The 115343-nt window shown below is 65.9% G+C and carries 111 protein-coding genes and 1 pseudogene (2 of these 112 only partly in view); 54 read left to right on the forward strand and 58 right to left on the reverse strand.

From position 1 onward, the window contains the following. From HCA61_RS15985 to HCA61_RS16005, 5 genes are all read right to left on the reverse strand, one after another. On the reverse strand, positions 1 to 321 hold the 5' portion of the coding sequence (locus HCA61_RS15985; protein WP_169689159.1) for an ATP-binding protein. 1611 nt of this gene lie to the left of the window's left edge; 321 of the gene's 1932 nt are visible here — the first part of the coding sequence; it begins with the start codon at positions 319 to 321; its stop codon lies beyond the left edge, outside the window. A gap of 211 nt (positions 322 to 532) precedes the next feature. Beyond that, positions 533 to 2461: an ATP-binding protein gene (locus HCA61_RS15990; protein ID WP_346777568.1), complete on the reverse strand. Its 1929-nt coding sequence runs from the start codon at positions 2459 to 2461 to the stop codon at positions 533 to 535. 182 nt (positions 2462 to 2643) lie between these two features. Continuing rightward, a complete protein-coding gene (lysX, locus tag HCA61_RS15995; protein ID WP_346777578.1) occupies positions 2644 to 5925 on the reverse strand; it encodes a bifunctional lysylphosphatidylglycerol synthetase/lysine--tRNA ligase LysX in 3282 nt (1093 codons plus the stop codon). Between the two features lie 87 nt (positions 5926 to 6012). Then, positions 6013 to 8109, reverse strand: a complete 2097-nt coding sequence (locus tag HCA61_RS16000; protein WP_169689161.1) for an efflux RND transporter permease subunit — start codon at positions 8107 to 8109, stop codon at positions 6013 to 6015. 141 nt (positions 8110 to 8250) lie between these two features. Then, positions 8251 to 11697, reverse strand: coding sequence for a DEAD/DEAH box helicase family protein (locus tag HCA61_RS16005; protein WP_169689162.1), 3447 nt, complete (start codon positions 11695 to 11697; stop codon positions 8251 to 8253). Between the two features lie 228 nt (positions 11698 to 11925). On the opposite strand from HCA61_RS16005, the gene HCA61_RS26010 reads away from it, so the two are divergent. Together HCA61_RS26010 and HCA61_RS26015 are read left to right on the forward strand one after the other, a co-directional pair. Further along, complete coding sequence (locus HCA61_RS26010; protein ID WP_206040161.1) at positions 11926 to 12201, forward strand: hypothetical protein; 276 nt, start codon at positions 11926 to 11928, stop codon at positions 12199 to 12201. Positions 12202 to 12217: 16 nt separating this feature from the next. Beyond that, complete coding sequence (locus tag HCA61_RS26015) at positions 12218 to 12778, forward strand: Fic family protein (protein WP_240959609.1); 561 nt, start codon at positions 12218 to 12220, stop codon at positions 12776 to 12778. Between the two features lie 44 nt (positions 12779 to 12822). On the opposite strand, the gene HCA61_RS16015 is transcribed toward HCA61_RS26015, so the two are convergent. The 3 genes from HCA61_RS16015 to HCA61_RS16025 all read right to left on the reverse strand — a co-directional run bounded on the left by HCA61_RS16015 (position 12823) and on the right by HCA61_RS16025 (position 15060). Then, positions 12823 to 14331, reverse strand: a complete 1509-nt coding sequence (locus HCA61_RS16015; RefSeq protein WP_169689163.1) for an HNH endonuclease signature motif containing protein — start codon at positions 14329 to 14331, stop codon at positions 12823 to 12825. A 112-nt stretch (positions 14332 to 14443) separates the two neighbouring features. After that, positions 14444 to 14782: a hypothetical protein gene (locus tag HCA61_RS16020; protein ID WP_169689164.1), complete on the reverse strand. Its 339-nt coding sequence runs from the start codon at positions 14780 to 14782 to the stop codon at positions 14444 to 14446. Between the two features lie 17 nt (positions 14783 to 14799). Next, the gene (locus tag HCA61_RS16025; protein ID WP_346777569.1) at positions 14800 to 15060 is read right to left on the reverse strand and encodes a transposase; all 261 of its coding nucleotides are present in this window, start codon (positions 15058 to 15060) and stop codon (positions 14800 to 14802) included. Positions 15061 to 16126: 1066 nt separating this feature from the next. Between HCA61_RS16025 and HCA61_RS16030 the strand changes: the two genes are divergently transcribed. Continuing rightward, positions 16127 to 16402, forward strand: a complete 276-nt coding sequence (locus HCA61_RS16030) for a type II toxin-antitoxin system Phd/YefM family antitoxin (protein WP_169689165.1) — start codon at positions 16127 to 16129, stop codon at positions 16400 to 16402. Between the two features lie 180 nt (positions 16403 to 16582). Here HCA61_RS16030 and HCA61_RS16035 read toward each other — a convergent pair whose 3' ends face one another. From HCA61_RS16035 to HCA61_RS16045, 3 genes are read right to left on the reverse strand one after another with little or no spacing between them, the layout of a single operon-like run. After that, the gene (locus tag HCA61_RS16035) at positions 16583 to 17488 is read right to left on the reverse strand and encodes a restriction endonuclease (protein ID WP_169689348.1); all 906 of its coding nucleotides are present in this window, start codon (positions 17486 to 17488) and stop codon (positions 16583 to 16585) included. Positions 17489 to 17505: 17 nt separating this feature from the next. Beyond that, positions 17506 to 18651, reverse strand: coding sequence for a restriction endonuclease subunit S (locus tag HCA61_RS16040; RefSeq protein ID WP_169689166.1), 1146 nt, complete (start codon positions 18649 to 18651; stop codon positions 17506 to 17508). Further along, positions 18648 to 20192, reverse strand: coding sequence for a class I SAM-dependent DNA methyltransferase (locus HCA61_RS16045; protein ID WP_169689349.1), 1545 nt, complete (start codon positions 20190 to 20192; stop codon positions 18648 to 18650). Before HCA61_RS16045 ends, HCA61_RS16040 begins: the two co-directional genes overlap by 4 nt. A 92-nt stretch (positions 20193 to 20284) precedes the next feature. On the opposite strand from HCA61_RS16045, the gene HCA61_RS16050 reads away from it, so the two are divergent. Both HCA61_RS16050 and HCA61_RS16055 read left to right on the forward strand, forming a co-directional pair. After that, positions 20285 to 21124, forward strand: a complete 840-nt coding sequence (locus tag HCA61_RS16050) for a putative protein N(5)-glutamine methyltransferase (protein WP_346777570.1) — start codon at positions 20285 to 20287, stop codon at positions 21122 to 21124. A 24-nt stretch (positions 21125 to 21148) separates the two neighbouring features. Further along, positions 21149 to 22558: pseudogene (locus HCA61_RS16055) on the forward strand (aldehyde dehydrogenase family protein); the annotation flags it as partial. A gap of 28 nt (positions 22559 to 22586) precedes the next feature. On the opposite strand, the gene HCA61_RS16060 reads toward HCA61_RS16055, so the two are convergent. From HCA61_RS16060 to HCA61_RS16090, 7 genes are all read right to left on the reverse strand, one after another. Continuing rightward, complete coding sequence (locus HCA61_RS16060; RefSeq protein ID WP_169689168.1) at positions 22587 to 23342, reverse strand: anti-sigma factor; 756 nt, start codon at positions 23340 to 23342, stop codon at positions 22587 to 22589. Then, complete coding sequence (locus tag HCA61_RS16065; RefSeq protein ID WP_169689169.1) at positions 23332 to 23907, reverse strand: sigma-70 family RNA polymerase sigma factor; 576 nt, start codon at positions 23905 to 23907, stop codon at positions 23332 to 23334. Before HCA61_RS16065 ends, HCA61_RS16060 begins: the two co-directional genes overlap by 11 nt. Positions 23908 to 24020: 113 nt before the next feature. Continuing rightward, a complete protein-coding gene (locus tag HCA61_RS16070) occupies positions 24021 to 24830 on the reverse strand; it encodes a DUF1295 domain-containing protein (RefSeq protein ID WP_169689170.1) in 810 nt (269 codons plus the stop codon). Beyond that, positions 24827 to 26143 carry a class I SAM-dependent methyltransferase gene (locus tag HCA61_RS16075; protein ID WP_169689171.1) on the reverse strand — a complete coding sequence of 439 codons (1317 nt, stop codon included), beginning with the start codon at positions 26141 to 26143 and terminating at the stop codon, positions 24827 to 24829. The genes HCA61_RS16070 and HCA61_RS16075 overlap by 4 nt, the downstream gene beginning before the upstream one ends. After that, a complete protein-coding gene (locus tag HCA61_RS16080; RefSeq protein ID WP_169689172.1) occupies positions 26140 to 26889 on the reverse strand; it encodes a DUF1365 family protein in 750 nt (249 codons plus the stop codon). Before HCA61_RS16080 ends, HCA61_RS16075 begins: the two co-directional genes overlap by 4 nt. After that, positions 26886 to 28199, reverse strand: a complete 1314-nt coding sequence (locus HCA61_RS16085; protein WP_169689173.1) for an FAD-dependent oxidoreductase — start codon at positions 28197 to 28199, stop codon at positions 26886 to 26888. Before HCA61_RS16085 ends, HCA61_RS16080 begins: the two co-directional genes overlap by 4 nt. Then, the gene (locus tag HCA61_RS16090) at positions 28189 to 28821 is read right to left on the reverse strand and encodes an alpha/beta fold hydrolase (RefSeq protein ID WP_169689174.1); all 633 of its coding nucleotides are present in this window, start codon (positions 28819 to 28821) and stop codon (positions 28189 to 28191) included. Before HCA61_RS16090 ends, HCA61_RS16085 begins: the two co-directional genes overlap by 11 nt. Positions 28822 to 28980: 159 nt before the next feature. Between HCA61_RS16090 and HCA61_RS16095 the strand changes: the two genes are divergently transcribed. Together HCA61_RS16095 and HCA61_RS16100 are read left to right on the forward strand one after the other, a co-directional pair. Beyond that, the gene (locus HCA61_RS16095) at positions 28981 to 29646 is read left to right on the forward strand and encodes a fasciclin domain-containing protein (protein WP_169689175.1); all 666 of its coding nucleotides are present in this window, start codon (positions 28981 to 28983) and stop codon (positions 29644 to 29646) included. A 30-nt stretch (positions 29647 to 29676) separates the two neighbouring features. Then, entirely contained in the window at positions 29677 to 30258 is a 582-nt protein-coding gene (locus tag HCA61_RS16100; protein ID WP_169689176.1) for a lipocalin family protein, read from the forward strand. Positions 30259 to 30305: 47 nt separating this feature from the next. Here the strand turns inward: HCA61_RS16100 and HCA61_RS16105 are convergent, their stop codons facing one another. The 3 genes from HCA61_RS16105 to HCA61_RS16115 are packed head-to-tail and all read right to left on the reverse strand — an operon-like array spanning position 30306 to position 34576. Next, the gene (locus HCA61_RS16105) at positions 30306 to 31805 is read right to left on the reverse strand and encodes an SDR family oxidoreductase (RefSeq protein ID WP_169689177.1); all 1500 of its coding nucleotides are present in this window, start codon (positions 31803 to 31805) and stop codon (positions 30306 to 30308) included. Beyond that, on the reverse strand, positions 31802 to 33166 hold the full coding sequence (locus HCA61_RS16110; RefSeq protein WP_169689178.1) for a TIGR01777 family oxidoreductase: 1365 nt from the start codon (positions 33164 to 33166) through the stop codon (positions 31802 to 31804). The genes HCA61_RS16105 and HCA61_RS16110 overlap by 4 nt, the downstream gene beginning before the upstream one ends. Positions 33167 to 33226: 60 nt before the next feature. Further along, the gene (locus tag HCA61_RS16115) at positions 33227 to 34576 is read right to left on the reverse strand and encodes a deoxyribodipyrimidine photo-lyase (protein ID WP_169689179.1); all 1350 of its coding nucleotides are present in this window, start codon (positions 34574 to 34576) and stop codon (positions 33227 to 33229) included. 33 nt (positions 34577 to 34609) lie between these two features. Here HCA61_RS16115 and HCA61_RS16120 point away from each other — a divergent pair, with 33 nt between their 5' ends. Continuing rightward, positions 34610 to 34843, forward strand: coding sequence for an RNA-binding S4 domain-containing protein (locus tag HCA61_RS16120; RefSeq protein WP_169689351.1), 234 nt, complete (start codon positions 34610 to 34612; stop codon positions 34841 to 34843). A gap of 4 nt (positions 34844 to 34847) precedes the next feature. Here the strand turns inward: HCA61_RS16120 and rraA are convergent, their stop codons facing one another. After that, the gene (rraA, locus tag HCA61_RS16125) at positions 34848 to 35336 is read right to left on the reverse strand and encodes a ribonuclease E activity regulator RraA (protein WP_169689180.1); all 489 of its coding nucleotides are present in this window, start codon (positions 35334 to 35336) and stop codon (positions 34848 to 34850) included. A gap of 133 nt (positions 35337 to 35469) precedes the next feature. Here rraA and HCA61_RS16130 point away from each other — a divergent pair, with 133 nt between their 5' ends. Beyond that, complete coding sequence (locus tag HCA61_RS16130; protein WP_169689181.1) at positions 35470 to 36219, forward strand: GntR family transcriptional regulator; 750 nt, start codon at positions 35470 to 35472, stop codon at positions 36217 to 36219. Here the strand turns inward: HCA61_RS16130 and HCA61_RS16135 are convergent, their stop codons facing one another. From HCA61_RS16135 to HCA61_RS16145, 3 genes are read right to left on the reverse strand one after another with little or no spacing between them, the layout of a single operon-like run. After that, the gene (locus tag HCA61_RS16135; protein ID WP_169689352.1) at positions 36220 to 37449 is read right to left on the reverse strand and encodes an Nramp family divalent metal transporter; all 1230 of its coding nucleotides are present in this window, start codon (positions 37447 to 37449) and stop codon (positions 36220 to 36222) included. Next, positions 37446 to 37820, reverse strand: a complete 375-nt coding sequence (locus tag HCA61_RS16140; protein ID WP_169689182.1) for a DUF5313 family protein — start codon at positions 37818 to 37820, stop codon at positions 37446 to 37448. The genes HCA61_RS16135 and HCA61_RS16140 overlap by 4 nt, the downstream gene beginning before the upstream one ends. 18 nt (positions 37821 to 37838) lie before the next feature. After that, positions 37839 to 39680 (reverse strand): long-chain fatty acid--CoA ligase, encoded by a 1842-nt coding sequence (locus HCA61_RS16145; protein WP_169689183.1) that lies wholly within the window; start codon positions 39678 to 39680, stop codon positions 37839 to 37841. Positions 39681 to 39769: 89 nt separating this feature from the next. Between HCA61_RS16145 and HCA61_RS16150 the strand changes: the two genes are divergently transcribed. From HCA61_RS16150 to HCA61_RS16160, 3 genes are all read left to right on the forward strand, one after another. Next, positions 39770 to 40138: a metalloregulator ArsR/SmtB family transcription factor gene (locus HCA61_RS16150; protein ID WP_169689184.1), complete on the forward strand. Its 369-nt coding sequence runs from the start codon at positions 39770 to 39772 to the stop codon at positions 40136 to 40138. Continuing rightward, the gene (locus HCA61_RS16155) at positions 40135 to 40764 is read left to right on the forward strand and encodes an SRPBCC family protein (protein WP_169689185.1); all 630 of its coding nucleotides are present in this window, start codon (positions 40135 to 40137) and stop codon (positions 40762 to 40764) included. Before HCA61_RS16150 ends, HCA61_RS16155 begins: the two co-directional genes overlap by 4 nt. Positions 40765 to 40840: 76 nt before the next feature. Then, positions 40841 to 42394, forward strand: a complete 1554-nt coding sequence (locus HCA61_RS16160) for a succinic semialdehyde dehydrogenase (protein WP_169689186.1) — start codon at positions 40841 to 40843, stop codon at positions 42392 to 42394. A 3-nt stretch (positions 42395 to 42397) separates the two neighbouring features. Here the strand turns inward: HCA61_RS16160 and HCA61_RS16165 are convergent, their stop codons facing one another. The 5 genes from HCA61_RS16165 to HCA61_RS16185 all read right to left on the reverse strand — a co-directional run bounded on the left by HCA61_RS16165 (position 42398) and on the right by HCA61_RS16185 (position 46615). Beyond that, positions 42398 to 43945, reverse strand: a complete 1548-nt coding sequence (locus HCA61_RS16165) for an MDR family MFS transporter (protein WP_346777571.1) — start codon at positions 43943 to 43945, stop codon at positions 42398 to 42400. Continuing rightward, positions 43942 to 44580: a TetR/AcrR family transcriptional regulator gene (locus tag HCA61_RS16170; RefSeq protein ID WP_169689188.1), complete on the reverse strand. Its 639-nt coding sequence runs from the start codon at positions 44578 to 44580 to the stop codon at positions 43942 to 43944. The genes HCA61_RS16165 and HCA61_RS16170 overlap by 4 nt, the downstream gene beginning before the upstream one ends. A gap of 177 nt (positions 44581 to 44757) precedes the next feature. Next, positions 44758 to 45279, reverse strand: a complete 522-nt coding sequence (locus HCA61_RS16175) for a MarR family transcriptional regulator (RefSeq protein ID WP_169689189.1) — start codon at positions 45277 to 45279, stop codon at positions 44758 to 44760. A 97-nt stretch (positions 45280 to 45376) separates the two neighbouring features. Beyond that, complete coding sequence (locus HCA61_RS16180) at positions 45377 to 45745, reverse strand: RidA family protein (RefSeq protein WP_169689190.1); 369 nt, start codon at positions 45743 to 45745, stop codon at positions 45377 to 45379. Between the two features lie 75 nt (positions 45746 to 45820). Continuing rightward, complete coding sequence (locus tag HCA61_RS16185) at positions 45821 to 46615, reverse strand: DUF427 domain-containing protein (RefSeq protein WP_169689191.1); 795 nt, start codon at positions 46613 to 46615, stop codon at positions 45821 to 45823. Positions 46616 to 46700: 85 nt separating this feature from the next. Between HCA61_RS16185 and HCA61_RS16190 the strand changes: the two genes are divergently transcribed. From HCA61_RS16190 to HCA61_RS16200, 3 genes are read left to right on the forward strand one after another with little or no spacing between them, the layout of a single operon-like run. Next, positions 46701 to 47453, forward strand: a complete 753-nt coding sequence (locus HCA61_RS16190; RefSeq protein WP_169689192.1) for an ABC transporter permease — start codon at positions 46701 to 46703, stop codon at positions 47451 to 47453. Between the two features lie 51 nt (positions 47454 to 47504). Further along, positions 47505 to 50687 carry a carboxyl transferase domain-containing protein gene (locus HCA61_RS16195; RefSeq protein ID WP_169689193.1) on the forward strand — a complete coding sequence of 1061 codons (3183 nt, stop codon included), beginning with the start codon at positions 47505 to 47507 and terminating at the stop codon, positions 50685 to 50687. Positions 50688 to 50702: 15 nt separating this feature from the next. Then, the gene (locus HCA61_RS16200) at positions 50703 to 51344 is read left to right on the forward strand and encodes a UdgX family uracil-DNA binding protein (RefSeq protein WP_169689194.1); all 642 of its coding nucleotides are present in this window, start codon (positions 50703 to 50705) and stop codon (positions 51342 to 51344) included. 7 nt (positions 51345 to 51351) lie between these two features. Here the strand turns inward: HCA61_RS16200 and HCA61_RS16205 are convergent, their stop codons facing one another. From HCA61_RS16205 to HCA61_RS16225, 5 genes are read right to left on the reverse strand one after another with little or no spacing between them, the layout of a single operon-like run. Beyond that, positions 51352 to 52281 carry a CopD family protein gene (locus tag HCA61_RS16205; RefSeq protein WP_169689195.1) on the reverse strand — a complete coding sequence of 310 codons (930 nt, stop codon included), beginning with the start codon at positions 52279 to 52281 and terminating at the stop codon, positions 51352 to 51354. A 5-nt stretch (positions 52282 to 52286) separates the two neighbouring features. Beyond that, on the reverse strand, positions 52287 to 52829 hold the full coding sequence (locus tag HCA61_RS16210) for a copper resistance CopC family protein (RefSeq protein ID WP_169689196.1): 543 nt from the start codon (positions 52827 to 52829) through the stop codon (positions 52287 to 52289). Further along, on the reverse strand, positions 52826 to 53491 hold the full coding sequence (locus HCA61_RS16215) for a YcnI family protein (protein ID WP_169689197.1): 666 nt from the start codon (positions 53489 to 53491) through the stop codon (positions 52826 to 52828). The genes HCA61_RS16210 and HCA61_RS16215 overlap by 4 nt, the downstream gene beginning before the upstream one ends. Before the next feature lie 29 nt (positions 53492 to 53520). Continuing rightward, entirely contained in the window at positions 53521 to 54015 is a 495-nt protein-coding gene (locus tag HCA61_RS16220) for a hypothetical protein (protein WP_169689198.1), read from the reverse strand. Positions 54016 to 54022: 7 nt separating this feature from the next. Beyond that, on the reverse strand, positions 54023 to 54709 hold the full coding sequence (locus tag HCA61_RS16225) for a DUF6474 family protein (protein ID WP_169689199.1): 687 nt from the start codon (positions 54707 to 54709) through the stop codon (positions 54023 to 54025). Positions 54710 to 54820: 111 nt separating this feature from the next. Here HCA61_RS16225 and HCA61_RS16230 point away from each other — a divergent pair, with 111 nt between their 5' ends. Then, a complete protein-coding gene (locus HCA61_RS16230; protein ID WP_169689200.1) occupies positions 54821 to 56416 on the forward strand; it encodes a TM0106 family RecB-like putative nuclease in 1596 nt (531 codons plus the stop codon). 66 nt (positions 56417 to 56482) lie between these two features. Here HCA61_RS16230 and HCA61_RS16235 read toward each other — a convergent pair whose 3' ends face one another. The 7 genes from HCA61_RS16235 to HCA61_RS16265 form a co-directional block, all read right to left on the reverse strand. Continuing rightward, complete coding sequence (locus HCA61_RS16235; protein WP_169689201.1) at positions 56483 to 57250, reverse strand: SDR family NAD(P)-dependent oxidoreductase; 768 nt, start codon at positions 57248 to 57250, stop codon at positions 56483 to 56485. 43 nt (positions 57251 to 57293) lie between these two features. Further along, positions 57294 to 58550 carry an MFS transporter gene (locus HCA61_RS16240; protein WP_206040214.1) on the reverse strand — a complete coding sequence of 419 codons (1257 nt, stop codon included), beginning with the start codon at positions 58548 to 58550 and terminating at the stop codon, positions 57294 to 57296. Then, on the reverse strand, positions 58547 to 58963 hold the full coding sequence (locus HCA61_RS16245) for a MarR family transcriptional regulator (protein ID WP_169689353.1): 417 nt from the start codon (positions 58961 to 58963) through the stop codon (positions 58547 to 58549). The genes HCA61_RS16240 and HCA61_RS16245 overlap by 4 nt, the downstream gene beginning before the upstream one ends. A gap of 126 nt (positions 58964 to 59089) precedes the next feature. Continuing rightward, a complete protein-coding gene (locus HCA61_RS16250; RefSeq protein WP_169689203.1) occupies positions 59090 to 59788 on the reverse strand; it encodes a TMEM165/GDT1 family protein in 699 nt (232 codons plus the stop codon). A gap of 253 nt (positions 59789 to 60041) precedes the next feature. Then, positions 60042 to 60563 (reverse strand): peptidase, encoded by a 522-nt coding sequence (locus HCA61_RS16255; RefSeq protein ID WP_169689204.1) that lies wholly within the window; start codon positions 60561 to 60563, stop codon positions 60042 to 60044. Between the two features lie 100 nt (positions 60564 to 60663). After that, positions 60664 to 61524, reverse strand: a complete 861-nt coding sequence (locus tag HCA61_RS16260; RefSeq protein WP_169689205.1) for an SMP-30/gluconolactonase/LRE family protein — start codon at positions 61522 to 61524, stop codon at positions 60664 to 60666. Positions 61525 to 61639: 115 nt separating this feature from the next. Beyond that, entirely contained in the window at positions 61640 to 62263 is a 624-nt protein-coding gene (locus HCA61_RS16265; protein ID WP_169689206.1) for a superoxide dismutase, read from the reverse strand. A 245-nt stretch (positions 62264 to 62508) separates the two neighbouring features. Between HCA61_RS16265 and HCA61_RS16270 the strand changes: the two genes are divergently transcribed. The 3 genes from HCA61_RS16270 (at position 62509) to HCA61_RS16280 (ending at position 65043) form a co-directional block, all read left to right on the forward strand. Further along, entirely contained in the window at positions 62509 to 63654 is a 1146-nt protein-coding gene (locus HCA61_RS16270; protein WP_169689207.1) for an acyltransferase, read from the forward strand. Positions 63655 to 63663: 9 nt separating this feature from the next. Continuing rightward, positions 63664 to 64332, forward strand: a complete 669-nt coding sequence (gene msrA / locus HCA61_RS16275; RefSeq protein ID WP_169689208.1) for a peptide-methionine (S)-S-oxide reductase MsrA — start codon at positions 63664 to 63666, stop codon at positions 64330 to 64332. 117 nt (positions 64333 to 64449) lie between these two features. Next, complete coding sequence (locus HCA61_RS16280) at positions 64450 to 65043, forward strand: hypothetical protein (protein WP_240959613.1); 594 nt, start codon at positions 64450 to 64452, stop codon at positions 65041 to 65043. A 1-nt stretch (position 65044) separates the two neighbouring features. Here the strand turns inward: HCA61_RS16280 and HCA61_RS16285 are convergent, their stop codons facing one another. Further along, positions 65045 to 65977, reverse strand: a complete 933-nt coding sequence (locus HCA61_RS16285; RefSeq protein WP_169689209.1) for an LLM class F420-dependent oxidoreductase — start codon at positions 65975 to 65977, stop codon at positions 65045 to 65047. Between the two features lie 190 nt (positions 65978 to 66167). Between HCA61_RS16285 and HCA61_RS16290 the strand changes: the two genes are divergently transcribed. From HCA61_RS16290 to HCA61_RS16305, 4 genes are read left to right on the forward strand one after another with little or no spacing between them, the layout of a single operon-like run. Next, on the forward strand, positions 66168 to 66509 hold the full coding sequence (locus tag HCA61_RS16290; RefSeq protein WP_247273681.1) for a rhodanese-like domain-containing protein: 342 nt from the start codon (positions 66168 to 66170) through the stop codon (positions 66507 to 66509). Then, positions 66509 to 67501, forward strand: coding sequence for a DUF4328 domain-containing protein (locus HCA61_RS16295; RefSeq protein WP_169689210.1), 993 nt, complete (start codon positions 66509 to 66511; stop codon positions 67499 to 67501). The genes HCA61_RS16290 and HCA61_RS16295 overlap by 1 nt, the downstream gene beginning before the upstream one ends. Beyond that, a complete protein-coding gene (locus HCA61_RS16300; RefSeq protein ID WP_169689211.1) occupies positions 67498 to 68271 on the forward strand; it encodes a glycerophosphodiester phosphodiesterase in 774 nt (257 codons plus the stop codon). Before HCA61_RS16295 ends, HCA61_RS16300 begins: the two co-directional genes overlap by 4 nt. Before the next feature lie 9 nt (positions 68272 to 68280). Beyond that, entirely contained in the window at positions 68281 to 69195 is a 915-nt protein-coding gene (locus tag HCA61_RS16305; RefSeq protein ID WP_169689212.1) for a DUF5926 family protein, read from the forward strand. Between the two features lie 77 nt (positions 69196 to 69272). On the opposite strand, the gene HCA61_RS16310 is transcribed toward HCA61_RS16305, so the two are convergent. From HCA61_RS16310 to HCA61_RS16325, 4 genes are all read right to left on the reverse strand, one after another. Beyond that, entirely contained in the window at positions 69273 to 69827 is a 555-nt protein-coding gene (locus HCA61_RS16310) for a ferritin (RefSeq protein WP_169689213.1), read from the reverse strand. Positions 69828 to 69956: 129 nt separating this feature from the next. Beyond that, positions 69957 to 71213 (reverse strand): LCP family protein, encoded by a 1257-nt coding sequence (locus HCA61_RS16315; RefSeq protein ID WP_247274099.1) that lies wholly within the window; start codon positions 71211 to 71213, stop codon positions 69957 to 69959. A 166-nt stretch (positions 71214 to 71379) separates the two neighbouring features. Further along, a complete protein-coding gene (locus HCA61_RS16320; protein WP_169689214.1) occupies positions 71380 to 72186 on the reverse strand; it encodes a CPBP family intramembrane glutamic endopeptidase in 807 nt (268 codons plus the stop codon). A gap of 43 nt (positions 72187 to 72229) precedes the next feature. Next, a complete protein-coding gene (locus tag HCA61_RS16325; protein ID WP_169689215.1) occupies positions 72230 to 72997 on the reverse strand; it encodes a DUF2470 domain-containing protein in 768 nt (255 codons plus the stop codon). An 84-nt stretch (positions 72998 to 73081) separates the two neighbouring features. Between HCA61_RS16325 and HCA61_RS16330 the strand changes: the two genes are divergently transcribed. From HCA61_RS16330 to HCA61_RS16340, 3 genes are read left to right on the forward strand one after another with little or no spacing between them, the layout of a single operon-like run. Then, complete coding sequence (locus HCA61_RS16330; protein ID WP_346777572.1) at positions 73082 to 73783, forward strand: hypothetical protein; 702 nt, start codon at positions 73082 to 73084, stop codon at positions 73781 to 73783. A gap of 55 nt (positions 73784 to 73838) precedes the next feature. Then, on the forward strand, positions 73839 to 74753 hold the full coding sequence (gene pheA / locus HCA61_RS16335) for a prephenate dehydratase (RefSeq protein ID WP_169689216.1): 915 nt from the start codon (positions 73839 to 73841) through the stop codon (positions 74751 to 74753). Next, positions 74750 to 75412 carry a histidine phosphatase family protein gene (locus HCA61_RS16340; RefSeq protein ID WP_169689217.1) on the forward strand — a complete coding sequence of 221 codons (663 nt, stop codon included), beginning with the start codon at positions 74750 to 74752 and terminating at the stop codon, positions 75410 to 75412. Before pheA ends, HCA61_RS16340 begins: the two co-directional genes overlap by 4 nt. Before the next feature lie 11 nt (positions 75413 to 75423). On the opposite strand, the gene HCA61_RS16345 is transcribed toward HCA61_RS16340, so the two are convergent. Further along, on the reverse strand, positions 75424 to 76017 hold the full coding sequence (locus HCA61_RS16345; RefSeq protein ID WP_169689218.1) for a TetR family transcriptional regulator: 594 nt from the start codon (positions 76015 to 76017) through the stop codon (positions 75424 to 75426). Positions 76018 to 76169: 152 nt separating this feature from the next. Between HCA61_RS16345 and HCA61_RS16350 the strand changes: the two genes are divergently transcribed. Continuing rightward, on the forward strand, positions 76170 to 77453 hold the full coding sequence (locus HCA61_RS16350; RefSeq protein ID WP_169689219.1) for a cytochrome P450: 1284 nt from the start codon (positions 76170 to 76172) through the stop codon (positions 77451 to 77453). Positions 77454 to 77526: 73 nt separating this feature from the next. Then, positions 77527 to 78366: a mycofactocin-coupled SDR family oxidoreductase gene (locus HCA61_RS16355; protein ID WP_169689220.1), complete on the forward strand. Its 840-nt coding sequence runs from the start codon at positions 77527 to 77529 to the stop codon at positions 78364 to 78366. A 100-nt stretch (positions 78367 to 78466) separates the two neighbouring features. Here HCA61_RS16355 and HCA61_RS16360 read toward each other — a convergent pair whose 3' ends face one another. After that, positions 78467 to 79132, reverse strand: coding sequence for an FCD domain-containing protein (locus tag HCA61_RS16360; RefSeq protein WP_169689221.1), 666 nt, complete (start codon positions 79130 to 79132; stop codon positions 78467 to 78469). 11 nt (positions 79133 to 79143) lie between these two features. Here HCA61_RS16360 and HCA61_RS16365 point away from each other — a divergent pair, with 11 nt between their 5' ends. Both HCA61_RS16365 and HCA61_RS16370 read left to right on the forward strand, forming a co-directional pair. After that, a complete protein-coding gene (locus HCA61_RS16365; RefSeq protein ID WP_169689222.1) occupies positions 79144 to 80361 on the forward strand; it encodes an MFS transporter in 1218 nt (405 codons plus the stop codon). Positions 80362 to 80468: 107 nt separating this feature from the next. Beyond that, the gene (locus tag HCA61_RS16370) at positions 80469 to 81110 is read left to right on the forward strand and encodes a TetR/AcrR family transcriptional regulator (protein WP_169689223.1); all 642 of its coding nucleotides are present in this window, start codon (positions 80469 to 80471) and stop codon (positions 81108 to 81110) included. Positions 81111 to 81137: 27 nt separating this feature from the next. Here HCA61_RS16370 and HCA61_RS16375 read toward each other — a convergent pair whose 3' ends face one another. Then, entirely contained in the window at positions 81138 to 81932 is a 795-nt protein-coding gene (locus HCA61_RS16375) for an enoyl-CoA hydratase (RefSeq protein WP_169689224.1), read from the reverse strand. A 24-nt stretch (positions 81933 to 81956) separates the two neighbouring features. After that, positions 81957 to 82928 carry an NADPH:quinone oxidoreductase family protein gene (locus HCA61_RS16380; RefSeq protein WP_169689225.1) on the reverse strand — a complete coding sequence of 324 codons (972 nt, stop codon included), beginning with the start codon at positions 82926 to 82928 and terminating at the stop codon, positions 81957 to 81959. A 167-nt stretch (positions 82929 to 83095) separates the two neighbouring features. Between HCA61_RS16380 and HCA61_RS16385 the strand changes: the two genes are divergently transcribed. From HCA61_RS16385 to HCA61_RS16425, 9 genes are all read left to right on the forward strand, one after another. After that, positions 83096 to 83896: a crotonase/enoyl-CoA hydratase family protein gene (locus HCA61_RS16385; RefSeq protein ID WP_169689226.1), complete on the forward strand. Its 801-nt coding sequence runs from the start codon at positions 83096 to 83098 to the stop codon at positions 83894 to 83896. Positions 83897 to 83978: 82 nt separating this feature from the next. Further along, positions 83979 to 85172 (forward strand): thiolase family protein, encoded by a 1194-nt coding sequence (locus HCA61_RS16390; protein ID WP_169689227.1) that lies wholly within the window; start codon positions 83979 to 83981, stop codon positions 85170 to 85172. A gap of 28 nt (positions 85173 to 85200) precedes the next feature. Beyond that, complete coding sequence (locus HCA61_RS16395) at positions 85201 to 85962, forward strand: 3-hydroxyacyl-CoA dehydrogenase (protein WP_169689228.1); 762 nt, start codon at positions 85201 to 85203, stop codon at positions 85960 to 85962. A gap of 33 nt (positions 85963 to 85995) precedes the next feature. After that, a complete protein-coding gene (locus tag HCA61_RS16400) occupies positions 85996 to 86619 on the forward strand; it encodes a TetR/AcrR family transcriptional regulator (protein ID WP_169689229.1) in 624 nt (207 codons plus the stop codon). A 25-nt stretch (positions 86620 to 86644) separates the two neighbouring features. After that, complete coding sequence (locus HCA61_RS16405; protein ID WP_169689230.1) at positions 86645 to 87628, forward strand: nitronate monooxygenase; 984 nt, start codon at positions 86645 to 86647, stop codon at positions 87626 to 87628. A gap of 25 nt (positions 87629 to 87653) precedes the next feature. Continuing rightward, positions 87654 to 88811 (forward strand): acyl-CoA dehydrogenase family protein, encoded by a 1158-nt coding sequence (locus HCA61_RS16410; protein ID WP_169689231.1) that lies wholly within the window; start codon positions 87654 to 87656, stop codon positions 88809 to 88811. A gap of 23 nt (positions 88812 to 88834) precedes the next feature. Beyond that, a complete protein-coding gene (locus HCA61_RS16415) occupies positions 88835 to 89593 on the forward strand; it encodes an SDR family oxidoreductase (protein ID WP_169689358.1) in 759 nt (252 codons plus the stop codon). A 91-nt stretch (positions 89594 to 89684) separates the two neighbouring features. After that, positions 89685 to 89972 (forward strand): antibiotic biosynthesis monooxygenase, encoded by a 288-nt coding sequence (locus tag HCA61_RS16420; RefSeq protein WP_169689232.1) that lies wholly within the window; start codon positions 89685 to 89687, stop codon positions 89970 to 89972. 229 nt (positions 89973 to 90201) lie between these two features. Continuing rightward, entirely contained in the window at positions 90202 to 90363 is a 162-nt protein-coding gene (locus HCA61_RS16425) for a hypothetical protein (protein ID WP_169689233.1), read from the forward strand. A gap of 46 nt (positions 90364 to 90409) precedes the next feature. Here the strand turns inward: HCA61_RS16425 and HCA61_RS16430 are convergent, their stop codons facing one another. Together HCA61_RS16430 and HCA61_RS16435 are read right to left on the reverse strand one after the other, a co-directional pair. Then, a complete protein-coding gene (locus tag HCA61_RS16430; protein ID WP_169689234.1) occupies positions 90410 to 90748 on the reverse strand; it encodes a metallopeptidase family protein in 339 nt (112 codons plus the stop codon). A 13-nt stretch (positions 90749 to 90761) separates the two neighbouring features. Beyond that, positions 90762 to 91811, reverse strand: coding sequence for a septum formation family protein (locus HCA61_RS16435; RefSeq protein ID WP_169689235.1), 1050 nt, complete (start codon positions 91809 to 91811; stop codon positions 90762 to 90764). A gap of 47 nt (positions 91812 to 91858) precedes the next feature. Between HCA61_RS16435 and HCA61_RS16440 the strand changes: the two genes are divergently transcribed. Further along, positions 91859 to 92251 (forward strand): ankyrin repeat domain-containing protein, encoded by a 393-nt coding sequence (locus HCA61_RS16440; RefSeq protein WP_169689236.1) that lies wholly within the window; start codon positions 91859 to 91861, stop codon positions 92249 to 92251. Positions 92252 to 92262: 11 nt separating this feature from the next. Further along, on the forward strand, positions 92263 to 93525 hold the full coding sequence (serS, locus tag HCA61_RS16445) for a serine--tRNA ligase (protein WP_169689237.1): 1263 nt from the start codon (positions 92263 to 92265) through the stop codon (positions 93523 to 93525). Between the two features lie 4 nt (positions 93526 to 93529). Here serS and HCA61_RS16450 read toward each other — a convergent pair whose 3' ends face one another. After that, complete coding sequence (locus HCA61_RS16450; RefSeq protein ID WP_169689238.1) at positions 93530 to 94027, reverse strand: PaaI family thioesterase; 498 nt, start codon at positions 94025 to 94027, stop codon at positions 93530 to 93532. 146 nt (positions 94028 to 94173) lie between these two features. Between HCA61_RS16450 and HCA61_RS16455 the strand changes: the two genes are divergently transcribed. Next, positions 94174 to 95310: an MFS transporter gene (locus HCA61_RS16455; protein ID WP_346777573.1), complete on the forward strand. Its 1137-nt coding sequence runs from the start codon at positions 94174 to 94176 to the stop codon at positions 95308 to 95310. Between the two features lie 24 nt (positions 95311 to 95334). After that, positions 95335 to 96297 (forward strand): hypothetical protein, encoded by a 963-nt coding sequence (locus HCA61_RS16460; protein ID WP_169689239.1) that lies wholly within the window; start codon positions 95335 to 95337, stop codon positions 96295 to 96297. Here the strand turns inward: HCA61_RS16460 and HCA61_RS16465 are convergent. The 3 genes from HCA61_RS16465 to HCA61_RS16475 form a co-directional block, all read right to left on the reverse strand. Then, positions 96266 to 97282 carry an alpha/beta hydrolase-fold protein gene (locus HCA61_RS16465; protein WP_169689240.1) on the reverse strand — a complete coding sequence of 339 codons (1017 nt, stop codon included), beginning with the start codon at positions 97280 to 97282 and terminating at the stop codon, positions 96266 to 96268. The two genes, HCA61_RS16460 and HCA61_RS16465, sit on opposite strands and share 32 nt — an antisense overlap. Before the next feature lie 101 nt (positions 97283 to 97383). Beyond that, a complete protein-coding gene (locus tag HCA61_RS16470; protein WP_169689241.1) occupies positions 97384 to 98979 on the reverse strand; it encodes a Rieske 2Fe-2S domain-containing protein in 1596 nt (531 codons plus the stop codon). Positions 98980 to 99034: 55 nt separating this feature from the next. Further along, positions 99035 to 99889, reverse strand: coding sequence for a hypothetical protein (locus HCA61_RS16475; RefSeq protein ID WP_240959633.1), 855 nt, complete (start codon positions 99887 to 99889; stop codon positions 99035 to 99037). Between the two features lie 64 nt (positions 99890 to 99953). Between HCA61_RS16475 and HCA61_RS16480 the strand changes: the two genes are divergently transcribed. Then, positions 99954 to 100769 carry a lysophospholipid acyltransferase family protein gene (locus HCA61_RS16480; RefSeq protein ID WP_169689242.1) on the forward strand — a complete coding sequence of 272 codons (816 nt, stop codon included), beginning with the start codon at positions 99954 to 99956 and terminating at the stop codon, positions 100767 to 100769. A gap of 4 nt (positions 100770 to 100773) precedes the next feature. Continuing rightward, the gene (locus tag HCA61_RS16485) at positions 100774 to 101595 is read left to right on the forward strand and encodes an HAD family hydrolase (RefSeq protein ID WP_169689243.1); all 822 of its coding nucleotides are present in this window, start codon (positions 100774 to 100776) and stop codon (positions 101593 to 101595) included. Positions 101596 to 101619: 24 nt separating this feature from the next. On the opposite strand, the gene HCA61_RS16490 is transcribed toward HCA61_RS16485, so the two are convergent. Further along, positions 101620 to 103668 carry an N-acetylmuramoyl-L-alanine amidase gene (locus tag HCA61_RS16490; protein ID WP_169689244.1) on the reverse strand — a complete coding sequence of 683 codons (2049 nt, stop codon included), beginning with the start codon at positions 103666 to 103668 and terminating at the stop codon, positions 101620 to 101622. Between the two features lie 304 nt (positions 103669 to 103972). Between HCA61_RS16490 and HCA61_RS16495 the strand changes: the two genes are divergently transcribed. The 9 genes from HCA61_RS16495 to HCA61_RS16535 all read left to right on the forward strand — a co-directional run. Next, positions 103973 to 105529 carry a SpoIID/LytB domain-containing protein gene (locus HCA61_RS16495; protein WP_169689245.1) on the forward strand — a complete coding sequence of 519 codons (1557 nt, stop codon included), beginning with the start codon at positions 103973 to 103975 and terminating at the stop codon, positions 105527 to 105529. 120 nt (positions 105530 to 105649) lie between these two features. Next, entirely contained in the window at positions 105650 to 106405 is a 756-nt protein-coding gene (locus HCA61_RS16500) for a MerR family transcriptional regulator (RefSeq protein ID WP_169689246.1), read from the forward strand. Between the two features lie 73 nt (positions 106406 to 106478). Then, positions 106479 to 107699, forward strand: coding sequence for a UDP-galactopyranose mutase (gene glf / locus HCA61_RS16505; RefSeq protein WP_169689247.1), 1221 nt, complete (start codon positions 106479 to 106481; stop codon positions 107697 to 107699). After that, complete coding sequence (locus tag HCA61_RS16510; RefSeq protein WP_169689248.1) at positions 107696 to 109615, forward strand: glycosyltransferase; 1920 nt, start codon at positions 107696 to 107698, stop codon at positions 109613 to 109615. The genes glf and HCA61_RS16510 overlap by 4 nt, the downstream gene beginning before the upstream one ends. A gap of 73 nt (positions 109616 to 109688) precedes the next feature. Next, entirely contained in the window at positions 109689 to 110180 is a 492-nt protein-coding gene (locus HCA61_RS16515) for a phosphatase PAP2 family protein (RefSeq protein ID WP_240959717.1), read from the forward strand. Then, positions 110177 to 111082 (forward strand): decaprenyl-phosphate phosphoribosyltransferase, encoded by a 906-nt coding sequence (locus HCA61_RS16520; protein ID WP_169689250.1) that lies wholly within the window; start codon positions 110177 to 110179, stop codon positions 111080 to 111082. The genes HCA61_RS16515 and HCA61_RS16520 overlap by 4 nt, the downstream gene beginning before the upstream one ends. Then, the gene (zomB, locus tag HCA61_RS16525) at positions 111063 to 113027 is read left to right on the forward strand and encodes a flagellar motor control protein ZomB (RefSeq protein ID WP_169689251.1); all 1965 of its coding nucleotides are present in this window, start codon (positions 111063 to 111065) and stop codon (positions 113025 to 113027) included. Before HCA61_RS16520 ends, zomB begins: the two co-directional genes overlap by 20 nt. A 345-nt stretch (positions 113028 to 113372) precedes the next feature. Then, the gene (locus HCA61_RS16530) at positions 113373 to 114383 is read left to right on the forward strand and encodes an alpha/beta hydrolase family protein (protein WP_169689252.1); all 1011 of its coding nucleotides are present in this window, start codon (positions 113373 to 113375) and stop codon (positions 114381 to 114383) included. Between the two features lie 249 nt (positions 114384 to 114632). Further along, on the forward strand, positions 114633 to 115343 hold the beginning of the coding sequence (locus HCA61_RS16535; RefSeq protein ID WP_169689253.1) for an alpha/beta hydrolase-fold protein. It continues 1185 nt past the right edge of the window; the window shows 711 of its 1896 coding nt (coding positions 1-711); the start codon lies at positions 114633 to 114635; the stop codon falls past the right edge of the window.

The raw sequence follows: 115343 nt of genomic DNA on the forward strand, positions 1-115343 counted from the left end.
ATCGAGATCGCTTCTTGCCGAAATTCGTTCGGCGAAAGCCATCGACCGTTCGATATCGTCCGTCGACATGTACTCGGCGGGCAACCCGAGCGACGCCGTCGTCGCCACACTGAGTACGGCACGCGAGAAATCGAGCATCGCGGGGGCCACCGCGATCTGGTCGGCGAGCGCCGCGACGCGTTGAGCATCCTCGAGTTGGGAGGACACACGGAACCCCCCGAGTACGCTGGCGGCGAGCAATGGGACTGCGAGGACGACACCGAGCTTGTATCCCAACCGCCAGTTGCGCGGCTGAGCCCCCCGGATGCTGCGCTGGCTCATGGTTCGAGTTGTTCCCTCCGCGAAAGAATTCCGACGAAGCAAATACTTCTGCTCTTCACCCCAGCGCATCGTTCTACATGAGATATGTGATCTTGTACACCCTCCGTGCACTACTTACAGTTGGCCGCCTGTGGTGCAGGTGCAGGTCACAGAACGAACGTCGCGGTTTATCGGCGGGAACGCTCCAGTTTCACGTGAAACACGCGGTCCTTCAGCGACCACTCTGCGTGTAGGGCGACGCGCCGTCTTCGACGGAGAGTCGACGTGGACGTTCGGTGATCGCAGTGGTACTCGGTGCCTGGATTTCGGCAAGCAAGGACGAGGGGAAGTAGACCGACGCGGTCACACCGGAATTGGTGTCCGAGTCGAACGTGGGACGGAGCCGGACGTTCATGCCGTTGCGCGCGGCGAGACGACCCACTACGAACAGGCCCATCTGCCGGGGAGCGTTGACGTCGGCCTCGGCGCCATCGGAGAGACGGCTGTTGATCTGATCGAGTGCAGCGCGCGGGATACCGATTCCGACATCGGCGATCTCGAGGAGAAGTCCGCCGCCTTCTGCAGAGGCGAACTCGAGGCGGACCGGGCTGTTGGGAGGTGATGCCCGCAGCGCGTTGTCGACGAGCTCGGCGATCAGGTGCACGACGTCGTCGATGGCGCTTCCGAGGAGATATCCGTGCGGGGTGCGTCCGATGTGGACCCGCTGGTAGTTCTCGACCTGGGAGACCGCGCCCCGCAACACGTCGGCGAGCGGCGCCGGGGATGTGCGGGTACGAGGCCGGGTGCCCGCGAGCACGAGCAACGACTCGCCGGTGCGACGCATGCGCGCCGCAAGATGGTCGAGCGAGAACAGGCTTTGCAGGCGGCCGGGGTCCTTCTCCTGGTATTCGAGTGACTCGATGAGCGAGAGCTGCTGTTCGACAAGAGTCTTGTTTCGTCGTGCGAGGGTTTCGAACATGACGTTCACCTGCTGTCGCAGGTGTGCTTGCTCGCCTGCGAGCCGCAGAGCTTCGTTCTTCATCGAATCCACAGCTCGCGACACCTGGCCGATCTCCTCGGTGGTCTCGATGCCGATCGGTGCGAGGCGGACGCTCTCGACGTCGGCGCCGTCCTTCACTGCGGCGATTGCGTTGGGGAGTTCGGTTTCGGCAGCGGCCAGGGTTTCCTTGCGGAGCCGGCGGAGTGGGAGGCCCAGAGATCGCGCGACGAGCAAGGCGAGACCGAGGGCGATCACGAGCATCGTGCCGATCAGGATCGAGTCGCGGATGGCATCGGATCGGGCGTTGGAGGTGAGACGGTCGAGTGTCGTCGTGATCTGATCGCTGGCATGGACGATGCTGTCGGCGTACGGCGCAGAAGCCGCCACCATCGAACCGCGTAGTTGCTCACCGAATTGGCGGGTGGGTGTGTAGTTCTGGATCAGCGCACGGCGTGCTGCGATGTCGTCGAGCATTTCTTCGATCTGGCCGGTATCGAGCCGCGAGTCGAGGAGCAGCCGTAGAGTCGACTCCTCGTTGTCGATGGCCTTCAGTGCAGCGGCCTGTGCCGCTTCGGGATCGGTTGCAAGCATGCTGAGCGTTTCCATCTGGCTGAGCAGATTGAGCTGTGCGTCCCACACAGTGATCAGGTTGGAGGCGTCGACGAGTGCGTCGTTGTCTTCGAGAAGGTCGAAGATGTCCCGGAAGATGTTCTTGCATCTGACCAGGAAATCGGTGGTGCGTCGCTCGCGTTCGTCCGCCGACATGCCCGAGTTCATCACGCCGTCGTGAAGAATTGCACCGTCGGTGAGGAGTGCGTCGAGTTCTTTGTGGATGGCTGGGCCGAGTCCGCTCTCGTCTGCCGTGTCGACCACCTGTCGCATCGTTGTGGTGACGTCTTCCGAGCTGGCCAGCGTCGGTGGGATTCCGAGGCTGGTCACGGTCACCATGCTCACGAGTGCAGTCGAGTATTCGAGCAGTGCCGGTGCGACGGCAATCTGGTCGGAGAGGGCGTCGTACCGGCTCGACTCCTCGAGCTGAGTGCTGATGCGGAGACCGCCGAGCAGCATCGCTGCGAGGAGGGGCACGGCGACGACGACACCGAGTTTGTATCTCAGCCGCCAGTTGCCGAGCTGGAAGATACTGCTGCGGCGGAGTTTCACGCTCGGTTTTCCTTCCACACAGGGCTATTTCGGCGCGTGAGAAAGTGCGCTGGAATACGTTCTACCCCTCGATGGTGGTCTTATACAAATCTCCACCCAAAGTTAGAGTAAAATCCCGAAGCGTGATCTGCCTGTTGTGAAGGGTGTCAACCGTCCGGTGCAGGGAAAACGTGTATTCGACGTCAGCTTTGCGAATGCCGCGGCTTTACGAACGGGAATGCGAGTGATTCGCGGATACTCCCACCGAGGATCAACATCACGATCCGGTCGACGCCCATACCGAGACCACCCGTCGGCGGCATCGCGTACTCGAGTGCGTGCAGGAAATCGTCGTCGAGCTCCATCGCTTCCTCGTCGCCGCCCGCGGCGAGAAGCGACTGCTCGGTGAGCCGCGCCCGCTGATCGATCGGATCGGTCAGTTCGCTGTAGGCGGTGCCGAGTTCGACACCCCATGCGACCAGGTCCCACTTCGCCGCGACACCACGTTTGCGGGGGTGCGGTCTGGTCAGCGGTGAGACGGACGTGGGGAAGTCGGTGTAGAACGTGGGAAATTCGGTACGGGATTCAACGAGGTGCTCGTAGAGTTCTTGCGCCGTGGCACCCGCATCCCAGGCCGGGTCGTAGGCGATCGAGTGCTCGTCGCACATCCGGCGCAGGACCTCGACCGGAGTTTCGGCGTCGACGAACGTGCCCAGGGCCTCGGACAACGCGTCGTGGAAGGTCTTGATCGGCCACTCACCCGAAATGTCGATCTCCACCGGCGTGCCGTGGTCGTCGCGGCGAACGATCATCTCGCGTCCGTGCGCGGCGACCGCCGCCCGCTGGATCAGGGTGCGGGCGAGTGTGAGCATTTTTTCGTAGTCGCTGTGCGCCTCGTACGCCTCGAGGATCGTGAATTCCGGATTATGCTTGAAATCTGTACCTTCGTTGCGGAATACGCGTCCGATCTCGAACACTTTCTCCATTCCGGCCACGCACAGGCGTTTGAGATACAACTCGGGTGCGATCCGCAGATACAGGTCGGTGTCGTAGGCGTTGATGTGCGTGGTGAACGGCGCGGCATTGGCCCCGCCGTGTACGGACTGCAGGATCGGTGTCTCGACCTCGAGATACCCGACGTCCTGAAGTTGGTCGCGCAGGGACCGCACCACGGCACTGCGGGCAGCCAGTAGCCGCTGTGCGTTGCGGTCGATCGCCAGATCCACGTACCGCTGGCGAACTTTCGCGTCCGGATCGACAAGACCGCGCCACTTGTCGGGCAGCGGATGCAGACACTTACCGTTGATTCGCCACGAGTCGGCCAGCAGGGAGACCTCCCCGGTGCGACTGCGACCCATCTCGCCGGAGACTTCAACGAGATCGCCGAGGTCGAACAGGAATTGGCGGCCACCGACACGTTCGCGATCGACAAGGATCTGGACATCACCGGACCAGTCACGCACGACGGCGAACAGGACTCCACCGAAATCGCGGATCCGTAATATCCGGCCGGCTACCTGGACCGGCCCCCCGCGGATCGTCTCGCGGGCTTCGGCAACGGTATGGGTCGGTGCGTCGGCGACCGGATACGGGTCGACGCCGTACTCGACGATCCTCTCCAACGTATTCATCCGTACGCTGTCCTGCTCAGGGCCTCGGCGATTACCGCCGGAGTGTGCCGATCGCGGTGGGGCAGAGTCGGCCTCCGAGGCACTTCCGTCGTCGGGCACCGCATCGGGATCGACCGGCAGCATCGAATGGGTACCGGTGTGCTTCAAAAGTTTCCGGCGACCGAAACTGGGCACCGTGAGAAAGCCCTCGGCAACCGACGAAGCCAGTGCGATACGCGGAATCTCGCGGTTGTCGCGAAAACAGAGGAAACGCGGCACCCATTCGGGGTGGTACTTGACATTGGATCGGTAGAGAGCTTCGAGTTGCCACCACCGGGAGAAGAACAGCAGGATCGATCGCCACAACCGCATGATCGGCCCCGCCCCGATGCGAGAGCCCTCTTCGAACGCGGAGCGGAAGACCGCGAAGTTCAGTGAAATCCGGTCGATTCCGAAAAGCGATGCGTGGGTGGCGAGCTCGGTGACCATGAACTCGACGACACCGTTCGGTGCCGCCGGGTCACGACGCATCAGATCGAGCGACACGCTGTTTTCACCCCAGGGCGCGAGTGACAGCATCGCGACCGGTGTGCCGTCGACGATCGCCTCGACGAGAAGACAGTTCGCGTCGAGTGGATCGCCCAGCCGGCCGAGTGCCATCGAGAATCCGCGTTCGGTGTCGGTGTCGCGCCAGGCGTCGGCGAGCCGGATCACATTGGCCATCTCGCCGGTGCCGACATCGAAGTGTCGTCGAATCCGTACGGACACACCGTGCTTGCGCGCCCGGTTGACGGCCTGTCGCACCGGCTTCATGTCGTGGCCGGTGAGGGAGAATCCCTGTGTGTGCAATACCGCCTCGTCGCCGAGCTGCAGGACCGACAGTCCGGCACGGTGATACGCCCGGGCGCCCTCTTCGCTCGCGCCCATCACGGCAGGTGTCCATCCGTACGCGCGGGCAAGGCCCAGCCATTCGTCGATCGCGTGCGGCCACGCCTCGGGATCACCCACCGGATCGCCCGAGGCAAGGCACACACCGATCTCGACGCGATAGGTGACGGCAGCCTTACCACTCGGTGCGAACACCACCGCCTTGTCGCGCCGCGTCGCGAAGTAGCCGAGCGAGTCGTCGCCATGCTGATCGAGCAGTCGCCGGATTGCGGATTCGTCTGTCCCGGTGAGCGCATTCGACGAGCGTTGGGATCGGAACAGGACGAACAGTGCGGCAAGCAACGCGAGTGCGCCGAGGAACCCGAGGGTGGTGCTGACGAGCCAGTGCGTGTGCCCGCTGAACTGGTCGTTGTCGATGAAGGTCAGGGCGGTGACGCGATTGACTGCCCACCACAAGCGGTCCTCGGGAGGCAGAGTTCCGGGAAATAGTTCGACGAGCCCCCAGCCGATCAATGTCGCGGTGACGAGTCCTCCCACGAGGACCACCAGCGACCACGGAATCGACCCCGGCCGCACGCGCGTGTTGAACTCGCCGAACGAGAGCAGCAGCACGCCCACGAGCAGCAGGTGCACGATCAGCGCCGCGAGGTGATTCGGATCGCGGTCCACGATCGCGAGCATCAGATTCGTGAGCGCGAAACCGCCGAGGTAGATCGTGAGAATCCACCAGGCGATGCGCTTGCGCCCCGCGATCGCGGCGGCGAGCACCGCGACGACGAGCGCGAACGACAGACTCGTATCGGGGGCGTCGAAGTAGTACTCGTCGACGTACTCGCGCGGCGTGTGAAGCCAGACGCGCAATGTGGGCGACAGCGACCACAACGCGACCACGCCCGCATACACGGCGAGCGCCACTCCGAAGAAGTGTGGAACCGCCGTCATGCGGGCGTGGAAGCGTGTGGGCGCTGTGGGAGACGGAACCGTCACCGGGGACGGTGGATCCGGCCTCGCGGTGAGATCCGCAGACATGTCCCGACCGTATCGTTGTCGGGCCTCCGTTGCGAACGGTACGCGCTAGGACACTGCCTTCGTGTCGGTCTCGGCCGCGGTATCGGGCTCGCTACGCGACAGTGCGCTGGGCCACCAGACCTTGCGGCCGATGTCGATCGTCAGTGCCGGAACCACCAGCGACCGCACCAGAAGCGCATCGAGCAGTACGCCGAACGCGACGATGAACGCAAGTTGCGCAAGGAACAGCAACGGAATCACCGCCAGCGCCGAGAACGTGGCGGCAAGCACGATTCCCGCCGACGTGATCACCCCGCCGGTGACCGTGAGCGCACGGAGCGTGCCGGTGCGCGTGCCCACCTTCTTCGTTTCCTCGCGCACCCGGGTCATGAGGAAGATGTTGTAGTCGACGCCGAGCGCAACGAGGAACACGAATGCGAAGAGCGGCACCACCGGATCCGCGCCGGGGAAGCCGAACACGTGGTTGAACAGCAGCGACGACACACCGAGCGTGGCCGCGAACGACACGATGACGGTGAGCATCAGCAGAATCGGTGCGACGATCGCCCGCAGCAGCACGATGAGCACCAGCAGCACCACGAGTGCGACGACCGGGATGATCAGTGTGCGGTCGCGGGTAGCGGTGTCCTTGGTGTCGAGGTCCACCGCGGTGGGCCCGCCGACGAGGGCGTCGGAGCCCGGCACCGCGTGCACGGCGTCGCGGATGCGTTCGACTGTCGCCTCTGCCTCGAGCGAGTCGGCCGGGTCGGTCAGGGTGGCCTGCAGGGCGATCTGCCCGTCGACCACGGTCGGTGCACCGTCCGGCCCGACGACAGGTTCGACGGTGGTGACGCCGTCGATCCGCGCGGCGTCGGTCACTGCGTCGCGTGATGGTTCGTTTGCGATGATCACGGTCGGCGAACCGCTGCCTGCGTCGAAGTGCTCGCCGAGGATCTGCTGTCCGGACTTGGAATCGGTCTGCAGGAGGAACAGATCGGACGAGGCCACACCGGCAGCCTTGAATTGCGGCAGCAGCAGCGCGAAGGCGACGAGTACGAGACTGCACACGATCCAGATGGGTCGCGGTTTCGATCCCACCCACTGGGCGATTCGGTTCCAGAAGCGGTGCGCCTGTTCGAGGTTGTCGCTGTCGAAATTCGGTTCGTACCGCGGACGGGTGGGCCAGAAGGCGACTCGCCCGAGTAGGACGAGGGCGGCGGGCAGGAATGTCACGGAGGCGACGAACGACGCGGCAATACCGATCGCGGCGACCGGTCCGAGACCGCGGTTGGAGTTCAGATCGGACAGCAGCAAGCAGAGCACACCAAGGATGACGGTGCCCGCCGATGCTGCGATGGGTTCGAGCGAGGCGCGCCACGCTGTGCGCATGGCAGCGTACTTGTCTTCCTGGATGCGCAATTCTTCTCTGAAGCGGGCGACGAGCAGCAACGCATAGTCGGTGGCTGCACCGAATACCAGGATGAACATGATGCCCTGGCTCTGCCCGTTGAGCGCGATCGTGCCTGCGTCGGCGAGCAGGTAGACGAGCGCACTGGCGAGCGCGAGTGCGAACACGGCCGAGATGATGACGACGAACGGAAGAATCGGGCTGCGGTAGACGACGATCAGGATGAGCAGCACCACACCGCCCGCGACGAGCAGCAGCAGTCCGTCGATCCCGGCGAACGCAGCCGAGAGATCGGCCGCCTGACCCGCGGGTCCGGTCACGTGGACGGTCAGGCCTTGCGGTGCGCTTTCGAGCGCGGTACGCAGCTCTTCGACGGCGTCCTTGACCTCGACGTTGCTGTCGATCGGGACGATCATCTGCACTGCCTGCCCGTCCTCGGAGGGAATGGGCGGCGGTCCCGCCGATTCCGTGGTGAGGAAGGCGATGTCGTCCTGGGTGATCCCGCCGTCGCGCTCGGCGACGACAATCGCCGGAATAGCGTCGCTGTCGCGGAACTCGGCGTAGATCTCGTCGGCGCGGGTCGATTCCGCCGAGGCGGGCAGGAAGGAACTCGCGTCGGTCGAGGCGACTTCGCTGAGTTTGCCTGCGAACGGCCCGCCGCCGCCAGCGATTCCGAGCCATACCAGAAGGAGCACGGCGGGTATGAGCCATCGCAGACGAGAACGGTGGGGTTTCGATGTCGTCGTGGTGCTCAAGAGCTCCTCCTGGTCGGGCCGGCACGGAACGTGCAGGCACCATGTTGCCTCGAGTGTGTCGGTCGCTCAGGATTCGGAGTAACAGGCCACCCGGATGGGCGCACACCAGCGTGGGAGGGTTTCGTCGGTGAGCGCGTCTGATCAGGCGGTGGCTGCTCCTGCAGAGTTACTGATCGACCGGATGACGCCGACGAGGCGTTTCGTCTGCTCGGGTGCGAACAGCTGGGTCGGCCCCTGCGGCGCGGTATCGGTGAACGGCGCTTCGAACAGCAGCTTCGGATCCATTTCTCCGTGCCGGGTGAGGTGACTGATCACAAGGTTGACGAAGTCGATCTGGCTGGACGAGGCGGTCCGCTCACCGAGGAACTCCGCGAAAGCTTCCTGCACGGCCTGCTGGTCGAGCCCGACCAGGGAGCGGATGAATCGCCCGAGCCCCTGTGCGTTTGCGATGGCCCGTTCCATGTCTTCGGAGTCGCCGGCGCCGCTGCGCGCCAGAAGCTCTTCGAGGGACTCCAAGTCGGCCGGGGTCAGCGACTTGCCGGAGCGCAGCTTCTGCAGGGCCAGGTTGTGGGGCTGGCGACGCAGATAGTCGCGCACTTTCGCGGTGTAGCGCTCGACATCGGTACCGGACCGCATCTCCGGCATATTCCTTTCGACGACCTCGCCGCGGGTATCGGTGAAGTCGGTGTAGACGATGGCCCGCTTCTTCTTCTCCAGCAGCCCGACGACCGATCGCAGTTCCCGCCTCGCGTGTTCGAGCATTTCCGGGGTGACGTCCTGCCACCATTCGTCGCTCGCGACCTCGCGGAGCAATTCTTCCTTGGCCTTGACCTTCGGGATCGTCAGCCCTTCCTCGAGCAGCCCGTCGGCGACACCGCGGATGGTGCCCTCGTGTTTCGGAAGGGTGCCGTCGTCGATGATGACAGCGAGCTGACCACGCAGGACGACGAGATCGAACCGCTTGGCCATCTCGTCGCTGTCGCGCACGGTGGTCGGCAGCCCGGCGAGACTCTCGACGATCTCGGCGGCCTGCTGCTCTGTCACTGAGTCCCAGGCGGCGCGGTCGGCGTACTTCTCGACTTCACGACGGCGAGTGCGGACGATGAAGTTGTCGAGCCGCATACCGGCAACCTGGGTGTGCAGTGTGTCCGCAGTTGCTTTGCGCAGCTCGGCTGCCACTCCGGAACGGTCCAGTGCCGCCACGAGTTCGGTGCGTACGGTGAACAGCCGCTGCGACAGCGAGGGCGAGAGCGCGCCCTCGGAGGCGTCCGGGTGCTGATCGAAGTAGTCGAAGTTGCCGCACACGTCGAAGATGAAGAAGTCGGTCTTGTCCTGGCCGGGGCCGTACAGGTCGGGTCGCAGCCGGGTGCCGCGGCCGACCATCTGCCAGAACTTCGACTTCGACCGCACGGGTTTGAAGAACACCAGGTTCACGACTTCGGGGACGTCGATGCCGGTGTCGAGCATGTCGACGGAGATCGCGATATGTGGTTCCTGGTCGGGCTGCGAGAACTTGTCGATGAGATCCTGACCGTAGGTCACCGAGTGAGTGATGACGCGCGCGAAGGAGCCCTTGAATTCGGGGTAGTTGGCGTCGAACCGATCCGCGATGAACTGGGCGTGCCGCTCGTTCTTCGCGAAGACGATGGTCTTGCCGAGTCTGTCGCCTCCCGCGACGCGGTGCCCGTGCGTCATGACCGTTTCGAGGACCTTGTCTACGGTGTCGATGTTGAACAGCCACTTGTTGACGGCCTCGGCCTGGACGACGTCGGGGATCTCGTCGTCGGGGACGTCGTCGCCCCAGTCGATGCCCTCGTAGCGTTTCTTCTCCTCGTCGCTGAGGTCGGCATAGCGGATTCCGTGCAGCGGGAACGTGAGTGGCACCGTCACCGCGCGCGGCGGGACGAGGAACCTGTCGTTGATTGCCTGATCGAGCGAGTAATCGTCGGTGGGGACGCCGGTTTCGAGCTGGAACAACTGATAGGTGTTGTAGTCCACCTCGTCCTTGGGGGTGGCAGTGAGTCCGAGCAGCAGTGAGTCGAAGTAGCCGAAGATGTGCCGGTACTTCTGGTACACCGAACGATGCGCCTCGTCGATGACGATGAGGTCGAAGTATCCTGGACCGAATCGTCTTGTACCACTATCAGTTTCGTCGATGAGGCCCATCATGGTCGGATAGGTGGAGACGTAGACGCGACCCTCGGTGTTCTTGTCGGTCAGCAGGTTCACCGGCGAGGAATCGGGTAGATGCGTTTTGAACGCGCCGACTGCCTGTTTGACGAGGGCCTTGCGGTCGGCGAGGAACAGCACCCGCTTCACCCAATTGGCGCGCATCAGCATGTCGGCGAGTGCGACGACGGTGCGGGTCTTTCCGGATCCGGTGGCCATGACCAGCAACGCGGCCCGCTGGTTCTCGTGCTCGAACCGTTCGATGACCGAGCGGATTGCCTTCTCCTGATACGGCCGGCCTGCGATCTCCTGCGGTACCGGGATATCGGCCAGCGGCCTGATCGAGGCTCGTCGCGCGACGAGAAGTTCGAGTTCGTCGCGGGTGTGGAACCCGGCCACCTGCCGCACCGGATAGCGCAGGTCGTCCCAGAAGTGGTGTTCGAAACCGTTGGTGTAATAGATGACCGGGCGGTGCCCCGTCATCTGTTCGAGGCAGTCGGCGTACAGCTTCGCCTGCTGCTTCCCGGCGAACGGATCCACGGACGTCCGTTTCGCCTCCACCACGGCAAGCGGGCGCCCGTCGGCGCTCCACAGCACGTAGTCGGCGAATCCGCTCTTGCCGTCGGGCATTCCGGTGACCGGGTACTCGCGGTCCCGCGGCTGGTCGAGCAGCCACCCGGATTCGTGGAGCATCAGGTCGACGAGGTCGCGGCGGGTCTGTGCCTCGTCGTAGTCGTGGGTGTCGGGGGCGACGGCACTGGCCTGGTGTGCCGCCTCGATCTGGGCGCGCAACTCCGCGATGAGTTGCTCGAGGCTCGCCTTCTCCAGGTCGGCTGTTTCGGCGGCCTCGTCGCGGGCCTTGACCTGCGCGATCAGGTCCTGCTTCTCGGCTTCGGACTGTTCGAGCTTTGCGTCCTTGTCGGCCAACTCCGCTTCGAGTTTTCCGAGCTGTGCCACGGTCTTCGCCACCACGGCGCCCCCGCCGGGCTTGGGCAGCCGCGCAGGGTCGAACTGTTGCTGCGGCGACGGCTTGCTCGACGGCTGCGTCGCGTAGCTGCGGGCCAGCCAGGACAGGATGTGGAACAGTTCCGCGAGCGCCTTCGTGCCTGCGTCCTTCGGGACGGGTCTGGTCTCGTGGACGGCCGTGTTGCCGAGCCGGCGGATGAGGTCCATCTTCGCGACGAGGGAGTGCCCGACGAGGGCGACGAACTTGCCGTCGTGCAGTCGGGCCGCGAGGTCGGTCTTGTACGGCTCGGGCAGGTTCTGGGTGCGGTAGATCCATTTGACCGTGTGCTCGACGACGCGGCGGGCGTAGAAGCAGGTGGTGCGGGGGTCGAAGAGTGCGTCGCGTTCGGCCTTCTTGGCCTCGGCGTGCAGCTGCGGCCATTCGGCCTGCAGGAAGTCGAAGTTCCCCACCATGGACCGTGGTCCTCTCTTCGCTCGTGTGCGCGCCCGCGCAGTGACGTGTCGTTCTGTGCTCGATCTTGGCACAAGCATCCGAGTTGTTCGGAGCCGACGAACACTACTGACGGGGTCCGACACGACCGGCCGGGGCCGAATACCGGCAACCTTCAATATTGCCGTCGCGCATTAAAGGTTGAGATACTAAGTTTTGATTGTATCGGGCAGAATGAAGGGATTCGCACCTTGCTGCGCGTGCCGCGTCCGCAGAGCGCGACATCCGAATTGGCGCAGGACGAGGACATCCGCGGGTTCAGTGACCAGGCGCGCCTCGTGGCCAACAACACCTCGGTTCTCCGGCGTGCGTCGAGCAGCTTGGTCGACACCGACGTCGTTACCGTGGATGACGTGGTCATGCTGCACGCAGCGACGAACGGCATCATGGCATCCGGCACGTCCAGAACTGGATCGGGGACTCGAATTGGCATCCGCTCGAAGCGGATTTCGCCCCCCATCGCCTGAGGATGTCGGACCGCTGATGACCGACCTCGTCGACTATCTCAACGGATCCCTGCACGGACCGCTGATACAAGCCGGGATCGTGCACGCCCAGTTCGAAACGATTCATCCGTTCACCGATGGCAACGGTAGGGTCGGTCGCGCTTTGATCCACACCGTACTTGCCCGGCGCGGTCTGGCCCCGGAGGCGGTGCTCCCGATCAGTCTCGTGCTGTCGACTCTCAGCGCCCGCTACGTCGACGGGTTGAGCGCCTACCGGTACGTCGGCAGCCCTGTCGACCCCGGCGCCCTCGCTGGTGTGAACGACTGGCTTTCGACGTTCATCGAGGCCGCTGTGGTCGCGTCGGAGCATGCGCAACGCCTGGTGCAGGACATCGACGAACTGGAGTTCGAGTGGGCTGGTCGTCTTGCGGGCCACCGAGAGGCGCAAGGCCTTCGAGGGGAACCCCGCGCGCACTGTGCAACGCATCCTCGGGGTGTCGTTCCCCGCAGCGCGAGCCGCGCTCGAGGAACTCGCGGACGCCGGAGTCCTGTCCCGCAAGAGCGTCGAACGCGGCACCACAGGGTACGTCGCACGTGACGTGCTCGACCTGGTCGACAGTTTCCGAGAGACGTGTCTCGGTATCAAGGATGTGGCGGGGTGTTGTCATCGCTCCGGGCGTCGCCGGATGTATCTCTTCGGCGCGGTCGTTCCCGACGGTATCGGTGCCGGGTGAGGGCGCCGGCGACGAAATGATCCAGGTGGTGCCGGTGATTGACCCGCGGGCGCCGGTCGGGATCGATGTGAGGCGGCGCGATCCATTCGACGCGGCCCGGATTCGCAGCATCGGGCGGGGCGACGCGGGTTTGCCAGCCGCCAGGTCCGTCGTGGACGAGGGCATGGCAGCTGTCGCAGGCGAGATCCTCGTTGGTGATGTCGGTGGTGCCGCCGTGCTGCCACTCGGTGACGTGGTGCACGGCCGTGAGGGAGGCAGGAGCATCGCAACCGGGGCGCGTGCACCCACGAGACGCTGCGATGAGGGCGAGTCGCTGATCCGCCGAGGCGAGGCGCCGGGCGCGGCCGAGGTGAAGGGGCCGGCCGTTGTGGTCGAACACGGCGAGTACCGGGTGGGCGTTCTGCGCCATGCGCAGTGCATCCCTGATGGGAACGATGCCGCCGGTGGCGGTGGTTGCCACGCCGGACGCCTTCTCGAGTTGGTGCACCGACATCGTGAGGATCGCTGTCACCGGGAGGCCGCGATGGCTGCCCAGGACACCGGACGAGAGCATCTGCCGCAGTGCGAATTTGAGAGCGTCGTGGTTGCGTTGTACAGCTGTGCGGGTGTCGCGGGCAGCGGCCTTCGCCATCGCCGTACGGTCCAGATTCGGGGAATCGACATCCCCAGAAGGTGATTCGGGATCGTCTGGGTTGTTCATGCCGGGGCGGGCGAGTTTGGCGAGCACCGGTTCGAAGAGTGCCCGCGTTTCCGGGTCCAACAGTCCGGAGATCGGGGTCATCAGGTCGGTGCCTTGCTTGCCGAGCCGCAGGCCGCGGCGCCGCTTCCGTTCGCGTTCGTCGGGGGCGTTGCCGTCGGGGTTGAGGTGGGCGAGCAGGTGGATGCCGATCTTGGTGACGTCTTCAGGGGTGGTGGAGCGGGCGGCGTCGGCGAGGATCTGTTCTGCGGCGTCGATTTCGTCGCGGTTGGTGCTGCTCGGGAGTTGGCGCATGGTTCTGGCGATCGCGGCAACGTGATCGGGACCGATGGCGCCTTCGCGGCCGGCCGACGCGGTGGCGGGCAGGGTGGCATCCATCGGTTCGCCGCTGAGGGTGTGCCAGGTGCCGGTCTTGTTGGCGCCCTTCACGCGTTTCGCGGCGTCGGCTCCCGAGATGCGGAGAGTGGAGACGAGGAAGTCGTTGATGGAGCGGCAGGCGAGGTGTGCGGGGATGGACCGTTCGACTGATTCGACGACAAGTCGGTGCCCGACGCCGGCGGCCTTCCGCAACGAGGTTTCCATCCGTTGTAGGGCTTCGACGACAGCGGCTTCGGACAGGCCCGTCAGCGGATCGGTGAGTAGACCCTCGATGGCAGCGTCGAGAGCGGCCAGGTGGTTCCCCACCTGACCGAGCCTGTCGACGCCATCATCCGAAAGCATGTTCGAAGTGTAGCGGGACCCTCCGACAAGAATCTGAGTTCGAGTCAGGGCGCGGCCTCGACCCCATCTCGCTGCCTGATCGGCTCGCTGCCCGATCGGCCTGCAGGCCAGATCAGACTGACTGCCCGTGGGCCACTGCGTCGACTTCGAGAGTGTCGGCGAGGCGACGAAGGAACGCAACTGCCTCGGCCTGGTCCGCCTTAGGCTCGATACGTTCGAGGAGAATTCCCCGCGCCAGGGTGGACGGGGCCAGACCGCGGGCGTCGGCGAGCTGGGCGAGCACCGTGTACTCCGCCTGGGCGAGCCGGATTTGCAGGACCTTGGTGCGCGGAGTCGGGTTCGCGTCCGGAGCCTCCGGCGGGACGTATCCGGCTTCTTGCTCGCGGGCATACATCTCGTCGGCCTCGGCATGAGCCTTGGCGAGGAGGTCGGGTGGGAGGTTGCTGGTCATGCGTTCTTCTCCTCGTACTACCTCTGCTGGGTGGGGCTTGACTGCCAGGCGGTGGCCCCGTAGATCCGACCCTCGAACCGGACAGTGATCACGGTCAGGATCAGTCCGGCCGTCGGGGAGAACCCGATGGACCGATCCGACGTGCCGCTGTCAGAGGCTGGGTCCGGCTGGAAGAACACCTTGAGTGGGTCGAGGAATGCCTCCTCGACCTCTGCGGGGGTGAGTTCGTGCCGGTCCCACATGTGGGTGACGCTCTCGGGTGGCCAGATCAGTCGCACGCCCCATTGTAATACAAAGTAATACACCCTGCACGCAGTCGCCTGCGCGAACGAGTACAGGATCGGATTGTTTACCTACACCTCCGACCGAAATCTGCTCCCTCGGAATCAGCACGCCAAGGACTTCACCTCGCGCTCACCGATCCCCGGATGTGGCCGCGCATCGTCGACGCCGCGGTCGCTCTGGGGATGCGCCATCCTCGTACCCCGCTCTGCCCGTAACGACATGCGGTCGAGATCGCTTCGATCATGACCGAGAACGATCGCAAGCTTCGCAACAAGGAGCGGAAATCCGGGCGGTGCTTCCGATCTGGAGAACTTTGTGTTGACGCTCGTCGCCAGGCATGGGACCATCCCTGAACCGGCCTGAATACAGGTCGACCCCGGAGGGTGCTGGAACACCAACCGGGGTCTGGGCACACGACAGAACAGAGGCTGTCATGCACCGTAGGGTGGAGTCTATCCACACGCCCCCAGGGGGCGCTTCTCATGGTTCGGTCTTCGATACCGACCTTCTTCTTCTCACCCCGCCGGGGTCTTCGCTGACGTCCTGACTTCGCGAGCCTCTCGACATACCCGTCGAGGGGCTCGAGGTGTTTGTGCTGCGACGTGTGCGCGGGCCGGTCCGGTAGCCGCGGCATGTCGGGCATTCGTCGCTCGCCTCCCAGAGTCCGACGTCAGTGCTTCGACGCTGCGCGCAGGGGTGCCATTCCCCGTGCGTGAAACCGACTGGGCGCCAGTACCTTCGTCTCCACAGCTGGCGGTGGAGCACCCGCTCGTGAGGGTCGACACGAACGACCGGGTCCAGCGTAAGCCGCACGTCTTCTGCGACGTGGGGCCAGAAGCGTTGGTCGAGATGGTCTATCGGGGTATGGCGACCGGGCAGCTGTGGGGAAGGGGCCGAAGGCAAGCTCAGGGACCCGTAGGGTCTCCGTACGGTCAGGCACCGTCGCCCGCAGGGCGCCCGCATCTTTACGCCGTCCCGTGCTCTGTCTTTGGCGACCTCGATATTTGCGGCTAGATGTCTGACTATCGAAGGGCCATGATCGAGGCAACAATGACACCTATGACGACTGTGCCGCTGGGCGAGGCCAAGGACAAACTTTCTGCGCTGGTCGAAAGCGTAGAGTCGACACACGATATCATCACGATCACTCGGTACGGGAAGCCTGCCGCGGTGCTCATGTCCGCCGAAGACCTGGAATCGCTGCACGAGACGATTTACTGGCTTTCACGTTCAGGCACCCGCGAGGCGGTCGCCGAAGCAGACCAGGACTACGCCCTCGGCCAGACGACCTCACTCGAGGATCTGCGCGCCGAATACGGTCTACCGCCGCGGTGACAAGACAGGCGTCCGAGGCATACCGTGCGAGGTTGCGTCACCGGCGCGGCGACTACCGCGACCGGCTGCATATCGATGACGTCGAACGGGTCGTTGTAGTCATCGACATCGACCACCGAGCCCATATCTATCGGACGTGACCGAAGAAATTCTCGTCGCTCGCGGACGGATGGAGAGTCATTATTCGAAGTAGTCCTCATCGACCTCGACGACAGTGAAGATCTGCCGAGTCTGCACTGCAACGCCGTACCGGATCATCAAGTCCGCGAGGCGCTGTCCGTCGATCAGGATGATCCGGGTGGCGATGTTCTGAGCGTACTCGCGGGCGCCGGAGGTGAATGCGCTGGTGGTGATGAAGACGCCGCGGGCGGCACCTACGCCGTGCAGGGCGCCGACGAACGCCTGAATCTCGGGTCTGCCGACTGTGTTGTCGACGGCGTAGCGCTTGGCCTGCACGTAGATGCGTTCGAGTCCGAGCGGGTCCTGGTCGATGACACCATCTACACCGCCATCGCCCGATCCGCCGATACGGGCTGCCCGGCCTTCGGTACCGCCGTATCCCATCGCAACGAGTACGTCGAGCACCGACTGCTCCAGGAATTCGGGGGCCTGATTGCGGAGCCGGTCGAGAAGGTCGGCCGCGACCTCGGCATGCAGGCGACTGACGCCGCCTTCGATCTGCTCGAGCGGCTCGACTTCCTCTTCGACCGTCACGTGTGAGTCGTGTGCAATGTTGTTCGACGGGGCTGTACGCGCTGGTGTGTACGCCTGGTACGCGGGGAGCGCCTTCAGAGTCTGCTCTGTGATCCCGTCCGGATAGGCCGCGAGCAGGCTGCGCCCGGCATCGGTGATGACGAAGGTTGCGCGGGCCGGCTTGTCGACAAGCTTTGCGCGGTAGAGCCCACTGAGCGCCCATCCGATCCGATTGTCGGCGCGCCGCTGTCCCGACGGAAGCATCTCCGCCCGCTGCTCGGCAGTCAATCCGAGATGGTCCTCCACCGCTGTATGCAGGTCCCGCTTTCGCCAGACCTGTTCATCCATCAGTACTTCCAGCACGGGAGTGAGAAAACCGGACCACACCGGCATCTCCGATACCGGCGCAGTCACAGCTCGCCTCGGAAGGCGCGGGATTGGAGGGAGGCGAATAGGGCGTCGAGCTCGGCGAGGGCGGCGTGGTGTCCCGCCTTGAGTTCGCTAGTTCGCGTGATGCGTTCCGCGAAGTCATCTCTGAGGTGCTGAGGCGGAAGCGGGATCGACAGCGCCCTCAGTATTGCGAGGTTTATGTTCTTCTGTGCAGACTCGGGTGCACTTGCTTCGATGGTCCGCTGCAGAAATGACAGCCAGACGCGCACGTATTCGACGGTTGACGGATTTGCTGTGAAACCAACGACGCTGTCAGGGAAGCACGCATCGAACATCAAGATCCCTGTCTTAGCGATATTCGCCGCGATGGTGATACATAGGGTCCCTGCTGGCCACTTCTTGCTTTGCCGCAAGCCCAGGTCCGAGTAGTACTGCCCAGTCGACAAGATGTAGCCGTCCGAGTTTGCAACCTCGCCAGTCTGAACCAGAGGATGCTCAGTACCCAGAAGCTCCGCAGCGTTCCGCGGACGGTGCTTCGAGACCCCGCGATCCAATGTGCCTACGGCTCCCAATGTCGCTAGTTCCCACTTCTTGGGGTTAAGCACCGGGTCGCCGAACATGTCGATGAAGATCGACTGGGTCAGCTCGTCGAGGCGGGCGAGGGCTTCGCGGCGCTTGGTGCGGAGGGCGTCGGTGTGGTCGAGGACCGCCGCGATCCGCCGCTGTTCCTCGATCGGAGGCAATGGCACAGGAAGCGTCGCAAGTTCCTTCGGACTCAGACGCGGTAGGTTAGCTCCAGCGCTCCGCGCATTCGCCCATTCGACCAGCGATGGTTGTCGGAGATAGTGGAGGAGAAATCGCGCATCAACCACTTCGGATACGCGGATCGGCAAGATATCAGTGCTGCACACACCGGCGAACCCAGGGATGGTGATCTTCGCAAGGTACGGCCGCAGCTTCCCATACAGAATGTCGCCTGGTTCGAAGACGAACTTTGCACTCGCGAGCTCACCCGCCGCGACTGGGAGGGCGTCGAGCATCCGTCCGCCCGACTCGATGTGCTCTAGGCCAACATACATTGTGCCGTCAACGATCCCGCTCGCCTGAATCTGTGTACGTGGAAGCGCGGCAACTTTACCAAGTGTGACGACGGGCCACCTACTCACGCCGCACCCCCCGCAAGCATCTCCCGCAGCTGCGCCATGCCGTCAACGATGTCCTTCTCGAGCCGATCCAGCTCGTCGAGGATCTCGGTCGGCGCTCTGTGCTCGACTTCCTCGTGCACGATCTCTTTGTACCGATTCAAGCTCAGGTCGTAGCCCTGCGCGGCGATATCCTCACGCGGCACGCAGAAGCTCTGCTCCGTCCGCGCGCGCTCCAACTCGCCGCCGTCGCGATCAGCCCAGCGCCGCAACACATCCGGGAGGTTGTTCTTCACGTGCTCGTCATCCGACAACTCGGCCAGCGCACCGAGCTTGTCGGCGTCGAGCAGTGGGTTGCGCTTGTCGTCGAGGGACATGCCGTCGGCCTGCACGTCGTAGAACCAGACGTTGTCGGTGCCACCGGAGTTGGTCTTGGTGAAGAACAAGATCGCCGTCGACACACCGGCATACGGCTTGAACACCCCGGACGGCAGTTTGACCACCGCGTCGAGCTTTTGGTCCTCGACCAGAATCCTGCGAAGTTCCTTGTGCGCCTTCGACGATCCGAACAACACACCGTCCGGGACGATCACCGCCGCGCGGCCGCCGGGCTTGAGCAGGCGCAGGAACAGCGCCAGGAACAGTAGTTCCGTCTTCTTCGTCTTCGCGATCTGCTGGAGATCCTTCGCGGTGTTCTCGTAGTCGAGGCTGCCCGCGAATGGCGGGTTGGCGAGAATCAGCGAATATGCCTCGGCATCACCGGTGTTCGCTTCCGCCAGCGAGTCGCGATAGCGGATGTCGGGTTGCTCGATGCCGTGCAGCAGCATGTTCATCGACCCGATTCGCAGCATCGTGTTGTCGAAGTCGAACCCGTGGAACATCTCGTGGTGGTACTGCTCGCGCCCCTTGCCGGAGTTGATCGCATCCGCATGGTTGGCGCGCATGTACTCCGACGCACCCACGAGGAACCCGCACGTGCCGGACGCCGGGTCCACGATCGTGTCGCCCGGCTTCGGGGCTGTCATGTGCACCATCAGTTCGATGATGTGACGCGGCGTGCGGAACTGGCCGTTCTGCCCGGCGGCGGCGATCTTTGCGAGCAGGTATTCGTAGATGTCGCCCTTGGTGTCGCGGTTCTCCATCGGCACCTTGTCCAGCCGGTCCACCACCCGCTGCAGCATCCCGGCGTTCGGGATGCTGAGCCGCGCGTCCTTCATGAAATGGGCGTACGTGGACTCCTCGCCGCGCATGTTCTTGATGAACGGGAACACCCGGTTCGCGACGATCTCGAACATCTCGTCGGCATGCCGGTCCTTGAACACCGACCAGCGCAGGTCGTTGTAGGGCAGGCCCTGGTCGTCGATGCCCTCGGGGAACGGGTTGCCTTCGAGCGGTGTGCCGAGCAGGTTCGCTTTCTCCAACGCGAGCGTCTGCTCGTCGTCCAACCGGCGAATGAACAGCAGGTAGGTGATCTGTTCCATCACCTCCAGCGGATTGGAGATACCGCCTGTCCAGAACGCGTCCCAGACTGCGTCGACCTTGTTCTTGATGTCACCGGTGATCACGGGTACCGCTACCTGCCTGTTCTGCTCGCCGAAGTCCAACAGAACTGTATAGACCCGGCCACCGACACCGAGCGTGCAGGTTAGGGTGCCATGTGCCCGAATCTCCGATCGGCAGTGTTCCGAGCGGTCCGGTCCCAGAAGCACTGGCCGCACGGCTGAGGTCTGCCGGATGTGTCTTCGCGGAAGACGAAGCCCGCCTGCTCAGCGATGCGGCGCGTAGCCCGTCCGATCTGGAAGACCTCATACAGCAGCGGATCGACGGGCGTCCTCTCGAGCACGTGCTGGGATGGGCAGAATTCTGCGGTCTGCGGATCAGCGTCGACGCAGATGTGTTCGTTCCACGCCGTCGCACCGAATTTCTCGTGCACTGCGCCGCCGAACTCGTTGCACCGGGTTCATTCGTCGTCGACATGTGCTGCGGCTGCGGTGCGGTCGGGGCCGCGCTCGCCGCTGTCGAACCCACCATCCGGCTGCACGCCGCGGACGTCGACCCCGCGGCGGTCCGTTGCGCGCGGCGCAACCTCGAACGATGCGGCGGCGACGCACACTGCGGCGACCTCTTCGCGGCGCTGCCGGACTCGATGCGAGGCCACACCGATGTGATCGTCGCCAATGCCCCCTACGTACCGACGGCGGCGATCGCGACAATGCCGTCCGAGGCACGACTGCACGAGCCGCGTGTCGCGCTGGACGGCGGTGCCGACGGACTCGATGTGCATCGTCGCCTGGCGGTGTCCGCGTCGGAGTGGCTTGCGCCCGGTGGACACCTGCTGATGGAAGCCGGCCTCCGGCAGGTCGAGGCAGCAACCGGGATCCTCGCTGCGGAGGGACTGACAACGGTCGTTCACCGGTCGGACGAGTTCGATGCCACCGTGGTCGTCGGAGTCGCCGACGGTCGCGGCGTTCCCTCGCAGATCGCGCCCAGTGTGTAAGGCGATCGGCGGTGGGTAGACCGAAGTATGGTCACCTTCGCACTCCAGAACCCGAACACCGGTACCGACGAAGAGCAATTCGAACGAATCGAAGACACAGACCGAGATGCGATCCTCGATCGCGCCACCGAAGCCCAGCGCAGCTGGCAGGAGACCTCCATCGACCAGCGCGCGGATGTTCTCCGGGCCGTCGCCGATCTCTATGAACAGCACAAAGATCGGCTGATCGACTACATGGGCCGGGAGATGGGCAAACTCCGACCGTGGGGCGCGGCCGAACTGGACATCGTGGTGGGCATCTACCGCTGGTATGCGGACAACGCCCACGAACTGCTCGCGCCCGAGGAACTCCCGGCGCAGGGCGCGGACCGTTCGTACGTGGTCAAGCGGCCGCTCGGTGTGATCCTGGGCATCATGCCGTGGAACTTCCCGTACTACCAGGTCGCGCGATGGGCTGCCCCCAACCTGCTGCTCGGAAATGCACTGGTGCTCAAGCACGCGGGGATCTGCCCGCTTTCCTCCCAGGCGTGCGAGCACCTCCTGATCGAGGCCGGGCTGCCGCGTGGGGTGTTCCAGAACATCTATGCTTCCGGCTCCCAGATGGAACCGTTCATCGCAGACAAGCGGATCCAGGGTGTCTCCCTCACCGGATCCGAAGGCGCCGGTTCGGCCGTGGCGAAGACGGCCGGGGAACACTACAAGAAGTCGCTACTCGAGCTGGGCGGGAACGACCCCTTCCTCGTGTTGGATGCCGACAACCTGGAGTGGGTACTGGACCGATACGTGGACATCCGGATGTTTGCCTCGGGCCAGGCGTGCAATGCGCCGAAGCGGCTCATCGTGCAGCCGGAATTCTACGATCGCACGGTGGCCTACCTGGAAAAAGCAATCGGTGCGCTCACGGTGGGTGCCTATGACGATCCGGATGCCGACGTAGGCCCCCTCAGCTCGATCGGTGCCCGCGACGAGATCGTCGACCGCCTCGACACCGCAGCACGCGAGGGGACCGCCACGATCCGGGTGGGCGGGAAGAAAATCGACCGCGACGGCGCGTACATGGAGCCGACCCTGCTCACCGATGTGGACCCGTCCGCAGATGTGGGGTGCAACGAGATCTTCGGCCCGGTCGCGATCGTGTACAAGGCGGACGGGGTGGACGAGGCCGTACGCATTGCCAACGAGGAATCCGAGTACGGACTGTCCAGCTCTGTATGGTCCTCGGACGTCGACAAGGCACACGAGGTGGCTGCGCGGCTCAAGGATGGCATGACGTTCGTCAACGAGCACGCCGTCACCGCAGCCGGTCTGCCTTTCGGCGGTGTCGGCCGTTCCGGCTACGGCCGCGAGCTGGCGCAGTGGGGCGTGGGCGAATTCGTCAACGAGAAACTGATCCGTGTGTCCGGACAGCACAGCGCTGGTCTGTCGCCCACATGAGCGTCGATTGCCCGCCGCAATCGGGCGATCAACCGAGCGGTAACTCAGCGAAAATGCTTGTCGGCTGGGCCGACCCGCCTTCCGGCTCCACACTGAATCCCAATGCGGTCGCATCCGAGATGCCTTCGAGCACAGCCGTGGTCGACGGTGCGACGTCGGCGGGTGTCATGGTGCCTGCGGCAGTCGCGCCGTCCGGCCCGATCAGCCACATCTGGTAGACGGTGCCGTCGGTCGGCGGCGCGACGTTGTTCATCACCAGCACACCGGCGTCGACGTCCTTCGAATACACGACCGTTGCCGTGCCGCCCCCTTCGATCGAACCCGAGGTGGTGCGCACGTCCTCGGCGGCGAGGACCTGCGCCGAGGTGGGGGGAGTGTCCTGGCCGAGCTGGGTTGCCACGCCGATACCGGCGATGGCGATCACCACCGCGGCCGCTGCCGCCAGCAGGAAATAGCGTCGCCGGTTCCGGCGTGCCGACAGGTCGATGGGGGAATCGGGCGCAGAGGAACCGGGAGCGGTGCCGATGGATTCAGCAGTGTCGATGGCTTCGAGCAGGCGGTGACGTACATGGGCCGGTGGCTCGGCGACTGTCGCATGCGAAACCTGTGCCATCGTCTCGCGAACCTCGCGGACCTCGCGCCGAAATGCTGCGGCGACGTCGGAGTCGGCCTCGGCCACTCGCAGTTCGATTTCGCGGCGTTCGTCGTCCGAGACCGCATCCAGGGCGTACACAGCGGCGAGGTCGAGCAGATGGTCGTCGAAGTCGAGACGGCTACTCGTCATCGCTGGTCACCCCCAGACAGTTCTTCAAGCGGATCAGGCCGTCCCTGATTCTCGATTTGATGGTCGGCAGCGTCGAGGCCAGTCGTTCCGACACTTCGCGATAGGTGAGCCCGCCGTAGTAGGCGAGCTCGACCGACTGGCGCTGCAGATCGGTCAGCGTGCCCAGACAATCGAGGACCTGACGCGTGTCGTCGCGACGGAGTGCTTCGTCGCTGACAGTGTCGAACTCTGTGGTCGTGGACAACGCGCCGTAGCGGGCCTCTCGTTCGGCGCCCGACTGCTCGGAGCGCACCCGGTCTACCGCCCTGCGGTGTGCCAGGGTGATCAGCCACGACAGCGCCGATCCCTGCGTGCGGTCGAATCCCGTCGCGGTCCGCCACACCTGCAGGTAGACCTCCTGCAGTGTTTCTTCGCTGTAGCCGGGATCGCGCAGTACCCGCAACACCATGCCGTACGCCCGCGCTCGCGTCAGGTCGTAGAACTGCGCGAAGGCAGCCGAATCCTCCGCCGCGACTCGATCGAGCAACGCTTCGAGTGTGTCGGTTCCGCCACCGACGTCGGTCATGGTCCGTGTCCGCTCATCGGACGAAACACTAGCCGGACGAATCGGGCCGCTCAACCTGCACCCACCTGGATGTGGCCCGGTCACGAGTGGCAGCGACGCATCGAGCACGCCGATCATCTCCCGTTGACGCGCGACCGCGGGGGCAGCGGAAGGAAATACGACGTTCGCTGCTGGTACTCGGGATAGCCGGGTCGTTTCGACATCGACTGCTCGAGCAGCCGCGCACCGGTCGCGTAGACGAGGAAGTACGTCATGATCACCGGCGAGGCCACCGTGACCGCACCGGGCCACACGCTGGCGGCAATCAGCCACAACCCCCACCACACCGTGGCGTCACCGAAATAGTTGGGATGCCGGGTCCACGCCCACAGACCGCGGTCCATGATCAGGCCACGGTTCGCGGGGTCGGCCTTGAACCGGCGGAGCTGTAGGTCTCCGATCGCTTCGAACAGCACGCCGGCAATCCACGCGGCGACACCGGCCCAGAGCACCACCGTGCCGAAGCCGCGGGTGGGTCCGAGTACCGCCGAGACCTGGATCGGCAACGACACGAACCATTGCGCCGCGCCCTGGGTCACGAAGACCTTGCGGATGATCGTGGCGATCGAGTGGTCACCCGCGCGTTCGAGCATGTCCGTGTAACGGGGGTCTTCACCTTTGCCCAGGGACTTGCGGTACATGTGCCATGTCAGCCGCAGCCCCCACACCGTCACAAGCGCCAGCAGGAGTAGCCGTCGCGAGGCGTCGCCGCTGCCGAGCAGTGCCGCGGCGGCAGCCACCGCCACGAAACCGAGCCCCCACGACACGTCCACCACGTTGTACCGGCCGATGCGGTGCCCGATAGCGAAGGTGACTGCCTGGATCGCGGCGAGCAGCACCACCGCGGACACCGTGATGAGCACGAACTCCGACCAGGCGTTCATCGCGCGCCCTCCTTCCGGAACACGATCTGCTGGACGTCGAGATAGCCCGAGCGGAACCCGGCCTCCGAGTACGCGAGATAGAACTCCCACATTCGCCGGAACACGGCATCGAATCCGAGATCCGCGACACGGTCCGTGTGCGTGGTGAAACGTTCCCGCCACAATCGCAGGGTCTCCGCGTAGTGGTCGCCGAATCGCAGACGATCGACGGTGCGCAGCGACGTCAGCGAGCGCGTGATCACGTCGATCGATTCGGTCGACGGCAGCAACCCACCCGGGAAGATGTACTTGTGGATCCACGTGTAGCTGTCGCGCGTCTCGGCCATCCGGTCGTGCGGCATCGTGATGGCCTGTAGTGCGACGAGACCACCGGGTCGTAGGAGTCGGTCGAGGCTGCGGAAATATGTGGGCCAGTAGTCGTATCCCACCGCCTCGATCATTTCCACCGACACGATCGCGTCGTATTCGCCGTCCACTGCACGGTAGTCGAGGAGGTCGATCTGTACGCGGTCCGACAGACCGGCCTCCGCCACTCGCCGCCGGGCCAGCGCCTGTTGCTCGGTCGACAGCGTCACCGAGCGCACGGTGGCACCACGCTTCGCGGCGCGCACGCTCAGTTCACCCCAGCCGGTGCCGATTTCGAGGAGCCGCGTTCCAGCTCGCACGTCCGCGGCATCGAGCAGCCGGTCGATCTTGCGGTGCTGGGACGTCTCGAGCGCATCCCACCGTGCGGGGAGCTCGTCGAACAGCGCGCTCGAATAGGTCATGGACCCGTCCAGGAACGTTTCGAACAAGGCGTTCGACAGGTCGTAGTGGCGGGAGATGTTGGAGCGGGTGTTCTCCTCGGTGTTCCGTTCCCCAGTGGGTTGCGCCGCGACGACGAGCCGGCGCAAACGCCGGAGCGGCAACGGGATCAGCGACCCGATCTCGGCGGCGAACGGGGTGAGCACCGCGACCGGGTCCGATGCGGTCCAATCACCCGCCATGTATGCCTCACCGAAACCGATGAGCCCGCCGTGGCCGAGCCTCCGGGCGAACGCCTCCGGACGACGGATGATCATCCGGGGAAGAATCCGGGAATCCGTGCCACGGGTGTCACCGGTCTTGCCCGCCCTACCGCCGCCTCCGAGTACGGTCCCGTCGGGGTACTCCACCCGTACGTCGAGGTGGGCGGCTGCATTGCGGAACAATCGGTCGGCGACCACCGCGGCGACGCGGGTGCGGAGTCCTCCGGGGACGGATGCCAACTCGGGCCATCTGGTCGCGTCGACACTCACACGCGGGGCCGGCAGTTCGAGTTCGGGTGTGCTCATCGGGAGATCTCCTGTAGATGTCTGGGGGCCGAGGGCGCAGCCGGACGCGGGACGAGGGGAAGTCCCCGCAGCCACAGCCCGACGCCCTGCCTTCGGATACGAGCCGAAACCATCTGGGGTGCAAGCGGATGGGTGAGCTGAGCCAGGGCGATCACCCCGGGGGTCGCGGGCCGGCCGGATCCGCGCATCGTGGCCGTGAAGGGCGGCTGCCCATCGCGGTGTAGCGACACCTCGACGTCGAGAAACGGTCCGGGCTCCGCGACCCGCAGAAAGTACCGGCCGTCGACCTCATTGAACGGAGAGACGTAGAACGCTTTGCCGACTTCCGCGTGCCCCGAGGCATCCGGCCTCAGCAGATAACAGTGCCTACCCCCGTAGGTGTTGTGCACCTCGGCCACGACGCACACGAGCGCGCCGCCGGGGTCGTGGCACCAGAACAGTGTCAACGGATCGAAGACGTGCCCGAGTACCCGCGCGTTGAGTAATGCGGTGACGCGTCCGCCGTGCAGGTCGATGCCTTCGCTGAGGAGATAGTCGTCGAGCCGGTTTCGCAGCGTTCCTTGCTGAGCGGTGCCGTCGAAGTGATCGGCGGGGTCGAACCGGGCGAACGGGCGCAACCACCACGGCAGTACCGGTAGGTCGTCGAGGTCGACGAACCAACTGTAACTACGGTATTCGAAGCCGTTCCGAATCGGTGCGCGCCGAACGTGTCCGATTCTGGTGCGGTAGAGCCACGCTGTCGTCATGGCGACACCTCCGCCCCGCTGAAGGAAGACGCACCCCACTCGACGCCGAGCTGCCGAGCGGCCTCCACGCCGGACCGGGCGCCGTCTTCGTGGAATCCCCATCCGTGGTACGCGCCGGCGAATGCGATTCTGCTGTCGCTGATCTCGGGCAGACATGCCTGTGCTGCCGTCGATTCGGGCGTGTACAGCGGGTGTTCGTACGTCATCTCCGCGATCACCTTGCGCGGGTCGACAAGATGCGCGCCGCCCAGGGTGACGAGGAATCGCCGATCCGTGACCGTGGCGAGCCGCATCAATCTGGTCATGTCGTAGGTGACGATCACGCCCTCGGGCCCGGTGTCGGCAGGCGCCAGATAGTTCCACGACGCGCGGGCGCGCTCGCTACGGGGCAGCAGCGACGTGTCGGTGTGCAACTGTGCATGATTCGTCGAATACGGTAACGCGCTGAGTATCCGGCTCTCCTGCGGAGTCGGGCGGGCGAGCATGGCGAGGGCCGCAGACGGATGCACGGCGATTACGGCCGCGTCGAACCACCGAACATCTCCGTCGCCGACGACCACGCACACCCCGTCATCCGTCCGCTCCACGCTGCGCACCGGGGTGTCGGTGAGCACCTCGTCGAGCCGGCGCGCGAGTGCGTCGACGTAGGTGCTCGAGCCGCCGGTCACGGTCCGCCAGGTGGGAGAACCGAAGACGGTGAGCATGCCGTGGTGGTCGAGGAACCGGAAGAGGTAGCGAGCGGGATAGCGGGTGGCCAGCGCCGGGTCGCACGACCACACCGCTGCGACGAGAGGCGTCATGAAATGATCGATGAAGAACGGGGAGAAGCGGTTCCGTGCAAGAAAAGCGTCGAGCGGCTCGTCCTTCCCGTCGTCGCCGGTTTCGAGCAAGGCCAGCGCGGCACGGTGGAAACGCAGTATCTCACCCAGCATCCGGAGGTAACTCGGCTTCGTGCACGACCGCCACGTGGGAAAGAGCCCCGGAAGACCCTTCGCCCCCGCATATTCGAGACCGGTGGCGTCGGAGCGGATCGACATCGACATGTCACTCTCCTGAGTGGCGACACCGAGCTCGTCGAACAGACGTAACAGTGTGGGATAGGTTCGGTCGTTGTGCACGATGAAGCCCGTGTCGACCGAGACTTCCTGCCCGTCCTCGAGCGTGAGGTGATGGGTGTGGGCATGGCCACCGAGGCGTGAGTCCGCCTCGAACAGGGTCACACGGTCGCGCCGGGACAATACGTGGGCGGCGCTGAGCCCGGCGACACCGCTGCCCACCACGGCGATGGAACGGGACGGTTCACGCGTCATGGTTTCCTCCGGTAGAGCTCGTCTCGGGTGTCAAGGCATCGATGAGGAAGTCGGCGGTGACGGAGTGCCACCAGCCGGGCCGGGTCAGCATGAAATGTCCCGCGCCGGGCAGCGGACACCATGTTGCGTCGACTCCGCGCAGCAGGGCCGCCGCGGTCTGGGATTCGGCCGACGCGGGATCCGTCCAGCGGTCTCCGGTTCCGTGCGCCACCAGGAGCCGACGTCCCGCAGGGATGAGTGCGGCGTCGTTGTCGGGCCACCAAGGGGCCAGCGCAACCACCGCTTCGACGCCGTTCTGCGCGGCGAGATGTGCCGCAACCCGCCCGCCCATCGAATGCCCCACGAGGCCGATCCGGGTGTCGGGCCACCGATCGAGTGTCGCGTCGAGTGCACGCAATGCGTCGTGCACCGGGCTCATCCGGTCGCCGTTCCAGCCGCGCACTCCGTACTGCACCTGGCCCACCGTGATGCCGTGACCCGTCAGCCTCGAACGTAACGCCTCGGTCAGCAGGGCCATTCGCACGCTCGTCAGATGCCACGGTCGTGTCCCCGCATGGCTCGAAGGTTTGCCACCGGGCAGTACGAGGACGTGCGCGCGTCCCCGAGGTGAAGTGGAATCCATGCTCGGGCTTCGGTGCGGGCGCGATTCCGGATGGGTCACCGGCGCCGGAAAATTTTTCTTCCGATCGCACCCATCCCCCTGCCCCGCAGCGGCGAATGACTCTCCGACACACCTCATCGACGCGGTTCGAGGACCGCGCGTACCGAAGGGAATGAGACGATGGCGAATCGGACACGTAAGAGCTTGGCGCTTATCGGTATCGGCGCTGCGGCGGTACTGAGCATTTCCGCCTGCACGTCGGACGACAGCTCCGACACCACGATGGATACGACCACCAGCACCATGACCGAAACCACCGCACCGATGGAGACGACCGAGTCGGCCGCGGCGATGCCGGCAGGCCTCGTCGGGCCCGGATGCGCCGCCTATGCAGAACAGGTGCCGACGGGTCCCGGTTCGGTCGAAGGCATGGCGCAGGAGAATGTGACCACTGCGGCATCGAACAACCCGATGCTCACCACGCTCACCGCGGCGGTCTCCGGGCAGCTCAACCCGGATGTGAACCTCGTCGACACTCTCAACGGCGGCGAATTCACCGTGTTCGCGCCGGTGGACGACGCCTTCGCGGCGGTCGATCCCGCGACCATCGAGACGTTGAAGACCGATTCGGCGCTGCTGACCGATGTCCTCACCTACCATGTGGTCCCCGGTCAGATCGCGCCCGCCGATATCGCCGGCGAGCAGACCACCGTTCAGGGCGGCGCCGTCGAGGTCGCAGGCTCCGGTGACGAGTGGACGGTCAACGACGCCAACGTGATCTGCGGTGGCATCGAAACAGCGAACGCGACGGTCTACCTGATCGACGGCGTCCTGATGCCGCAGTAGTACTGCCTCGGCAAGCAGAAGGGAGACCCCATGAGGAAAACAATCATCGGTCTCGCTGCGGCGCTCCTCGCCGCAGCGAGCTCGACATTGGTTGCAGCACCCGCGCAGGCGGCTCCGCTGAACCCCGTTCCGCAACTCGATGTGAGCCGCTACCTGGGCGGCTGGTACCAATTGGCGGCCAATCCGGCGCCGTTCAACCTCGATTGTGTGCGTGACACCACCGCCAACTACTCACTGATCGACGAACAGAACATCCGCGTGGAGAATTCGTGCACCACGATCACGGGTGAACGCCGAGGAATCGTGGGCAACGCGCGGGTCAACGACACTGCGTCGCTTCATGTGTCGTTCCCCGGTGTGCCGACACAGGATTCATTGGACGGGCCGAGCAACTACATCGTCGCGCATCTCGCGGACGACTATTCGTGGGCGCTGGTCGGTGACCCGAGCAGGCTTTCCGGTTTCGTGTTGTCACGGTCCCCGGTGGTGGACGCGGCGGGCTGGCAGGAGATCCGTGCAGTCGTGGAGAGCGAAGGCTACAACTCGTGCCTGATGCTCACCTCTCCCACGACGGAAGGGCTTCAGGAGATCAAGCCGCTCTGCACTGTATGAGCGAAGCGGAAAGGCCGGTGACGCAGAGCGTCATCGGCCTTTCCGTGTCATCGGCCTTTCGGTGCTGTTCCGGCAATGTTCTCGAGCATGCCTGCGAAGATGATTCCGTGGAACGGAAGAAGTGAGTACCAGTACATGCGGCCGGCAAGACCTTTGGGAAAGAAGACGGCGCGCTGGTACAGGCGGGTGCGGTCGGTGCCGAGAGGTTCGACCCGCCATTCGAGCCATGCGCCGCCCGGCGCAAGCATTTCCGCTCGCAGCCGCAACAACTTCGGGCGGTCGATGCGCTCGACCCGCCAGAAATCGAGTGCATCACCGGTGTGCAGGGTCCGGGGATTCCGCCGTCCGCGGTTCAGTCCCACTCCGCCCGCGAAGCGGTCGAGCCAGCCGCGAATCGTCCACGCCAACGGGAATGAATACCAGCCGTTCTCACCGCCGATTCCTTCGACGACATCCCACACCGCGTTCACGTCGGTATCGCAGTCGAGGCTGCGCTCATCCGTGTAGACGACCTCCCCGGCCCACTCCGGATCCGACGGTAGCGGGTCGGCGGGCGCACCGACAGGCGACGCATTCGCCCAGGTGGTTTCCACTTCACCGCGTTCGATACGTCCCAGTGCCAATGCGACGGCGTCGCGGTACCCGGTGAGCCCGCCGCGCGGCGGCGCGATCGCCTCGTCGACGGCGTGATCGTCCATCACCGCATCGTTTCCCAGCGATTCGATCAGGGTGCGGCCCAGGGACGGCGGGATCGGAGTGACCAGGCCGATCCACAGGCCGGCCAGTTTCGGTGTGAGAACCGGAAGCACCAGGATCCTGCGACGGTGCAATCCCGCGACGTCTGCGTAGACCTGCATCATCTCGCCGTACCGCAGCACATCGGGCCCGCCGATGTCATAGGCGCGGCTGCTCGGCAGCGGGGCGGTCGCTGCGGCAACCAGATAGTGGAGCACGTCCCGGATCGCGATCGGCTGGATCCGGTTGTTCACCCATCGGGGTGTCGTCATGACGGGCAGGCGATTGCTCAGATGCCGGATCATCTCGAATGACGCCGAACCCGAACCGATCACCACGCCCGCCTGAAGCACCAACGTGGGTACCCCGGACTCGAGCAGGATCCGGCCCACCTGTGCTCGCGACTTCAGGTGCGTCGACAACTCCGCGGACTTCGGGTGCAGGCCACCGAGATAGACGATTCTCCCCACATCTGCGCTGCGTGCGGCTGCGGCGACGTGTTCGGCAGCGCGTCGTTCTGCGTCGAGGAATTCGCCGCGACCACCCATCGAATGCACCAGATAGTAGACGACGTCGATGTCCCGGCATGCCCGCTCGAGCGATTCGGGATCGCCGAGGTCGCCGCGCACCACCTCCACATCGCCGGCCCACGGCACGTCGCGGAGTTTGTCTGGATTGCGCGCGAGAACCCGCACCCGGTGTCCCGCTGCGACCAGGCGAGGTGCGAGCCGGCCGCCGATGTACCCGGTAGCCCCAGTCACGAGGATGCGCAGCGACTGCCCGGGCGACTCGGCGCGACCTGTTTCGGTCATGACGCCGCCAGCAGGTGGCCGAGCTGGTGGCGCAGGCAGTCCTCGAGGGAGGCTCGGCGGAATGTGTGCCCGGCGTCGAGCAGGCGCCGGGGTACGACGTACTGGTCGGCGGTCGCCAACTCGCGGGCACCTTGCTCACCGAGCAGCAACTTCGGACCGAAGCCCGGGACGGGCACCAACGCCGGACGGTGCAATACATCCGCCAGAACTCGCGTGTATTCCTCGTTTCGGACCGGTTCCGGCGCAACAGCATTGACAGGGCCCGACAACGCCGGGTCGTAGAGCGCGCGATGGTAGACGTCGAGCAGGTCGTCGAGATCGATCCATGACAACCACTGCCTTCCGCTGCCGAGGCGCCCACCGAGACCTGCGGCGAACAGGGGCCGCATCAGCTGCAGCGTGCCGCCGCGCGGGGTCTGCACCACCCCGGTACGCACATTGACCACGCGCAGCCCCGCGTCGGCCGCGGGTGCGGTGGCGGCCTCCCAATCGGTCACCACATCGGTGAGGAAACCTCCTCCACCCGTGGAGTGCTCGTCGAGTGGTTCGTCGCCTCGGTTGTAGCCGTACAGTCCGATCGCCGACGCACACACGAACGTTGCGGGTCCGTTCGCGGTCCCGGCGGCGCGTTCGGCGAGCCGTCGCGTCGGCCCGATGCGGCTCTCGCGTATGGCGGCCTTGTGCGAATCGGTGAACCGGCCGGCGATCGACGCGCCGGCCAGATGGACTACTGCGTCGACCCCCTCGAACAGGTCGGGGGCGGGTGACTCGGGATCCCAGCGGCGCTCGTCGTCGCCCTGTGCCAGACGACGCACGAGGCGGATCACTCGGTATCCGCCCGTGCTCAGGAACGCGGTCAGTGCCGTGCCGACGAGCCCGGTCGTGCCGGACACCGCGACGGTCGCGGGCCGCACTCCCTGCTCGCGTGCCCAGCGGTGCCTCGCGAGGTCGTCGGCGAGCTGGCGGTGCCGATACCGGAACGTCTGGAGCAGCAAGCGCTCGGGGATCGGAGTGTCGACGCGATCGGTCACACGGGTGCGGTTGTCGTCGACCTTCTCGAACCGGTGTTCGTGACGCCACGAGCGGACAAGCCCTGACGGTAGCGACATCACCCCGTCGCGGCCGAGTGCATCGACGAAGCGAGCCGGTGGATCGTAGGCGTCCCGCTGATGGTCCGCGACCCACCGCAAGCCCCCGGGCAGTCCGAGGACGGCGCGTCCGTCCGCGAGGGATTCGGCCTCGGATACGACGCTCATCGGCTGCCACGGCGGTAGCAGGCGATGGATCGCGCCGCGCCGCGTGTGCCAGTCGAACACGTCGTCGCGGGACGCATCGACGATGCTGCTGTACTCGATTCCCATCGTGCCTCCGTGGATCGTTCCGCCTGTGTTCCATTCGGAGCCGGTCGCTCGGCGGATGGATCAGCCTCGGGCGGAGATCTCTCCGTATCGTGCCAACGCCACCTGTCGCTCGTGGGCATGATCGACCATCGGCTCGGGATATCCGGGCGGTGGGCCGTCCGGCAGCCGATGGACACTCTTACCCGCGATGCCGCCCAACTCGGGTACCCAGCGGCGCACGTAGTCACCCTTCGGATCGAACTTCTCGCCCTGTGAGGTCGGGTTGAAGACGCGGAAATAGGGTGCGGCATCGGTGCCGCAACCGGCCGTCCACTGCCATCCGTGCTGGTTGGATGCGAGATCTCCGTCCACGAGGTGCGACATGAAGTGCTTCGCGCCCCACCACCACGGCAAATGCAGATCCTTGGTGAGGAATGACGCGACGATCATCCGGAGCCGATTGTGCATCCAGCCTTCCGCGAGTAGTTGCCGCATGCCCGCGTCGACGATCGGGAATCCGGTGCGGCCCTGCTGCCACGCGGCGAAGGCACGCTCGGCGTCCGGCCCGGTGTCGTAGCGGATGCTCTCGAACCGGGGGTTGTAGTTGCGGTATGCGGTGTCGGGGCGGTGGTGGAGGACGTCGGCGTAGAAGTCGCGCCAGCACAGTTCGCTGCGGAAGGCCACGGCGCCGGGGTCCGAACGGCCGCGCAGATCATGGAGCAGGGTGCGCGGGTGCAGGCACCCGAATTTGAGGGCGGCGGACAACCGGCTCGTGCCGTCGAGATCGGGCCGGTCGCGGTCGGTGTCGTATCTTTCGAGCTCGTCGTCGCGGAACTCCCGCCACCGACGCAGCGCAGCCTGTTCACCGGCCGGGGGCAGCGTGATGTCGGTGTCGTCGTCCGGGATGTCGACGCGCAGGTCGATACCGTCCGGGTCCAGCCACGACACGGTGGAGACGTCGGTAGTCGCGGGTGAGCGCCACCCGTGGTCGAGCCACGCGCGCCGGAACGGGGTGAACACTCGGTACGGTGTGCCGTCGTTCTTGACGACGCGGCCGGGTGAGACCGCGTACGGCGAGCCGGTCCGGACCAGCGGCACATCACCGAGCGCGGTCTCGACCGCTCGGTCGCGGCGCGATCCGTACGGCGCGTGATCGGCACTGATGTGCACAGCACCCGCATCGAACTCGCGGGCGATCTTCGGTACCACGGTGGCGGGGTCGCCGCGGACGACCAGCAGCCGCCCGCCGAGGTCGTCGTCGAGAGCGCGCAGACATCGCAGCAGAAATGTGTGGCGGGGTCCGGTTGCCGCGAACCTGTCGTCGAGCACGAACAGCGCGACCACTCGGCCGGCATCGGCGGCACTCGACAGGGTGGGCATATCGCTCAGCCGCAGATCGCGGCGGAACCAGACGACTTCGGTGGTACTCACCCGTCCAGTGTGCGTGGAGGGGGATGGGTGACAATGGCGAACATGGCCGATGCGTTCGAAGTTCCCATCCGTGACGACTCGATCAGGCTCGGTCAGTTCCTGAAACTGGCGAGCCTGATCGACTCCGGTGCCGAGGCCAAAGAGGTGATCGCCGACGGTCTCGTCTCGGTCAACGGTGAGATCGAGGTGCGCAGGGGCAGGCAGTTGCACACCGGCGACGTCGTCGAGATCGGTGGAGTGAGCGCGCGGGTGGCCCGCGACACGTGACCGGTCAGTCTGCCGCGCGGACGACCACGCCGTCATGATCGCTGTAGACGATCTCGCCCGGGTTGAACGTCACCCCGCCGATCTCGACGGGCACGTTCTTCTCGCCCGACCCGGTCTGGGTGCTTTTGCGCGGGTTGGTGCCCAGCGCTTTGACACCGATGTCGAGGGTGCGCAGGATTGCGGAGTCGCGGACGGCACCGTTGATGATCACGCCGGACCAGCCGTTGTCGACTCCGCGTCCGGCGATGATGTCGCCCACGAGGGCGGTATGGATGCTCGCGTCGCCGTCCACCACCAGGACACCGCCGTTGCCCGGCTCGGACAGCGTCTGCTTGACCAGCAGATTGTCCTGGAAGCAGCGGATCGTCGTGATCGGTCCGGCGAACTCGGCGCGGCCTCCGAACTGGATGAACTGGGTGTCGCAGCTGCGGATGTCGGGGCCGATCTCGTCGGCGAGGTCGGCGGTCGCGGTGAATTCGATGGCTTCGCTCATGGGGGGAGGATAATCCCTGTGCAGGCGCCCCTCGATGATGGTGACGACGGCCACGGGCTCACTTCGCCGCAAATGGGTAGATTCTTGTATTCTTACTGGCCGGTTTCGACCATGACGGATACAGGACGGTGACATGCCTCTCGACGCCCGATCGGCCGTTGTTCGCGTGCCGAAAGCCGGTGAGTTGATCGCCGCGAGTCTGCGTCGTCAGATCATCACCGGTGAGCTGGAGGCAGGTGAACCGCTGCCCAACGAGGCCGCTCTGATGGAGCGATTCGGGGTGTCCCGGCCCACGCTGCGCGAAGCGTTCCGAATCCTCGAATCCGAAGGCATCATCACCGTGCTCCGCGGTGCGCGCGGCGGCGCGCGCGTCCAGGCGCCCGATGGATCGACGGCGGCCCGGTACACGGGCTTGATCCTGCAGTACCGCGGTGTTCCCCTCGCCGACGTCTACCGCGCACGCACCGAACTCGAGGTCGCGGCTGTCGGGTTGATCGCCGCAGACCCGGGCGACCGCATCGACGCACTCGCAGAGGTCGTCGAGCGCGGCGACACCCTGGTCGACGACCCGCACGCGTTCGTCAAATATGCGAGCGATGTGAACCGCACGATCATGGAACTCGGCGGCAATCAGACGATGTCGACGCTCGCGAGCATGCTGCTCGACATCATGGACGCGCACAACGCGCTGTTCCTGTCGACGCGGACGGAGCGGGACAGTCCGGGGACGGCCGTCGCGTTGCGCGCCAACCACAAGCTCGTCGAATTGTTGCGCGCTGGGGAACCCGGTGCGGCGGAGGCATTCTGGCGTCGTCACCTGGACAGCGTCGAGCGCTACATGACCGGCGACTCGGAAACCACTCTCGTCGAAGTGCTGTCGTGATCAGCTGCCGGTCGCGGTCAGCCACACCAGTGCGACGTTCAGCGCAACGATGAGGCCCGCGGTGAGCCACGCGGCTGCGGTCACCGCCCGGGCGTTGCGCATCCCGCCCATCACTGTTGCGTCGGAGGTCAGCCGCACGAGGGGAATCACCGCGAACGGGATGCACATACTCAGCACCACCTGACTGAGTACGAGCGCGAAGGTCGGATCCACGCCGACGGCGAGCAGGATCAGGGCGGGAATCATCACGACCACGCGCCGGATGAACGGGCGGATCCGGATGTGGAGCAGACCCGCCATGATCTCAGCGCCTGCGGCCGAGCCCACGGCGGTCGACGCCAGTCCCGACGCGAGCAACCCCACCGCGAACGCCGTCGCGACTGCGGGGCCGAGGGCATCGGTGATTGCAGCGTGTGCGCCCTCGATGGTGTCGGTGCCGGGCGTGTCGCGCAGGGCGGACGCTGCGAGGAGCAGCATGCCGATGTTGACGCTGCCAGCGACGAACAGGCCCCCGGCCACATCCCATCGGGTCGCGCGTATGACGCGGTCGAGTTTCGGTCCTGGTTCGACTTTGCCGTGCCGTCCGCGTGACAGCGCCGAATGCAGATAGATCGCATGCGGCATCACGGTCGCGCCCAGCATCGACGCGGCGAGCAGGACGGTGTCGGTGCCTGCGAATCGGGGCACGAGCCCGGCGGCGGCATCGATGGGGGAGACGTCGGTGAACAGCAGACCGCACAGGAACCCGATGGTGATGATGGCCAGCATGCTCACCACGACGTACTCGAATGTTCGCTGACCTCGACGGTTGTGCACCGACAGGATGACCATCGACACGGCGCCGGTGATCAGGCCGCCGACGAACAGCGGGAGCCCGAACAGCAGGTGCAGGGCGATCGCCCCGCCGATGACTTCGGCGACGTCGGTGGCGATTGCCATGACCTCGGCCTGGATCCAGAATGCGCGACGCGACGGGGTGCGGAGCCGGTCGCCGAGTAGTTCCGGGAGGGAGCGTCCGGTGACGACACCGAGTTTGGCAGACAGATACTGGACGAGGATCGCCATCGCGTTCGCGACGACGAGTACCCACAGCAGCAGGTAGCCGTAGCGGGCCCCCGCGGTGAGGTTGGCGGCGACGTTACCGGGATCGACGTAGGCGACGGCCGCGACGAAGGCGGGGCCGACGAGTGCGGCCAGACGCGGAGTTGCCGTTGTGCGCGTCGTGTTCAGCGGCCGAACCGGCGCTCGTAGTCGGCGCGTTCGCGGTCCGCGCGGGCGCGGGCCTTCGCGCCGAGCAGCGCGGGATCGAAGCCGTGCTGCTGGAGGCGATGACGCTGCCAGATCGGCATGAGTGCGACGGAGAAGTAGATCCACGGCAGCAGCAGGAGCAGCATCATCGACAGCGGCATCCAGACCGGGCCGGGGATGAGCAGGAACAGCAGCAGGAACGGGATGAGGGGAAGGTTCCACCGCAGCAGGTACCGCCTGGCTGCCCCCGGGCCGACGATGTCGTCACGCACCCACTCGCGCATCTCGGTGGGCAGCGTGCGACCGAACATGTAACCGATCCGCTGAGGCAAATTAGGTCGCGCGCTACTCATATTGCCCAGGATAGAGCGTCACTCGTAGAGGCGCGTCAGGCTGTCCGAGAATGTATCGACCACCACTTTCCTGCGCAGCTTCATACTGGGCGTGAGATCGCCTTCTTCGACGCTGAGCTCGCGCTCGATGATCGTGAACTTCTTGATCTGCTCCCATCGATTGAGCTGCAGATTGAGCGTGTCGATGTCCTTCGAGATCAGTTCGCGCGTCTTGTCGTGTTGCGTGATCTCGGAGAACGAACTGCCGTCGAGTCCGTTCTTGCTCGCCCATTCCGTGACGGCCTCGGCGTCGAGCGCCACCAGTGCGACGCAGTACGGCTTGCCCTCACCGTGGACGATGATCTCCGCCGCGTAGGGAGAGATGCCCTTGAAGGTCGCTGCAATCGCCGACGGCGCGACGTACTTGCCCTGCGACGTCTTGAACATGTCCTTCTTCCGGTCGGTGATCTTCAGGTAGCCGTCGTCGTCGAGGCTGCCGATGTCGCCCGTGTGGAACCACCCGTCGGACTCGAGCGCTTCGGCGGTCGCGTCGGGACGGTCGTGGTAGCCGGTCATCACGCCGGGGCCCTTGATGAGCACTTCGCCATCGTCGGCGATCTTCACCTCGGTGCCGGGGAGAGGCCAGCCCACCGTGCCGAGCCGGTTGGCCTGGGGGCGGTTGACGCAGGACGCCGCCGATGTCTCCGTCAGTCCGTAGCCCTCGAGTACAGGAATGCCGACGGCGTCGAACCACTGGGCGACGTCGGGATTCAGTGCCGCCGAGCCGGAGATGAAGAAGCGGAGACGACCGCCGAATCGTTCCCGGATGGTCGAGAGCACCAGCTTGTCGGCAACCTTGTGCTGGGCCGAGTCGAGCAGGCCCGGTGAACGTCCGCCCTGGCGCGCCTTCGACACGTTGGTGCCCACGCCCATGGCCCAGTCGAAGAGCACCTTCTTGATGCCGCCCTCTTCGTTCATCATCCCTTCGACGCGCGCGTGGGCTTTCTCGAAGATGCGAGGAGCCGCGCCCATGAACGTGGGGCGCACGACGGCGAGATTCTCGACGATCTTGTCGACCCGCCCGTCTACCGCGGTGGGGAAGCCCATCTGCAGCGGCAGCGTCAGCAGCACCTTGCCGAACACGTGCGACAGCGGAAGCCAGAGGTACTGCAGATCGCCGGACCCGAGAAGACCGACGGAGTCGACCGCGGCGGCCTCATACGTCCACGCCGAATGCGGCAGGCGCACGCCCTTCGGCTTGCCGGTGGTGCCGGAGGTGTAGATGACGGTCGCAAGGTGGTGGGGCTCGATGCTGTGAATCCGGTCGATCACCACACCCGAATCCTCGGCGAGACGAGCCCGGCCGAGCTCTGCGAGCTCGTCGAATCCGATCACCCAGTCGCCGTCGCCCGATCCGTCGATCACGACGACCTTGGCGACATCCGGAAGTTCACTGCGATGCTGAAGGAGTTTGTCGACCTGCGTGTGGTCTTCCGCGATGACGATGTGGCTTCCCGAGTTCGCGACGATGAACGCGACATCCGGTGCGTGGGTGGTGGGATACACCGTCGTGGTCGCGCCGCCTGCGCACATCACCGCGAGATCGGACAGCACCCATTCGTAGCGGGTCGACGACGCCAGCGCGACGCGGTCTTCGAGGCCGAGGCCCAGCGACAGCAGCCCGGCTGCGAGGAGGCGGGCCTTGTCGCCGGTCTCTTCCCACGTGGAGCTCGTCCACCCGCCCTTGCCGTCGGGGTAGCGGAAGGCTTCTTCGTCCGGGGTTGCGGCGACGCGGTCGATGAACAGCCGAGCAACGGACGGCGCCCGCTTCTCGATCTTGGCGTGATCGACTTTTTCCTCGGACGCGCGCATCGTGGTCATTGCCCCAGTCTAGAAGGGGAGAACTCCGGTTACGCGCTGTTCCGGCGACCACGCTCGACTATTTAAGGTAGCGCTTATATAGTCGGGTGGTGCACGGGTTCGAGGTTCTGTCGGATCCGGTCCGCCGCCGGATACTCGAAATGCTCTCGGAGGGCTTGCGGTCGGCCGGAGATCTCGGCGACGTCATCGGCGGTGAGTTCGGGATCTCGCAGCCGGCTGTCTCGCAGCACTTGAAAGTATTGCGGGACAACCATTTCGCTGTGGTTCACCGTGACGGAAACCGGCGCCTGTACGAATTGGATACCGGGGCCTTGACCGAACTCGAGGACTGGCTCGCCCGGCTGCGGCCCCGTCCCACCCCAGCGCTCGATGCGCTCGGCACCGAGATCGCACGAGGCAAACGCGCACGCCGCATCCATACCGACAACTCTGCCGACGAACAAAGGAGAACATCATGAAGGACGTGAAGACCAGGGCCGAGACTCTGCGGCGCACGATCGGGCACCGCGTCGTCGACGGCAAGGACGCCGCTGTCGTGACGGTGTCCCAGAGTTATCCCACCGACGCCGACGACCTCTGGGATGCCTGCACCAACCCCGAGCGGATTCCGCGCTGGTTCCTGCCGGTCAGCGGCGAGTTGCGTGTCGGCGGCCGGTACCAGCTCGAAGGCAACGCCGGCGGGGAGATCCTCACGTGCGCCCCTCCGAAATCGTTCTCGGCGACGTGGGAGTTCGGCGGGGGCATGAGCTGGATCGAGGTGGCGGTCATCCCCGAACCGGGCGGGTACGCGCGCTTCGAACTCGCGCACATCGCCCACCCCGAAGGCGACCACTGGGAGACGTACGGTCCGGGCGCCGTCGGCATCGGATGGGACCAGGCACTTCTCGGTCTCGGCCTGCACATCGATACAGGCGATGCGGTCGATCCTTCCGAGTTCGAGAAATGGTCGCTCTCGCCCGAAGGGCTCGGTTACGTCCGGGAATCGGGAAACGGCTGGTATGACGCGGATGTGGCCGCGGGAACCGACCCGGATGCGGCACGCGCACGGGCCGATCGCACCATCGCTTTCTTCTCGGGTGAGTGAGCAGGCTGTGACAGTGGCCATGCCCACGCGGTAGTTTGGTGTAACTCCGATTTCTACTCACTGGTAGGGGTGCGACATGCCTGCTCCAAACGCTGCGACCTTCACGAGGCTCGCCGACCTCATCGCGATCGAGGACAGCTCCTCGCGACCCACGCGACCCGTCGTCGAGGCCTTCACCGGCCGTGAGATCGCGACCGTGCCCGTCGGCACCGCCGACGACGCGAAAGTCGCGATAGACCGCGCGCGGAAGGCGCAGGTCGCGTGGGCGAAGACGCCGGCTGCGGAGCGCGCCGAGATCTTCCACCGCTATCGCGACCTGCTGATCTCCAAGCGCGAGTCGCTCATGGACATGGCGCAGGCCGAAACAGGTAAATCGCGGGCATCGGCGCAGGAAGAAGTGCTCGACATCGCAATGACCGCGCGCTACTACGCACGCACCGCCGCGAAACTACTGCGCCCACGCAGCGCCACGGGAATGCTCCCCGTCCTGACGAAGACCACGGTGCGGCACCACCCCAAGGGCGTCGTCGGGGTGATCGCGCCGTGGAACTACCCGATGACGCTCGCCGTCTCCGACGCGATCCCCGCGCTGCTCGCGGGTAACGCGGTGGTGCTCAAGCCGGACAGTCAGACCCCGTACTGTGCACTTGCGGTTGCCGACCTGCTCTACGAGGCGGGGCTGCCGCGCGACCTGTTCGCCGTCGTGCCCGGGCCCGGTTCGGTGGTGGGTACCGCACTCGTCGAGAACACCGACTATCTGATGTTCACGGGTTCCTCGCAGACTGGTCGTCTCCTCGCCGAGCAGGCGGGACGACGTCTCATCGGTTTCTCCGCCGAACTCGGCGGCAAGAACCCGATGATCGTCACCGAAGGTGCAAACCTGCGCGAAGTCACCGAGGCCGCGATGCGCGCGTGCTTCTCGAACTCCGGTCAGCTGTGCATCTCGATCGAGCGGATCTACGTCGAGAAGTCGATCGCGCCCGAGTTCCTGCGCATGTTCGGTGATCGGGTGCGTAAGGTCGCGCTCGGTGCGAGCTACGACTTCGGCACCGAGATGGGATCGCTCATCAACGAGGACCAGGTCAAGACCGTGTCGGGGCACGTGGACGACGCCGTCGCGAAGGGCGCGACCGTCGTCGCCGGCGGGAAGGCGCGCCCGGACCTGGGGCCGCTGTTCTACGAGCCCACCGTCCTGACCGACGTCCCCGAAGACGCAGAGTGCTACGCCGAGGAGACGTTCGGTCCGCTCGTATCCGTGTACCCGGTGGACAACGTGGAAGAAGCGATCCGACGCGCCAACGACACCGAATACGGCCTCAATGCGTCGGTGTGGGCACGCACCAAGGCGGAGGGCGAGGCGATCGCCGCGCGCATCCACGCGGGCACCGTCAACGTCGACGAAGGATATGCACCCGCGTGGGGGAGCACCGACGCCCCGATGGGTGGCATGGGTATTTCCGGAGTGGGGCGGCGACACGGACCGGACGGCCTGCTCAAGTACACCGAGGCGCAGACGATCGCGACGACGCGCGTGCTCAACCTGGACGGTCCGCGGGGGTTGCCGAAGAAGGTGTGGGCGAAGGTGCTGGCGCCGTTCGTCGCTGCGATGAAGTGGTTGCCGGGGCGGTAGTGCTCACTGGTCCGCGACAGGTGTCTTCCGTTCGATGGTCGTCGCGAGCGGTTTCTCGATCACGAAGAACAGGCACACTGCCGCGATGAGCGCGAGCGGCGCGATCGCGAGGTAGATCGGGGTGAGCGCCTCGTTGTACGACTCGATGACCGCCAGGTTCAGCGAGTCGGGCAGGGCACGAACAATGGATGGTGTGAGCGAATCCGCGTGGATCCCGTTGTCGGCCGCGTCGGGGACTCGTTCGGTGATCAGCGTGGCGACCCGGGTGGTGAATACGCTGCCGACGACACCGACGCCGAGTGTCGCGCCGATCTGGCGGAAGTAGTTGTTGCTCGCCGTGGCTGTACCGACCTCGTCGATGGGGAATGAGTTCTGCACGACGAGGACCAGCAGCTGCATGGAGGTGCCGAGGCCGAGGCCGAGGAGTGCCACGAAACATCCGAGAAGCCACAGGGGGCTGTCGACGGTGAGTGCCGACAGTAGGACCATGGCGGCTGCAACGAGAATCGCTCCGACGATCGGCCAGTTCTTGTAGCGGCCCGTGCGGGTCACGTGGCGGCCGAGGAGCGTGGAAGTGACGAACAGCGTGCCCATCATCGGGAGCATCATCAGCCCCGCTGCGGTCGCTCCCATGCCCGCCACCATCTGTAGATAGGTGGGCATGTATGACGCGACACCGAACAGCGAGACGCTGATGAGGAGCCCGGCGAGGGTGCACAGGTTGAAGTTCCGGTCGCGGAACAGATGCAGCGGGATAACGGGTTCCGCAGTCCGGGATTCGATGAACAGGAACAGCACTACTGCCACGAGGGTCGCGGCGATCATCGTGACAATGGTGGGTGATGCCCACGGGAATTGCGCGCCGCCCAGCGTGGCGACCAGCACGAGAAGTGTTGTCGCGATGGACAGCACGGCCATCCCGGCGACATCGATCCGGGGCCGCGACCGCCGACGCTCTGGGAGGCGAAGGAAGAAGGCTGCGGCGAGCAGCGCGAGTAGCCCGATGGGGATGTTGATCCAGAACACCCAGCGCCATCCGGGGCCTTCGGTGAAGAATCCGCCCAGCAGTGGGCCACTCACGGATGACAATGCGAAGACGCTACTCATGATGCCCATGTACTTGCCGCGTTCACGGGCGGGGATGACATCGGCGATCGTCGCCTGCGACAGGATCATCAACCCACCGCCGCCGAGGCCCTGGATGGCTCTGCCGGCGATGAGCCAGACGATGTTCGTCGCGGTCGCGCTGACCACCGATCCGATCACGAAGACGGAGATGGCGACCATGAGAATCGGTTTGCGTCCGAGGAGGTCTCCGAGCTTGCCGTAGATCGGCATCATGATCGTCGACGCGAGAATGTAGGCGGTGATCACCCACAGCATCAGGTCGGCGCCGTGCAGTTCGCCCACGATGGTGGGCAGCGCGGGGTTGAGGACGGTCTGGCTCAGCGATGCCGAGAGCATCGCCAGCAGCAGCCCGGCGAAGATGAATGCGATCCGGACGGGAGGCGCCGACGATTCCTGTTCGGTCTTCGAGGTTTCGGTGGTCACGATCGCGTGACGTTTCTGAATTGGGTGCATTTCCGACGCAGAACTGCATCTGCATCGGTTTCCTCGAGCTCCGCGCGGGTGAGGATCGGGCGCATTGCCGCCCGCATCACGGCTCCCGCGACGGTAACGACCATTTGCGCTGCCTCTTCGGGAGATTCGTCGGGATGGTTCGCAGTCCAGCCGCTGGAGGCGACGAGTCGTTCGGTGACGAACTCGGTGACGAGCGCCTGCACGTCGTCGATGTATCGGAAGCGGCGGCGCGAGAGTTCGGGATGGCGCTCCATCAGATCGGCGTATTCGGTCTGCGTGATCTGTTTGTGGTTGGTGGTGCGGAAGACCGTCAAGAGTAGGAACGCGACTTTTTCGACGAGGTCGTCACCCGGCTCGATGAAGAATTCGTCGAGGACCGTGTCGCTGATGACTGCGGCGCGCAGGCCCAGCACGGCGTCTTCCTTCGACTTGAAGTAGTTGAAGAAGGTGCGTGGTGAGACGTAGGCGGCGTCGGCGATCGCTTCGATGGTGACGTCCGACAGGTGGTCGTGCGTCGCGGCTGCGTTCGCGGCGGCGAGGTGGATTGCCGTCCACGTGCGGGCGCGCTTGCGCTCGCGATGCGATACCTGATCGGTTGCAGTCATGAATATTTACATTATGGCAACTACCGGTGGATGCAAATCGGATTCTCGGATCTCGCAGGGAGGCCGAGAGCCTCTACCGGCACGACAGCGTCTGCGGGAACCGCTGCACGAAAAGACAGAAACATCCTTTCCGGAAGGGTGTTTCTGACTTTTTCTGCGGTAAATCTGCTGAACGCCTCAGGCGCCCTGGTGCCTGGCGAGTGAATACTCGAGTTTCCGCAGCAACTGCACCAGCTCGCTCTGGTCGTCCTTCGACAGCTCGGCGAGCATGCGGGTTTCGTTCTCGAAATGAGCGACCGCGACCTCGTCGATGAGCTTCTTTCCTGCCTCGGTGAGCTCGGCATGCACGATGCGCCGGTCGTCGGCGTCGCGTTCACGTCTCACCAATCCCGCCTTCTCGAGACGGTCGATGCGGAGGGTGACGCCACCGGTGGTCACCAGCGAGCTTTCGGCGAGTTGTCCGGAGGTCATGCGATAGGGCTCGCCGGCGCGGCGCAGTGCAGCGAGGACATCGAACGAGGCCATGTTGATGCCGTACTCGTCGAAGATCCGCGCGATGGTGCTCTGATAGCGCAGGTAGGTGCGGTGGAGGCGTCCGAGTACCTCGAGGGGCGTGACGTCAAGGCCGGGCCATTCGCGAGCCCACTGACTCACGATGTCGTCGACGGCGTCATGGTCGGGTACGTTGTCGCGCCCCACGCGTGCCTCCTCGTGTCCTCGGCTTGCCGCTCGATTGTTGAGCGCCAAAGCATTGTTCACGATACGGCGTGCGCGGGGCGCGTGGGGACGCCAGGGATCAGTGTGGTGCCGTGGCAGTGGCGACTGCGTCGATCTCGACGGTCGCGCCGTACGGAAGCGCACTCACCTCGACGAAGGTCCGGGCCGGGCGTGGTTCGGCGAAGAGCCGCTCGAACTGGCGGTTGGCTTCCTCTCTCAGCGACAGATCGGTGACGAAGTAGGTGAGTTTGACGACGTCGGAGAGCTTTCCGCCGACGACGGCGAGCCGGTCGGTCATGCGGTCGATCGCGGCGTCGAGGGCTTCGGTGCGGCCCTCGACGGCGATGCCCTCGGGATCGATGGACAGTGCGCCGGAGACGAAGACGAGCCCACCGGCGACGTAGGCGGGGCTGTACGGATGGTGAGAGCTGACGGAGGTGAGTGACATCGGTGATCGCTCCTGAGGTCGGGTCGCGGTTCACCAACTATCTTAGCGCTAAAATATAATTGTGAAGCGGACTTCTCATACCGATACGGACACGTCCACCGCGTCGTCGTAGAAACACACGTGCCCTGCGATCGGTTCCATCCCGGCGAGAGGTTCCTCGTACGACCACGCGACGTTCTCGGCGGGTTGCTGCCCCGAGAACGGTTGCTCCGTGAACGACCAGTACCGGGCCGTGCCCTTGTACGGGCATCCCGTCCGCAGCACCGATTCCTCGAGCCGGGAGAAATCCACATCGGCAGGGGGAATGTAGTAGCGCGTCGGCAGGCCTGTCTCGAAGACCAGCACCGGGTTGCGCGTCTCGGCGACGACCGTGCCGTCCACCGTGACACGGACGTGGCGAGAACTGGGGAGCGCGTCGACACGATGGTGCGGGTCGCGTGGATGGGTGAACACCTCGGCCTCCTCCTCGAACCAGTGCTCGTCCTCGTCGACGTACACCGTGTCGCCCGGTTCGGGCTCACCCTGCCGGAACCATGCGAAGGCCAACCGGTCGTCGAGACCGTCGATGTCCAGCTGGAACACCGGCGAATACGCGCGCTGGTCGTCGACGACGATGTCGTACCACTGCCACACATCGGGGCGGCTGCGGCTCGGTGACAGCGACGCCGACAGCAGATCGAAGCGCACGTCGTCGCGCGGGAACGCATAGAACGGCACGGGTTTGCCCGGCGCCCACACCAGCACCGCGCGGGTGCTGTCCACGACCGTCCGCCCGAACCACATCCCCCGGATCCTGCGCTCGCAGGGTTCGTACAGGTAGTTGTCGGATTCGAGGGTGGGCCGGGGCGTGGCGATCTTACGGGCAGACATACATCGACCGTATCGCGCATGAATACCGCGCGGCCGTATCCTGCGGCGTCCTGGCGAGGCGATCTGCGGGATACGCTGCTCGGCGATGATCGACGACGCGCTCGAACTCATCCGGACACTGGTGGGAGTCACGGTGCTCGCAGCCGTGGCCACCGCCGCCCTGTGGGCATTCGGTGTTCCGTATCGGTTTGCACCGGTGTATGCAATCGCACGCGGCACAGTGCAACTCGCATTCGTTGCCCTCGTGCTCACGGGAGTCATCGCCGACGCCCGGTGGGTCGCGCTGGTGCTCGTGGTCATGTTCGGCGTTGCGCTGTGGACCGCGTCGCGGCGGGTCGGGCGAGGAATCGGGACGACAGTGATGGTCGGTGTGGCCATGTTCGTCGGAATCGGTACCGCCCTTGCCATCGTGTTCGTCAGCGGTGCCATCGAGCTGACACCCCGCTACGCCCTCGCGCTCGGCGGCATTGTGATCGGCGGTGGGATGACGGTCGCCGGACTTGCCGGCCGGAGATTCACCGAGATTGTCGACGACCGGTGGGCCGAGGTCGAAGGGTGGCTCGCACTCGGCGCGACCATGCGGCAGGCAACGCTCGGCCACGCCCGGCTCGCGGTGCGGGCAGCGCTGATCCCGTCCCTCGACCAGACGAAGACCACCGGACTGGTGACGCTGCCGGGGGCCTTCGTCGGCGCGATCTTCGGCGGGCTGTCGCCCCTCGAAGCCGGTCGCTTCCAGGTGGTGGTACTCGCGGCGATCATGGCGGCGGGATCGATCACCGCGGTGGTTCTCGCGATCGGCCTCGGCCGTCTGCAGGTGCGTCCGATGCCCCGGGGGTGAGCTGCGGTATGAATTGAGTCGATGTCGATTTCGACCTGGAGGTGCACAGGGATGATGCTCGTAGCCAACCGCGGTGAGATCGCGCTGCGAATCATCCGTACGGCCACCGAGCTCGGTCTCGATACCGTCGCCGTCTATGCGGAGGACGATTCCGCGAGCCCCCACGTCAGTGCCGCCACCAGGGCTGTTCCGCTCGTGGGGTCCGGTCCCGCCGCCTATCTCGACCAGGACGCGATCCTCCGCATCGCCCGCTACACGGACTGCACCCTCGTCCATCCCGGCTACGGCTTCCTCAGCGAGAACGCCGCGTTCGCGGACCGCTGCGCCGACGCAGGCGTGACGTTCGTCGGACCCGACCCGGAAGCGCTGCGTACCTTCGGCGACAAGCAGACCGCCCGCGCCGCTGCGGCAGGTCTGGGCATTCCCGTGGTGCCCGCGTCGGGTTCGGGTGACCTGGAGGAACTGCGCACGTTCCTCGCGCAGCACCCCGACGGCATCGTCGTCAAAGCTCGCGCAGGAGGCGGCGGCCGAGGAATGCGGATCGTGCGCGACGCAGACGACCTCAGCGACGCCCACCGGTCGGCCGCAGCCGAAGCGCTGGCCGCCTTCGGCGACGACCGCCTCTACGCGGAAGCGCTCATCGCGGCGGCCCGCCACATCGAAGTGCAGATCGTCGGCGCACCCGACGGCGTCGGCGGGACCGTCGCGCGTGTACTCGGCGACCGTGACTGCAGCGTGCAGCGCCGCCACCAGAAACTCGTCGAGATCGCTCCCGCCCCCGCGCTGAGCGCGGCGCTGCGACGCGACCTGCACATCGCGGCCGTCCGGCTCGGCGTCGGCACGCATCTGCGCGGGCTGGCGACCGTCGAGTTTCTGGTGGCAGGGCCGACGATGGTGTTCCTCGAGGTGAACCCGAGGATCCAGGTCGAGCACACCGTCACCGAAGAGGTCACCGGCATCGATCTCGTGACCGTGCAGATCGCGGTCGCGCGCGGAGCCGTGTTCGACGAACTGGACCTGCCCGACGGCATCACCGCGGACTCACACGGTGTCACCGGAGCACCTACCCGTGCCAGGGGAGTGGCTGTGCAGGCACGCATCAACACCGAGACGTTGCGTCCGGACGGGCAGACCGTCGCCGCGACCGGAATCCTCACCGCATTCACTCCGCCTTCCGGGCCCGGGATTCGCGTCGACACCCACGCCCGCCCGGGGCTCGAAGTGGGTGCCCGCTACGACTCGCTGCTCGCGAAGGTCATCGCACACGTGCGGGTCTCCGATCCTGCCGCCGCGTTCCGCAAACTCGATGCCGCGCTCGGCGAGTTCATTGTCGACGGTGTCGCCACGAACCGGGATGTGCTCCGGAAGGTACTGACCGACAGGGAATTTCTATCCGGTCAGGTCACAACGACGTGGCTCGGTGAGCGTCTCGCAGAGTTCGTTGCCCCGCACGTGGACACGGCAACCTCGGAGCAGGTACCCGAACTGAGCGCCGGTGAGCATGCGGTGTGCGCCGAAATGGTGGGCACCGTCGTCGAATCCGCTGCCGAGGGCGACACCGTGCAGTCGGGCAAACCCATCGTGATCCTCGACGCGATGAAGATGCAGCATGCGATCACCGCGCCGGGCACGGCCACCGTGGTCCGGATGCTCGTGCAGCCCGGGCAGACGGTGCAACCCGAAACGGTGCTCGCCGTGGTCCACCTCGACGACGAATCCGGGTCGGACACCGCCGCAGATACATTCGACCTCGATGACGAGCGCGCCGACCTCGACGAGATCCGTGCGCGACACGCTGCCACGCTCGACGCCGCCCGTCCCGATGCGGTCACCCGCAGACACCACCGCGGCAGGCGCACCGCGCGCGAGAACATCACCGATCTCGTCGACGCCGACAGCTTCGTCGAGTACGGCGGTCTCGTCCTCGCCGCGCAACGCGCACGCCGCAGCGAAGAAGACCTCATCGCGAACACCCCCGCCGACGGACTCGTAGGAGGCACGGCACGCATCGACGGAGCCGACGTCGTCGTCATGTCGTACGACTACACCGTGCTCGCCGGAACCCAGGGCAGGTACAACCACAGCAAGACCGACCGGCTCCTCGAACTCGCCGCGCGCCGCGAGGTTCCGGTGGTGCTGTTCGCCGAGGGCGGCGGCGGCCGGCCGGGCGACGTCGATGTAGCGCACGGCGCGGGCCTGGAACTGTCGACCTTCCGGTCGATGGCGGCGCTACGCGGTCGTGTGCCGACTGTTGCCGTGGTGTCGGGCCGGTGCTTCGCGGGCAACGCCGCACTCGCCGGGGTGTGCGATGTACTCATCGCGACGCCCGACGCGAACATCGGGATGGGTGGGCCCGCCATGATCGAGGGCGGCGGACTCGGAGAGCACCGGCCCGAAGAGATCGGTCCGATCGACGTGCAACGCCGCAACGGCGTCGTCCACCTCGCCGCGCGCGACGAGGAGCATGCCGTCGCGCTGGCCCGGCAGTACCTGTCGTATTTCACCGTCGAGGCAACCGGATTCGAGGCGCCCGATCCGCGTCTCGCGCGACACGTGGTTCCCGAGAATCGCCTCCGCGCCTACGACGTTCGTGCCGCTCTCACTGCGGTCGCCGACGTCGATTCGGTGCTCGAACTGCGCGCGGACTACGGAGTCGGTATCGTCACCGCTCTCGTGCGGGTCGAGGGCAGAGCCTACGGTGTGCTCGCGAACAGCAGCCACCATCTCGGGGGCGCGATCGACGCCGAAGCCGCCGACAAGGCCGCTGACTTCCTCGAACTGTGCGAAGAGCATCGGCTCCCCGTGGTGAGTCTGTGCGACACACCGGGTTTCATGGTCGGTCCGGAATCGGAGAAACAGGCGACGGTACGGCGATTCGGCCGGTTCTTCATCGCGGGTGCGCGCTTGACGGTGCCGTTCGGCACGATCATCCTCCGCAAGGGATACGGGCTCGGTGCCATGGCGATGGCCGGTGGATCGTTCCACTCACCGCAGTTCACGATCGCATGGCCGACCGGCGAGATCGGCGGGATGGGACTCGAAGGCGCGGTGCGGCTCGGCTTCCGCAAGGAACTCGATGCCGCGCCCACCGCGGAGGCTCGCGAGGAACTGTTCGGGCAACTGGTCGCTGCGGCGTATCAGCGGGGTAAGGCACTGCAGGCGGCGACGATCTTCGAACTCGACGACGTCATCGACCCCGCCCACACCCGAACCTGGATTTCTCGGCTGCGATAGGGGTACTCCACCGCCATGGTCACGTATCCCGGGGCTCAGGAATATCTCCCCGACACCCTCGACCTCCTCTCGCTCGAGACAGCGGCCCGGGGGTGTCGCGGGTGCGACCTGTTCAAGGCCGCCGAGCAGACGGTCTTCGGGGCCGGCCCGGAAGACGCACGTCTGATGCTCGTCGGCGAACAACCCGGCAACGAAGAAGACCTCGAGGGGGAGCCGTTCGTCGGCCCCGCAGGCCGATTGCTGGACAAGGCGCTCGCAGCGGCCGGTATCGAGCGCGACACCGTCTATGTCACCAATGCGGTCAAACACTTCCGATTCGACCGGGCTGCGCGCGGGAAGCGGCGCATCCACAAGAAACCGTCGGGCGGGCAGATCCTCGCGTGCCGGCCATGGCTCGCCGCGGAACTCGACGTGGTGCGCCCCGATGTCGTGGTGTGCCTCGGTGTGACGGCTGCCCGCGCGTTGATCGACAAGGATTTCAAGCTCACCGCGCATCGGGGTGAGGTGCTGCAGCTCGACGGGCAGGTGCGGGGCACGATCGACCCGACGGTGGTGGCCACGATCCATCCGTCGGCGGCGTTGCGCGCCCACGTGGACCGCGACGACGTCTTCGAATCACTCGTGCGTGATCTTCAGCGTGCCGCCGGGTTCCTGTGAGCGGCGATCATGCGGTGGTGGCGAGCGCGGCTGCGAGCCCGAACGCCACCGACATCGCACAGACTTCGATGACGGCGTTGCGCAGGGAGGTATCGGCGGCGGCTCGGTGCACTTCGGCCGCGGGCACCCATGTGCGTCGCCAGATCCACGCCAGCGCGAGCAACGCCACGAGCACCGCCACCTTGGCGAGCAGGACGCGCCCGTAGCCGGTGTCGACGAGCGCGGCGACCGATTCGAGGCGAACCGCCCCGTCGATCACGCCGGTCACGCCGACCACGACGACGCATATCGTCGCGAGCTTCGAATAGCGCGGCAGCAGCCGGGACCAGGCCCCGCGGCCCCGGACCAGCAGGGCGAGCGCGGTGAGCACCCCCAGCCAGACCGCGGCCGCGAGGACGTGCGCCGCGTCGAGCAACGACCCGAACGGCTGCTGCGACATATGCCCCGTGACGGGTCGTGCTACGAGAGCGAGAGCCGCGGCGACGAGCACCGGCGCGCTCGACCACGACGCTTCGAGCCGGAAGGCGAGGGCAGCGGTGACGGTGACCGCGGCGACGCAGACCCATGCGGCTCCCGCGACCCGGCCCGACCCTGCGGTGCCCAGATATTCGACGAAGAGTCCGGAGCTGAGCCGGACCACGGGCACATCGACGGTCGCGGCGGCCTCGAGGACGAGCTGAACGGTTTCGAGGAGCAACCACACCCCGCCGAGCACGGTGAGCGCGCGCCACACGTCCTCCGCCGAGACATCAGGGCGTCGTTCACCGCGTGTCATCGTGGCGAGCACGGCGACGCCGAGCACTGTGGACCCGACACACAGCGACAGCGCCCGAATCCAAGCCGACAGCTCCGAGGTGGCCAGCAGCTTCCCGAGCGCGACCCCCGCGACGGCGCCGGCGGCGGCTCCGAGGAGCCACCGCCGGCGAACGATCGGCACGAGTGTCAGGCCTTCGGCTTGCGCAACACGAACCACAAGGCAGCGACGACCACGACCACACCTGCGACGACGAACCACCACACGGCGGGACCCCCGTCGTTGCCGGTATCGGCGTCGGATGCAGGCGCGGCATCGCCAGCCGCGGCCTCACCGGGGGTACCGGTGCCTTCTTGGGTAAGTGTGAAGGTGCGTGTGCCGCTGACGGGATGCCCGTCGGCCGACGTCACGCGGTAGGCGATCGTGTATTCACCGACCGGGCCGAGACCGTCGATTCCGACGCTGACCGTGGGTCCGTCGACGATCGGGTCGCCCTTGGACCACAACAGGCCATCGGGCCCGACCACGGTGAGCGCTGCGAATTGCTCCTGCAACGCTTCGTTGAACGTCACGCTGACCTGCTCGGGCGCTGTCGCGATCTGCTCGCCCTGTTCGGGAGAACTACCGAGGACCACCGAGTGCGCCGCGGCGGGTCCTGCCGCGAGCGTCAACGCGCCGACGAGCGCGACGAGAACAGTGACGAGACGCTTCCTGATTCCGGTGTCCGTCATGCTCGCCGTCCCCGGATCACAGCGCCCAAGCCCAGTGCGGCGCCGAGCGCGCCGAGCACCAGACCGATGCCGCCGAGCCACCGCGCGGTGTTGTCGGTGCTGCTGCCCGACTCGGTGGTCGCGGTGGTGTCGGTGCTGTGGGCAGCACCGCTTGCGTGCCCGTCACCGCTGCTCGCTGCAAGTGTGAGGGAGGGCGCGGGCTTCTCCGGTTCCTCGTCGCCGGTTGCGATCTGATCCCACGCGACGACTTCCCCGTCGCTGTAGGTCTGGGTTGCCGCGAACGCTACTTCGTCTTCCTCGGGGAGCGGCCCGACGGAGAGGACGAACTGCTGGAACTGGCCCGGCCCGACTTCGACGCCGGGGTCGGCAGTCCAGGTGACCGACGTTGCGAGCTGCGTCTCCGGGTTCTTCTCGACTGTTGCCGTCCATCCGGGCAGCGGCTCGGTGCGAGCGGACCGCAGACCGGGCAGTTCGACGGTAAGAGCGGTGGTGCCTGCCGTCTCGGACTCGGTGGGGACGCGGAATGTCAGGACGGAGTAGCCGCCTTGCTCGGCGCCCGGAGCGACGACGGTGACGTGGGCGGCAGCGATGCCGGAACCGGCCAGCAGCAGCGCCGCGGTGGCACCGGAGCCGACGACGGCCCGGATGAGGGTGTTCTTCATGAAGATGTGGTTGCTTTCTCGAAAGAGGATCAGGACACGGCGAACCGCGCGCCCGGTGGGCCTCGTCGAGAGATGCCGGAAGGGAAAGATCTGACGATGTAGTTGTCGGTGTCGATGCGCGGTACGAGAACCGTGGATGCGGTAATCGCGGGACGCCACGCCCGCACGCGCCGAACAACCGAGGTACACGCAGCGTAGAGGCGGTCGGCGATGCCGATCAGCAGTGCGCACCCGCCGACGGCGACCGCGTGCGCGGCCAGCATCGCCGGAGAGAGATGCAGGTGCCCGTCCGTCAGCGACGACAGGACGAGGTGGGTTCCGAGCTGGCCGGCGGCAAGCAGCGCGGCCGGTGACGTCCTGGGTCGCCCGGCCCCCACGATGCCGACCCCGACGGCAACCGCCGTCAGCAACGCGACGGCGGGGTTCGTCGGTATCGAACCTCCGGCCGCACCATGCGCTGCGACGGCGAGCGCCGCGGTGGAAACCCCCGCGGTGCCGCCGAGCAGGGCCGGGTTCGTGGTCACTCGGGTGTCAGCGCACGCCGAGACGGGCCAGCAGGTCCGCCTCGATTCCGTCGAGCTCGCTGCCGATAGCGGTGTGCGCCGCCTTACGACGCGCGGCAGGCATCTGCTCTGCGGCAGACACTGCAGCGGTCAGGTCGGTGAGGCGACCACGGATGGCCTCCGCGAACTTCTTGGTCTCGGCGTCCTTGGAATGCAGCTCCTCGGTTTTCGTGACCGACTGCTCCGCCGCCGCGATGCGGGCGCTGAGCCGCGCGCCGTGACCGGTGAACTCGCCGAGCTGTTCGACACCGACACCGAGTTTGTGGGCGCGGCGGACGTCGAGTTGCCCGCGGACGGCAGTCGCGGCCTGGTAGACGAGGGGCGCGAGCACGGGCACGAGCAGGCGGGCGACTCCGAGGTAGCGACGGATCTTCGCCGCGGTCAGGCCTTGATTCTCGGCAGCCTTCTTCTGAGCCTTGAGGGTGGCGATCTGCTCTTTTTCTACCTTGGCCTGCGACTTCACGAGCTCCTTGTCGAGCTTGGCCTGCGACTTCGCGAGTTTGTTGGCGAGCTTTTCCTGGGACTTCGCTGTGCGCCGATCACTCTTGTACTGGTTCTTCGCGCCGAGCTTTGCCTCGAGCTTCGCCTTGTGCTTGAGAGCAGTGGCCTCCGCCTTGCGGGTGGCACGCCGCTTCCGCCGTGTGAACAACCCCATCGAACAGCACCCTCCATTCGGTACGACCGCAGCGCGCCCGCGCTCGTCGTCAGCCTAACGTGACGGTGCTGCTTCGAGGCGCCGCACGTCCAGCGAATACCCTGGACTGTTGTGGACAAGACCGGGGAGCAGCGACGCAGGCCCGTCTCGATCGAGGCGAGCGCGCTGACGCGGTGCCGCCACCGGGTGTTTCTCGACGCCACGTTCCCCGAGGAGCTCTCTGCGGCTCCCAGGAACCCGGGCGCTGTCCAACGTCAGGAAGCCGCCGCAGCGCACCGTGAGGCGATCCGGCAGCGGATGTTCGACGCCGACCCCGACGGCTGGGTGCACATCGTCGCGGAGGGGACCATGGCGCAGCGCGCCGACCGGACCCTCGAGGCGTGCCGATCCGGTGCCGACCGCATCTGGGGCGCGGTCCTGCCCATCGAGCCCGACACGGGCCGGCGAGGACGATCCGAGATCCTGCTCCGCGACGCGGAACGCGGCGGCTACATTCCCGTGATCGTCGTCAACCACAAGGTCACCGACCCGGGACGGGGCGCCGTCACCACCGATCTGTTCGGCTGGGCGCCGGCGGTCGACGAGAGCCGCAAGGTGCGGGCGCATTCGGGTGATCAGATGCGTGTCGCGCATCTGTACCGGATGCTCGAACGCCACGGGCTGGCCAGTCCCGCGCAGGTGGCCGGAGCGATCGGATACAACGCCGACTGCATACTCGTCCATGACCTGAGCGCCGTCCTCGACGACTACGACGCGCGGCTCGCCGATCGCCTCGACATCGCGCGCGGCATGGTGCCGACGGCGCCGTCGCAGATAGGGGAGTGCCGCACCTGCCCGTGGTGGGACAGGTGCCGTTCCGAGCTGGCCGAACGGCGCGACGTGTCGCTGGTCGCGCCGGGGCAGCGCGCCGACGTGCTGCGCGAACTCGGCGTCACCACGATCGAGGGACTGGCCGGCTGGACCGGCGAACAACCCGAGGTGTGGCCGCAAGGACCGTTCGAGGACGCGGTCGTGATCGCGAAGGCATGGCTTGCGGAGGCGCCCCTGGTGCGCCGCTACCGGCAGGTGCATGTCGCACGCGCGGATGTCGAAATCGATATCGACATGGAGAGCTACCACGAACACGGCGCATACCTGTGGGGGACGCTGCTCAACACCGACGTGCAGTCGGCGTACAGACCGTTCTCGACCTGGCAGCCGGTGCCCACCACCGACGAGGCCCGGTCGTTCGGTGAGTTCTGGACGTGGTTGTCGGCCGAGCGTCGCGCGGCGGAGCGCCGTGGGAAAAGTTTTGCAGCGTACTGCTATTCGCGGTCCGCGGAGGACAAGTGGTTGTTGTCGTCGGCCCGCCGCTTTCACGGGTACCCGGGTGTGCCGTCCGAAGCGGAGATCAAGGAATTCATCTCGTCGCCGCAGTGGGTGGACGTCTATCAGGCCGTGACAGATCAGTTCGTATGCCCGAACGGTAAGGGCCTCAAGAAGATCGCTCCGATCGCAGGCCACCACTGGCGCGACGACGAAGCGGGCGGCGAGGCGTCGATGGCCTGGTATCGGGAGGCCGTCGGCTACGACGGCGGTGAGCCGGTGCTGTCTCAACGCACTCGCCTGCTCGAGTACAACGAGGACGACGTGATCGCCACCAAAGTTCTGCGCGAGTGGATGAGTGATCGTGCAGTGCTGGATATTCCGCATATCGACGACCTCTGATCCAACCGATCGTGCGTGGTTTCGGTAGTGCCGGCTACCGAAACCACGCACGGGCGGCGTAGCCGCCTACCGCGGCGCCATACGCAGCGCTCCGTCCATCCGGATGGTCTCGCCGTTGAGGTAGTCGTGCTCGACGATCATCTGCGCAAGCTGCGCGTATTCGGCGGGCTGCGCGAGCCGCGACGGGAACGGCACACCCGCTTCGAGACCCTTGCGGTAGTCCTCGGTGACACCGGCGAGCATCGGGGTGTCGACGATGCCGGGGGCGATGGTGTTGACGCGGATACCGAACTGCGCGAGATCGCGTGCCGCGGGCACCGTCATGCCGTGCACGCCGCCCTTCGACGCCGAGTACGCGATCTGGCCGATCTGGCCTTCGAACGCGGCAACGGACGCGGTGTTGATGATGACGCCGCGCTGGCCGGAATCGTCGACGGTGTCGGTCTTGGAGATCGCGTCGGCAGCGAGGCGCATGACATTGAAGGTGCCGAGCAGGTTCACCGTGATGACCGTGCGGAACAGCTCGAGGTCGTGCGGGCCGTTCTTGGACAGGATCCGCCCCGCCCAGCCGACACCGGCGCAGTTGACGACGATGCGCAGCGGCACTCCGGATTCGGTGATGCGTGCAATCGCGGCGTGCACCTCGTCGCCGCTGGTGACGTCGGTGGGAATGAGGGTGACACCCGCGGGCGCGTTGTCGCCGACCCGTTCGATGGACTGTTCGAGATCGAGTCCGAACACCGTCGCCCCAGCCTCGGCGAGGCGACGAGCGGTGGCGGCACCGAGACCCGATGCAGCACCGGTGACGAGCGCGGCAGAACCTTGTATTTCCACAGTCTTGCTCCTGTTCCGGGGGACACGCGTTTCGCGTCGAACCTTAGCGCGACAACGTCCCCGAATCCGCTGCGTTGCTGCTCTGCTGCGCCGGTCGCCGCAGTACGGCAGTGCCGATCAGCGCGGCCACCACACAGGCGCCGGCACCGAGCAGCAATCCGGCACGGCCACCCCACTGTTCGACGACCCATCCGGCGATCGGGCCGCCGATCGCTGTGGATCCGAGGAATGCGACTGCCCACAGCGCCATCACCCGGCCCCGCATCTGCGGCGAGGCGGCGAGTTGCAGGGTGCTGTTCGCGCTCGTCGTGAACGTGACGCTCAGTGCGCCGACGATCACCATGAGCCCGATCAGGACCGGCAGGGACGGTGCTGCGGCCGCGACGGCCATGGCCACGCCGAATGCGAGGGCGGCGAGCACGAGCGGCCTGATGCCCGTGCGACCCCACGTGGCGACGACGAGGCCGCCCACCACGGATCCGGCACCCATCGCGGCGGTGAGGAAGCCGTACGCGCCGGCCCCTGCCTCGAAGGTGTGGTCTGCCAAGACCGGAAGCACAACCTGGAATTCGTATGCGAGACAGCCGACGAGCGCCATCATCGCCAACGGTACGGCCAGATCGGGCGTCCGTCGCACATACGCGAGTCCTTCGCGCAGCTGACCGCGGGCGCGCGCGGTCGGGGGAGAGGGGCGCAGTTTCGACACGTCGAGGGTGAGCAGCGAGGTCACCACCGCGACGAAGCTCGCTGCGTTGAGCAGGAAGCAGATCCCGATGCCGCCCGCGGCGATGACGAGGCCGGCAACCGCGGGGCCGATCATGCGCGAACACGCGGCCAGGGTGGACTGCAGGCTCACTGCGTTGCGCAGATCCTCGGGTCCGACCATCTCGAGCATGAACGACTGCCGCGCCGGATTCTCGAAACATTGGTTGAGACCGAGCCCGAGGGCGAGGACGTACACGTGCCACAGCTGGACGGTGTCGGTGATGACGAGCAGGCCGAGGATCAGTGCGAGCAGCCCCATCGTGGACTGCAGCCCGATCATGAGCTTGCGTTTGTCGGAGCGGTCGGCGACGACACCGCCGTACGGACCGAGCAGCAGCATCGGGACGGTCTGCAGAGCCAGCACGATGCCGATCGCGGTGGCCGATCCGGTCAGTTGCAGGACGAGCCATGATTGCGCGACGGTCTGCATCCATGTGCCGACGAGGGAAATCGCCTGGCCGGTGATGTAGCGACGGAAGTTGGGGCCGCGCATGGCGGCGAATGTGTTTCCACGGATATCGGCGAGGACCGTCAATTGCGCGCCTCGTTTCTGCCGCATCCCATGCTGTCGGCGAGGGCTTCGAGGGCGGGAAGCGCGTCGTGCAGTGCGTCGACGTGATGTTCGTTCAGTTCGGTGAGGTGTTCGGTGAACAGCGCGGTGCGTCTGATCCGCAGTTCTTCGGCGAGCGCAGCGCCGTCGGTGGTGATGTAGGCGAGGACGACGCGTTTGTCGTCGGTGTCCGACGAACGCGACACGAGTCCGGCGTCTTCGAGTTTGCCGAGCATGCGCGAGCACATCGTGGGATTGAGGCCTTCGAGGTCGGCCAGTTCGCGTACACCGACGGTTTTCCGTCGCGCGACGGTGCCGAGGAGGGATGCCTGGGACGGGGTCAGGCTGCCGTCGCCTGCCGGTCGTGAGACACGGCGTGCGATGCGGCCGAGTGCGATGCGAAGGCGGTTGACCTCATCGGGATCGAACGATTCTCTGCTCACCGGTGTGCGCACCTCCAAGTATTTGCCTATCGGCAAGCATATACCTGTGAGTGCCGCGGCGCCGCCGGTCGGCGTCGAAGGTCACACGTGCGTGGCGGGAGCAGCCTTGGTGGGGTCGGTCCGCTTGGTCCGACGGGTGAACAGGAACATGACCAGTGCGGTGACCACGAGGGTGACGCCACCGGCAACGGGGCCGACCGCAGGTGCGTCGGGAGCGATACCGGACCCGAGCATCCACGCGCCGAAGGCGAAGAACAGTGCCGCGGCCCCGAAGCGGATCGCATTGTCCGGCAAATGTCGTCCGAGGAGGACACCCGCGACGATCGCGAGCGCGTCGGCGGCGACCATGCCCACCGTCGACCCGACCCAGACGCCGATCCAGTCGTTGTCGGTCGCGAGCGTGATGGTCGCGAGCATCGTCTTGTCGCCGAGTTCGGCGAGAAAGAACGCCGAGGTGACAGCCAGGAACGCCGACCGGGTGACACGGCCGGCCTTCGACTGCTCATCGTCGTCGAGGGAATCGCCACGCAGCGTCCACGCGCCGAACAACAGGAAGGCGACGCCACCGACGAGTGAGATGGCCACGGTCGGGATCGCGACACCGAGATAATGGCCCACCGCCACCGAGACGAGGTGGACGGCGGTGGTGGCGAACAGGATCCCCGACAACACCACCCACCAGCGATAGCGCAACGCGAATGTCATGGCCATCAACTGGGATTTGTCGCCGAGTTCGGCGATGAAGATGATTGCGAAACTCAGAACGACTGCGGACCACATGAGCGGCTTTTCCTCCTTCGTCTGTGGAGGAATCGGGCTTCCTCCGGACGCCGGACGCGTGGTGCGTCGACGACCGAAGGTCTCGCCCACCGGAGGTCGTCCGGTTCGCCGTGCCGGGCCGATGGCGGCCAGTGTGTCGACAGGGCGATTGGGGGCTACTCCCCTTCGCTTCCACGACACTAGCCCGCGGAAGCTGCGGGTGTAAAGGTAATGCTAAGTTTAGTAGAACCGAACTCTCGTTTGCGGCATAGCGTCATGCCGTGAGCAGCATGGCCAGAACTGCGGTGTCGGGATCCCTGTCGGGATCCACGTTCACCTTACTGACCAGCGACGTCACGGTTCCGTCCGCTTCGGCCTCCACCCATGCGGCGCGATGGTCGAGCCCGAGATACGGCAACCCGGGCAGGAGCACACACCCCGAGGCTGCGCCCGCATTCTCGGGCAACGACGGCGTGGTCTCCGACGGAGGGTGCAGCATGATCAGTGCAGGGGGCTGATGCTGCGCGAAGCATCCCGGCTCTACGGCGGTCTCCCCGAGGACCGGTCCGGCGGCAAGGACCAGCCCGACGGTGCCCGGCTCCGGATCGTCCGGAAGTTCCTCACGGACCCCGAACACCGTCGAGGTCGGCAGCAGTCCCGGCAGCGAGGCCACACGCACGGTCAGCGCGAGCAGCTGTGCCCATTCGCGGGTGGTCGAAGGCCACCGTCCCGTCACTACGAATCCCCGCAGCGACCCACCGGAATGAAACGCGGCAATCCCGATCCGATCCCTCATGGCGTCCCTCCGATCCCTCTCGGGCGATGAGGGAAGAATGCCCGTTTTTCTCGTTGGCACACAAGAGGCGTCGAGTGCCAGGTGTATTCGGTACCCGGTGTCAAGCGTGTGGCCGGCCCGGCACGTCGACACGCAGCCGCACGATCGCCCCGGTGCGTTCTCGCGCCGCGACCTCGGGCTGCCAATTCTCGGCGGTGCAGACGAACAGGTCGCGGCCGTCATGACCGCCGAGTGCCACCGCATAGGGATTCGCGACGGGCACCCGATCGGTGATCGCCCCGGACTGCGACACCCGGATCACCTCGTTGCCGAACGGCGATGCGACCCACACGGCGTCGTCCCGGTCGATGGCGAGCCCGTCCGGGAACACCGACCGATCGAACTCGATCAGCGTGCGACGGTCGGTGAGGGAGCCGTCGTCGCCCACCGTGAATGCGGTGAGCCGGCCCGGGATCGCGCGCGTCTCGGCGACGACGAGCGTGCGACCGTCGGCCGTCGCGACCATCCCGTTGGCGAACAGCAGGTCGTCGGCGACAGCCCGGACCGTTCCATCCGGTTCGACGAGCGTGAGCACCGCGGGCCGGACCGGGTCGGGTGGGGCGCTGCCGTCGCCGTAGTTACCCACATATGCGCGACCGGCACCGTCGACATACATGTCGTTCAGATGCCAGGTCGCGAACCCCGACAGATCCGCATGCGGGGCGAGCGTGCCGTCGGACTCGCGCCGCATCACCGTGCGGGTGTGGCCGACGGCGACGAGCAGGCGCCCGTCGGGAAGGAACCCGAGCCCCGCTGGGTGCCCGTCGATATGGGCGACGATCTCGGACGATCCAGTGGACGGATCCAGGCGATGTACGTCGTTCGCGTACACATCGGAGAACCAGAGGCGGTCGTCGTGCCAACGTGGGCATTCGGGAAATGCCAGGCCGGAGCACACCGTGTCGAGCGAGGGAGTCGTCATGGCCGCACACGATAACTGTCGGCCGGAGGCGATGGTGTCCCGAAACGCTGAATGTCCCGAAACGCTGAAGAGGGCCACCCCGCGGGGTGACCCTCTTCTTCCATGGTGCCGGTGACTAGACGATCAGGCCGGCGGTCTGGGTGCGCGCGCGCTCGAAGCGAGCCTGCACGTCGGCCCAGTTGACGATGTTCCAGAACGCCTTGACGTAGTCGGCCTTCACGTTCTGGTACTGCAGGTAGAACGCGTGCTCCCACATGTCGAGCATGAGCAGCGGGGTCAGGCCGATCGAGATGTTGCCCTGCTGGTCGTAGAGCTGGACGATGATCAGACGCTGCCCGATCGAATCCCACGCGAGGATCGACCAGCCGGAGCCCTGAATGGAGTTCGCGTTCGCCGAGAAGTGATCGCGGAACTTGTCGAACGATCCGAATGCGTCGTCGATAGCTGCTGCGAGTTCACCCGTCGGCTTGTCGCCGCCCTCGGGGGAGAGGTTCTGCCAGAACACCGAGTGGTTGGTGTGGCCACCGAGGTGGAATGCGAGGTCCTTCTCGAGCTTGGTCGCCTGAGCGGCCATGGTGCCGTTCTCACGGGCCTCGGCCAGCTTCTCGAGTGCAGTGTTGGCGCCGGCGACGTAGGCCGCGTGGTGCTTGTCGTGGTGCAGCTCCATGATCTTCGCCGAGATGTGCGGCTCGAGCGCTGCGTAGTCGTAGGGCAGTTCCGGAAGCGTGTACTCAGCCACGAAGGGTCCCTTCTTTGCGGGCCTGTGAGCCCGTTCGATTTTTTCCGTGCCTATATGGGTATCCACCCAAACCCATAACTACACGCTGCGCAACATTCGGCCTCACGCGGGACGTCGTGCCCTACCGGGGACGTGCGGGGAACGGTATGCGCAGAAAACGGAACGGAATCGCCCCTACCTGCACCGACTCTCCGGATCGCGTGTGCGATTGGGAGCGCTGGTGAACGGGACCTTAACATTGTGGGGTGTCACGGCCGCTCTTCGACGTTCCGGCACGCGGAGCCGAGGCACCACGTGTCCAGCTGCCCGGGCTCGACCTGCTGAGATTCCTCGCCGCGATCGCGGTCGTGTACTCGCACATCTGCTTCTACCTGATCGACGATCTGGGCACCGGCTGGTGGTTCATCGACGTCACCCACATCGTGTTGACTCAGGGCGTCGGTCTCAACATGCACCTGTCGTTCGTCGGTGTCTCGGCGTTCATGATGCTCACGGGGCTACTCATCACGCGGTCTGCGATCCGTCAGCCGCCAGGTCAGTTCCTCATCGCACGGGCGGCGCGGCTCGTCCCCGCCTTCTGGGTGTGCATCCTTGCGGCGATACTGCTGGTCCGTTTCGGCATCAACGGCATGTTCAGCGGCCACACCACCGTCACCGGCGGCGAGGCCGCCCTCAGCTTCTTCCTCGGTGCGTTCTTCCTGAAACCGCAGGTGGCGGTGCTCGGAGTCGCGTGGACGCTCGCGGTGCAGATCATGTTCTACCTGTTCTGCGTGAGCGGGCGATCGCTGTTGCGGACCAAGCCCATCGTCATGCCGCTGCTCGGGGCAGCGCTGTGCATGCTCGTGATCATCTACAACCTGTACGTCCCGGAGCCGTACACGGTGCCGTTCCTCTCGAAGATCGCCGCGACGCTGCCCACTGTGTTCCTGGGTCAGATCGCCTATCTTGCGTGGGCGCGGCTGATCTCCGTCCGCGGCTTGCTCGTGGCTCTGATCGCCCAGGTTCAGGTGATCGTTCTCGCCACCGACATGCAGGTGTACTGGGCAGGCAGCCACTATCTGTGGACCATCTGCGTGGTATTCGCGGTCGTGGTCCTGCTGTCCCGGTACGACGGCAGGCTCGGTCGTCTGCGCGTCGTGCACTGGGTCTCGACCCGCAGCTACGCGATCTACCTCGTGCACACGCTCGTCATGTACCGGATCTACGAGAACACCGTCGGATTCGTCGGTATGACAGGTGCCGTGATCTGCCTGATCATCGGTGTCGCGCTGGTCTCCGAGCTGGTATATCGCGGCGTCGAAGTGCCTGCGGCCCGGTGGATCGGCAGCAGGTGGCTGCACGCGAAGCGGCCCGCGGCCGCGGAAAGGGTCGCCGCGCGGACACACGCGTAGCATCGGGTCATGTCCTGGTTCGACGACATCCTCGCCCATGCAGGCTCGAAGTCCCAGATGGTCGCAGCCGAAGTATCGCTGCCCGGACGGTCGGAGCCGATGCCGGTTCCCGAGACGCATCACGTCAACGGTCACCGCATCGTGCCGCCCTTCCCCGAAGGCCTCGCCACCGCCGTGGTGGGTATGGGGTGCTTCTGGGGAGCCGAGAAGGAATTCTGGCAGCTCGACGGCGTGTATTCGACCGCTGTGGGATACGCAGGCGGCTACACCCCCAACCCCACGTACGAGGAAGTGTGTTCCGGTCGCACCGGGCACACCGAGGTCGTGCTGGTCGTCTTCGATCCCGAGGTGATCGACTTCGAGGGGATTCTGAAGCAGTTCTGGGAGAACCACGATCCCACCCAGGGCATGCGACAGGGCAACGACCACGGCACCCAGTACCGGTCGGCCATCTACACGTTCGACGAATCGCAGATCGAGGCGGCCGAGGCCACCGCAGAATCGTTCGCGACGCGCCTCGCGGAAGCGGGATTCGGCAAGATCACCACCGAAATCGCCCCGCTCACCCAGTTCTACTATGCCGAGGACTACCACCAGCAGTACCTCGCCAAGAACCCCAACGGGTACTGCCCGGTTCACGCGACCGGTGTGAGCTGCCCGGTCGGTCTCGGGGCCTAGTAGCGCTGTGTTCAACCGCACAATGTGAGATCGGTTGGCACTCCTTGAATTTCGTTCGGTCGGCGAGCACTCTGGAGGGTAGGAGTGCCGACTGGGGGAAGGGATCGGGGTACCGAGATGACGTCCGCAGCAGGATATCTACGACGCACACGTAGGAGTCTGCGTGGGCGCAGCCCTCTCGTCCGCCGCACCGACCGTGTCGAAGCCCGTGTCTTCTCGTTGCTTGTCGCCGCGATGCTCCTCATGATCCCCGTCGCCGCGATCGTCGTCGTGAACGTCCAGAACACTCAGGTTGCGATGGCGCAGCAGCAACTTGCCGAACGCACCATGGTCACCGCGACGCTCGACGCCGACCCCGTGGTGGCCGACTCGGGCTGGGGAGAGTTTTCCTACATCGCACCCTCGACCGCCCCCGCCACCTGGGAGTTCCGCGGCGTCTCGCACCACGGCGACGTACAGATCACCGGTTCCGAGGGTGCAGGCGACGAAGTGCAGGTGTGGGTGGATCGCGCAGGAGCGGTGACGCTGCAACCGATGAGCGTGTCCGCCGCCGAGTTCTCCTCGGTACTTGCCGGTGTCGCGGTGTACATGGTCGCGCTGGTGACCGCATGCGGTCTGTTCGCACTCGCGCATTGGGGCATCGAGCGTGCCCGCAGCCGCGAGTGGAGCCGGGAAATCGAAGCGTTCCTCGGCTCCACCAGCAGCCACTGATCTAGAGCGCTGCTACCGCAGGCATGACCTCCTGCGCGACGAGTTCGAGGTGGTCGAGGTCGGCCAGATCGAGCACTTGCAGGTAGATCCGCTGAGTCCCGATATCCGCGTAAGTGCGGATCTTCTCCACTATTTCCTCCGGGGTCCCCGCCAGCCCGTTCTCACGAAGCTCGTCGACCTCGCGGCCGATACGCGCGGCACGGCGGGCGATTTCTGCTTCGTCCCTCCCGCAGCACAACACGAGCGCGTTCGACAGTGTCAGCTCGGCGGGATCGCGTCCCGCGTCGCGGCACGCCTGGCGCACGCGCTCGAAGAGGGTCGCCGAGCCTTCCACCGAATTGAACGGAACATTGAATTCGCTCGCATAGCGCGCAGCCAACGCCGGCGTCCGCTTCTTCCCCGCGCCACCGATCACCACGGGGATCTTTTGCTGATGCGGCTTCGGGAGGGCCGGTGAATCCACGATCCGGGTGTGCGCGCCGTCGTACGAGAATTTCTCGCCGACCGGGGTCTCCCACAGGCCGGTGGTGATGGCGAGGGCGTCCTCCAGACGGTCGAATCGCTCTTTGATCGGCGGGAAGGGAATGCCGTACGCGGAGTGCTCCTCCTCGAACCAGCCGGCGCCGAGCCCGAACTCGACGCGGCCGGAACTCATCGCGTCGACCTGAGCGACCGAGACTGCCAGTGGGCCGGGGTGGCGGAAGGTCGCCGAGGTCACGAGGGTGCCGAGCCGGATCGTCGACGTGTCGCGGGCGAGTCCGGCAAGCGTGATCCAGGCGTCGGTGGGGCCGGGAAGGCCCTCGGTGTTCATCGCCAGGTAGTGGTCGGATCGGAAGAATGCGCCGTAGCCGAGCCGCTCGGCAGTCTGAGCGACTGCGAGCAGATCCTCGTAGGTTGCTCCCTGCTGTGGTTCCGTGAAAATCCGTAATTCCATTACTCGATTGTTCCAGGAGTCCACGTACCGGGAATTGTGAGCGGTCTCGAGCGATGAATTCGACGGTTGGGTAACCCTGGGGATGAACCTGTGGAAACTGTGGATAACTCCTGCGCGTGGGCATTGTGGAAACTCATTACGGTATGCCGCGCGGCTGCATCGCATATCGGCGCGTGCCACTATTGGAATCGTGAGTTCTTCCGATGTGCCCACCGTGTCGGTGGACGAGGTTCCCGAACCGGGCCCCGACTCGGTGCTCCTCGACGTACGAGAGGACGACGAGTGGGCGCTCGGGCATGCGCCCGGCGCACTGCACATAGCGCTGGCCGATGTTCCCGCCCGCCTCGAGGAGATCGATATCGACGCCGAGGTCTACGTGGTGTGTCGCCAAGGGGGCCGCTCGCTCGGCGCCGTCGAATATCTCAACCGGATCGGATACGACGCCTTCCAGGTGGCAGGTGGAATGGTCGCGTGGCAGAAGTCGAACCGGCCTCTGACAGGTGACGGCGACGACCCGGCGAAGATCTATTGATGGCCGCCTATCAGATCTGTGTTCGCTGCGAGAGCCGCTGGCCCGTGTCCTACCAGGCGCGCCAGTGGTGTCCCTCGTGTCGCGGTCTGCTGCTCTCACCCGTCGATACCCACGTTGCGGTTCCTCCGAACCGACGAAACTTCCGGTGGGTCGTCCGGTCGCCGCAGAGCAGCTCCGCCGAACGGACTGCCCCCCGCGCCGCACAGCCCACGGCGACACCCGCTTACGACGAGATTCCGCGGTGGGGACTACTCGACCGGCCACGACCGCACGCTGAGGAGCCGACCCGAGCCGAGACGCTCGCCGGCCTGGCACCCACCCTGCTGGTGGGCACGGCAGTGGTATTCGGGCTTGCGGCGGTTGCCGAGCTGGCGCGATACGTGTTGCTGCTGGTAAATCGCACGCGGCTGATCGAGCCCATCGTCCTGGCGTTGTCGGACTCGGCCGTGTGGGCGACCCAGATCGTCGGTCCACTCGTCGCACTCGCTGCCGCGGTCGCGTCGGGTCTACGCCTGATCGAGGTTCGCCGCCGAGTGTTCGCAGAGCACGACACCTCGGATCCCCGGTCGCCGGGTTCGTTGTTGTTCGGTGTTGTGGTGCCCGGCGTCAACCTCGCGCTCCCCGGCGTCTTCCTCACCGAGATCGCCTACGATAGGCCGCGGCTCCTGCGTGCCGTCCGGATCTGGTGGGTGCTGATCGTGTCGAACGCGGTGCTGTTCGTATTCGTGCTGTTCTGGCGTCAGCGCGACTCGCTGCAGGCCAGGGCCGACGCGGTGCTGTTGACCGCCGTCGTCGCCGGCCTCGCCGCGGTGGTCGCATTGGCGACGCTGTACGTGCTCCGATTGTGTGATGGCGCCGACCTGCAGGGCAGGCCACTCCAACAGCGCAGGTTCACCACGGCGACCGGGCCGGTATACGCGCCGATCGCCGAGATCGTGCCCGCCTCCGCTGTTCGGGAGGACGAGCACCGGATTCCGGCGGTGACGCCGTGACCGAGTTCGCGGTGCCGCGTGTCGTTGCCCACCGGGGTTCGTCCGCAGCCAAAGCAGAACACACCTTGGCTGCCTACGAACTCGCGCTCGAAGAAGGCGCCGACGGGCTCGAATGCGATGTGCGGCTGACCCGAGACGGACATCTCGTGTGCGTCCACGACCGCACGATCGACCGGACCTCCACGGGCACCGGTGTCGTGAGCGAAATGACGCTCGCGGAGTTGTCCGAATTCGACTACGGCCGGTCGGGGGAACCCGCGGGCCTGCTCACGTTGGCTCAACTCATCGAACTGATGATGGACTTCACGAGCGTGCCGGTGAAGTTGTTCGTCGAGACCAAGCATCCCGTGCGGTACGGCGCGCTCGTGGAGGCGAAGCTGCTCGCCGAACTGTCGCGGTTCGGGCTGGCGACACCACCGTCAGCGGATTTCTCCCGGGTTGTGGTGATGTCGTTCGCCGCGAGCGCTGTCTGGCGGATCCGTAGACAGGCGCCGTTGCTGCCCACAGTCCTGCTCGGAGAGACGTCCCGTTACCTCGGCGGCAGTGCCGCCACAACGGTCGGTGCCACCGCGATCGGCCCGTCCGTTGCGACATTGCGTGAACACCGCGACCTCGTCGACAGGGCTGCTCTCGCAGGTCGGGCCACCTACTGCTGGACGGTCGACGAACCCGAAGACGTGGAGTTGTGCCGCACACTCGGGGTCGGCTGGGTGGCCACCAATCACCCCGGACGCACCAAGGCTCAACTCGACGCGGTGCCCGGCGTGTAGTTTTGCGCCGTGGCGAAGAAGAGCAAGAGAAACAGCGGACCCAAGCCCGGCAGCAATCGCGCTGCCAAGCTCGAGCAGCGCAGGCTCGAACGGGAAGCAGCGTCCGGCGCGTCGTCCCGACCGTTCGAGGGCCTCGCGCTCGAACTCGACCTCGTGGCGTTGCGGGAGTTCGTGCCGTCTGCACTCGTCGACCTTCCGGTCGCGGGCGGCGGACGCCGAGTGATCGGCGCAACCATCCTCCCCGGCGGTGTCGCGGCACTTGCGCGTGAAGAGGGCGACGAGGTCGTCGGGTACGTCGGACTGCAGTTGGCGACGTTCGGCCCCGATCCGGCCGGCGAACTCGGTGCGGCACTGGAGTGGGCCCTCACCGCTGAGCCCGGGACGTCGTTGAAGGTGGCAGAGCCGACAGCAGACTCGGCGCGCCTGCAGGATCTGCTCGTGGCCGACGAGCTTCCGTCGATCACCGTGCACCAGGATTTCCAGTGGTGGATCCCTGAAGGTGTCGAGGCTGCTCCCGATGTCGCGCAGACGCTGCAGCAGGCGAACGCCGCTGTGATGCCGTCGGCACGTCTCGACGGTGAGGGTCTCGTCGCCGCGTGGTGGGTGGATACCGGAGAGAAGGCGCACCTGCGCTGGATTCGGCCCGAGGACGAAGACTCGCTGATGACGGCGCTGTCGCGGGTGCATGCTGCCGGTGGTCTGCATCTCGGTGAGGGTTCGCGGTTCGCGGGTTCGTTCCGCACGCACGGCCTGCTGGTGCCCGTGTTCGATCTCGATCGTGAGAAGCATCCCGACGAATGGGTCGCGGCGACGCTCGAGCTCGATACGCGCCTCGCTGCGGCGCTGGGCGACGAGTCGCCGCTGACCGTCGCCGAGCGGGGCTCACGCGACGGCCTGCGAAGCCGCCAGGTCACGCTGCGCTGACCCAGAATGGCCGAATGTCACCTTCATACAGTCGGACTGAACGAAGGTGACATTCGGTTTGTCGGCAGCGGGGCTGGCTAGATGCTGCCGCCTGCGGCGAGCGGAGCGTTACCGTTCCGCCCTGCGGTCTTCGAGTTGAGCTCGCGAGCGACGAAGTCCTCGAGGTTGAACAGATTCTCGCCTGCACGATCGGCGACGGTCAGCAGCGTGGTGACGGTTGCGACCTCCTCGACCTGCTCTTGCAGGAACCACTGCATGAACTGCTCGCCGAGGTAGTCGCCCTCGTCGCGGGCGGTGCGAGCGAGTTCGACGATCTGTTCGGTGACGGCCTTCTCCTGCTCGAGCGCCAGCGCGATGGGCTCACGGGCACTCTCGAACATCGATTGGCAGGCATCGACGCCGGTGAGGTCGACGGCGATGTCGCGATCGAGGAAGTACTGGACGATCATCATGGCGTGGTTGCGTTCTTCGACCGCCTGCGCGTAGAAGTGCTTCGCGAGCTGCGGGAGATCCGCGTTGTCGTAGAAGATCGCGATCGCGATGTACTGATGCGATGCGTTGAACTCGTTGCGAATCTGGTCGTGCAGAAGCGACTGGAATTTGGTCGTACGAGATTCGCCCATTGTTGTCATGGCTGCGACGTTAATGCAGGTCAGGGATATTTTCATCCAAGCATTGGCTAGACTGATTTCTCCGAGTATTGGCTAACCTGGGCCCTTTCAGGATTGGCTAACCCAAGATCATCTCGGGATGAACGGCGGTCAGGGCGCGGGTGCGAGCAGATCCGCGGGGATCTGCTCGTCCTGCTCGAGCGCGCCGAAGAACTCGATGGCGCGCTCCCGATCCCACAGCAGGACGTTGCCGACCCCGTAGACATCCTCGAAGCCACCGACGGGCACTGTCGCAGTGACCGTCTCGCCGCGCATCGCCCACGCGAGCCGGCCGAGATCCCACAGGTGGTCGCCGTCGTCGACGCGCACCGACGCTGCCGCACCCGAGACCAGCGGCCACAATCGGAACGGGTTGAGAAAGGTGGAGGGGCCGGTCGCCTTGCTCAGCAAGGCCGACATGAACAGCCGCTGGTTGTTCATCCGATCGAGATCGGCGAGCGGTGTGGCGCGGGTGCGCACGAAACCGAGCGACTGCGCGCCGTTCAGTTCCTGACAGCCCGCTTCGAGTTGCAGACCCGCCAGCGGATCGTCGATCGGATACGGGACACAGATGTCGACGCCGCCGACCGCATCGACGATCGACGCGAACCCACTGAATCCGATCTCGGTGTAGTGGTCGATGTGGATTCCGGTTGCTCCCTCGACCGTCTGGACGAGCAACTGCGGCCCACCGAGCGCGAACGAGGCGTTCAGTTTGTCCTGTCCGAATCCGGGGACGGACACGTACGAGTCGCGGGGGAGGCTCACCATCGTGGTGGCGCCACCTCCGCTGGGGACGTGGACGAGCATGATCGTGTCGGTGCGATCGGGGCCGACATCGCCGCCGGTCGCGAGTTCCTGTTCCTGCTCGGGGGTGAGCCCGATGCGGCTGTCGGAGCCCACCAACAGGAAATTGGTTCCGGGGGTATCGCCGATACGGCCCTCGTAGTCGGCGAGCGCATCGATGCGGTCGAGTTTGCCGTCGAAGTAGACGACACCCGCGACCGCCGCGATGAGCAGGACGGCGAGCAGCGCGCCTACGCGGCGCAGGGTCCGCCGGACACCACCTGGTCGTCTGCGTCGCGGTTCGGGCTCGGCGACCGGCGGGCGCCGCCGGCGCGGAGGCGCAGGAGGCGGTGGGGGCGGTGCTGTCGCTGCACGTCGCTTGTCGACGAACGGTTCGGGTTGCTGCCGCCGCTGATGTTGTTGTTGCGGCCGATGCTGCTGCGGCGGCGGAGGCTGCCGTCGGGGCGGCGGTTGTTGCCGTGGAGGTGGCTGCCTTCGCGGGGGTGGCGGCGCGGCGCGGCGCTCGGACCCGGGTGCCTGCGACCAGGCCCGCGGCGGCGCGGGCGGGTTACGCCGGATCACCTGATTGCCTTCCGGAGGAGGAGGCGTGGCGTGCGGCGGGGCGGGGCGGCGCATCGGTGGTTGCCGACGCGGCGGCGGCCCCTGGGGTGGGCGCGGCCGGTTCCGAGGGTCGGGGTGGTCGCCGTTCACCCGGACAACTGTACGTTCACGGCAGTCGGTCGCATGTTCAAGACAACCATGAGACGTGCTCCCGCAGTGCTTGGTACCCGATGAACGCGACGCAGTCGATCAGCGCGTGGGCGATCACGAGGGGCCACAGTTTCGAGGTGCGTTGCCAGTACCGGCCGAACACCAGGCCCATGATGACGTTGCCGAAGCCGCCACCGAGTCCCTGGTAGAGGTGGTAGCTGCCGCGGAGCAGGGCCGAGGCCAGTAGCGAGCCGTTCTCCGACCATCCGAGCTGCCGTAGACGCGTGATCAGATACGCGACGACCAGTATTTCTTCGGCGCCCGAGTTGGCGATGGCCCACAACACTTCTGTGGGCAGGCGCCACCAGTAGTCGGCGAGGATGCTCGGCGCCACGTTGAGGTTGAGTCCGGCGGCACGTGCCCCGAGGTACAGCGCGAGGCCGGGCAGCCCGATGAGTGCGGCGAGCCCGGCGCCTGGAAGCCAGTCGCGGCGCAGTAGTGGACGCGCGAAGCCGATGATCTTCGGGCCGTGGCCGCTGCGCCACAGGAGATAGAGGCCGAGTGCGGCCCATGCGAGCAGGCGGACGATGCCGAGGAGTTGTCTGGCGAGGTCGATGAACTGCTGTGACGACCGCGGGGCATTCAGCGCGACTGTCTGATCGGATAGCGGCTCCGGTGCAAGGGCGGCTTCCAGTAGCGACAGGATCGACGACAGGCCGCTGAGCCCGAAGGTGACGAGCAGGACGATCGCGATTTCGATCCACAAGGCCCGACGTTCGGCAGCATCGAGCGGTGTGCCGGGATTCTGCCGGGGTGGATTGAGCCAGGCGCGGATCGTCGTCACGGGAGCGATTGTGCCCGAACGTGCTGCGGGGCCGATTCTGCGCTCAGTGAGTAGCGCGCATTCCGTTCATGAACGGGCATCCGACGAGCATGCGCAGTGCCTTGCTCAGTCCGCTCGGCTCGTCGACGGGTTCCGGGAAGGGGATGCGAACGTCGTGGTCACCGTTGCCCGATTCGATGCGCAGGCGCAGGCCGTAGCGGTCGAGGCCGAGGGGCCGGATTCGGCCGGTGCGCGCCGACGGCGGGATTCTCCTGGCGATCCGGGCGAGGATGTCCGCGTGATCCTGTTCGAGGTGTTCGAGCCACGCCGTCTCGTAGGTGGCGAAGGGGTCGGGGGCGGCGTCGAACACGTCGGGAAGGTCGACGGATTCGGCTCCGGTGGTGTCTGCGGCAACCACGGATGTGAGTCGGAGCACCAGTAGTTCGGAGTTGTGGCCGACGTCGAGGAGTTCGGGGTGCGGAAGGATCTCCGCGACGTCGGCCGCGATCTGTCGCGGCTCGTCGACGGGGAACAGGTTCCCGCTGAGCCAGATCAGCGACCGGACGGGGTTGCGCAGATTGAGGGGCGAGTGGTCGGTGAGCTCGAGCATCGCGGGTAGGCCTGCGGCTCCGGACTGCCAGGCGAGTGCGACCGCGGTGGTCTCGGCCGGTACGACGATCGCGATGTTTCCGTCGTCCTGTAGGAAGTGGACGGTCGTCGGGATCGGGTCGCAACCGTCGATCGCAAGGTAGGTGGTGTCTGCGCGGATGAGAGCGGTGCGCACGCGTTCCGCGGTTGTCGGCGCCGGAATGTCGGTCGTGGTGGTCTGCATGCGGGCCCTCCTTCTTAAGTAGGTGAGGCAAACCTAAGTCATTGTGACGGTGGTCGCAAGGGTTTCCGCGTTAGCCTGAATGACGTGTCGATCCCACTGCCCCTCGGAATGCCGCCTTCGCGCGAAGAACCCCGTGGTCTGCTCGACGCGCTGCTCTCGCGTCGCTACGAGACGCTGGAGGCCGCCCTCGCTGTCTCGGGACCGGAACTGGCGGCACCGATCGTTCCCGCGAGTGAAGTCGCGGAGTTGCCCGATCGCGGTGTGATCGTCGAATTGGATGCCTCGGGCGAAGCCCCGTCGCCTGCAGGCCGGCGACCCGTTCGCTACCAGCTCGACTGCACCCTCGACGACCTCGACGACGTGCTCGCATTCACCGCTCCCGCGCCGCTGGCGGTCTACGTGCAGGTCGACGACGCGGTCCTTGCCGACTCGACCCTGGCCGACACGGCTCGCGCACTCACCGAAGCCGGGCACATCCCCGGGTTGCCGACCGGCCGTGCGCCGGGCGCCGTTGCCGATTTCCTCGCCGTGCTCGCACATGCCGACACCGGATTCGTTGCCCGCGCCGAATCGGCTTCCGACGTGCTCGCACTGCTTTCCGGTACGGCGGCAGCGCTCAGTGGATTCGACATCCGCGGTGCCCTGACCGCGCCCGACGCCGACCGCCTCGGTCGCTTGATCCCCGAGGCCGCCGAAGCATTGCGGGAGATCCTGCTCGCTGTGGAAGTCGACGACCTCGACGCGGTGCTGGGTGGACTACGGACGGCGGGTCTCTCCCCACGCTGACAGGGTTCATTTCGATGACGCATCCCGGCAAGCGGCGGTGCGTAATCTGTAAGCCGTGCCCCGTATCGCGTATTTCGGACCGACCGGAACCTTCACCGAAATGGCCCTCGCCCGTTTCGAGGACTTCGGCGTCTTCGACGAGCCCGTCGAGCGTGTACCCGCGGCCAGCCCTCCGGCCACACTGCAGTTGCTGCGCGACGGCGAGGTCGATGCTGCGGTAGTTCCCATCGAGAGTTCCGTCGAGGGGTCGGTACCGCCGACGATGGACGCGCTCTCGATCGGGCCCCGCTTGCAGATCGTGGCGGAAACCGAGCTCGACATCGCCTTCACGGTCGTGGCGCGCGCCGGGACGACCCTCGACACGATCGAGACCATCGGCGCGTACCCCGTGGCGGCGGCCCAGGTTCGGCAGTGGGTCAGCGACACGTTGCCGAACGCCACGATCGTGGCCGCATCCTCCAACGCGGGCGCGGCCGAGGATGTGGCGGCGGGCAAGGTCGACGCGGGAGTATCGACGGCGCTCGCCGGTCAGCGACTGGGTCTCGAGGTCGTCGCCGACGGTGTTGCGGATTTCGCAGGAGCCCGAACGCGGTTCGTACTCGTCACCCGTCCGGCGCCGGTCCCGAAGCGCACCGGCCGCGACCGCACGTCGGTGATCCTGCAACTTCCCCATGAGCCGGGGTCGCTGGTCCGTGCGATGACGGAATTCGCGACGCGCGGCATCGACCTGACCCGTATCGAGTCGCGGCCGACGCGAAAGGAATACGGCACCTACTTCTTCCACTTGGACTGTGTGGGGCACATCGACGACGCACTCGTCGCAGAAGCGCTCAAGGCACTCCACCGTTTCGCCCAGGTGCGGTTCCTCGGTTCATGGGCGGCGGTGTCCGAGCCGGGTGTCGCACCGGTGTCGGACGAGGAGGATGCACAGTGGCTGGAACGATTGCGGCGCGGAGAGGAAATCAGTTGAACGGGAAATTGATCCTGGCCCGGCACGGCCAGACGGTGGCGAACGTCGAGAAGCGCCTCGACACGAAACTCCCCGGGGCGGAGTTGACCGAGCTCGGAATCACGCAGGCGAAGACGCTCGGCAAGAACCTCGTCGAACGCGCGCCGACGCTGCTCGTGTCGTCCCAGGCCATTCGCGCAAAGCAGACAGCCCTGCATGCGCAGGATCCGGTGGGTCTTCGAGCGTCTGCGCGGGACGGACTGCACGAGGTGCAGGTCGGCGAACTCGAGGACCGCAACGACGAAGAGTCGCATGCGATGTTCGTGAAGGTCTACCAGTCGTGGCACGACGGCGACCTACGTGCCCGGGTCCCCGGCGGCGAGAGTGCATTCGACGTCCTCGACCGATTCGTGCCGGTGCTCGACGAGCTGCGCGCAGACTACCTGGAGGCAGGATCGGGCGACATCGTGGTGGTCAGCCACGGCGCTGCCATCCGCCTCGTCGCGTCGTACCTCGGGAAGGTGCCCGGCGGTTTCGCAAGCGGAAACCACCTGGCCAACACCGACACCGTCGAACTGGAGCCGGTGCCCGGTGGCGGATGGGAGTGCGTGCGGTGGGCATCGGTCCACGCGCCGTTCCACGACACTGCCCGCGCCGGAGCCGACGACCCTATGGGCTGACGGGGGCATGCTCATTCGTCTCGGAGTGAGGCCTGATAGCCGGTCGTGAGCCAGAAGACCGTGCGATCGATCGTGGGCACGATCTCGGTGATGTCGACGTATCCCGCGTTGCAACGCCCCACGAGGCCGTAGACGACGCTGGAGAGGATCGATTCGAGCTCCGCGACGAACTCGGGATCCACGTCCGACAGCACTGCCATGCCGATGGGTACGACGGGGTCGAAGCCGCGCACGGCGAGGCTCTCGCCGCCCGGCGCGGCCCGGACGCGAAAATATGCGAAGAGCATCTCGGGATGCTGTTCCCACGGCTCGAAGATTGCGCGGATCACTCGCATCATCGCCGGGTGTAGTGGTTCGCCGGGGTCGCGGCTCTGTGTGGCCAGCTCGGTGTAGTTCGACTTCATCCAGTGTTCGATCGCGGCAAGGATCAGTTCTTCGCGCGTGGCATACCGCTTGTAGATGGTGGTCAACGAGATCCGTGCCCGCCGTGCCACCTCGCGCAGTTGCACCGCGTCGTAGCCGTCGTTCTCGAGAAGCTCGACGACCGTGGTGAGCAGCCGTTCTCCGGTCCGGTCCGGTTCGCCGGTGATGTCTGCGTTCTCCATGTTTGTGAATTTCCTTGCCCTATGGGGATAACGGGGTTATCGTCTCGCTAGTAACGTTGTTACTCAGCCTACCTCCGGCGCGACGTGCACGCGTCTGTCACGCCACCCGGATCTGCACACGTCGCCTCGTTCACCGAAAGGCCAGTGATCCGATGACCGATCTCGCCTCGGCCGACTACTTCTCCGATGGAGAACTCGCGCAGAATCCGTTCGAATACTTCGACCATCTCCGAAGCATGAATCCTGTATTTCGCGAACCGAACTACGGGGTAGTGGTTGTCACCGGCTATCAGGAGGTGGTCGAAGGATTCAAGAACTCCGACGCTCTCTCTGCAGTCAATGCGATCGGTGGACCGTTCCCTCCGTTGCCGTTCGAACCCGAAGGCGACGACATCACCGACCAGATCGAGGCGCATCGTCACCTGTTTCCGATCTCTGAACACATGGTGGTGATGGACCCACCCGATCACACACGGGCGCGATCCCTGCTGGGCCGACTCCTCACACCGAAACGCCTCGTCGAGAACGAGGAGTATCTTTGGACGCTGGCGGATCAGCAGTTCGACGAGTTCATCGACAACGGGAGCTGCGAGTTCCTCGGCGAGTACGCCAAACCGTTTGCAACGCTGGCGATCACGGACCTGCTCGGTGTCCCTGAAGGTGACCGCGAAGACTTCCGTCGCGCGCTGGGCGCCGGAGAACGTCCCGGAACCCGCGTCGGATCGCTCGATCACGAGCCGGTGGGTATCAACCCGCTGGAGTATCTCGACGAGAGATTCACCGGCTATCTTGCCGACCGGCGTCGTGAGCCCCGCGGCGACATTCTCAGCGGTCTTGCTACGGCAACGTATCCGGACGGATCAACACCGGAGCTCATCGAGGTGGTACGACCCGCCACCTTCCTGTTCGCTGCCGGCCAGGAAACGGTGACGAAGCTCCTCAGCTCGGCGCTGCGGGTGCTGTGCGAACGGCCGGAGTACCAGCAGATGCTTCGCGAGGATCGCAGTCTGATCAAGCCGTTCATGGAGGAGTCGCTCCGATTCGACAGCCCGACCAAGATCGACTTCCGTCTCGTGCGTAAGACCACGACGATCGGTGACGTCGACGTCCCGGCGGGGACGATCGTCATGCTGAGTCTGGCAGGTGCCAACCGTGATCCGCGAAAGTTCGAAAACCCCAATGAATTTCGACTCGATCGTAAAAACTCACATGAGCACATCGCGTTCGGGCGTGGACTGCACACGTGCGCGGGTGCACCGCTCGCCCGAATGGAGGGCCGGGTCACTCTGGACCGGCTTCTCGACAGGATGAGCGACATCAGGATCAGCGAGGGGCGACATGGATCGACGGACGAACGGACATTCGTCTACGAGCCCACTTTCCTCCTGCGGGGTCTCGTCGACCTGCACATCGAATTCGAGAAGGCCCTGAAATAGCCCGAACGGACAGGGAAAGTTCGAAAAATACTGCATCGAGCGGTCGTTCGATGCACGACGCGAGAGGTGAATCATGGCAGGCAGGGTTGAAGGCAAGGTCGCACTCATCACGGGTGCAGCGCGCGGTCAGGGGCGTAGTCACGCGGTGAGGCTCGCGCAGGAAGGCGCAGACATCATCGCACTCGACATCTGCGGTCCGGTCAGAGAGGATGCGCAGATCGCCCCGGCATCGCCGGAAGATATGGCCGAAACAGTCGAGCTGGTCAAGGGTTTCAACCGTCGCATCGTGACGGTCGAAACCGACGTCCGCGACTTCGACGCGGTGAAGACCGCGGTGGACACCGGCGTCGAGCAACTGGGCCGACTCGACATCGTCGTTGCCAACGCCGGAATCGGGACCGGTGGTGCACCGCTGCACGAGACCGACGAGTTCGACTGGCAGGAAATGCAGGACATCAATCTGTCGGGAGTGTGGAAGTCGGTGAAAGCCGGTGTGCCGCACATGATAGAAGGAGGCAGAGGTGGCTCGATCATCCTGACGAGTTCGGTCGGGGGATTGAAGGCCCACCCCAATATGGGGCCGTATATTGCTGCGAAGCACGGCGTCGTCGGCTTGATGCGCTCGTTCGCGGTCGAGCTGGGACAGCACTTCATCCGGGTCAACACCGTTCATCCCACGAACGTGAACACACCGATGTTCATGAACGAGGGTGCGATGAAGATGTTCCGTCCCGATCTCGAGAACCCGGGCCCGGAGGACATGAAGGTGGTGGCCCAGCTGATGCACGTGCTTCCGATCGGCTGGGTGGAACCCGAGGACATCAGCAATGCCGTGCTGTTCTTGGCATCCGACGAATCGCGTTACGTCACAGGACTCACCTTGTCGGTCGATGCGGGAAGTGCGCTCAAGTAATCCTGCGGACAGTGGTCGAACTTTATCTCGGAATTCTCACGCGGCAGAGGATCTCGCTGTGAAGTAGCGCGAACCAGCCGTACGCCGCGCCGGTCCACCCTCATTCCATCACTTCGGCGAAGAGTGCTCGCGCAGCTGCCGTCGCGGCGGCCTCGTCGCCCGCGATCACAGCGGTCACCAGGGCCGTGTGCTCGTAGTGGAATCCTTGTCCGGTCGTGTGGATGTGTCGGTCGACGGTCTGCCGGATCGACGGCAGCAGTGAGTCGTAGAACTCGAGGTACACGGCGTTGTGGCTGGCTTCGACGATGGCCCGGTGGAGTGCGATGTCCGCTTCGACCGCTGCATCGGTATCGGAGTCGGCGAAGCGGTTGTTGCGTTCGTCCAGGAGCGTCTCGAGGCGCGCAACGTCGTCGGAGGTACGTCGGCGCGCTGCGAGGACAGCCGCGGTCACGTCGAGTGTCTGTCGCAGTTCCTGTACGTCGCGCTCGTGTGCGGTCGCGAAGTACTTGCCGAGGGTGCCGCCGATGTCGGAGGTCGCGACGACGTAGGTTCCCGAACCTTGACGGCGTTCGAGGAGGCCCGTGTGCACGAGGGCCTGCACGGCTTCGCGGACCGTGTTGCGACTCGTTCCGGTGAGTGCTGTCAGCTCCGGCTCGGTGGGAATGCGATCTCCGACGGCCCAGCGTCCCGCGCAGATCTCTGCGCGGAGTTGCTCGGTGACCTGCGAGATCAGGCTCGTGCGCCGAACGGGTTGCCCTAGAGTCATCCTGTCATCCTATGATTTATGGCGTGAATGTTCTACGCGGCCGCCTCCTTGTCTTCTGTGCGATCGCGATGTCCGCACTCGTGCTCCGACTTGCCGTCACCTCCTTCAGTCCGCTCGCGTCGCAGATTCGGGAGGAGATCGGCTTCTCGTCGACCGTCGTGGGTGTATTCGGCATGGTGCCGACCGCCATGTTCGCGCTCTTCGGGATCTGTACCCCCGTCCTGGCCCGACGGTGGGGTCTCGAACAGACAGCGCTGATCGCGATGCTCATGGCCGGCATCGGCATGGCGACCCGGGCGTTCATGGACGAAACCTGGTCGCTGCTCGCTCTCTCGGCACTGGCCCTCGGTGGGATGGGCATCGGCAACGTCGTCATCCCACCGCTCGTGAAACGGTACTTCTCCGACCGTCTGGCATTCGTGAGTTCGGTGTACATCGTCGGAGTCCAGATCGGCACCATTGCACCGGCTTTCGTTGCGGTGCCGCTCGCGGATGCGTTCGGGTGGCGTGTGTCGATCGGAATCTGGGCGGTCGCCGGTTTCGCCGCGGCGCTGCCGTGGATCGTAATTCTGGCTCGCCGACGCGGGGCCGCCGCGGAGGAACACCACGGAACTGCACCGCAGGCACAGGGCAAGGTCTGGCGTTCGCCGGTGGGATGGGGCATGGCCGGGATGTTCGGCATGACCTCGCTGGTCACCTACTCGATGTTCACGTGGATCCCGGACATCCTCACCGACGCGGGCGCCACTCCCGCGTTCGGCGGCGCGATGGTGGGTCTTTTCTCGTTCATGGGCTTGGTGTCCGCTTTCGGCGCCCCGTCGCTGTGCGCGCGGATGCGGAACCCGTTCCCCGTGGTGCTTGCGTCCGCGTCGTGCTTCTTCATTGCGTTTCTCGGGCTGTGGCTGGCCCCGATGAGCGTGCCGATTCTGTGGATCGTGTTGCTCGGCCTGGGGCCCAGCACCTTCCCCATGGCGTTGACCTTGATCAACCTGCGGACCCGCAGCCACATCGGATCTTCCGTCCTGTCGGGATTCACACAGGGCGTGGGCTATGCCGTCGCGTGCCTCGGCCCGTTCCTGTTCGGGGTGCTCCACGACGCCACATCGGGATGGGGTGCGTCCTTCGCCCTGCTCGGCGTGGCCGTCGTGGTGCTGGTGACCGGGGGCTACCAGGCCTGCAAGCCGCGTGCGCTCGAAGACACCTGGCATCCGGTGGAGTCACGTGTGTGACGCGGGGATGCCGCGTGAGGCCACTGACGGCTGTGCATGTTCGCATGTCGGCACAGGTATCCTCGAGCCGTCCGGGTATATAGCGATCGATAGGTTGGATGCGTTTCATGGGGAGTTCGACCGACGACACAGTTACCGCGGAAGAGACGGTCGCGCCCGACTGGCGCACCCTCGAGCCGATGGAGCTCACCCCGATCCTGTCGGCGAGCCTCGATGCGTTCTACGAAACCGGCTTCCACGGCACGTCGGTGCGTGAGATCGCGCGACGCGTCGGCGTCACGGTGCCCGCGTTGTACTACCACCACGAGAACAAAGAGGGCCTGCTCATCGCGCTGCTCGAGCTGTCCACGAGCGACGTGCTCTCACGCTCGCACGCGGCCGACGCCGAGGGCGGCACCGACCCGGTTCAGCGTCTGTCGAACGTCATCGAAGCCATCGTGCTGCGCATGACGATGCGCGCGCGGCTCGCGGCGATCGAAGGTGAGGTCCGCTACCTGAGCCCCGACAACCGCCAGCGTTACCGCGCGGTCCGCAAGGGCATCGAGGAGATCGTGCGGCAGATCGTCGAAGACGGAACCGAGTCGGGATCGTTCGACGTCGAGGACGCCGCCGAGACCACCCGCGCTCTGCTGGGAATGTGCCAGTCGATTCCCCGCTGGTACCACGCCGAGGGCACGCTGAGCCCGCCGGAGGTCGCGAAGAAATACGTGAAGATCGCTCTCAAGATGGTCGGGGCCCCGCGCGCCTGACGAGGCCCCGACGATCCGTTCGTCCGATCAGAGAGTGCGGAAGTTCGCCGGCCGCTTCTCCTGGAATGCGGTGACCCCCTCGGCGAACCCCGGTCCGGCCAGTAACGTCATCTGGCCCTCGAACTCGCGGCCGAAGGCGTTCTCGAGTTCGGTGAGCGTCGCATCGTTGATCGCGTGCTTGGTGGATGCCAGGGCGTCGGTAGGTCCGTCTGCGAGCCGTTTCGCGAGTTCGGCCACCTTGCTGTCGAATTCGTCGTCCGGGTAGGTATCGGCGATCAATCCGGCGGCGAGAGCGTCGGGGGCGGGGAGCCGTTCGGCGAGCAATGCCATCTTCATCGCGCGGGCGCGCCCGACCGACGCGGCGACCAGTGCGGTGGCGCCGCCGTCGGGCATCAGGCCGATCCTGGTGAACGCGAGGAGGAAGTATGTCGACTCCTTGGCGACGGTCAGGTCGCACGAGAGTGCCAGCGACACACCGACACCCGCTGCTGCCCCGTTGACGGCGCCGATGACGGGGCGGGGGAACGCTCGGAGCAGGCCCGCCACCCGGTTGGCGGCGTCGATGGTGTCGGTGGTCGGCGGTGCCGAGAGGTCGCGGCCGGCGATGTCGGCGCCCGAGCAGAAAGCCCGGCCGGTACCGGTGAGGACAGCTGCGCGAACCGAGTCGTCGGTCGCGTACTTCTCGAAGGCGTCGCCGATCGTGTTGAGGGTCTCGGCCTTCACGGCGTTCATGCGCTCGGGGCGGTTGAGCGTCACGCGCAGGATGCCGTCGGTGACATCGACGGCGACCTCGGGCAGATCGGTGGACGGGTTGTCGGTCATGGGGAAATCCTTCGGATATCGATATCAGGGGTGGAGTGAGAGTGCGACTTTTCCTGTCGCCGAACGGTTCGCGAGTGAGTGCAGTGCGCCCGCTGCCTGGGTCAGGGGATAGACGGTGGGCTCGGGAACCTGCAACTCTCCGGAGCTCAGCAGGGGGCCGAGCGTCTTCCACTGCTGTGCAGGGTAGTCGGGCAGCTGGCGGATGTGTTCACCCCATCCGGCGCCGACCACCGAGATGTTCTTCAAGAGAAGGCGATTGACCTTCACCGTGGGAATCTCGCCGGCGGTGAAGCCGAGGACCACGGCGCGTCCGCCCGGAGCGAGGCTGCGAAGGCTGTCGGTGAACCGGTCGCCGCCCACGGGGTCGAGCACGATGTCGACACCGCGGCCGTCGGTGAGTTCGAGTGCCTTGTCCTTGAATCCGTCGACGGCGATGGTGTGGGTCGCCCGGTTCGCCCTTGCTACCGCCGCCTTCTCGTCGGTGCTGACCACCGCGATGGTTTCTAGGCCGAGTGCCGCGGCGACCTGGAGGGCGGCGACACCGAGGCCACCTGCGGCGCCGTGGACGAGCACGGTCTCGCCGGAGCGGTACCGTGCGCGTTCTTCGAGAGCGAAGTGGGCCGTCAGGTAGTTCAGGGGCATTCCGGCCGCCGCCGTGAGCGACACGTCGTCGGGAAGGGGGAACACGGAGCGGGGGTGGACGGCAACCGTCTGCTGCCACGACCCGGTGTTCACGAGGACCGCTACGCGCTGGCCGGCGCTGAACCCGCTGCCTTCGGGCGCGGAGCGGACGACTCCGGCGCCTTCGGATCCGAGGACGCAGGGGAGTGGGCGTACCACCTGGTAGCCCGCGCTGGTCTGGAGGAGATCGGGGAACGAGACACCGGCCGCGTGCAGGTCGACGACGACGTCGTCGGGGCCGGGTGTGGGTTCCGGTATGTCGACGGTGTGCACACCGTCGGGTCCGGTGTTCTCGGTCAGATGTGCAGCATGCATGGGTCTCCCGCCGTGGTCGCCGAGTCGATGTTCGCGCTCACGGCCAATCATTACCAGACGAAACTGATCGGGCGCTAGATAAAGCCGGCCCATTGCCCGAGCGCTCGTTCCGTGGTACTCCTTTAGCGATCGATAAGTAACAGATTCTGGGATCCGAAGGGGCACGCATGGCCGACGACACGACCACGACGGACGCTGCAGCGCTGTACGAAGTGCGCGGTGGGGTCGCAATCATCACCCTGAACCGGCCGAAGGCACTCAACGCCGTCAACGGCGCGCTGTCGACCGCCGTCGGCACATACCTCGAGCAGGCCGAGAGCGACGCCGACGTCCGCGTCATCGTGATCACCGGCTCCGGCCGAGCCTTCTGCGCGGGTGCCGACCTGAAGGCCATCGCATCGGGCGAGGACACCTCGGCTGCCGGACACCCGGAGTGGGGCTTCGCCGGATACGCGCAGCACTGGATCAGCAAGCCCACGATCGCGGCTGTCAACGGATTCGCGCTCGGCGGCGGAACCGAACTCGTTCTCGCCAGCGACCTCGCGGTGGTCGACGAAGAAGCCAAGCTCGGACTGCCCGAGGTCAAGCGCGGCCTGTTCGCCGCAGCGGGCGGCGTGATCCGGCTGCAGCAGCAGATCCCTCGTAAGCTCGCTCTCGAGCTCGCCCTCACCGGAGAGCCCATCTCGGCCGCACAAGGCAAGGAGTACGGCCTCGTCAACCGGGTCGCTCCGGCAGGTACTGCCCTCGACGTCGCCCTCGGGATCGCCGAAACCATCGCCGCCAACGCGCCGTTGTCGGTGCGCGAATCGAAGTCCATGATCTACCGCACCGCGAACCTTCCCGACTGGGAGGACGCGGCGTGGAACGCCAACGTCGAAGCACTGAAGATTGTCTTCAGCAGCGAGGACGCCATCGAAGGCCCCACCGCGTTCGCGCAGAAGCGCCAGCCCGTGTGGAAGGGCCGCTGACCGGAGAGCCCGGCCCGGTGTCGCGGCGACCGCTCCTGCGACACCGGGTCGCACCAAACCCCGCGAAGATTCAGGAGTCACCATGACCAACGCAGTCATCGTCGATGTCGTCCGCACCGCGGTCGGCAAAGGCAAGCCCGGAGGCGCACTTTCGGGTACACATCCCGTCGAACTGCTCGCGCACGTGCTGCGCTCGCTCGTCGAGCGCAACGGCATCGATCCCGCTCAGGTCGACGATGTCATCGGCGGGTGTGTCAACCAGGCCTCGGAGCAATCGCTCAACATCTCTCGCACCGCCCTTCTCGCGGCAGGCTTCCCCGAATCCGTGCCTGCCACCACGATCGACCGTCAGTGCGGTTCGAGCCAGCAGGCAGCCCACTTCGCGGCGCAGGGCGTCATCGCCGGTGCGTACGACATGGTCATCGCGTGCGGCGTCGAATCCATGAGCCGCGTCCCGATGGGCACCTCGTCGATGGGCAAGGACACCCACGGTCCGAGCATCCGCACGCGTTACCCGGACGGCCTGGTCAACCAGGGCATCTCCGCCGAGCTGATCTCGGCGAAGTGGAAGTTCGACCGCGACGCGCTCGACGCGTTCTCCGCGCAGTCGCACCAGCGTGCCGCTGCCGCCATTGCCGCCGGGCACTTCGACAAGGAGATCGTCCCGATCGAGGTCACCAATGCGGCGGGCGAGCAGGTGCAGCACACGGTCGACGAGACCGTGCGCGCCGCAACGACCGCGGAAGGACTGGCCGGTCTGAAGCCGTCGTTCTACACCGAGGAGTACGCCGCACGCTTCCCCGAAGCGCAGTGGATCATCACCCCCGGAAACTCGTCGCCGCTCACCGACGGCGCCTCGGCCGCGCTGATCATGAGCGAGGAACTCGCGAACAAGCTGGGCCTCACCCCACGTGCCCGTTTCCACTCGTTCTCCGTCGCCGGTGACGACCCGGTCTTCATGCTCACCGCGCCGATTCCGGCCACGAAGAAGGTCCTCGCCAAGTCCGGCCTGAACATCGACGACATCGACGCCTACGAGGTCAACGAGGCCTTCGCGCCCGTGCCGCTTGCGTGGGCGCACGAGTTCGGCGCCGACCCGGCCAAACTCAACCCGTGGGGCGGCGCGATCTCGCTCGGCCATGCGCTCGGCTCGTCGGGCACCCGCCTGCTGAGCACCCTCGTCAACCACCTCGAAGCCACGGGTGGTCGTTACGGACTCCAGACGATGTGTGAGGGCGCGGGCATGGCCAACGCCACCATCATCGAACGTATCTGAACTGCAACAACTCTCGAAAGGATTCTCAATGATCGTCAACGACAGCGTTGCCGTCGTCACCGGAGGCGCTTCGGGCCTCGGTCTTGCCACCACCAAGGCGCTGATCGACGACGGAGCCACCGTCGTCATCATCGACCTCCCCTCTTCCAACGGTGAGGCCGTCGCCAAGGAACTCGGCGACCGTGCGCGCTTCGCGCCGGCCGACGTCACCGACGAGGCAGCAGTCGTCGCGGCTCTCGATCTCGCCGAGTCGCTCGGACCGCTGCGTGTCGCGGTGAACTGCGCAGGCATCGGCAACGCGGTCAAGACCGTCAGCAAGAAGGGCGCGTTTCCGCTCGACGGCTTCAAGAAGGTCATCGACGTGAACCTGATCGGCACGTTCAACGTGATCCGATTGGCAGCCGAGCGCATCTCGAAGACCGAACCGGTCGACGGCGAGCGCGGCGTCATCATCAACACCGCTTCGGTCGCAGCCTTCGACGGCCAGATCGGGCAGGCCGCCTACTCCGCATCCAAGGGCGGCGTCGTCGGCATGACCCTGCCGATCGCACGCGACCTCGCGTCGCTGCTCATCCGCGTCGTGACCATCGCTCCGGGCCTGTTCAAGACCCCGTTGCTCGGCTCGCTCCCGGAAGAGGCCCAGGCTTCGCTCGGCCAGCAGGTTCCCCACCCCGCGCGTCTGGGTGACCCCGCCGAGTACGGCGCTCTGGCCGCACACATCGTCTCGAACCCGATGCTCAACGGCGAGGTCATCCGCCTCGACGGCGCCATCCGCATGGCACCGCGCTAGACACGCAGCACACACGAGTGAGAGGAGGGGTCGATGACCGCGCAGCCCGAGACCGGGTTCACCGATTGGCGGGTCTTCGAGCCGTTGCGGTACGACCCCATCCTCGAACACGCGCTGGAAGCTTTCAGCGAGAACGGCTTCCACGGGACAACCGTGCGCGACCTGGCCCGCCGGGTCGGTGTGACGGTGCCCGCGTTGTACTACCACCACGAGAACAAGGAAGCCGTTCTCGTCACCCTGCTCGACGCTGCCGTCCTCGACCTCATCGACCGTGTCCTGGCCGCGGTCGCGGACGGCGGCGCCGACCCGGCCGCCCGGTTCGCCAATGCCGTCGAGGCGATCGTTCTGAACATGACTTACCGGGCGAAGCGTTCCGGTCTCGATTCCGAACTGCGGCACGTCTCCTTCGAGAACCGCCGCACCTATGCCGCTACGCGCAAACGACTCGAACTCATCATGCTCGACCTCGTCCGTGACGGCACCGAGGCAGGAGTATTCGACGTCGACGATGCGGAGGAGACCGTGCGGGCCATGCTCGGCATGCTCCAGTCCATCGCCCGCTGGTACCAGATCGACGGCCCACTCACCCCGGCGCAGGTCGCGGACCGCTACATCGTGATCGCACTACGCATCGTGGGCTACCACACCACTAACTGAACGTCTCACTGCGAGGAGATCTTTCGTGCTGTCCACACCCTTCACCGAAACCTTCGGAGTTCGTCACCCCATCGTGCAGGGCGGAATGCAGTGGGTCGGCCGCGCCGAACTGGTCGCCGCCGTCGCCAACGCCGGCGCACTCGGCATGATCACGGCGCTCACCCAGCCCACCCCCGAGGACCTCGAGAAGGAGATCGCCCGCACTCGCGAGCTCACCGACCAGCCCTTCGGTGTCAACCTGACGATCCTGCCCTCCATCACGCCGCCGCCCTACGACGAATACCGCCAGGTCATCATCGACTCCGGAATCAAGATCGTCGAGACCGCGGGATCCAACCCCGCGCCGCACCTCCCCGATTTCCACGCCGCCGGTATCAAGGTGCTGCACAAGTGCACCAGCGTCCGCCACGCCGTCAAGGCGCAGGACGTCGGTGTCGACGGCATCAGCATCGACGGCTTCGAATGCGCGGGCCACCCGGGCGAGGACGACATCCCCGGACTCGTCCTCATCGCCGCGGCAGCGGAGCAGATCACCATCCCCATGATCGCCTCGGGAGGCTTCGGTGACGGTCGCGGGCTCGTCGCCGCACTCGCCCTCGGTGCCGACGGCATCAACATGGGCACCCGTTTCATGTGCACCGTCGAATCACCGATCCACCAGAAGATCAAGGAAGCGATCGTCGAGGCCAAGGAAACCGACACCGAGCTGATCTTCCGGCCGCTGCGCAACACCGCCCGCGTGGCGAGCAACACCGTCAGCCGCGAGGTCGTCGAGATCCTCGATCGCGGAGGGCAGTTCGAAGACGTCCGTGAACTGGTCGCCGGTGCGCGTGGGCGTCTCGTGTACGAGAACGGTGACCCGGAGGCCGGTATCTGGACCGTCGGCACCGTCCAGGGCATCATCCACGACATTCCCACCGCAGGTGAACTCGTCGAACGCATCGTCGCCGACGCAGAAGCCCTGATCTCCGAGCGTCTCGCGGGCCTGATCGACCGCGTAAACGCCTGATATACGCCTATTGCCAGGAGAATTCATGAAGCGTACCCATTTCGAAGGTGATCACGAGGCGTACCGGGAAACGGTGCGTGAGTTCTACGCTCGCGAGATCGAACCGAACTACGAGCGCTGGGAAGAGGAACGGCTCATCGACCGGTCCGTGTACCTGGCCGCAGGCAAGGCAGGAATCCTCGGCCTCGGAGTACCCGAGGAATTCGGTGGGTCCGGTGTCACCGACTACCGGTTCCGCCAGATCGTCCAGGAAGAGACGGCTCGCACGAACACCACATCGTTCGGCGCGACCCTTGCCTTGCAGGACGACATCGCCATTCCGTACCTGCTGCATCTGGGCACCGAGGAGCAGAAGGCCCGCTGGCTGCCCCGCATGGCCTCCGGCGAGGTCATCGGCGCAATCGCGATGACCGAACCGGGCGCGGGTTCCGACCTGCAGGGCGTCAAGACCACCGCTGTTCGCGACGGCGACGAGTGGGTCATCAATGGACAGAAGACCTTCATCACCAACGGGATCCACGCCGACCTCGTCATCGTGGTGTGCCGCACCGACCCGAGTGCCGGGTCGAAGGGGTTCTCGCTCATCGTCGTCGAGCGCGACGCTCCCGGCTTCAGCCGCGGACGCAAGCTCGACAAGGTCGGTCTTGCCGCGCAGGACACCGCCGAGCTGGTGTTCGAGGATACGCGCGTGCCCGCCGAGAATCTGCTCGGCACCGAAGGGCGAGGCTTCGTCCATCTCATGGAGAACCTCCCGCTCGAGCGGATCGGTATTGCCGTCAGCGCCATCACGTCGGCGCGTGCGGCCTACGAGTGGAGCAAGCAGTACGTGTTCGAGCGCAAGGCGTTCGGCAAGCCGATCGGCGATCTGCAGAACACCCGCTTCGTGCTCGCCGAGATGCTCACGGAGATCGAGGTGACCGAATCTCACGTCGACCGCTGCATCCTCGCGCTCAACGCGGGGGAACTGACAGCGGTCGATGCGTCGAAGGCGAAGTGGTGGGCCAGTGAGCTGCAGAAGCGTGTCGTCGACCGGGGCGTGCAGCTGCACGGTGGCTACGGCTTCATGATGGAGTACGCGATCGGTCGCGCCTACCGAGATGCACGCATCCAGACCATCTACGGCGGCACCACCGAGGTCATGAAGGAAATCATCGGCCGCGATATCGCCGCCGAGTTCAAGTAACGGAGATGCGCATGGGGAGCGGCATGTTCGATCTCACGGGTAGACGCGCACTGGTGACCGGAGGATCGGCCGGCCTCGGGCTCGGTATGGCGCGCGGACTCGCGCGCGCCGGCGCCGATGTCGCCCTCTGGGGCCGCAGCGCAGACAAGCTCGCTGCCGCGGCCGCCGACCTCGAGGGTTTCGGCACGAAGGTCGTCACCCGGTCGGTCGATGTGGCAGACGAGCAGGCGGTGATCGACGGCGTCGCCGACACCGCCGCCGCTCTCGGCGGGCTCGACATCGTCGTTGTCAACGCCGGTATCACGGGGCCGCTGCAGAAGTTCCCCGAATCGTCGACGGAGCAGTATCGGAAAGTGATGGCGACCAACCTCGATGGTGCGTATTTCACGATGCGTGAGGCCTCGAAGGTCCTCGTCGCGCAGGGCATCGGCGGGTCGATGATCGTGACGTCGAGCCTCGGCGCGCTACAGGGTGCCGGTCGGAATCAGGCGTACGGCGCGACGAAGGCTGCGGTGCTCGCGATGGCCAATGGATGCGCTGTCGAGTTCGCGCGGTTCGGTATCCGGGTGAACAGTGTCCTGCCGGGCTGGATCGCCACCGATCTCACCGGGCAGTTGCAGGAATCCGAGGTCTTCAACAGCAACGTGATCTCACGGGTTCCGCTCGGCCGATGGGGTACGCCCGAGGACTTCGAGGGTATCGCCGTCTACCTGGCGAGCGATGCGTCGCGATTCCAGACCGGAAGCACGACCCTGATCGACGGCGGATACAGCATGTTCTGAGGTTCTGCTTCGTTCGGGTCCGGCCTATTGCGCGGCCAGGAGCGATCGGGAAATGTAGAGCACGAAAATCGAATTCTACGAAAGGGAGAACATGGCGCTCACCGCACTGCTGGAGCTCGAGTTCAAGGCCGACGCGCTGGACGATGCGAAGAAGGTCATGACGCGAGTCCTCGACGAGACCCGGGCCTTCGACGGTTGCGTCGGTATCGAGATCCTGGTGGACCAGAAGAACGAGGCTCGCTGGGTCGTCGTCGAGAAGTGGCAGTCGAAGGAGCACGACACCGCGTACCGCAAGTTCCGTGCGGGCGAAGGCGCGATCACCGATCTCGGGCCGCTGCTCGCAGGGGCGCCGAAGCTCACCCATTTCGACGAACTCTGACCGTCGCCAGAAAGCCGGGCGGGACGCGCACACGAGCGCGTCCCGCCCGGCTTTTCGTCCGCCGGGTTCGGTCAAGCCGGGGCGGACAGTTATGGTGAAGGTCGGAAGTGCCGGACCGACCGCACTTCGCTGTGATATCGAGCGTGGAGGTAATCGGGCATGTTTGAACTGATCGGCATGATCATCGTGGTCGCGTGTGTTGCCGTCGTGGTCGCCTGCNTAATCGGGCATGTTTGAACTGATCGGCATGATCATCGTGGTCGCGTGTGTTGCCGTCGTGGTCGCCTGCTGCCTGATCCTGCTCGTGGCGTCGACCATCGGCCCCCACTTCCTGCTTGCCTCGGACAAGAAGAACGCCGAGGTCGAGCGGAATACGCCCGCCCGCGTCTGACCCCGCCCCACCGAGCAGGAGTCCGACCGAGTAAGAGTTCGAGCGCCTACCCCCAGCCCAGCTGGTGGAGGCGCTCCTCTTCGATTCCGAAATAATGCGCGATCTCGTGCACGACCGTCACCGCGACTTCGTGCACCACATCGTCGTCGGTGTCGCAGATGTCGAGGATCGCGTCGCGGTAGATCGTGATCGTGTCGGGTAGCGACCCGGCGTAGTGGCTGTCGCGTTCGGTCAGCGCGATCCCCTGGTAGAGACCGAGCAGGTCCGGCTCGTCCTCGTGTCGCGGCTCGACGAGCACCACCACGTTGTCGATTGCCCGTGTGAGTTCCGCGGGAATCTCGTCGAGAGCGTCGGAGACAAGTCCGTCGAAGCGCTCATCGCTCATCTTCACCATCGGGTCAGGCCCCCGGCAGGGGAGCCGCACCGGGTAGCGGCGTGGGAAGCGACCTGCCCTCGGGCTGCGCAGGCGGCGGAATCGGCGGCTGCCCGTCGATCAGGATGTCGCCCTTCGCGCTGCCCGTGATGGAAGCGAATCCCCCGCCCTCGACCTGCTTACCGACAGAGCAGTTGACCTTGCGGCTGCCCGCCAGCCAGCTGTCGAAGTTCAAGTTGTCCCAGAACAGCGTCAGCGTCTTGTTCCGCAGCGCCTCCGGGTCGCCCAGGTACTCGTTCACTCGCTCCGTGCAGGTCTGCTCGAGGTAGGCATCCTGGTCTTCGACGCTCGGCAGTCCGCCCGGAAAATTCTCGGCCAGGTTCACCGTCGCAACTACTTCGAAGGCGTGCGGTTTCGCGCAATCGACGGGATCGGCCGGGACCCCGTTGTTGATGCCGATGCACAGGCCGACGTCCCACGCGCGGGACTGGTCCTGGTCGGCGACCCTGCCCTCGATGGGCAGCAGGTTGCCGGTGGTCGACGAGAACTGCAGCCCGCAGCGCAGCGTCCGTTCGCCGGCAGCCCACCCCGCTTCGCCGGGATTGATCAGCCCGATGCTGAACTTGCCGTGCGGATCGAAGCGTCCGCCCAGGTAGTCCATCGCCGCAGGTGCGCACTGCTCGTCGCGGAGCTCGGTGAACCGCATGACCGATGGGAAACGTGAACCCGGTCCCCATTCCGCCCCGGGGAACACGCTCAGGTCGATGTCCTCGACCACCTCGAACAGGTGGGTCTGCTCGCAATCCACCTTCGTGAGGTCGCTCGCATCGAGCGCCGTCCAGGTCAGGCAGTCTCCGCTGGTGGCGGTGCCGAACGCGTCACCGGCGACGGCGCCGGTCGACGGGGACGCACCGCTGTTGTTTCCGTCGACGGTATCGGCGCCTTGGAAACCCGCGACGACGAACGTCGCGATCGCGGCGAGGACCGCGCCCGCAGCTACGAACACCAACGCGCGTCGCGTCAGCTTTGCTGACGGCGGACGCCGTACCGGCTTCTTCTTCTTGTCTTCGGCCATCACCTCCCATCATGCCCTGGCCCGGTCCGTACAGGTAACGTCGGTTCATGGCCGACGACCAGATCGATCCCCGCATCCAGGAGATCGCGCAGCGTTGCTTCGATGCTGCGCGCGCAGGCGACAGCGAGACCTTGGCGACGTATATCGAGGCGGGTGTCCCCGCGAACCTGACGAACGGGGCCGGTGACACCCTCGTGATGCTCGCCTCCTACCGCGGGAACGCCGCTGCGGTGCGCGTTCTCGTCGACCACGGCGCGGATGTGAACCGGGCGAACGACCGCGGTCAGACTCCGCTCGCGGGCGCGGTGTTCAAGGGCGAGGAGGAGGTCGTGCGGATCCTCACAGAGGCGGGCGCCGATCCGATGGGCGGGCAGCCCACCGCGGTGGATGCGGCGAAGATGTTCGGGCGCGAAGACTACCTGCAGCTCTGGCAGAGGTAGGCTTCACCTTCGTGATCGACCTCAAGTTCCTCCGCGAGAATCCCGACACCGTTCGCGCCTCGCAGCGCACCCGAGGCGAGGATCCCGGCCTCGTCGATGCGCTGCTCGATGCGGATGCCTCCCGTCGCGCCGCTGTGCTGGCGGGTGACAACGCCCGTGCCGAGCAGAAGGCGCTCGGAAAGAAGGTCGGCAAGGCATCCCCGGAGGAACGGCCCGCACTGCTCGACGGCGCGAAGGAACTCGCGGCCCAGGTGAAGACGCTCGAAGCCGAGCAGAACGCCGCGCAGGAAGCGCTCGAGCGGGCGCACATGGCGATCTCCAACGTCGTCCAGGAGGGTGCTCCGGCCGGCGGTGAGGACGATTTCGTCACCCTGGAGACGGTCGGTGACCTGCCGACGTTCGACTTCGAGCCGAAGGATCACCTCACGCTCGGTGAGTCGCTGGGCCTGATCGACATGGAACGCGGCGCCAAGGTCTCCGGTGCGCGCTTCTACTTCCTCACCGGCTACGGTGCGCTCCTGCAGCTCGGTCTGCTCCAGCTCGCTGCGCAGAAGGCCACGGCCAACGGTTTCACCATGATGATCCCGCCGGTGCTGGTGCGCCCCGAGATCATGCGGGGCACCGGCTTCCTCGGGCAGCACGCCGACGAGGTGTACCACCTCGAGGACGACGACCTGTATCTGGTCGGTACCTCCGAGGTGCCGCTTGCGGGGTACCACTCGGGCGAGATCCTGGACCTGTCCGCAGGCCCGAAGCGGTACGCCGGGTGGTCGTCGTGCTTCCGCCGCGAGGCAGGCAGCTACGGCAAGGACACCCGCGGGATCATCCGCGTGCACCAGTTCGACAAGGTCGAGATGTTCGTCTACTGCAAGCCTGAGGATGCGACGGAAGAGCACCAGCGGTTGCTGACGTGGGAACGCGAGATGCTCGCCGCGATCGACGTGCCGTACCGGGTCATCGACGTCGCAGGCGGCGACCTCGGATCCTCGGCAGCCCGTAAGTTCGACTGCGAGGCATGGGTTCCCACTCAGGAGCGGTACCGCGAACTGACGTCGACGTCGAACTGCACCACATTCCAGGCCCGTCGACTCGGTGTCCGCTATCGCGACGAGAACGGCAAGCCGCAGACCGCCGCGACGCTCAACGGAACGCTGGCCACGACACGCTGGCTCGTCGCGCTCCTCGAGAACCATCAGCAGGCCGACGGCACCGTCAAGGTTCCACCGGCATTGGTTCCGTTCGTCGGACGAGAGGTCCTGGAGCCCGTCGGATAGCGGGTCAGCTCAGGATCAGGCACGACGTGGAGCCGGTCGCGACCAGCCGCCCCTGATCGTCGCGCGCTTCGCCGCGCGCAGTCGCGGTGCGGCGCCCTGCGTGTTCGCAGAATCCGTGCACACGGAGGACATGGCCGGGCTGCACTCCTCGCAGGTAGCGCACCTGCAGATCGAGGGTCGTGTATCCGACGCCCGCATCGAGCGTGCTCGCCACCGCGAAACCCATCGCCGTGTCGAACAGGGTTGCGAGGACTCCGCCGTGCACGCTGCCCACCGCGTTCGCATGGAACTCCTGCACCTCGAGGGTGATCTCGACGAACCCCTCCCGCGCGTCGGTGACGGTGAAGCCGAGCGTCCGAGATGTCGGGTGATGGGGAATGCTGCCGTCGATGAGACCGTGCAGGAAGTCGAGTCCCTGCATGTCGCGGTTGGCGGCCGACGTAGGCGCCGGATCGTCCCAGGTGTAGGTGCGTTGCCGGTTCTGTTCGTTGTCCTCGCTCACAACTGACGACGGTATCGGACCGCCACGTCGCTCGTGACACGCGCGAGATCCGGTGTCATGCTGGAGCCATGCGCCGACGATGTTGATTCGACCGTTCGACTTTCCTGTCCGTCCGGGCGGTCGTCTACGCGGCCACCCGCGAGTTCGTGCCGCTCTATGGTCTCTATGCGCTGCTGTTCGAAGACCACGGCCTGAGCACCGGCAGCATTTCGTCGCTGTTCGTCCTGTGGTCCCTCGTCGCGTTCGTGTCGGAGGTTCCGTCGGGCGCGTGGGCGGATACGGTGTCGCGCCGGGGTCTGCTGTTCGGCAGCGGCGTTCTGTTCACCGCGACCTTCACGATCTGGATGATCTGGCCCACCGTCTGGGGTTTCGCGCTGGGTTTCGTGCTGTGGGGGATCAGTGAATCCCTGAAATCGGGCACATTCGAGGCGCTCCTCTACGACGAACTCGCGGCGCTCGGCGCGGAACACCGATACGCAACGGTCTCGGGTTACGCGAATGCAGGCGAGATGGTGTGCGCGTTCGTCGCGATCCTGTCGGCGGCACCCCTGTTCGGACTGGGCGGCTACGCACTCGTCGGATGGTTGTCCGTGGCGCTCACCGTCGCGAACGGGCTGCTGGTCCTGACATTGCCGTCCACACCTCGGGTGAGGGACACCGACGATGCCGGCGGCGGCCCGGTGCTCAGCCGTTATGTGTCGGCGCTGCGCGAGGGCACGTCCGAGGTCCGCACCGACAAGGTGGTGCGCCGCGCGGTGCTGCTCGCTGCCGCGCTGCTCGCCGGTCTTGCGTTCGACGAATACTTCGGCCTGCTCGCGAGGGAGGGCGGCGCGCCCACCGAGCAGGTGCCGGTGCTGGTGGCGCTCACGGTGATCGGTCAGGTGCTCGGTGCCGCGACCGCGGGCCGGACCGCCTCGATGAGCGGCCGGGTGATGGGCGGAGTGGTGATCGCGGGGACAGTTCTCCTCGCCGCCGGTGCGCTCGCCGGTGGTGTCGTCGGCTTCATCGCGATCGGGCTCGGGTACGGCGCAATCCACAACACCGCCATCGTTGCCGAGGCCAGGTTGCAGGACACGATGTCGGGGCGCACTCGCGCGACCGTCACCTCGGTCGTGGGGCTGACGAGCGAGGTTCTGTCGGTCGGTGTGTTCGCGGGTTTCGCGGTGGGCTCGACATGGATTCCGTTGTCCGGACTGGTCGTCGCGACGGTGTTACCGCTGCTCGTGGTAGGTATCAGTGCCGTCCGATGGCTGCCCGACCAGGGCTCCTCAGCAGCTTCTTAACCGGAGGCTCTAGCCTCGACGCACATGCGTGCACGTCTGCTCACCATGATCACCGCAGTCTCCGGGCTGGCCCTTGTCGGCGCCGGCTCGACCTTCGCCTACCTCGATTCGCCGGAGGCCACCGTCACCGTCGCCGAACAGGAGACGGGCGGCACCGGAGTCGACGACGCCCGCAGTACGTTGCAACAGGCGAGTCTCCCGCTGTCGATCCTCGACGGTGGCGTCGGCCAGCTCACCGACGGCAGCCGCCAACTCGACGATGGCGCACAGCAACTCGCCGACGGACTCGGCCAGGCCAGGGCGGGAGGAGAGCAGCTCGCGGGCGGACTCGACCAGCTGGAGGGCGGCGTCGGTCTGCTCGGCGACGGCGCCTCCCAGATCAGCGGAGGGGTCGACGAGGTGGTCACCCGGCTCACCGGATTCGGTGAGATGCAGGGCAGTGTCACCACGCAGCTGACGAGCGTCGCCGACACACTCGATCTGTCCGGCGACCCCGTGTCGAGCTCGGCGTCGGCGGAGATCAGAGGGCTGGTCGACATGCTGAACACCCAGGGTCTGGGACCCGAGACGATGGACCAGCTGGGGCAGCTGCGCAGCGGCGCGCAGCAACTCGCCTACGAACTGACCGACCCGAACGCACAGTTCGTCGCCGGTATGACACAGGCCGCAGACGGGTCGCGGCAGCTGCGCGACGGCCTGATCCTGCTGGACGACGGTGGCAGGCAATTGACCGACGGCACCGGCCAGCTCGTGGCGGGTGTCGGACCGGTGAGCAATGTCGTGCAGAGCATCTCGGGCAATGTCCGGGACGCGACCGAGGCGCTGCCGCAGTCCGGTGACGCGCAGGCCGCCGAACCCACCGTGGAGGCCGGGGACCGTCAGTGGTGGCCGTTCGCGCTGATCGCAGTCGGCGCGGTGCTGTTGCTCGTGCCGGCGTTCGCACCGCGCCCCGCGGTCACACCGATTCCGAGCGCCCCGACTGTGTGACCCGCAATTCTGTGATCAGGACGGGCAGCCGCTCGCGCCACTGAACCCAGTCGTGACCACCCGCGAAGGTCCCCGAACGAATCGGGTGCCCGGCCGCGGCCAGTCGATCGGCGGCGCCCACGACCTCGTCGAGCATCATCCACTCGAGTGAACCCACCTCGCTGAGGATGGGCACGTCGCCGCCGTTGTCGGCCTTCGCGAGTGTCGGAACATCGTGCCCCTGCTCGTCGTGCCACCACATCGACGGTGACAGGCAGGCTGCGCCGCGCACGGCATCGGGCCGGGTCAACGCGAAGAACATCGACGCGAGTCCGCCGTACGAGCAGCCGCCCACCGTCACGGGCTCGCCCGCGTATGCGAGGAGGTCGTCGCGGAAGCGCGGGTTGGCGGTCAGGTCCGACGCCCGCACATTGCGTTCCTGACCGTCGGCGCTCACGTGGTCGACGACGAGCACCCGTGCAGGGGCGTTCTCGGGATCGTCGAACGCGGCGAGCACCCGGTGACGGCGGACCTCGTCGCCGTCGAACAACACGACGGTGCCGTGACCCGGTACGGGCGGCACGTAGGTGCCGACGCGCCGCGGAGTGCCGTCGAGCTCCACCGCTTCTGTCGTGAGGATGCCTTCCGGGAGTGCGCCCGTCCGGAGTCGCTGTGGCTCGGCGTCGGGGGCAGCTCCTTCGAACGATCCGATGGCGCCCCGGCGGAAGTCGATCCACCACTGACGCTGATTCGCGTCGCCGTCCGGAACCGTCAGTGGGGCGTTCGACGGAATGAATGTGTACGCGCCGCGCCACCCGGCCGGAACCCGAACGGACAGGATCCACAACCCTGAGTCCGTGTCTCGGAGCATGCTTCCGGCGGCAAGCCGGCTCCGGTCGGTGACGCAGTTGACGTCGAGGAACACTGCTGTCGTCGAGGGCGGCAGTGCGGCGTCACCCACTGCGAACGTCGCAATCCAGTCGGTGCCGTCGGAGGTGAAGACCACGGTTCGGTCACCCTGCAGCGCATCGCGGACGGCACTCGGAGTGGGGACGGAACGATCGGGGGCCGGTCGTCGCTTCCTCGGCGAGGGCGCGGAAACCGGCATCAGAGTTTGCTGCTGCGCAGCTCGTGACCCTTGGACGTCTTGCAGCGACCCGAGTCGAGATCCCACTGCCAGCCGTGGAGATTGCAGGTGAGGGTGGTGCCGTCGACCACGCCGAACTTCGACAGATCTGCCTTCAGGTGCGGGCAGCGACGCTGAATCTCGTAGCCGCCCAGCTCGATCGACGCCGTGTCGTCGTGCGCCTCGGCGAACCAGCCGTCCGCGTAGGCAATCCGCTCATCGGTGAGGCACTTGAAGAACGTGTACAGGAACTCGTTGTACCCGCCGATGCGCCACGCCGTGAAGCGGGTGGACAGGAAGATCGTGTTGACCCAATCGGGTTCGTCGTCGCGCAGGACCGTCCGCACCAGCTCCGGTGCGATGCGGAACCCGTAGCGGTACTTGCCTTCTCCCTCGATGGGCTCGCGCACGGCCCGCTTCGGGAAATCCAGTACGACGGTCTCGGCGTCGTCGCCCGAACCCATGACCAGACCGACGGGGTAACCGATACCGTCGCAGATCAGATCGGACTGCGCCATGATCGGCTCGAACTTCGCCTTCAACGCAGGCAGCAACGGCTCACCCGCGGCGGGAGCCCACGTCGCCTTCTCCGCCGCGATGATCGGCGCGAACCGCTTCGCCATGTCCTCGATGTAGGCGGCCTTGTTGGTGAAGATCGCATCGACCTGCTCGTCCGGGATCGGATGCGTGAGGGTCATCTGATCCTTGCCGACCAGATCCACCGTCGATCCCGGGATCATGAGCAGGCCGCCGTCGCGCCCGTGGATGCGCAGTTGTTCGAGGAACACGTGCTGGTCGGGGAAGATGTTCCCCTCGTCGCCGTGGTCGTCGTTGAGGTCGCGCAGATCGTCGTCGAGGAACACCGGCGGCCCTGCGGACGGCACGATCCAGGTGGCTCCGACCTGCTCGATGTAGCTGCGGCAACGGTCCATGCCACGTTGACGCTTCTGCTTGCCGAAATTGGCCTTGGTCTTCTTCGGGATGTCGTAGACCATCGGGTACCAGATGGCACCCGAATACTGCAGCAGATGGATGTCGATGTGGCCGAACGCCTCGTGCATCGGATCCATGTCGATCGGCCGCGCGTCGTTCATGTTGAACACGGTGGTCGAGCCGTCGGAGACGACCAGACCCGAGTCACCGATCGGCCCGTCGGCGGGTGCACGCAACGCGATGATCATGATGTCGAGCTCGCCCGGTCCGACGGGGGCCTGCGGAGCGACATCGATACCGGCAGCGGAGATCCGATGCTTCACGGAGTCGGTGGTCTCGAAGAATTTGGTGAAGCCCAGTGCCTCGAGTTCACGCCGCAGATCCGGCACCGGGTAGTCCGGCAGCAGCACCGTCGCATCCTTGTCGACGTACTTGCTCAGCGTGCCCGGATCGAAGTGATCCTTGTGCAGGTGCGACACGTACAGGTAGTCGACGTTGCCGAGCTCTTCCCAATCGAGCCCGGTGTTGTCGGGAAACGGCACCCATGACGCGAAGTACGCGGGGTTGATCCAGGGGTCGCACAGGATGGACCCGGCCTCTGTCCGGATATGGAACCCTGCGTGTCCGACGCTGGTGATCTGCACTGCGTTGCCTCCTGACGAAGCTGGCCGACGTGGTCTCCAGGGTAGGCGGAGCCGATCAGTCCACTGCGCCCAGGCAGTATCCGTTCGAGGCGATTGTGACGTAGACAACCAGGTCACGAGCGGTTCCGTCCTCGACGACCGGGATGGACACCGTCCCGTACACGTCGTCGATAGGAGCGAAGGTCGCCGAATCCGCGTCGAAGGTCGTCACGCCGTCGAGGGTGTCCGGATCGGTCGACAACGGTGGCACGCCCGGGTTTCCGGTGCCCCACGGATCCCAGATTCCCATTCCGGGGCAGATCAGCGGGTAGTCGTCCTCGGTGTCTTCCGGGGCCACCGGATCGCCCGTGGTGCGTCCGAGGAACCGCTCCACCGCGTAGACGGCGTCGTCCTCGGTGTAGATGTCGGCGTCGCCGGTCGGGTGGACGTAGGGGCAGGCGTAGCCGGAAGAGATCTCACTGCGCAGCACCGATACGTCGGTGCCGTCCGCGGACCACGTCACCGTGAACTGGCCGTCGAGTCCGGGCTGTTGCACCGCGGCGCTGATCGCGTCGACGTCGGCGTACATCTCCTCGGCCCGTTCGGTCGCGATCGTCCAGCACTTACCGGTCACGTCGTTGCCCGCCAGCAGATCATTCGTCCACGCCTGCAGTGCCGCGCCGGCTGCGGCGTTGCCGGGTACGTCGCCGACCGTGACCGCAGACGGGGCGGCCTCTGTCGGTGCAGCCGCGGCGGCCGTCCCGTCATCTGCGTCGTTCCCGGTGCCCGACGAGGACACTTCGGGTGGTTGGGGGGTCTCGGTGGGGATGCCGGACTGCCCGTCGCCGGCGCATCCCGTCGCGGTCAGGGCCAGTGCGACAGCCGCGCCTGCGACGACGAACAGATGGGATTTTCTGGTGGTGCTGGTCAATACTCTCGCCCCTGATGTCGATCGCGGTCGGTCCGATGCGGTGGACCCGGCTACGCTAACCGACGTGGAACCCTTCTACCGGACCATCATCGGCGTGGCACGCACACTGTTCGCGGCGCAAGGCCTGAAATTCACGATCTCCGGGGCAGAGCACATCCCGGCGACCGGGGGTGCGGTCATCGCGATGAACCACACGGGCTACATGGACTTCACCTACGCGGGCATTCCCGCACGTGAAACCAAGCGGTACATCCGGTTCATGGCGAAGAAGGAAGTCTTCGACAACAAAATCTCCGGGCCGATGATGCGCGCCATGAAGCACATCCCCGTCGACCGCGGCGATGCGGGCGATTCGTATCGGCTTGCGGTCGAGGCACTTCGCAGGGGCGATCTCGTCGGTGTGTTCCCCGAGGAGACCATCAGCCGCAGCTTCGAGCTCAAGGAGTTCAGGTCCGGCGCAGCAAGGATGGCACTCGAAGCCGGTGTGCCCGTCATACCGATGGTGCTGTGGGGGTCGCAGCGGGTGTGGACCAAGGGCCACCCCAAGCGACTCGGCCGGACGAACACCCCCATCACCATCATCGTCGGGGATCCGATCGAACCGTTCGAGCCTGCCGCCGAGATGACTGCGAAGCTGCGCGCCACCATGGACCGGATGTTGAAGCAAGCGCAGCAGGACTATCGCCACGAGCCGGGTGCCTACTGGGTACCTGCGCGGCTCGGTGGATCGGCTCCGACACCGGAGGAAGCGAACGCCGACGACGCGCGTGTCGCGGCGGAACGTCGTGCCCGCAAGGAAGCAGAGCGCGCACGGCGCGAGGGCCGCGACGGCAGTGGGAGAGAGCCGGGCGCGACCGGAAACCCGCCTTCGGCACAATGACGGAGTGAGCACTCAGCGTCCGAGTCTTGTCGCGTCCGATGTCGACGGAACCCTGATCGACGACACGGAGCGGGTTTCCGGCCGCACCCGTGCGGCAGTCCACGCCGTGGTCGATTCCGGAACACCGTTCGTTCTTGCGACCGGTCGACCACCGCGATGGATCGCGCCGGTCGTCGACCAGCTTCGGTACGCACCGCTCGCGGTGTGCGCCAACGGCGCTGTCCTCTACGACAGTGCGACCGACCAGGTGCTCAGTGCCGCGGTGCTCACCACAGACGAACTGGGTTGGCTCGCCGAGGTCGCGGAGACGGTTTTTCCGGGGAGCGGTCTGGCGGCGGAAAGGGTGGGGGCCAGCGCGCACGACGCTGCGACACCCCAGTTCGTGAGCTCGCCGGGTTACGAGCATGCGTGGCTGAATCCGGACATCACCGAACTCGCCGAGTACGACGTGATCGCGGCGCCCGCCATCAAACTGCTGATCCGGCTGCCCGGTGCCAGCAGCGCCGCGATGGCCGAAGCGCTCCTGCCGAAACTGCACGGACTCGTCGACCTGACGTTCTCGACGGACAACGGTCTCCTCGAGATCTCCGCTGCGGGGGTGACGAAGGCGTCGGGGTTGCAGGAGGCCGCGCGCCACCTGGGGGTGCCGTTCGATGATCTCGTCGCATTCGGTGACATGCCCAACGACATTCCGATGCTGTCGATCGCACGCCACGGTGTTGCGATGGAGAACGCGCACCCCGAGGCCAAATCGGTCGCAGACGAAGTCACTGCCACCAACGTCGATGACGGGGTCGCCCGCATCCTCGAACGCTGGTGGCAGTGACTTGATTCTGCCGGTGATCGAAGGTCAGCCTGCAGGCACCGGTTCAGGTGCCTGCGGGGCTTCCGGTGCCGGCGCAGGTTCCGGCGCGACCGGAGCGGCCGCGGGTTCCTGCATCGACTCCTCGTAGGCGTCGTTGTAAGCGCGGAGCACCTTTGTGACGACACCGGTGACCTCGTTGAAGATCAGCGAACCGAACTCGAAGTCCGATCGCCAACCGTCCGGCACCCGGTACTCGTCGCTGGTGGGCAACCCCAGCTCACCAGCGTCGAGCCCGGACTTCTGCCACGCCTTGTAGATCTCGCCGAGCACCGTCCACACTCCGCCGTTGGGTGAGGAGTAGATGGCGCCGTTGACGAACTGGGCGCTCTCGAATCCGCCCTTCGCGGGGAGGATCGATGTCATGGCCGTGCCCAGACGTCCGGTCTCGCCGCCTTCGGCGATCCACTTCTGGGCCAGCGGGTGATTGTCGGCGAGACGGATCAGTTCCTGCACGAGGTTCTGGACGTTCTCGGCCGATCCGGTTGCCGGTGTCCCGGCATCTGTATCGGGCACTGCACCGCGCGCGGCGGGCGGGTTGTCCGTCGCGAGATCGGTACTGGGGCTCGTGCCCTTCGCGGCGCCAGCGGCGATGTTGCGGATCTTGTCCATCTGGGCGTATCCGCCGTCGCCGGGGCAACTGGTGCTGCCGACGTCGCGGTGCGCGAAGATGATCGGCAGGTCGACGGCCGCGCCACGCGGGTACGGGGTGAACGAGGTGCCCTCGGAGTACATCGTGGTGCGACCCTTGGGATCGAGCCCGGCCTTCGCGAGCCGCCAGCCGAGGAACTTGCCCACGGCGTTGAGGGTCGCCTCGGGCGGTGTCGCCGACGAGAAGTCGCCCATCATGGCGATGCCCATCGTGTTCTCGTTGAAGCCGCCCGCGTGGGCGCCCTGCACGTTGCGGTCGAGCCCTCCTGCACGACCTTCGAAGACCTGGCCGTACTTGTCGACGAGCACGTTGTATCCCACGTCGCACCAGCCGAGCGTCTGCGAGTGGTACGCGTAGATCGCGCGGACGATCTCGGCAGATTCTGCCTTGGAATAGTCGTTGCTTCCCGCGGTGTGGTGCACGGTGGCGCCGCCCAGCGAGTCGTCGTAGGTGGGTTCTTCGCACCGGATCGATTCGTCGGCGCCCCACTGAGCGCGGGAGATGACCTTGAGGCCGGAGTCACCCACCGGGCCCGCGATGTCCTCGAGGGTGGCGTCGGCGGGGCTGGTACCCGGATCGATGAGCACAGCGCTGACGCTGTCGGCGAGGGCCTGGGCCGGGTCCTGGCTGTGCAGCGGGCGAGAGGACGAGGCCGGAACGTAACCGAGCTCGGGCGTGCCCTCTGCGGGTGCCGCGCCGGGAACCGGTGCTTCCGCCGGTGCCGGTGCCTCTGCCGGTGCGGGAGCTTCAGGGGGAGCGGGCGCCGCGGGGGCTGCCGGCGCAGGCCCTTCCTCCGGCGGCGCTTCGGCACCGGCGAGGTTCGGCTCCGGACCCGGTCGCGGCGTCAGCAGGACCTGAACGGCATTGGTCGCACCGACGAAGATCGGCTCGGTGCCCCTACGCGCGTCGTCTGCGGTGTCGTTGCGAGAGGACTCGAGGGGCTCGGTCGCAGCCCACGGACCCCACGTGCCGTCCTCGTTCTGCGCGCGGATCATCGCGTCCGTGTCGGCGATGTCGCTTGCGGTGAGGGCGACGAGGCTGAACGGGGTCTCCTGGGTGAGCTCTTTGACGACCGCTCCCACCCGACCGACCGGCCCGCCTGCCGGATCGGGCGCAGTCGTGATCTCGGGGAGACCTTGGACGATCTCTTTCAGGCTCATGTCGGGCAGGTTGAGCCCGGTCAGCTCTTCGAGCGGAATCACGAGATCGGGGACCGATGCGAGTACGACCTCGGCGATCGTGGGCGCAACCGCTTCGACGGAATCACTGGTCTGACGGATTTCGGTCTGGTCGTTGGTGAAGCCGGACACCGCGAAAGGTGTTGCGACGGCCAGGGCGGCGACGGCACCCAGGACGATCGACGGCTTCGGGCGGCGATGCGGCACTGTTTGCTACTCCCTGTTGCTGTGCGCGGTTCGGACGGTCGATATCACTCGTCGGAATCCAACATCCTCAAGCCCGCTTCGTGCTGGAAGAGGCCGCTGATGAAGGCAACTTGTGATGCCATTGTTGCTGTTGTGACATTTGTTGCGATACCTCGCCACTCTTGTCACACTAGACACAGCAAACCATAACCCTCAACCTGAGCTTGAGCATCGGTCTCGAGATGTCCGATCCGTGAGAGCGGGCGATCACATGGACGACCGTCCGCGTGATCAGCGGAAATGCGAGAACAAGGGAGCGCAGCGCATGGCACGACAGTCGATTCGTCGCAGAGGAAAAATTCGTAGACGGCGTGTCGTCCTCGGCCGGCCGCTGCGCAACGGATGGCGCCCGACCGCGACACGTGCCGCTGTGCTCGGCATCGCGCCCGCATTACTCGCAGGAGCGGCCGTCGGCGTTCTCGTCAGTGGCGGCTCGGACGGTCCCGAGGTCCGGCAGGCCGTCTCCGCCGACACGCCCTTCACTTTCAGCGGTCAGGGCCACGGCCACGGTCGCGGCATGGGCCAGTGGGGTGCCTACGGCTACGCGCAGGACGGCTGGACGGCCGAACGCATCGTCGGCCATTACTACGGTGGCACCACCTTGGGTACCGTCCCGGACTCCATGATCGCCGTGCGCCTCACGGGTCTCGACGACCACAGCCTCGACGTCTACTCCGACACAGGCCTCACCGTCGCGGGCAGGCAGGTCGGCCCAGGGGAGGCCGCCCATCTCACACCGAATGCCGACGGCGGCGCGAACGTCGTGGTCACTGCCGGTTGCAGCGGCGACGTGCTGTGGCAGGGCGCCACAGATATGCCATGGGTCGACCCGGTGGATCTCGGCGAGGACCGTCCCAGGGAGGAACACCTCAAACTCTGCTCGGGCGACACCACCTACCGCGGCGCGATCGGAGTGGTGCTCGAAGGAGACGCCGCGCGCACCGTCAATCGCCTGAACGTCGAGGACTACCTCCGCAGCGTCGTTCCCGCCGAGGCGCTGCCCGGCTGGGCCGACACGGGCGGGGCCGAAGCGCTGCGCGCGCAGGCCATCGCCGCTCGCTCGTACGCACTCGCAGAGAAGCGCAATGAGAAGTGGCAGACCTGCGATACGACGAGCTGCCAGGTGTACGGAGGGTCCGGCACGGAGGATCCCCGGACCGATGACGCCATTCGCACCACTCGCGGTCAAGTACTGATGAAGGACGGCGCGGTGGTCCGCAGCGAATTCTCCGCATCGACCGGCGGGTACAGCGCGGGCGGAACGTTCCCTCCGGTCGAGGACCTCGGCGACAGGGTCGCACCCAACCGGCAATGGGCCAAGACGATAACCGCAGGCGAGATCGGCACGGCATTCGGCGTCGGGGAACTCCAGAACATCGAGGTCATCGCCCGCAACAACCTCGGTGACGCGGGAGGTCGCGCTACCCAGGTGCGCGTGATCGGCTCCGACCGGACCATCGAAACCACGGGTGCCGAGGCGCGTGCCAAGCTCGGTCTGCGGTCCGACTGGTTCAGCGTGCAGGAAGGCGCCGAAGCAGCGGTGCCGCCGCCCACACCGGCACCGGAGATCGACACCGAGGTCGGAGCACTACGGTTCGAGACCGGTGACAGCTCGGAGATCCAGGCGAAGTACCTCGAACTCGGCGGGGTCGATGGCCTTCTCGGCTCGCCGGTCGGACCTGAACTGATGCTTCCGGACGAACGCGGCAAGTTCCGGATCTTCACCGGTGGCGCGATCGTCTGGACCCCCGATCTCGGTGCCCAGGTCATCGAGTCGAGCTTCTTGCGTGACTGGTTCCCGAGCACCGGAAGCGCCGAATAACGTAGGCCGTCGAAACGCAGCGCCGGAAGGTCGGCTGCTCGTCCCGGAAATATCGGCTGCTTGACATTGACGCAGCGTCAAGATGCACGCTGGGTATCGAGCAGAACCGAAGGGGCGAACATGGGGCGCGAATGGTCGATCCAGGAGCTTTCCCGGGAGGCCGGCGTCACCAGCCGCACCCTGCGGCACTACGACGACGTCGGGCTGCTCCCACCGAGCCGTACAGGACGGAACGGGATGCGCTTCTACGACTCGGATGCCTTGGTTCGGCTGCAGCGAATCCTGCTGCTGCGCGACCTCGGTCTCGGACTACCCGCGATCCGCGACGCCCTCGACGACCGTCGGGATACGGCAGGTGCACTGCGTACGCATCTGGAGCTGCTCCAACACGAGCGAACCCAACTCGAACGCCGAATCCGGGCGGTTCGCGCGACCCTCGAGAAAACAGAGAATGGAGAAGAGCTCATGGCGACCGAAGTATTCGACGGGTTCGATCACACGCAGTACCGCGACGAGGTGACCGAACGCTGGGGTGCGCAGGCGTACGCCACCGGCGACCGATGGTGGCACGGGATGAGTGAGCGCGAACGCAGCGACTGGAAGTCGCGCGTCGACCGGCTGAACGCAGACTGGGTTGCTGCCGCGCAGGAAGGTCTCGATCCGCACGGAGAACGGGCTCAGGACCTTGCACGCCGTCACGTCGAATGGCTGACCTCCGTGCCCGGTACGCCTGCTCACGGTGCAGACCGGTGCAGTCTGCGCGGCTATGTCCTCGGCCTCGCCGACATGTACGTCGAAGACGAGCGATTCGCCGCGAATTACGGCGGAACCGCAGGCGCCGAGTTCGTGCGCGCCGCACTGCAGTATCACCTCTGATCGCCCTGGTCTTTCGGTCCCGCCGACGGACCGAAAGGGCATGAGCGTGACAAGGTCGTTACCCTGGTTCTCCGTGACTGCTGCATCAGCGCCCCAGCCCTCTCCCGGTGAGTACGACCTGATTGTCGTCGGCTCCGGATTCTTCGGACTGACGATTGCCGAGCGCGCGGCCACGCAGCTCGGGAAGCGGGTCCTCGTGGTCGAACGCCGGCACCATCTCGGTGGCAACGCGTACTCCGAACCCGAACCCGAGACCGGGATCGAGGTCCACAAGTACGGAGCCCACCTGTTCCACACGTCGAATCAGCGTGTGTGGGACTACGTGACTCAGTTCACGGATTTCACCGGGTATCAGCACCGCGTGTTCGCGAAGCACGGCGGTCAGGCCTACCAGTTCCCCATGGGCCTCGGCCTGATCTCCCAGTTCTTCGGGCGCTACTACAGCCCTGACGAAGCGCGGGCCCTGATCAAGGAACAGTCCGCCGAGATCTCGACTGCGGACGCCCAGAACCTCGAGGAGAAGGCGATCTCCTTGATCGGGCGTCCCCTCTACGAGGCATTCATCCGCGACTACACCGCCAAGCAGTGGCAGACCGATCCCAAGGAACTGCCCGCAGGCAACATCACCCGCCTGCCCGTGCGGTACACGTTCGACAACCGCTACTTCAACGACACCTACGAAGGCCTGCCGGTCGATGGCTACACCGCGTGGCTCGAGAACATGGCGAAGGATCCGAAGATCGAGATCCGGCTGAACACCGACTGGTTCGAGGTGCGTGACGACATCCGCGGCGCGAGCCCCGACGCCCCCGTCGTCTACACCGGCCCGCTCGACCGCTACTTCGACTATTCGGAAGGCAAGCTCGGCTGGCGCACCCTGGACTTCGAGACGGAGGTCGTGCCCACCGGTGATTTCCAGGGCACCCCGGTGATGAACTACAACGACGCCGACGTGCCCTTCACGCGTATCCACGAGTTCCGGCACTTCCACCCCGAACGCGACACGTACCCGACGGACAAGACCGTCATCATGCGTGAGTTCTCGCGTTTCGCGGAAGACGAGGACGAGCCGTACTACCCGATCAACACATCCGACGACCGCGCGAAGGTCGCCGCCTACCGTGAGCTCGCCAAGAAGGAAGCCGTGGAGAACAAGGTGTTGTTCGGCGGCCGCCTCGGCACCTACCAGTACCTCGACATGCATATGGCCATCGCGAGCGCGCTGACCATGTTCGACAACACGGTGGCGCCGCACTTCGAGTCGGGCGCGCCGATCGCGGGGAATGCCTCATGAGCCAGTCCGCAGCCGTAGAGATCGGATCCGACACGCAGCAGGGAGCACCGCTCGGTAAGGCGCTGCTTCAGCGGATCATCCTGCCGCGACCTGGCGAACCACTCGACGTCCGGACCCTCTACATCGAGGAATCGTCCACCAATGCGCGTCGCGCTCATGCGTCGAGCCGCACCGAGTTGAACATCGGCGCCGAGTCCGAGGTGTCGCTGTGCACCTATTTCAATGCGTTCCCCGCGAGCTACTGGCGTCGCTGGAGCACGCTGAACTCCGTGGTGCTTCGACTCGAGCTCACCGGTCACGGTCGAATCGACATCTACCGCAGCAAGGCGGATTCGAGCCGTATCCACGTGCAGGGCCGTGAGTTCGAGGGAACCGGCGTCGTCCTCGAACTCGAAACCGACCTCGGCCCGTTCGAGGACGGCGGTTGGATCTGGTTCGACGTCACCACCGACACGGACGTCACCGTCCACTCGGCAGGCTGGTTCGCGCCGGTCGAGGCCCCCGGTAAGGCCTCCGTCGCGGTGGGTATTCCCACGTTCAACCGCCCGGCCGATTGTGTCGCGGCGCTGCGTGCGCTGGCGTCCGATCCGCTGGTGATGGATGTCATCGACGCAATGATCATCCCGGATCAGGGCACCAAAAAGGTCCGTGACCAGGACGGTTTCGCCGAGGCAGCAGCGCCGTTCGGCGACCGGCTGGTCATCCACGACCAGGCCAACCTCGGTGGATCCGGTGGCTACAGCCGCATCATGTACGAGGCGCTGAAGACCACCGATGCCCCGTACATCCTGTTCATGGACGACGACATCGAGATCGAACCCGACTCGATCCTGCGTGCACTCGCGTTCTCGCGGTTCGCCAAGTCCCCGACACTCGTCGGAGGGCAGATGCTCAACCTGCAGGAACGCAGCCACCTGCACACGATGGGCGAGGTCGTCGACCGGTCGGTCTTCATGTGGTCGGCCGCGCCGAACGTCGAATACGACCACGACTTCTCCACGAATCCGCTGCGCGATCGCGAGAACTCGAAGCTGCTGCATCGACGCATCGACGTCGATTTCAACGGCTGGTGGATGTGCATGATCCCGCGCGTCGTCGCGGAGGAGATCGGGCAGCCACTGCCGCTGTTCATCAAGTGGGACGACGCCGAGTACGGGCTGCGTGCCCGTGCCGCCGGGTACTCCACTGTGACGATGCCCGGTGCCGCGATCTGGCACATGGCGTGGAGCGACAAGGACGACGCCATCGACTGGCAGGCGTACTTCCACCTGCGCAACCGCCTCGTCGTCGCAGCCCTGCACATGCCGGGCGACGGCAAGGGCATGGTCCTCGACACGATCAAGGCCACCATCAAGCACCTGGTGTGCCTCGAGTACTCGACCGTCGCGATCCAGAACAAGGCCATCGAGGACTTCCTGGCCGGCCCCGAGAACCTCTTCGAGCTCCTTCCCAAGGCACTCGGCGACGTGCATGCGCTGCGGAAGAACTTCTCCGACGCTCGCGTGCTGCCTTCGTCGACCGAACTGCCGCTGCCGTCGGGCGCGGAAGTCGGTGCCGTCGGGCTGCCCGAGGGCAAACTCGCGAAGGTCTCACGACTCGCGAAGGGCGTGCTGCACAGCGTGCGCTCCGAGAACCCCGAGCATCACACCCGACCACAGCTCAACGTGCCCACGATCGACGCACGGTGGTTCCTGCTGTCGCAGGTCGACGGCGTGACGGTGACCACCGCGGACGGGCGAGGCGTCGTCTACCGTAAGCGCGACCGCGCGCAGGCACAGGCGCTGCTGACCGAAGCGCTGCGGTTGCGGCGCGAACTCGCACGACGTTTCCCGGAGCTCAAGCAACGCTACCGGGATGCGGTTCCCGCCCTGACCAGCAAGAAGGAGTGGGAACATGTCTTCGGTATCGAGGGATGACGTCACTGTCCCGTCCGGTGACGGCACCGCCACAGTGACGATCGACCGCGACCGCGCGCCGCTCGAAGTGCGGATGTTGCAGACGGTCCAGGACACCGTCGGCACTGTGCCCGGAGCAACCTCGATCGCCCGCGGCATGTCGCACTTCGGTGAGCATGCGCTCGGCTGGATCGCGATCGGCGCGGCGGGAGCATTGGTGGATCCGAAGCGTCGCGCCCAGTGGGCAGGAGTCGCGGTCGGGGCGGTCGGAGCGCACGCTGCGTCGATCGTCATCAAGCGTGTCGTTCGCCGTAAACGTCCGGACCATCCGTCCGTGCAGGTCAACGTGTCGACGCCGAGTCGACTGAGTTTCCCGTCGTCGCACGCGACGTCCACGACAGCAGCGGCCGTGTTGATGGCGCGCACCACCGGGCTACCCTTTCCGGCGATGCTCGTGCCGCCGATGCTGTTGTCCCGTCTCGTTCTCGGTGTGCACTATCCGACGGACGTCCTGGCCGGTGCTGCGCTCGGGGCGGCGTCCGCTGCTGTGGTGGCGCGGGCAGAGAAGAAGTTTGGAGAGCGATGAGCGAGGAACCGACACCCGTCTCGGAGGCCCCCAAGAGCCTTCCAGCGGCAATCGTCAAGGCGGTGCGCCCACGACAGTGGGTCAAGAACGTGCTGGTGCTCGCGGCCCCGATGGCGGCGGGTTCCGTAACGGAATCTTCCGTGTTGTTGCCGGTCGCACTGGCGTTCGTGGTGTTCTGCATGGCGGCGTCAGGGATCTACCTCGTCAACGATGCGTTGGACGTCGAAGCCGACCGGGAGCACCCGACCAAGCGGTTCCGGCCGATCGCGGCGGGCGTGCTGCCGCTGCGGCTCGCGTACATCCTGGCCGTCGTGCTGCTCGTCGCCTCGATCGCACTGTCGTTCCTTGCGAACTGGCAGCTCGCGGTGGTGATGGCCGTCTATATCGGCATCCAGCTCGCGTACTGTTTCGGTCTCAAGCATCAGGCCGTCCTCGACATCTGCATCGTCTCGTCGGGCTTCTTGATCCGTGCGATCGCCGGCGGTGTGGCCGCCGAGATCCCGCTGTCGCAGTGGTTCCTGCTGATCATGGCGTTCGGATCGCTGTTCATGGCCGCGGGTAAGCGATACGCGGAGCTGCGGCTCGCGACGCGGACGGGTGCGAAGATCCGCAAGTCGCTCGAGTACTACACCGAGACGTACCTGCGGTTCGTGTGGACGCTTGCCGCCACAGCCGTGGTGATCTGCTACGGCCTGTGGGCGTTCGAGCAGGACACGATTGCAGGTTCCAACTGGTACGCGATCTCGATGGTCCCGTTCGTCGTCGCGATCCTGCGGTACGCAGTGGATGTCGACGGTGGAGATGCCGGTGAGCCCGAGGAGATTGCACTGGGCGACCGCGTGTTGCAGTTCCTTGCGGTGGTGTGGATCGTGGTGGTCGGCGGTGCTGTCTACCTCTTCTGACGTCGTGGACGGCGTCGACGACAGCGTGGCGGGCAGACCGAGCACCGATCTGCCCGCCCGGTCGGGTCGCCTCGCGACGGGGGTTTTCGCCTGCGGTGTCGTGATCGCGGCACTGCTGATGTTCTGGGGGGCGTGGGAACGCCGCTGGATCGCCGACGACGGCCTGATCGTGTTGCGCACCGTGCGCAACCTGATGGCGGGCAACGGCCCGGTGTTCAACAGCGGTGAGCGGGTCGAAGCCAATACGTCGACCATCTGGACGTATCTCGTCTACGCGGCAGGAGAGCTGAGCGGAATCCGGCTCGAATACGTGGTGCTCACGATCGCCCTCGTGTTGTCGACGGGTGCGATCGTGCTGGCCATGTTCGCCGCCGCGCGGATGTACCGGTGGCGCCTACGGAACGCCACGGGGACGGTTCTGCTGCTGCCTGCGGGAGTACTCGTCTACATCGCGGTGCCGCCCGCGCGTGACTTCGCGACATCGGGGCTCGAAACCTGCCTGGTGATCTGCTGGATCGCGTTGCTGTGGCTGCTACTCGTGAGGTGGGCGACGCCCGACCCGAAGCACGAGGGCCTGCCGGGGACCACCCAGATCCTCGTCACCGCCTTCATCGCGGGTCTCGGTCCGCTCGTGCGCCCGGAACTTGCCATTCTCGCTGCCGGGGCACTGGCCATGTTGTTCCTCGCCCAGGGGCTGACATGGCGGGTGCGGGTCGCGATGGTTGCGGTCGCGGGACTGGTGCCTCTGACGTACCAGGTCTGGCGGATGGGTTATTACGGTCTGCCGTACCCGAACACGGCCGTGTCCAAGGACGCGGGCGGAGCCAAGTGGTCGCAGGGGTTCGAGTACCTCGGCAATCTCGTCAGTCCGTACCTGCTGTGGTTGCCGGTGCTGTTCCTGGCGGTCGTCGCCGCGGTGGTGTTGTGGACCACGCGGGCCCCGGCCGGTGGCAGTGCTGTGCCGACGGACGCGGGGAGGGACCTTCGGGCGTGGGTAGTGCGTGGTCAGCGGGCGCTGCGGACCCCGACGACGGTCGTGTTCTTCGCGCTCGGGGCCGGCCTGCTGCTGATGCTCTACTCGATGCGGGTGGGTGGCGACTTCATGCACGGTCGCGTGCTGCTTCCGCCGCTGTTCTGTCTGCTGCTTCCCGTTGCCGTCGTACCCCTGCGAGTCCCCGATCGGTCGGCGATCGGCAACAACAAAAACACCCGTATGGCGTGCGGTATGGCGATTCTGTGGATCGGGACGGTGATCTGGGCGTTCTTCGCCTCCAACACCACGGGCATGCCGGAGGGTGCGGTGGTGGGCCGCTCCGGCATCGTCGATGAGCGCGCGTTCTACGTGCTCAACACCGGGCATTCGCATCCGATCCTCGCGAGCGACTACCTCGACTATCCCCGAATGCGCGCAATGGTCGAGGCGATCGAGAACACCCCGGACGGTGGGCTGCTGCTGTCGACGGCCTCGTACGACGTTTGGGACGTAGTTCCGCCACCCCTGCCGATCCCGCCGGGTGGTGCCGGGCACACGGTGTACTTCCTGAACCTCGGTATGACGAGCATGAACGTCGGCCTGGATGTGCGGGTCGTGGATCAGATGGGCCTCGCCTATCCGCTCGCGGCCCACACCGAGCGACTCGAGGACGGACGGATCGGGCACGACAAGATCCTCTATCCCGATTGGGTGATCGCGGATACGGGCATGGTGGACGTCCATCCGTGGATGCCCGCCTATCTCGACGAGGACTGGGTTGCCATGGCCCATGTGGCGTTGACGTGCCCGGAAACGCAGGAGTTGCTCGCGTCGTCGAGCGCGGAGCTCACGTGGCCTTTGTTCAAGCGGAATCTGCGTAATGCGTTCGAATACTCCGGCTATCGCATCGAGCGAGTGCCCAAGTATGAGATTCAGCGCTGCGGTCTGGAAATGCCGGTGCCGCGAGGCTAGGATCCCGCCAGCTTTCGGAGGAATGTCGCATTCGTTCAGTTGACCTGGACGGATGCGACATTCTGCATTGCGCGGCCGTTCAGTCGACCCGGTGCGCGGCCCGCGGGCAGGTCTCGTTAAGATCACGCCGGATAACGGAGATGTAACGTTCGTGCCCTCGGTGAGCGACGAAGTAGTCAAGGCAAGCTCAAGACCTTGGGAATCGGGGTTTGTCAGAGATCACGCTGTCCTTTACAGTCTTGACCGCAGTGTGACTTGAAGGCGACCTTCACCCGGTCGCCGCCGCCGAAATCCGTCGGGGGACGCAGACGCGGACGCCGCAGATCGAGAAAGTGAGCATTGTTCATGCGTTTTGTCCCTAGGTTGTCGCAGGGCCTTCGCAGGCGCCTGCTCGGCACCGCCGCCGCAGCGCTCGTGCTTCCTGTTGCTGCAGGTGTTGCCGGAACGACCGCGGCGGTTGCCGCACCGGCCCAGGCCGCGCCGGTTTCGCATCGCGCGCCCGCCGGAGGTTTCGAAGAGGTCTTCGTCGATTCGGACATGGGTCCGATCAAGGTTCAGATCCAGTGGGCCGCACGCGGTGGCGACGCGGCCCTCTACATGCTCGACGGGCTGCGGGCCCGCGACGACGCGAACGCGTGGACCTTCGAGACCAACGCTCTGCAGCAGTTCTCGCAGGACAACGTCAGCCTCATCATGCCGGTCGGCGGCCAGGCGAGTTTCTACACCGACTGGTACTCGCCGAGTAACTTCAACGGCCAGGACATCACCTACAAGTGGGAGACGTTCCTCACCGAGCAGCTTCCCGCATACCTCGAAACCCGCGGTGTCTCGCGTAGCAACAACGGCATCCTGGGTCTGTCGATGGGCGGTTCCGCTGCCCTGACCCTGGCCGCGTACCACCGCGACCAGTTCCAGTTCGCGTCGTCGCTGTCGGGCTACCTGAACCTGTCGGCCCCCGGCATGCGTGAGGCCATCCGCATCGCGATGCTCGACGCCGGCCGCTTCAACGTCGACTCGATGTGGGGCCCGCCGTGGAACCCGGCATGGCTGCGCAACGACCCGTTCGTGTTCGCGCCCAAGCTCGAGGGCCTGTCCATGTACATCTCGGCGGCCAGCGGCCTGCCCGGTGAGCACGACAACCCGAAGGGCCTGGTCGGCTTCTACAACACGGCCAACGCCATGGGCCTCGAGGCGCTGTCCCTCGTCCAGACCCGCGCATTCCAGGTCAAGCTCGCGACCCTGGGCATCCCGGCCACGTTCGACTTCCCGGCACGCGGAACCCACGCGTGGAAGTACTGGGAGGACGAGCTGTGGAAGGCACGCCCGCAGATCCTGGACGCACTCAACGCGCACTGATCTGACTGCCAGGCCAAGCACACTGCTTCGACGTCGCCGCCCGATTGCTCCTCAGGAGCGGTCGGGCGGTTTCGTGCATTCGATAACAATTTCCCCACCTGTCACAGCGCGGCTCCCTCACATCACCGTCCTCGACGTGTAGAAACAGGATTCGGGCGTGGCCGATCCGATCGAGGGCCGGCTCCCGCGATACCGAGTCCGCTCAGCGGACGATCTGCAATACCGCAATGCAGGAAGTGAGCGAAGTCGATGCGAACTGTGCATGGTGGCCATCGGGGGAGGCCGAACGAGGGGACGGCCGGTGCGACGGCGAAGCGACGTCTGCTCGGACTTGTCGCTGCGGCGCTCGTGGCGCCGGTCGGGGCAGGACTGACGACAGTTGCGGTGGCGACGGCGCAACCGTCGGTCGCCGAGTCCGGCCCGGCAGCGACACAGGACTCGTCCGGCGCGACGGTACGCAAGGTCGACTGGCTCACGGACCGACGGGTCGCACTCTGGATCGATTCGCCCTCGATGGGCACGCCCATCCAAGTGCAGCTTCTGCTCGCGCGAGATTGGAACCTCACGCCCGAGGCCAGGTTCCCGTCGGTGTTCATGCTCGACGGTCTCCGCGCGCGCGACGACGAGAACGGCTGGACGCTCGAGACGGACGCCGAGCAGTTCTTCGCAGACAAGAACGTCAACGTGGTGCTTCCGGTAGGTGGCCAGTCGAGTTTCTACGCCGACTGGCTCGATCAGAACAACGGTCAGACCTACAAGTGGGAGACCTTCCTGACCGAGGAACTGCCGCCCATCCTCGAAAAGGACTGGCGGACCACCGATAAGCGCGGTGTGGTCGGTCTGTCCATGGGTGGCACCGCCGCGATGTTCCTTGCTGCCCGCAACGAGGGCTTCTTCCAATTCGCGGGGTCGCTGTCGGGGATTCTCACCACCACGACACTCGGAATGCCAGAGGCGATT

The organism is Rhodococcus sp. HNM0563, assembly GCF_012726195.1.
Classification (GTDB): Bacteria; Actinomycetota; Actinomycetes; order Mycobacteriales; family Mycobacteriaceae; genus Rhodococcus.

Excerpts from the sequence above, each read along its gene's own strand:
- HCA61_RS16015 (WP_169689163.1), bottom strand. The coding sequence starts at position 14,331 with ATGCTTTCGGATGATGGCGTCGACAGGCTCGGTCAGGTGGGGAACCAC.
- HCA61_RS16350 (WP_169689219.1), top strand. The coding sequence starts at position 76,170 with ATGACCGATCTCGCCTCGGCCGACTACTTCTCCGATGGAGAACTCGCG.
- HCA61_RS16145 (WP_169689183.1), bottom strand. The coding sequence starts at position 39,680 with ATGACCACGATGCGCGCGTCCGAGGAAAAAGTCGATCACGCCAAGATC.
- HCA61_RS16400 (WP_169689229.1), top strand. The coding sequence starts at position 85,996 with ATGACCGCGCAGCCCGAGACCGGGTTCACCGATTGGCGGGTCTTCGAG.
- HCA61_RS16080 (WP_169689172.1), bottom strand. The coding sequence starts at position 26,889 with ATGACGACAGCGTGGCTCTACCGCACCAGAATCGGACACGTTCGGCGC.
- HCA61_RS16180 (WP_169689190.1), bottom strand. The coding sequence starts at position 45,745 with ATGTCACTCACCTCCGTCAGCTCTCACCATCCGTACAGCCCCGCCTAC.
- HCA61_RS16065 (WP_169689169.1), bottom strand. The coding sequence starts at position 23,907 with ATGACCGACGTCGGTGGCGGAACCGACACACTCGAAGCGTTGCTCGAT.
- HCA61_RS16185 (WP_169689191.1), bottom strand. The coding sequence starts at position 46,615 with ATGTCTGCCCGTAAGATCGCCACGCCCCGGCCCACCCTCGAATCCGAC.
- HCA61_RS26015 (WP_240959609.1), top strand. The coding sequence starts at position 12,218 with ATGACCGACCTCGTCGACTATCTCAACGGATCCCTGCACGGACCGCTG.
- HCA61_RS16105 (WP_169689177.1), bottom strand. The coding sequence starts at position 31,805 with ATGACCGAAACAGGTCGCGCCGAGTCGCCCGGGCAGTCGCTGCGCATC.
- HCA61_RS16500 (WP_169689246.1), top strand. The coding sequence starts at position 105,650 with ATGGGGCGCGAATGGTCGATCCAGGAGCTTTCCCGGGAGGCCGGCGTC.
- rraA (WP_169689180.1), bottom strand. The coding sequence starts at position 35,336 with ATGAGCGAAGCCATCGAATTCACCGCGACCGCCGACCTCGCCGACGAG.
- HCA61_RS16210 (WP_169689196.1), bottom strand. The coding sequence starts at position 52,829 with ATGACGGACACCGGAATCAGGAAGCGTCTCGTCACTGTTCTCGTCGCG.
- HCA61_RS16360 (WP_169689221.1), bottom strand. The coding sequence starts at position 79,132 with ATGACTCTAGGGCAACCCGTTCGGCGCACGAGCCTGATCTCGCAGGTC.
- HCA61_RS16345 (WP_169689218.1), bottom strand. The coding sequence starts at position 76,017 with ATGGAGAACGCAGACATCACCGGCGAACCGGACCGGACCGGAGAACGG.
- HCA61_RS16460 (WP_169689239.1), top strand. The coding sequence starts at position 95,335 with ATGCGTGCACGTCTGCTCACCATGATCACCGCAGTCTCCGGGCTGGCC.
- HCA61_RS16390 (WP_169689227.1), top strand. The coding sequence starts at position 83,979 with ATGACCAACGCAGTCATCGTCGATGTCGTCCGCACCGCGGTCGGCAAA.
- HCA61_RS16285 (WP_169689209.1), bottom strand. The coding sequence starts at position 65,977 with ATGGAATTACGGATTTTCACGGAACCACAGCAGGGAGCAACCTACGAG.
- HCA61_RS16005 (WP_169689162.1), bottom strand. The coding sequence starts at position 11,697 with ATGGTGGGGAACTTCGACTTCCTGCAGGCCGAATGGCCGCAGCTGCAC.
- HCA61_RS16530 (WP_169689252.1), top strand. The coding sequence starts at position 113,373 with ATGCGTTTTGTCCCTAGGTTGTCGCAGGGCCTTCGCAGGCGCCTGCTC.
- HCA61_RS16140 (WP_169689182.1), bottom strand. The coding sequence starts at position 37,820 with ATGAGTAGCGCGCGACCTAATTTGCCTCAGCGGATCGGTTACATGTTC.
- HCA61_RS16440 (WP_169689236.1), top strand. The coding sequence starts at position 91,859 with ATGGCCGACGACCAGATCGATCCCCGCATCCAGGAGATCGCGCAGCGT.
- HCA61_RS16415 (WP_169689358.1), top strand. The coding sequence starts at position 88,835 with ATGTTCGATCTCACGGGTAGACGCGCACTGGTGACCGGAGGATCGGCC.
- HCA61_RS16310 (WP_169689213.1), bottom strand. The coding sequence starts at position 69,827 with ATGACAACAATGGGCGAATCTCGTACGACCAAATTCCAGTCGCTTCTG.
- HCA61_RS16195 (WP_169689193.1), top strand. The coding sequence starts at position 47,505 with ATGATGCTCGTAGCCAACCGCGGTGAGATCGCGCTGCGAATCATCCGT.
- HCA61_RS16395 (WP_169689228.1), top strand. The coding sequence starts at position 85,201 with ATGATCGTCAACGACAGCGTTGCCGTCGTCACCGGAGGCGCTTCGGGC.
- HCA61_RS16200 (WP_169689194.1), top strand. The coding sequence starts at position 50,703 with ATGGTCACGTATCCCGGGGCTCAGGAATATCTCCCCGACACCCTCGAC.
- HCA61_RS16375 (WP_169689224.1), bottom strand. The coding sequence starts at position 81,932 with ATGACCGACAACCCGTCCACCGATCTGCCCGAGGTCGCCGTCGATGTC.
- HCA61_RS16095 (WP_169689175.1), top strand. The coding sequence starts at position 28,981 with ATGGCGAATCGGACACGTAAGAGCTTGGCGCTTATCGGTATCGGCGCT.
- HCA61_RS16295 (WP_169689210.1), top strand. The coding sequence starts at position 66,509 with ATGGCCGCCTATCAGATCTGTGTTCGCTGCGAGAGCCGCTGGCCCGTG.
- HCA61_RS16160 (WP_169689186.1), top strand. The coding sequence starts at position 40,841 with ATGCCTGCTCCAAACGCTGCGACCTTCACGAGGCTCGCCGACCTCATC.
- HCA61_RS16380 (WP_169689225.1), bottom strand. The coding sequence starts at position 82,928 with ATGCATGCTGCACATCTGACCGAGAACACCGGACCCGACGGTGTGCAC.
- HCA61_RS16355 (WP_169689220.1), top strand. The coding sequence starts at position 77,527 with ATGGCAGGCAGGGTTGAAGGCAAGGTCGCACTCATCACGGGTGCAGCG.
- HCA61_RS16090 (WP_169689174.1), bottom strand. The coding sequence starts at position 28,821 with ATGGATTCCACTTCACCTCGGGGACGCGCGCACGTCCTCGTACTGCCC.
- HCA61_RS16110 (WP_169689178.1), bottom strand. The coding sequence starts at position 33,166 with ATGGGAATCGAGTACAGCAGCATCGTCGATGCGTCCCGCGACGACGTG.
- HCA61_RS16100 (WP_169689176.1), top strand. The coding sequence starts at position 29,677 with ATGAGGAAAACAATCATCGGTCTCGCTGCGGCGCTCCTCGCCGCAGCG.
- HCA61_RS16425 (WP_169689233.1), top strand. The coding sequence starts at position 90,202 with ATGTTTGAACTGATCGGCATGATCATCGTGGTCGCGTGTGTTGCCGTC.
- HCA61_RS16035 (WP_169689348.1), bottom strand. The coding sequence starts at position 17,488 with ATGCCGGTGTGGTCCGGTTTTCTCACTCCCGTGCTGGAAGTACTGATG.
- HCA61_RS16325 (WP_169689215.1), bottom strand. The coding sequence starts at position 72,997 with ATGCAGACCACCACGACCGACATTCCGGCGCCGACAACCGCGGAACGC.
- HCA61_RS16130 (WP_169689181.1), top strand. The coding sequence starts at position 35,470 with ATGCCTCTCGACGCCCGATCGGCCGTTGTTCGCGTGCCGAAAGCCGGT.
- HCA61_RS16225 (WP_169689199.1), bottom strand. The coding sequence starts at position 54,709 with ATGGGGTTGTTCACACGGCGGAAGCGGCGTGCCACCCGCAAGGCGGAG.
- HCA61_RS16155 (WP_169689185.1), top strand. The coding sequence starts at position 40,135 with ATGAAGGACGTGAAGACCAGGGCCGAGACTCTGCGGCGCACGATCGGG.
- HCA61_RS16515 (WP_240959717.1), top strand. The coding sequence starts at position 109,689 with ATGTTGCAGACGGTCCAGGACACCGTCGGCACTGTGCCCGGAGCAACC.
- HCA61_RS16420 (WP_169689232.1), top strand. The coding sequence starts at position 89,685 with ATGGCGCTCACCGCACTGCTGGAGCTCGAGTTCAAGGCCGACGCGCTG.
- HCA61_RS16070 (WP_169689170.1), bottom strand. The coding sequence starts at position 24,830 with ATGAACGCCTGGTCGGAGTTCGTGCTCATCACGGTGTCCGCGGTGGTG.
- msrA (WP_169689208.1), top strand. The coding sequence starts at position 63,664 with ATGTCCTGGTTCGACGACATCCTCGCCCATGCAGGCTCGAAGTCCCAG.
- HCA61_RS16030 (WP_169689165.1), top strand. The coding sequence starts at position 16,127 with ATGACGACTGTGCCGCTGGGCGAGGCCAAGGACAAACTTTCTGCGCTG.
- HCA61_RS16170 (WP_169689188.1), bottom strand. The coding sequence starts at position 44,580 with ATGACTGCAACCGATCAGGTATCGCATCGCGAGCGCAAGCGCGCCCGC.
- HCA61_RS16250 (WP_169689203.1), bottom strand. The coding sequence starts at position 59,788 with ATGTGGTCCGCAGTCGTTCTGAGTTTCGCAATCATCTTCATCGCCGAA.
- HCA61_RS16495 (WP_169689245.1), top strand. The coding sequence starts at position 103,973 with ATGGCACGACAGTCGATTCGTCGCAGAGGAAAAATTCGTAGACGGCGT.
- HCA61_RS16430 (WP_169689234.1), bottom strand. The coding sequence starts at position 90,748 with ATGAGCGATGAGCGCTTCGACGGACTTGTCTCCGACGCTCTCGACGAG.
- HCA61_RS16120 (WP_169689351.1), top strand. The coding sequence starts at position 34,610 with ATGGCGAACATGGCCGATGCGTTCGAAGTTCCCATCCGTGACGACTCG.
- HCA61_RS16385 (WP_169689226.1), top strand. The coding sequence starts at position 83,096 with ATGGCCGACGACACGACCACGACGGACGCTGCAGCGCTGTACGAAGTG.
- HCA61_RS16365 (WP_169689222.1), top strand. The coding sequence starts at position 79,144 with ATGATTTATGGCGTGAATGTTCTACGCGGCCGCCTCCTTGTCTTCTGT.
- HCA61_RS16190 (WP_169689192.1), top strand. The coding sequence starts at position 46,701 with ATGATCGACGACGCGCTCGAACTCATCCGGACACTGGTGGGAGTCACG.
- HCA61_RS16260 (WP_169689205.1), bottom strand. The coding sequence starts at position 61,524 with ATGACGACTCCCTCGCTCGACACGGTGTGCTCCGGCCTGGCATTTCCC.
- HCA61_RS16255 (WP_169689204.1), bottom strand. The coding sequence starts at position 60,563 with ATGAGGGATCGGATCGGGATTGCCGCGTTTCATTCCGGTGGGTCGCTG.
- HCA61_RS16020 (WP_169689164.1), bottom strand. The coding sequence starts at position 14,782 with ATGACCAGCAACCTCCCACCCGACCTCCTCGCCAAGGCTCATGCCGAG.
- HCA61_RS16075 (WP_169689171.1), bottom strand. The coding sequence starts at position 26,143 with ATGAGCACACCCGAACTCGAACTGCCGGCCCCGCGTGTGAGTGTCGAC.
- HCA61_RS16510 (WP_169689248.1), top strand. The coding sequence starts at position 107,696 with ATGAGCCAGTCCGCAGCCGTAGAGATCGGATCCGACACGCAGCAGGGA.
- HCA61_RS16520 (WP_169689250.1), top strand. The coding sequence starts at position 110,177 with ATGAGCGAGGAACCGACACCCGTCTCGGAGGCCCCCAAGAGCCTTCCA.
- HCA61_RS16370 (WP_169689223.1), top strand. The coding sequence starts at position 80,469 with ATGGGGAGTTCGACCGACGACACAGTTACCGCGGAAGAGACGGTCGCG.
- HCA61_RS16410 (WP_169689231.1), top strand. The coding sequence starts at position 87,654 with ATGAAGCGTACCCATTTCGAAGGTGATCACGAGGCGTACCGGGAAACG.
- HCA61_RS16280 (WP_240959613.1), top strand. The coding sequence starts at position 64,450 with ATGACGTCCGCAGCAGGATATCTACGACGCACACGTAGGAGTCTGCGT.
- HCA61_RS16435 (WP_169689235.1), bottom strand. The coding sequence starts at position 91,811 with ATGGCCGAAGACAAGAAGAAGAAGCCGGTACGGCGTCCGCCGTCAGCA.
- HCA61_RS16215 (WP_169689197.1), bottom strand. The coding sequence starts at position 53,491 with ATGAAGAACACCCTCATCCGGGCCGTCGTCGGCTCCGGTGCCACCGCG.
- HCA61_RS16060 (WP_169689168.1), bottom strand. The coding sequence starts at position 23,342 with ATGACGAGTAGCCGTCTCGACTTCGACGACCATCTGCTCGACCTCGCC.
- HCA61_RS16085 (WP_169689173.1), bottom strand. The coding sequence starts at position 28,199 with ATGACGCGTGAACCGTCCCGTTCCATCGCCGTGGTGGGCAGCGGTGTC.